The sequence below is a fragment of the Streptococcus sp. bf_0095 genome (assembly GCF_004166885.1).
GTDB lineage: Bacteria > Bacillota > Bacilli > Lactobacillales > Streptococcaceae > Streptococcus.
Window position 1 is genome coordinate 687948 of the sequence record NZ_RCYU01000001.1, and the last position, 115343, is coordinate 803290.

At 42.0% G+C, this 115343-nt stretch carries 108 protein-coding genes, 1 pseudogene and 1 riboswitch (2 of these 110 cut by a window edge); of the genes and pseudogenes, 14 read left to right on the forward strand and 95 right to left on the reverse strand.

Features of this window, described 5'->3' with window-relative positions:
• The 3 genes in view from glmM to cdaA are tightly spaced (at most 27 nt apart) and all read right to left on the reverse strand, a layout consistent with a single transcriptional unit that may run on beyond the window.
• Positions 1-563 carry the 5' portion of a phosphoglucosamine mutase gene (gene glmM, locus EAI95_RS03525; protein WP_129822206.1) on the reverse strand. It extends 793 nt beyond the left edge of the window, so only the first 563 of its 1356 coding nucleotides appear in the window; its start codon is at positions 561-563; its stop codon lies beyond the left edge, outside the window.
• Positions 564-590: 27 nt separating this feature from the next.
• Positions 591-1331 (reverse strand): CdaR family protein, encoded by a 741-nt coding sequence (locus EAI95_RS03530; RefSeq protein ID WP_126404030.1) that lies wholly within the window; start codon positions 1329-1331, stop codon positions 591-593.
• Positions 1328-2176 carry a diadenylate cyclase CdaA gene (cdaA, locus tag EAI95_RS03535; protein ID WP_129822207.1) on the reverse strand — a complete coding sequence of 283 codons (849 nt, stop codon included), beginning with the start codon at positions 2174-2176 and terminating at the stop codon, positions 1328-1330. The genes EAI95_RS03530 and cdaA overlap by 4 nt, the downstream gene beginning before the upstream one ends.
• Before the next feature lie 180 nt (positions 2177-2356).
• Between cdaA and murT the strand changes: the two genes are divergently transcribed.
• The 3 genes from murT to EAI95_RS03550 are packed head-to-tail and all read left to right on the forward strand — an operon-like array spanning position 2357 to position 4783.
• Positions 2357-3700: a lipid II isoglutaminyl synthase subunit MurT gene (gene murT, locus EAI95_RS03540; RefSeq protein WP_129822208.1), complete on the forward strand. Its 1344-nt coding sequence runs from the start codon at positions 2357-2359 to the stop codon at positions 3698-3700.
• Positions 3700-4488: a lipid II isoglutaminyl synthase subunit GatD gene (gatD, locus tag EAI95_RS03545; protein WP_129822209.1), complete on the forward strand. Its 789-nt coding sequence runs from the start codon at positions 3700-3702 to the stop codon at positions 4486-4488. The genes murT and gatD overlap by 1 nt, the downstream gene beginning before the upstream one ends.
• Before the next feature lie 10 nt (positions 4489-4498).
• Positions 4499-4783, forward strand: a complete 285-nt coding sequence (locus tag EAI95_RS03550) for a lipopolysaccharide assembly protein LapA domain-containing protein (RefSeq protein ID WP_129822210.1) — start codon at positions 4499-4501, stop codon at positions 4781-4783.
• A 22-nt stretch (positions 4784-4805) separates the two neighbouring features.
• Here the strand turns inward: EAI95_RS03550 and EAI95_RS03555 are convergent, their stop codons facing one another.
• From EAI95_RS03555 to EAI95_RS03675, 25 genes and pseudogenes are all read right to left on the reverse strand, one after another.
• On the reverse strand, positions 4806-5993 hold the full coding sequence (locus EAI95_RS03555; protein ID WP_129822211.1) for an MFS transporter: 1188 nt from the start codon (positions 5991-5993) through the stop codon (positions 4806-4808).
• A 21-nt stretch (positions 5994-6014) separates the two neighbouring features.
• Positions 6015-6890 (reverse strand): annotated as a pseudogene (locus tag EAI95_RS03560) (XRE/MutR family transcriptional regulator).
• A gap of 4 nt (positions 6891-6894) precedes the next feature.
• On the reverse strand, positions 6895-7251 hold the full coding sequence (locus EAI95_RS03565; RefSeq protein WP_041826267.1) for a hypothetical protein: 357 nt from the start codon (positions 7249-7251) through the stop codon (positions 6895-6897).
• Between the two features lie 204 nt (positions 7252-7455).
• Entirely contained in the window at positions 7456-9363 is a 1908-nt protein-coding gene (locus tag EAI95_RS03570; protein ID WP_129822212.1) for an ABC-F family ATP-binding cassette domain-containing protein, read from the reverse strand.
• Positions 9364-9445: 82 nt separating this feature from the next.
• Positions 9446-9760, reverse strand: coding sequence for a hypothetical protein (locus EAI95_RS03575; RefSeq protein WP_238662888.1), 315 nt, complete (start codon positions 9758-9760; stop codon positions 9446-9448).
• Between the two features lie 60 nt (positions 9761-9820).
• Positions 9821-10540, reverse strand: coding sequence for a matrixin family metalloprotease (locus EAI95_RS03580; protein ID WP_129822214.1), 720 nt, complete (start codon positions 10538-10540; stop codon positions 9821-9823).
• Between the two features lie 166 nt (positions 10541-10706).
• The gene (locus EAI95_RS03585; RefSeq protein WP_155223237.1) at positions 10707-11519 is read right to left on the reverse strand and encodes a DNA/RNA non-specific endonuclease; all 813 of its coding nucleotides are present in this window, start codon (positions 11517-11519) and stop codon (positions 10707-10709) included.
• Between the two features lie 105 nt (positions 11520-11624).
• Positions 11625-11813, reverse strand: a complete 189-nt coding sequence (locus EAI95_RS03590) for a DNA-directed RNA polymerase subunit beta (RefSeq protein ID WP_006596916.1) — start codon at positions 11811-11813, stop codon at positions 11625-11627.
• Positions 11803-13086, reverse strand: coding sequence for a UDP-N-acetylglucosamine 1-carboxyvinyltransferase (murA, locus tag EAI95_RS03595; RefSeq protein ID WP_006596619.1), 1284 nt, complete (start codon positions 13084-13086; stop codon positions 11803-11805). The genes EAI95_RS03590 and murA overlap by 11 nt, the downstream gene beginning before the upstream one ends.
• Positions 13087-13152: 66 nt before the next feature.
• Complete coding sequence (locus EAI95_RS03600; RefSeq protein ID WP_129822216.1) at positions 13153-13383, reverse strand: DUF1146 family protein; 231 nt, start codon at positions 13381-13383, stop codon at positions 13153-13155.
• 87 nt (positions 13384-13470) lie between these two features.
• Positions 13471-13890, reverse strand: coding sequence for a F0F1 ATP synthase subunit epsilon (locus EAI95_RS03605; RefSeq protein WP_129822217.1), 420 nt, complete (start codon positions 13888-13890; stop codon positions 13471-13473).
• A 13-nt stretch (positions 13891-13903) separates the two neighbouring features.
• The gene (gene atpD / locus EAI95_RS03610; RefSeq protein WP_129822218.1) at positions 13904-15310 is read right to left on the reverse strand and encodes a F0F1 ATP synthase subunit beta; all 1407 of its coding nucleotides are present in this window, start codon (positions 15308-15310) and stop codon (positions 13904-13906) included.
• 88 nt (positions 15311-15398) lie between these two features.
• Positions 15399-16286 (reverse strand): F0F1 ATP synthase subunit gamma, encoded by an 888-nt coding sequence (locus EAI95_RS03615; RefSeq protein ID WP_031573410.1) that lies wholly within the window; start codon positions 16284-16286, stop codon positions 15399-15401.
• A 15-nt stretch (positions 16287-16301) separates the two neighbouring features.
• Positions 16302-17807: a F0F1 ATP synthase subunit alpha gene (gene atpA / locus EAI95_RS03620; RefSeq protein WP_129268804.1), complete on the reverse strand. Its 1506-nt coding sequence runs from the start codon at positions 17805-17807 to the stop codon at positions 16302-16304.
• A gap of 15 nt (positions 17808-17822) precedes the next feature.
• Positions 17823-18359, reverse strand: coding sequence for a F0F1 ATP synthase subunit delta (locus EAI95_RS03625; RefSeq protein WP_120702143.1), 537 nt, complete (start codon positions 18357-18359; stop codon positions 17823-17825).
• Positions 18359-18853 (reverse strand): F0F1 ATP synthase subunit B, encoded by a 495-nt coding sequence (gene atpF, locus EAI95_RS03630; RefSeq protein ID WP_023026624.1) that lies wholly within the window; start codon positions 18851-18853, stop codon positions 18359-18361. The genes EAI95_RS03625 and atpF overlap by 1 nt, the downstream gene beginning before the upstream one ends.
• 15 nt (positions 18854-18868) lie before the next feature.
• Positions 18869-19585 carry a F0F1 ATP synthase subunit A gene (gene atpB / locus EAI95_RS03635; protein ID WP_117744049.1) on the reverse strand — a complete coding sequence of 239 codons (717 nt, stop codon included), beginning with the start codon at positions 19583-19585 and terminating at the stop codon, positions 18869-18871.
• 32 nt (positions 19586-19617) lie between these two features.
• Complete coding sequence (locus EAI95_RS03640) at positions 19618-19818, reverse strand: F0F1 ATP synthase subunit C (RefSeq protein WP_006596628.1); 201 nt, start codon at positions 19816-19818, stop codon at positions 19618-19620.
• A 267-nt stretch (positions 19819-20085) separates the two neighbouring features.
• Positions 20086-26013 carry a ZmpA/ZmpB/ZmpC family metallo-endopeptidase gene (locus EAI95_RS03645; RefSeq protein WP_129822219.1) on the reverse strand — a complete coding sequence of 1976 codons (5928 nt, stop codon included), beginning with the start codon at positions 26011-26013 and terminating at the stop codon, positions 20086-20088.
• 245 nt (positions 26014-26258) lie between these two features.
• Positions 26259-27686: a glycogen synthase GlgA gene (gene glgA, locus EAI95_RS03650; protein WP_129822220.1), complete on the reverse strand. Its 1428-nt coding sequence runs from the start codon at positions 27684-27686 to the stop codon at positions 26259-26261.
• Positions 27686-28822 (reverse strand): glucose-1-phosphate adenylyltransferase subunit GlgD, encoded by a 1137-nt coding sequence (glgD, locus tag EAI95_RS03655; protein WP_129822221.1) that lies wholly within the window; start codon positions 28820-28822, stop codon positions 27686-27688. The genes glgA and glgD overlap by 1 nt, the downstream gene beginning before the upstream one ends.
• Positions 28812-29954 (reverse strand): glucose-1-phosphate adenylyltransferase, encoded by a 1143-nt coding sequence (locus EAI95_RS03660; protein ID WP_048717190.1) that lies wholly within the window; start codon positions 29952-29954, stop codon positions 28812-28814. Before EAI95_RS03660 ends, glgD begins: the two co-directional genes overlap by 11 nt.
• A gap of 117 nt (positions 29955-30071) precedes the next feature.
• Entirely contained in the window at positions 30072-31973 is a 1902-nt protein-coding gene (gene glgB, locus EAI95_RS03665; protein ID WP_129822222.1) for a 1,4-alpha-glucan branching protein GlgB, read from the reverse strand.
• A gap of 387 nt (positions 31974-32360) precedes the next feature.
• Complete coding sequence (gene ptsP / locus EAI95_RS03670; protein ID WP_120702149.1) at positions 32361-34094, reverse strand: phosphoenolpyruvate--protein phosphotransferase; 1734 nt, start codon at positions 34092-34094, stop codon at positions 32361-32363.
• Positions 34095-34096: 2 nt separating this feature from the next.
• Positions 34097-34360, reverse strand: a complete 264-nt coding sequence (locus tag EAI95_RS03675; protein WP_006596636.1) for a phosphocarrier protein HPr — start codon at positions 34358-34360, stop codon at positions 34097-34099.
• Positions 34361-34790: 430 nt separating this feature from the next.
• On the opposite strand from EAI95_RS03675, the gene nrdH reads away from it, so the two are divergent.
• The 3 genes from nrdH (at position 34791) to nrdF (ending at position 38382) form a co-directional block, all read left to right on the forward strand.
• The gene (gene nrdH, locus EAI95_RS03680; protein WP_006596951.1) at positions 34791-35009 is read left to right on the forward strand and encodes a glutaredoxin-like protein NrdH; all 219 of its coding nucleotides are present in this window, start codon (positions 34791-34793) and stop codon (positions 35007-35009) included.
• 131 nt (positions 35010-35140) lie between these two features.
• Entirely contained in the window at positions 35141-37300 is a 2160-nt protein-coding gene (nrdE, locus tag EAI95_RS03685) for a class 1b ribonucleoside-diphosphate reductase subunit alpha (protein ID WP_129822223.1), read from the forward strand.
• A gap of 122 nt (positions 37301-37422) precedes the next feature.
• Positions 37423-38382: a class 1b ribonucleoside-diphosphate reductase subunit beta gene (nrdF, locus tag EAI95_RS03690; protein WP_129822224.1), complete on the forward strand. Its 960-nt coding sequence runs from the start codon at positions 37423-37425 to the stop codon at positions 38380-38382.
• A gap of 150 nt (positions 38383-38532) precedes the next feature.
• Here the strand turns inward: nrdF and EAI95_RS03695 are convergent, their stop codons facing one another.
• The 13 genes from EAI95_RS03695 to EAI95_RS03755 all read right to left on the reverse strand — a co-directional run bounded on the left by EAI95_RS03695 (position 38533) and on the right by EAI95_RS03755 (position 54574).
• Positions 38533-39189 (reverse strand): type II CAAX endopeptidase family protein, encoded by a 657-nt coding sequence (locus EAI95_RS03695; protein ID WP_129822225.1) that lies wholly within the window; start codon positions 39187-39189, stop codon positions 38533-38535.
• 279 nt (positions 39190-39468) lie between these two features.
• Positions 39469-42087, reverse strand: a complete 2619-nt coding sequence (gene alaS / locus EAI95_RS03700; RefSeq protein WP_129822226.1) for an alanine--tRNA ligase — start codon at positions 42085-42087, stop codon at positions 39469-39471.
• 36 nt (positions 42088-42123) lie between these two features.
• Positions 42124-42606 (reverse strand): LURP-one-related family protein, encoded by a 483-nt coding sequence (locus EAI95_RS03705; protein ID WP_125374277.1) that lies wholly within the window; start codon positions 42604-42606, stop codon positions 42124-42126.
• 290 nt (positions 42607-42896) lie between these two features.
• Positions 42897-43838, reverse strand: coding sequence for a peptidylprolyl isomerase (locus EAI95_RS03710; protein ID WP_129822227.1), 942 nt, complete (start codon positions 43836-43838; stop codon positions 42897-42899).
• A 77-nt stretch (positions 43839-43915) separates the two neighbouring features.
• A complete protein-coding gene (locus EAI95_RS03715; RefSeq protein ID WP_023026613.1) occupies positions 43916-44629 on the reverse strand; it encodes an O-methyltransferase in 714 nt (237 codons plus the stop codon).
• A gap of 1 nt (position 44630) precedes the next feature.
• The gene (pepF, locus tag EAI95_RS03720; RefSeq protein ID WP_129822228.1) at positions 44631-46433 is read right to left on the reverse strand and encodes an oligoendopeptidase F; all 1803 of its coding nucleotides are present in this window, start codon (positions 46431-46433) and stop codon (positions 44631-44633) included.
• 70 nt (positions 46434-46503) lie between these two features.
• Positions 46504-47454, reverse strand: a complete 951-nt coding sequence (locus tag EAI95_RS03725; RefSeq protein WP_129822229.1) for a competence protein CoiA family protein — start codon at positions 47452-47454, stop codon at positions 46504-46506.
• A 424-nt stretch (positions 47455-47878) separates the two neighbouring features.
• Complete coding sequence (locus EAI95_RS03730) at positions 47879-48433, reverse strand: hypothetical protein (protein ID WP_129822230.1); 555 nt, start codon at positions 48431-48433, stop codon at positions 47879-47881.
• A 362-nt stretch (positions 48434-48795) separates the two neighbouring features.
• Positions 48796-49347 (reverse strand): hypothetical protein, encoded by a 552-nt coding sequence (locus EAI95_RS03735; protein ID WP_129822231.1) that lies wholly within the window; start codon positions 49345-49347, stop codon positions 48796-48798.
• A 474-nt stretch (positions 49348-49821) separates the two neighbouring features.
• Positions 49822-51111 carry a DUF1958 domain-containing protein gene (locus tag EAI95_RS03740; protein ID WP_129822232.1) on the reverse strand — a complete coding sequence of 430 codons (1290 nt, stop codon included), beginning with the start codon at positions 51109-51111 and terminating at the stop codon, positions 49822-49824.
• 83 nt (positions 51112-51194) lie between these two features.
• A complete protein-coding gene (locus tag EAI95_RS03745; RefSeq protein WP_129822233.1) occupies positions 51195-52358 on the reverse strand; it encodes an MFS transporter in 1164 nt (387 codons plus the stop codon).
• A 72-nt stretch (positions 52359-52430) separates the two neighbouring features.
• Positions 52431-53765, reverse strand: a complete 1335-nt coding sequence (locus EAI95_RS03750) for a DUF1958 domain-containing protein (RefSeq protein ID WP_129822234.1) — start codon at positions 53763-53765, stop codon at positions 52431-52433.
• A 107-nt stretch (positions 53766-53872) separates the two neighbouring features.
• Positions 53873-54574 carry a glucosamine-6-phosphate deaminase gene (locus EAI95_RS03755; RefSeq protein WP_129822235.1) on the reverse strand — a complete coding sequence of 234 codons (702 nt, stop codon included), beginning with the start codon at positions 54572-54574 and terminating at the stop codon, positions 53873-53875.
• A 203-nt stretch (positions 54575-54777) separates the two neighbouring features.
• Between EAI95_RS03755 and queA the strand changes: the two genes are divergently transcribed.
• Together queA and EAI95_RS03765 are read left to right on the forward strand one after the other, a co-directional pair.
• A complete protein-coding gene (gene queA / locus EAI95_RS03760) occupies positions 54778-55806 on the forward strand; it encodes a tRNA preQ1(34) S-adenosylmethionine ribosyltransferase-isomerase QueA (RefSeq protein ID WP_048689224.1) in 1029 nt (342 codons plus the stop codon).
• A 12-nt stretch (positions 55807-55818) separates the two neighbouring features.
• Complete coding sequence (locus EAI95_RS03765) at positions 55819-56289, forward strand: arginine repressor (protein WP_006596653.1); 471 nt, start codon at positions 55819-55821, stop codon at positions 56287-56289.
• 197 nt (positions 56290-56486) lie between these two features.
• Here EAI95_RS03765 and EAI95_RS03775 read toward each other — a convergent pair whose 3' ends face one another.
• The 14 genes from EAI95_RS03775 to EAI95_RS03840 form a co-directional block, all read right to left on the reverse strand.
• Positions 56487-57827: a dipeptidase gene (locus EAI95_RS03775; protein WP_129822236.1), complete on the reverse strand. Its 1341-nt coding sequence runs from the start codon at positions 57825-57827 to the stop codon at positions 56487-56489.
• A gap of 17 nt (positions 57828-57844) precedes the next feature.
• The gene (locus EAI95_RS03780) at positions 57845-59356 is read right to left on the reverse strand and encodes a YfcC family protein (RefSeq protein WP_006596655.1); all 1512 of its coding nucleotides are present in this window, start codon (positions 59354-59356) and stop codon (positions 57845-57847) included.
• Positions 59357-59561: 205 nt separating this feature from the next.
• Entirely contained in the window at positions 59562-60506 is a 945-nt protein-coding gene (gene arcC, locus EAI95_RS03785; protein ID WP_048789627.1) for a carbamate kinase, read from the reverse strand.
• An 85-nt stretch (positions 60507-60591) separates the two neighbouring features.
• Complete coding sequence (gene argF, locus EAI95_RS03790) at positions 60592-61608, reverse strand: ornithine carbamoyltransferase (RefSeq protein ID WP_023022690.1); 1017 nt, start codon at positions 61606-61608, stop codon at positions 60592-60594.
• A 95-nt stretch (positions 61609-61703) separates the two neighbouring features.
• Positions 61704-62933 (reverse strand): arginine deiminase, encoded by a 1230-nt coding sequence (gene arcA, locus EAI95_RS03795; RefSeq protein ID WP_009732527.1) that lies wholly within the window; start codon positions 62931-62933, stop codon positions 61704-61706.
• 267 nt (positions 62934-63200) lie between these two features.
• Positions 63201-63887, reverse strand: a complete 687-nt coding sequence (locus tag EAI95_RS03800) for a Crp/Fnr family transcriptional regulator (RefSeq protein WP_129822237.1) — start codon at positions 63885-63887, stop codon at positions 63201-63203.
• A 144-nt stretch (positions 63888-64031) separates the two neighbouring features.
• Positions 64032-65084 carry a serine hydrolase gene (locus tag EAI95_RS03805; RefSeq protein ID WP_129822238.1) on the reverse strand — a complete coding sequence of 351 codons (1053 nt, stop codon included), beginning with the start codon at positions 65082-65084 and terminating at the stop codon, positions 64032-64034.
• Positions 65085-65226: 142 nt separating this feature from the next.
• Positions 65227-66699 (reverse strand): helicase HerA-like domain-containing protein, encoded by a 1473-nt coding sequence (locus EAI95_RS03810; protein ID WP_129822239.1) that lies wholly within the window; start codon positions 66697-66699, stop codon positions 65227-65229.
• A 254-nt stretch (positions 66700-66953) separates the two neighbouring features.
• Entirely contained in the window at positions 66954-67559 is a 606-nt protein-coding gene (sodA, locus tag EAI95_RS03815) for a superoxide dismutase SodA (protein ID WP_129822240.1), read from the reverse strand.
• Between the two features lie 71 nt (positions 67560-67630).
• A complete protein-coding gene (gene holA, locus EAI95_RS03820; protein ID WP_129822351.1) occupies positions 67631-68668 on the reverse strand; it encodes a DNA polymerase III subunit delta in 1038 nt (345 codons plus the stop codon).
• Positions 68646-69311: a DUF805 domain-containing protein gene (locus tag EAI95_RS03825; protein ID WP_129822241.1), complete on the reverse strand. Its 666-nt coding sequence runs from the start codon at positions 69309-69311 to the stop codon at positions 68646-68648. Before EAI95_RS03825 ends, holA begins: the two co-directional genes overlap by 23 nt.
• Before the next feature lie 62 nt (positions 69312-69373).
• Entirely contained in the window at positions 69374-71614 is a 2241-nt protein-coding gene (locus EAI95_RS03830) for a DNA internalization-related competence protein ComEC/Rec2 (RefSeq protein ID WP_129822242.1), read from the reverse strand.
• Positions 71598-72281, reverse strand: coding sequence for a helix-hairpin-helix domain-containing protein (locus EAI95_RS03835; protein WP_129268770.1), 684 nt, complete (start codon positions 72279-72281; stop codon positions 71598-71600). The genes EAI95_RS03830 and EAI95_RS03835 overlap by 17 nt, the downstream gene beginning before the upstream one ends.
• A gap of 102 nt (positions 72282-72383) precedes the next feature.
• Positions 72384-73127, reverse strand: a complete 744-nt coding sequence (locus tag EAI95_RS03840; RefSeq protein ID WP_129268768.1) for a 1-acyl-sn-glycerol-3-phosphate acyltransferase — start codon at positions 73125-73127, stop codon at positions 72384-72386.
• A 137-nt stretch (positions 73128-73264) separates the two neighbouring features.
• On the opposite strand from EAI95_RS03840, the gene EAI95_RS03845 reads away from it, so the two are divergent.
• From EAI95_RS03845 to EAI95_RS03860, 3 genes are all read left to right on the forward strand, one after another.
• On the forward strand, positions 73265-75604 hold the full coding sequence (locus EAI95_RS03845) for a cation-translocating P-type ATPase (RefSeq protein WP_129268766.1): 2340 nt from the start codon (positions 73265-73267) through the stop codon (positions 75602-75604).
• Between the two features lie 98 nt (positions 75605-75702).
• Positions 75703-76449: a tRNA1(Val) (adenine(37)-N6)-methyltransferase gene (locus EAI95_RS03855; RefSeq protein WP_129268764.1), complete on the forward strand. Its 747-nt coding sequence runs from the start codon at positions 75703-75705 to the stop codon at positions 76447-76449.
• Positions 76439-76711 (forward strand): GIY-YIG nuclease family protein, encoded by a 273-nt coding sequence (locus EAI95_RS03860; protein WP_048689170.1) that lies wholly within the window; start codon positions 76439-76441, stop codon positions 76709-76711. The genes EAI95_RS03855 and EAI95_RS03860 overlap by 11 nt, the downstream gene beginning before the upstream one ends.
• Before the next feature lie 74 nt (positions 76712-76785).
• Here EAI95_RS03860 and EAI95_RS03865 read toward each other — a convergent pair whose 3' ends face one another.
• The 13 genes from EAI95_RS03865 to EAI95_RS03925 all read right to left on the reverse strand — a co-directional run bounded on the left by EAI95_RS03865 (position 76786) and on the right by EAI95_RS03925 (position 88935).
• Positions 76786-77424, reverse strand: coding sequence for a GNAT family N-acetyltransferase (locus tag EAI95_RS03865; RefSeq protein ID WP_129268762.1), 639 nt, complete (start codon positions 77422-77424; stop codon positions 76786-76788).
• Between the two features lie 251 nt (positions 77425-77675).
• On the reverse strand, positions 77676-78656 hold the full coding sequence (lacD, locus tag EAI95_RS03870) for a tagatose-bisphosphate aldolase (protein ID WP_129822243.1): 981 nt from the start codon (positions 78654-78656) through the stop codon (positions 77676-77678).
• A 1-nt stretch (position 78657) separates the two neighbouring features.
• Positions 78658-79587 carry a tagatose-6-phosphate kinase gene (locus tag EAI95_RS03875; RefSeq protein ID WP_023026586.1) on the reverse strand — a complete coding sequence of 310 codons (930 nt, stop codon included), beginning with the start codon at positions 79585-79587 and terminating at the stop codon, positions 78658-78660.
• Positions 79588-79598: 11 nt separating this feature from the next.
• Entirely contained in the window at positions 79599-80114 is a 516-nt protein-coding gene (gene lacB / locus EAI95_RS03880) for a galactose-6-phosphate isomerase subunit LacB (RefSeq protein WP_023026585.1), read from the reverse strand.
• 16 nt (positions 80115-80130) lie between these two features.
• Positions 80131-80556, reverse strand: coding sequence for a galactose-6-phosphate isomerase subunit LacA (lacA, locus tag EAI95_RS03885; RefSeq protein ID WP_023026584.1), 426 nt, complete (start codon positions 80554-80556; stop codon positions 80131-80133).
• A 69-nt stretch (positions 80557-80625) separates the two neighbouring features.
• A complete protein-coding gene (locus EAI95_RS03890) occupies positions 80626-81510 on the reverse strand; it encodes an aldose 1-epimerase family protein (protein WP_048715588.1) in 885 nt (294 codons plus the stop codon).
• Positions 81511-81613: 103 nt separating this feature from the next.
• A complete protein-coding gene (locus EAI95_RS03895; protein WP_023026582.1) occupies positions 81614-83089 on the reverse strand; it encodes a PTS galactitol transporter subunit IIC in 1476 nt (491 codons plus the stop codon).
• Between the two features lie 96 nt (positions 83090-83185).
• Positions 83186-83491, reverse strand: coding sequence for a PTS sugar transporter subunit IIB (locus EAI95_RS03900; protein ID WP_006148587.1), 306 nt, complete (start codon positions 83489-83491; stop codon positions 83186-83188).
• 39 nt (positions 83492-83530) lie between these two features.
• Positions 83531-84007: a PTS sugar transporter subunit IIA gene (locus EAI95_RS03905; protein ID WP_048689142.1), complete on the reverse strand. Its 477-nt coding sequence runs from the start codon at positions 84005-84007 to the stop codon at positions 83531-83533.
• Between the two features lie 208 nt (positions 84008-84215).
• Positions 84216-84962 carry a DeoR/GlpR family DNA-binding transcription regulator gene (locus tag EAI95_RS03910; protein WP_129268758.1) on the reverse strand — a complete coding sequence of 249 codons (747 nt, stop codon included), beginning with the start codon at positions 84960-84962 and terminating at the stop codon, positions 84216-84218.
• Between the two features lie 325 nt (positions 84963-85287).
• The gene (locus tag EAI95_RS03915) at positions 85288-86862 is read right to left on the reverse strand and encodes a DEAD/DEAH box helicase (RefSeq protein WP_048689137.1); all 1575 of its coding nucleotides are present in this window, start codon (positions 86860-86862) and stop codon (positions 85288-85290) included.
• 701 nt (positions 86863-87563) lie between these two features.
• Positions 87564-88472, reverse strand: coding sequence for a magnesium transporter CorA family protein (locus EAI95_RS03920; RefSeq protein ID WP_129822244.1), 909 nt, complete (start codon positions 88470-88472; stop codon positions 87564-87566).
• Between the two features lie 82 nt (positions 88473-88554).
• Entirely contained in the window at positions 88555-88935 is a 381-nt protein-coding gene (locus tag EAI95_RS03925) for a PH domain-containing protein (RefSeq protein ID WP_006596927.1), read from the reverse strand.
• A gap of 101 nt (positions 88936-89036) precedes the next feature.
• Positions 89037-89161: riboswitch (TPP riboswitch) on the forward strand.
• Between the two features lie 81 nt (positions 89162-89242).
• On the opposite strand from EAI95_RS03925, the gene thiT reads away from it, so the two are divergent.
• Positions 89243-89818: an energy-coupled thiamine transporter ThiT gene (gene thiT, locus EAI95_RS03930; protein WP_129822245.1), complete on the forward strand. Its 576-nt coding sequence runs from the start codon at positions 89243-89245 to the stop codon at positions 89816-89818.
• 221 nt (positions 89819-90039) lie between these two features.
• Here the strand turns inward: thiT and EAI95_RS03935 are convergent, their stop codons facing one another.
• The 10 genes from EAI95_RS03935 to pbp2b all read right to left on the reverse strand — a co-directional run bounded on the left by EAI95_RS03935 (position 90040) and on the right by pbp2b (position 101882).
• Positions 90040-91584 carry a peptide chain release factor 3 gene (locus EAI95_RS03935; protein ID WP_129822246.1) on the reverse strand — a complete coding sequence of 515 codons (1545 nt, stop codon included), beginning with the start codon at positions 91582-91584 and terminating at the stop codon, positions 90040-90042.
• Between the two features lie 202 nt (positions 91585-91786).
• Positions 91787-93712, reverse strand: a complete 1926-nt coding sequence (locus EAI95_RS03940) for a DUF2207 domain-containing protein (protein ID WP_129822247.1) — start codon at positions 93710-93712, stop codon at positions 91787-91789.
• 60 nt (positions 93713-93772) lie between these two features.
• Complete coding sequence (locus tag EAI95_RS03945; protein WP_129822248.1) at positions 93773-94453, reverse strand: TIGR02206 family membrane protein; 681 nt, start codon at positions 94451-94453, stop codon at positions 93773-93775.
• 12 nt (positions 94454-94465) lie between these two features.
• Positions 94466-95155, reverse strand: a complete 690-nt coding sequence (locus EAI95_RS03950; protein ID WP_129822249.1) for a TIGR02206 family membrane protein — start codon at positions 95153-95155, stop codon at positions 94466-94468.
• Positions 95156-95183: 28 nt separating this feature from the next.
• Positions 95184-95885 carry a YwaF family protein gene (locus EAI95_RS03955; protein WP_129822250.1) on the reverse strand — a complete coding sequence of 234 codons (702 nt, stop codon included), beginning with the start codon at positions 95883-95885 and terminating at the stop codon, positions 95184-95186.
• Between the two features lie 29 nt (positions 95886-95914).
• The gene (locus EAI95_RS03960; RefSeq protein WP_129822251.1) at positions 95915-96526 is read right to left on the reverse strand and encodes an NUDIX hydrolase; all 612 of its coding nucleotides are present in this window, start codon (positions 96524-96526) and stop codon (positions 95915-95917) included.
• Positions 96516-97886 (reverse strand): UDP-N-acetylmuramoyl-tripeptide--D-alanyl-D-alanine ligase, encoded by a 1371-nt coding sequence (gene murF / locus EAI95_RS03965; RefSeq protein WP_129822252.1) that lies wholly within the window; start codon positions 97884-97886, stop codon positions 96516-96518. Before murF ends, EAI95_RS03960 begins: the two co-directional genes overlap by 11 nt.
• A gap of 88 nt (positions 97887-97974) precedes the next feature.
• On the reverse strand, positions 97975-99021 hold the full coding sequence (locus EAI95_RS03970) for a D-alanine--D-alanine ligase (protein WP_123160059.1): 1047 nt from the start codon (positions 99019-99021) through the stop codon (positions 97975-97977).
• Positions 99022-99193: 172 nt separating this feature from the next.
• The gene (recR, locus tag EAI95_RS03975) at positions 99194-99790 is read right to left on the reverse strand and encodes a recombination mediator RecR (RefSeq protein ID WP_125335328.1); all 597 of its coding nucleotides are present in this window, start codon (positions 99788-99790) and stop codon (positions 99194-99196) included.
• Positions 99791-99800: 10 nt separating this feature from the next.
• Entirely contained in the window at positions 99801-101882 is a 2082-nt protein-coding gene (gene pbp2b / locus EAI95_RS03980) for a penicillin-binding protein PBP2B (RefSeq protein ID WP_129822253.1), read from the reverse strand.
• 315 nt (positions 101883-102197) lie between these two features.
• Between pbp2b and EAI95_RS03985 the strand changes: the two genes are divergently transcribed.
• Positions 102198-103025 (forward strand): exodeoxyribonuclease III, encoded by an 828-nt coding sequence (locus EAI95_RS03985; RefSeq protein ID WP_129822254.1) that lies wholly within the window; start codon positions 102198-102200, stop codon positions 103023-103025.
• 10 nt (positions 103026-103035) lie between these two features.
• The gene (locus EAI95_RS03990) at positions 103036-103422 is read left to right on the forward strand and encodes a VOC family protein (protein ID WP_129822255.1); all 387 of its coding nucleotides are present in this window, start codon (positions 103036-103038) and stop codon (positions 103420-103422) included.
• 225 nt (positions 103423-103647) lie between these two features.
• On the opposite strand, the gene nth is transcribed toward EAI95_RS03990, so the two are convergent.
• The 17 genes from nth to EAI95_RS04080 all read right to left on the reverse strand — a co-directional run.
• Complete coding sequence (gene nth, locus EAI95_RS04000) at positions 103648-104277, reverse strand: endonuclease III (protein ID WP_023022612.1); 630 nt, start codon at positions 104275-104277, stop codon at positions 103648-103650.
• Between the two features lie 114 nt (positions 104278-104391).
• On the reverse strand, positions 104392-105084 hold the full coding sequence (locus tag EAI95_RS04005) for a 5'-methylthioadenosine/adenosylhomocysteine nucleosidase (RefSeq protein ID WP_125335316.1): 693 nt from the start codon (positions 105082-105084) through the stop codon (positions 104392-104394).
• 27 nt (positions 105085-105111) lie between these two features.
• Positions 105112-105450 carry a cell wall synthase accessory phosphoprotein MacP gene (gene macP, locus EAI95_RS04010; protein WP_129822256.1) on the reverse strand — a complete coding sequence of 113 codons (339 nt, stop codon included), beginning with the start codon at positions 105448-105450 and terminating at the stop codon, positions 105112-105114.
• A gap of 11 nt (positions 105451-105461) precedes the next feature.
• A complete protein-coding gene (locus tag EAI95_RS04015; protein WP_129822257.1) occupies positions 105462-106007 on the reverse strand; it encodes an NUDIX hydrolase in 546 nt (181 codons plus the stop codon).
• A gap of 9 nt (positions 106008-106016) precedes the next feature.
• Positions 106017-107396 carry a bifunctional UDP-N-acetylglucosamine diphosphorylase/glucosamine-1-phosphate N-acetyltransferase GlmU gene (gene glmU, locus EAI95_RS04020; RefSeq protein WP_129822258.1) on the reverse strand — a complete coding sequence of 460 codons (1380 nt, stop codon included), beginning with the start codon at positions 107394-107396 and terminating at the stop codon, positions 106017-106019.
• Positions 107397-107499: 103 nt separating this feature from the next.
• Positions 107500-107940, reverse strand: coding sequence for an ASCH domain-containing protein (locus EAI95_RS04025; RefSeq protein WP_129822259.1), 441 nt, complete (start codon positions 107938-107940; stop codon positions 107500-107502).
• The gene (locus tag EAI95_RS04030) at positions 107885-108784 is read right to left on the reverse strand and encodes a putative PEP-binding protein (protein ID WP_129822260.1); all 900 of its coding nucleotides are present in this window, start codon (positions 108782-108784) and stop codon (positions 107885-107887) included. The genes EAI95_RS04025 and EAI95_RS04030 overlap by 56 nt, the downstream gene beginning before the upstream one ends.
• Before the next feature lie 41 nt (positions 108785-108825).
• A complete protein-coding gene (locus EAI95_RS04035; protein ID WP_129822261.1) occupies positions 108826-109554 on the reverse strand; it encodes a GNAT family N-acetyltransferase in 729 nt (242 codons plus the stop codon).
• 7 nt (positions 109555-109561) lie between these two features.
• Positions 109562-110041 carry an NUDIX hydrolase gene (locus EAI95_RS04040; protein ID WP_129822262.1) on the reverse strand — a complete coding sequence of 160 codons (480 nt, stop codon included), beginning with the start codon at positions 110039-110041 and terminating at the stop codon, positions 109562-109564.
• Between the two features lie 40 nt (positions 110042-110081).
• Positions 110082-110687, reverse strand: a complete 606-nt coding sequence (locus EAI95_RS04045) for a DUF6707 family protein (protein ID WP_129822263.1) — start codon at positions 110685-110687, stop codon at positions 110082-110084.
• A 59-nt stretch (positions 110688-110746) separates the two neighbouring features.
• The gene (locus tag EAI95_RS04050) at positions 110747-111298 is read right to left on the reverse strand and encodes a hypothetical protein (RefSeq protein ID WP_155223222.1); all 552 of its coding nucleotides are present in this window, start codon (positions 111296-111298) and stop codon (positions 110747-110749) included.
• Between the two features lie 23 nt (positions 111299-111321).
• Positions 111322-111909, reverse strand: a complete 588-nt coding sequence (locus EAI95_RS04055) for an SMI1/KNR4 family protein (protein ID WP_129822265.1) — start codon at positions 111907-111909, stop codon at positions 111322-111324.
• Between the two features lie 16 nt (positions 111910-111925).
• The gene (locus EAI95_RS04060) at positions 111926-112660 is read right to left on the reverse strand and encodes a hypothetical protein (RefSeq protein ID WP_129822266.1); all 735 of its coding nucleotides are present in this window, start codon (positions 112658-112660) and stop codon (positions 111926-111928) included.
• A gap of 164 nt (positions 112661-112824) precedes the next feature.
• Complete coding sequence (locus EAI95_RS04065) at positions 112825-113184, reverse strand: hypothetical protein (protein WP_129822267.1); 360 nt, start codon at positions 113182-113184, stop codon at positions 112825-112827.
• Positions 113185-113336: 152 nt separating this feature from the next.
• Entirely contained in the window at positions 113337-113891 is a 555-nt protein-coding gene (locus EAI95_RS04070; protein ID WP_048715592.1) for a DUF4304 domain-containing protein, read from the reverse strand.
• Positions 113892-114026: 135 nt separating this feature from the next.
• Positions 114027-114956: a hypothetical protein gene (locus EAI95_RS04075; protein ID WP_129822268.1), complete on the reverse strand. Its 930-nt coding sequence runs from the start codon at positions 114954-114956 to the stop codon at positions 114027-114029.
• Between the two features lie 89 nt (positions 114957-115045).
• Positions 115046-115343, reverse strand: partial view of an NTF2 fold immunity protein gene (locus tag EAI95_RS04080; RefSeq protein ID WP_048715517.1) — the 3' portion only. The gene runs 101 nt beyond the window's last position; 298 of the gene's 399 nt are visible here — the last part of the coding sequence; the start codon falls outside the window, past its right edge; it ends in the stop codon at positions 115046-115048.

Here is a 115343-nt window from a genome sequence, read left to right on the forward strand (position 1 = left end):
CTTGTAGATGCGGAACCATTCGCAGCATCCAAAGCCACGTGCATTCCTTCAAGCTGGGTCCCAGTTGAAACTAAGTATTCTTGATACTTACGAAGTCCTTCAGGATAGTCCATCACTGTTCCAAGACCTTCTGCACTAGGACGAGGAAGAGTATCAGTCTCCGCATCCAATAAGGCTTCAATCTCTAGTTCACGGTCATCGTCTAATTTATAGCCGTCATTCCCAAAGAATTTAATCCCATTGTCTAGGGCTGGATTATGACTGGCAGAAATCATGACCCCAGCACTTGCACCTTCAGAACGAACCAAATAAGCTACACCTGGTGTTGCAATTACACCCAATTTATAAACTTTAATCCCTACAGATAGGAGACCTGCTACGAGAGCACTTTCTAACATTTCACCAGAAATACGGGTATCTCGTCCTACGAAAACAAGTGGAGTTTCTTGCTCATGTTGACTGAGGACATACCCTCCGTATCGACCGAGCTTAAAGGCCAACTCTGGCGTCAATTCGACGTTTGCTTCTCCACGGACTCCGTCCGTTCCAAAATATTTACCCATTATGATAATCCTTTCGATGATTCTTTATTAATTGCTATTATTTGATGAGGAACTGGATGAAGAAGAGCTAGAACTTGTCTGTTTCAGCTCAATCTTCATGTATAGCTCTGATGGAGAGATAATGACAGGTAAATCATTCCCCTCGCTATCTACCGCCTTTAAGGAGACGGTTGCCGTATAGGTATTGTTTAAAAGATCTCCTTCAGGGAAGATGGCTTCTACATGATCAACTTTGGCTAAAGTGTCCTGGTCGCTGGTTACAGAGACCTTATCCTCAGAAAAAGTAACATGTGAGAGACTCCACCCTGGGGCAATTTGTTTGTCTGGTACCGTGACGGAAACATCAAACTTTTTCGTTTTTTTCTTACCAATTTTTGCAGTAACTTTCTGAGGTTCGATGGTTGCAGTCAATCCTGAAGGCAGGTCTTCGACCTTTAAGGTGATTTCATGCTGGCCCTCTTTCAGATTGCTAAGATCAGCTACCACTTTAAATTTACGAGTACTAGCCTGCATTTCTGATGCTAAGGCGACACGATTGGACCCTTTCAGAAAGACGGTCACTTCTGAGCTAATCCCACTGACAAAATATTTACTATCGTTATATTTTACATCAATCGGAATATTGGTTAAGGTGTTCGTGTAAGTTTCAGAGCTCACTTGACGCGCACTACTGTTATTCTGGAAATTAACAGAGGTGGCAATGATGAATAAGAGACTTGAGAAAAAGACTGATGTCACAATATAGACAATTTTTCTTTTTGGAATCATTTGATACGTCCTCCAAAAATTCTTGATTTCAAATCTTTTTTTCCTTGATCTTCTGGAATAATGAAGGAACGCAATTCTTGTTCGAATTCTTCGATACTGAGGTCGTGTCTAAAGCTCCCATTTCTCGCAATGGAGATACCACCCGTTTCTTCCGAAACAACAAAGGTGAAGGCATCACTTACCTCAGACAAGCCGATTGCAGCCCGGTGTCGCGTACCGAACTCTTTTGAAATTCCCGTGCTTTCTGTTAAGGGGAGATAAGCACAAGATACAGCAATTTTATCATTGGTGACAATCACTGCCCCATCGTGAAGCGGGGTGTTGGGAATAAAAATATTAATCAGAAGTTCACCCGAAACATCTGCATCGAGGGGAATACCCGTAGAAATATATTCTTGAAGGGTTCTACTCCCTTGAATAGCAACCAAGGCACCAATCTTTCGAGGACTCATATAAGCAACGGCTTTTACATAGGATTGAACCAATTTTTCTTCTGTACTAATCTGGTTGGTTGAGAAAAATTCAGTTGCTCGACCTAATCGTTCTAATCCCGTCCGAATTTCCGGAGAGAAAATCACTACCGCAGCAATGACCCCGTAGGTGATGATTTGGTTGATCAACCAAGAAATGGTCGTCAGACCAATCATATTGGCAACTAACTCAAATAAGAAAAAGGTCAAGACACCACGGACTAAAATCATAATTTTAGTGCCGACAATGGCTTTTATAAAATAATACAATAACCAAGCTACTAGGGCAATGTCAATCAGGTTGACAACCACACTCCATGGAGTGGGAAATAAACTGGCCCAATACTGGGGATTTGACAATTGTTGGATGTTCACAATCTCATACCTACCACTTCTCTTCTAGGCTTTTCACGCAGCTAACAACTGTGGATGATTACTGGAAACACAGGGCTTCTAGCAAATGGATAGCGCGTTCAAACTACTCTACATCATTATATCATGTTTCAACAGATTTTTCTGTAACCTTCTGTTGGTTTTTGTGATAAAATATGAATTATGAAGATTAAGACTAGTATAGGGCTTATTGCCGGAAAAACGAGTAGTCACCTCTTGCGTTTGCTTGGTCGTGGCTCTACCCTTCCTGGAAAAATCGCCCTCCAAATTGATAAAGACATTTTACAATACCTGGCCCAGAACTACGAAATTGTGGTTATCACTGGTACGAATGGGAAAACACTAACAACAGCTCTCACTGTTGGCATTCTTCAGGAGGCTTTCGGACCGATTTTAACCAATCCAAGCGGGGCCAATATGATCTCTGGGATTACAACGACCTTCTTACGGGCTAAGCGTTCGAAATCAAATCGACCGATCGCGGTACTTGAAATTGACGAGGCCAGCCTCTCTCGGATTTGTGATTACATCCAGCCCAGCCTTTTTGTGGTCACCAATATTTTCCGGGATCAGATGGACCGCTACGGAGAGATCTATACGACCTACCAAATGATTTTGGATGCCATTCACAAGGTCCCAACTGCGACGGTTCTGTTAAATGGAGATAGTCCGCTATTTAATAGTCAGACCTTATCCAATCCGATCCAATATTATGGATTTGATACAGAAAAATCAGAGCCACAACTAGCCCATTACAATACCGAAGGAATCCTGTGCCCGCATTGCCACAACATCCTCAAGTACAAGCTCAATACCTATGCTAACCTGGGAGATTATATCTGTGAACACTGTGGTTTCCACCGGCCCCCTCTGACCTATGCCGTATCGGACCTCATCTCTTTAACCCATCGATCTTCCAACTTCCGGATCCAAGGGCAAGATTACCACATCAATATCGGTGGTCTCTACAACATCTACAATGCCTTAGCAGCTGTCTCTGTTGCTGGATTCTTTGGAGTACAACCTGAAGTCATCAAGCAAGGATTTGATCGCAGTCGCGCTGTCTTTGGCCGTCAGGAAACCTTTAAGATTGGGGATAAGGAATGTACCTTGGTCCTGATTAAAAATCCGGTTGGAGCTACTCAGGCTATTGAAATGATCAAACTAGCGCCATATCCCTTCAGCTTGTCCGTTCTTCTCAACGCCAACTATGCAGATGGAATCGATACGAGCTGGATTTGGGATGCCGACTTTGAGCAAATCACCCAGATGGACATTCCAGAGATCAACGCTGGCGGAGTGCGCCACTCTGAGATTGCTCGACGACTTCGGGTCACTGGCTATCCTGCAGAAAAGATCACAGAAATGGCTGATTTAAAAGAGGTCTTCCAACGCATCCAGCAACAGGAAACCCCTCACGCTTACATTTTAGCTACCTATACAGCCATGCTAGAATTCCGTGAACTCTTGGCCCAAGAACACCTGATTGAAAAGGAGATGCACTAATGACTTATACTTCCCTAGAATCTTCTGATCAGGCACAGTATCCCTACAGCCTGCGCATTGCCCATCTCTATGGCAACTTAATGAATACCTATGGGGACAATGGAAATATCCTCATGCTCAAGTACGTTGCGGAAAAGCTTGGAGCCCATGTCACAGTGGATATCGTCTCTCTCAAAGACCGGTTCGACCCTGATGCCTACGATATCGCCTTTTTCGGCGGCGGGCAAGACTACGAGCAGACCATTGTATCTGAGGACCTACCAGATAAAAAAGAAGACCTCGAACGCTTCATTCATGACGATGGCGTGGTTCTAGCTATCTGTGGTGGCTTTCAGCTTCTAGGCCAATACTACATTGAAGCTTCTGGCAAACGCATTGAGGGCCTCGGTATTATGGGCCACTATACGCTCAACCAAGTCAACAACCGCTATATCGGTGATATCAAAATCCATAACGAAGAATTTAACGAAACCTATTATGGTTTTGAGAACCACCAAGGTCGGACCTTCTTGGCTGAGGATGAAAAACCACTGGGCAAGGTCGTCTATGGAAATGGGAACAACAAAGAAGATGGATGCGAAGGGGTTCATTACAAGAACGTCTTTGGTAGCTACTTCCACGGCCCTATCTTGTCCCGAAACGCCAATTTGGCCTATCGACTAGTGAGCACTGCTTTAAAAAATAAATATGGCAAGGACCTTTCCCTACCGGCTTATGAGGAGATTCTAAGCCTAGAGAAGCCGGAAGAGTACGCTGATGTGAAAAGCAAGGCCCCTGCTGAACAATAAGGAGATAATGATGAACAAAAATAATCTACACTACATTGCTTTATTACTTTTAATTTTATTGATTGCTGGTATTTCCCTTGCAAACATGCAATCGGTTACCGTAAATTTCCTCTTGGTCCAATTTAAATTGCCTTTGATCATTCTGATCTTGCTCTGTGTCCTCTTAGGTGCATTCGTCATGAACTTGATTAATTTTTCAAAGGGCTTCTCCCTAAAAAGAGAACTCAAGAGCACTCAAAAGCAACTGGAAGAAGCAAAGAAAGAAATCAAGACAGAAGAAAAAGAAAACAACTAAAAAGCACCGATCGGTGCTTTTTTCATGCTGATGTACCTTCTTTTGCTTGTAATTTCTTGGCGACTACTTGAGCTAGGAGCGAAAAGAGAATAACCCCAGCTCCAATCAAGAGAAATGATTCCATACGGACGCTTGGCAACCAAGTCATCAACCCTTTGGCGATGGGCATAAAGAGAATGGCTAGGGTAAAAATCGTGCTTAAGACCCTGCCCAGATAGTCTCCTTCCACCTTGGTTTGCACTTGGGTAAAAAAGTGGATATTAAAAATCGTCATAAAGAGTTCACAAACTAAATTTCCAGAAAAGGAAAGAAGAGGTGGAAGGGGCAAGCCCATCATGAAGACCCCTACTCCTGTTAGAATCAATAAGAATAAAAGCATCTCCATGCTGGATTTAAATTTATTGGCTATGAGAGCTCCGATGATTGAGCCTATAGCGCCCAAGGTTAAGATAGTTGCATAGGCTCCTTTGACCCCGTAAAGGCGATTCGAAAATGGGAGCAAAAACTCAAAGGCTGCAAAGAAGAAATTGACACTGGAAGCCACCAAGAGGAGTAAGAAAATCTCTTTCTGATGCCAGATGTAGTCTAGTCCATCTTTCATATCCGAAAAAATATCTTTTCCCGTAAAAGGCTTCTTCTCTTGAGCTTTGGCTTCTTCTTTCGGAAGAAATGCCACTAGAACAAAGGCGATGAAAAAAGTTAGGGCATCCAGTAAGAGAGTCGCGTGGAGACTGGCAAATTGTAAAACAAGAAAAGAAAACACAGGAGAGCTGACACCAACAACCTGTAAGACCAACTCCAAGTGGGCATTATAGGTCACAATCTCGTCCTTGTCTACAACTTCTGTGATAATGGCTTTATTAGCCGTACGAGAGAAAGCAAAGGCAATGGCCTGGACAATATTGGCAAAAATCAAGGCCGCAATCATCAAGCTATCATTTGTGATAAAAGAAATGCCCAAACAAAGGAGACCACAAACCAGGTCGGTGGTCATCAAAATCTTACGACGCGAAAAACGGTCTGAAATCACTCCTCCAAAAGGATTCACGAGAATCCCTGTCACTAACTCAGAAATCTGATAGATCCCTAATACCGTCTTTCCTATAGTCCCCATCGAGGCCAACCAGACACTATTTCCGTAGTCATAGAGCATATTTCCAATTTTGTTAATAGCTCCACGACTAATTAATTGGACCGCATGTCGGTTCATAAAATCTCCTTTATCACTGTCCTATTTAGAACATTCATTTTTTACAAATTTATCAAAGTGTTCTTGATAATAGGCCACCTGCTCTGGCAGTCCTAGCACGTCAAAAATATGCATGGCTTCCTGCATTTGCTGCCACCCTTTTTCTGTTTGCCCCTTCTGATAGAGGGCAAATCCCTTGAGATAATGAAAGATATTGCGTTCGTAGAGCTTGATGCTCTTCCCGATAATCTTTTCTACAGAGGCTTCAAAATAGCTGGCATTTTCAAAAGAACAGTGTTCTAAACAATGCTGGTAGCAATTCAGAGCCAGAATCAAGACCAGTTTTCGATGGCGACCAATTTCCTTGTAGAAATCTTCGCGCTCCATCACTTCTCTCCCAAGCCGTGTGACATAGTCCACATCATAAAAGCTATAGAGATTGCCAAAGAGGATCAACTCATACATGGTCCACTCTTCCGTTTGAAAGAGGTAATCCGCCACCTTATCCAGATCACGCTGCTTCATCGTGTAGCTGACATCTCTCTGGCAAATCAGGCCTTGTAGCAGGATCCAGTTCAGCTCAAAATAGAGAGGATTGGTGGAATGTTTGGCTTTTTCAAGTTGTTCTCTTTGAAGCTTTTGAAAACCTGCAATATCATTTGAATAGTAAAGTGGAATAATCTGGGCCATCAAAGCGACATGCTCATGGTGTTAAAAATTTCTGGCCTTATCCATAAAATTCTCAATCGTCACATGGATATTGTCCAAAATGTCAAAGAAGCGCGAAGCAGCCAGATCCGACTCCCCCAATTCAAAACGGGATAACTGGGAGGTCGAGCAAGCTTCTCCTGCAGCTTCTTTCAATGAATAATTTTTACTGATTCGAAATTCACGAAAAACTTTGCCTAAATCTTCCATTTGATTACCACTTAAATTCCTTTAAGTGCCTTTCTAACTCTTGCAAGTACCCTTCGTAGAATCCTTGATCTTCTTTCACGGAAACATCTAATTGTCTTAAGTAGGAAATCAGCCAATCAACCAATAGATCATACTGATGAAGGGGTAGGCGTTTCATCTGCTCTTCAACAAAAGAAATGGCCTCTGCGAAGCGCTGCTCTTCTAGGACTTGCTGAAGATAGTGAGCCCCGTTGATGAGTCTTCCTTCCTCATCCTCATACTGCCCCAAATCTAAATTTTGAATCTGTAGGCGCAAAGTTGTACCAATCATGTCAGCTACACCTTTAACCTGCTTCATAAACCAATCATTTTCAGTAGCCATTATATTCTCCTTATACAAATTAGAAAACTATACTTACTGCGCTAGTGCTTCCCATTCTAGCATGGCTTCTTCTTGGGCGGCGGTCAGCTGGTCGATTTGCTACTGGCTCTCCATGAGTTCGCAAGCGTCAGTGGCCCGCAACTTCTTTCAACGTGTAATTCTTATTAATTCGAAATTCACGAAAACTTTGCCCAAATCTTCAATTTATTCCACCTGCTCTGACAGTTCTGCCCACTCTTCCATGACCGCTTCCTGCTGGACAGTTAGTTGGTCCAGCTCGCTTTGGAGTTGAACCAAGTCAGCTGCATCGTTGGTGCTATGCATGGTTTCGGTGATGTCTTGGATTTTTTGATCCAGCTCTTCCATCTCCGCTTCCAATTGCTCAATGCGACGGGTGATTTTCCGGAGTTCCTTCTGGTTTTGCTTCTGCAAGTGATAGTCATTGCTAGTGACTTCTTCTGTCGAAGAAACAGGCATATCTTCTGCTTGTGCTGCAGAAAGAGCCTCTAACTCCGCTTTTTTCTCCAGATAATAATCATAGTCTCCTAGATAAAGAGTTGAGCCTTCTTCCGACAGTTCCAAGACTTGTGTAGCCACCCGATTGATAAAGTAACGGTCGTGGCTGACAAAGAGCAGGGTGCCGTCAAAGTCAATCAAGGCATTTTCTAGCACTTCCTTGCTGTCGATGTCCAAGTGGTTAGTCGGCTCATCGAGAATCAAGAAGTTGTTATTCTCCATGGACAGCTTGGCAAGAAGCAAGCGCGCCCGCTCTCCACCTGACAGCATGCCGACAGTTTTCTTGACATCATCCCCTGAGAAAAGAAAGGCTCCCAGGCGATTGCGGATCTCCACTTCTGGTGTCAGTTTAAAGTCATTCCAGAGCTCATCCAAGACACTGTTGTGAGGGGTTAGCTTACTCTGAGTCTGGTCATAGTAGCCTACCTCGACATTGGCCCCAAAACGAGCTTCTCCCTTGATAAAAGGAATCTGCCCGACAATAGACTTGATAAGAGTAGATTTCCCGATTCCATTTGGTCCTACAATAGCGACCGCATTCATCTTGCGGATATCCAGATTGATGGGCTCTGACAGGATTTGATCGTCATAGCCGACGGCTGCCTCTTCTACTGTCAGGACGACATTGCCTGATGTCTTATCGGAATGGAAAGTCATATGAGCAGACTTGGTCCCAGCTTCCGGCTTGTCTAGGCGCTCCATTTTTTCCAACTGCTTACGACGAGACTGGGCCCGTTTGGTGGTCGACGCCCGCACCAAATTGCGATTAACAAAGTCTTCCAGCGCCGCAATTTCTTTTTGCTGCTTCTCGTAGTTCTTAGCTTCAGTCAGCAGTTTTTGCTCTTTTTGCTCCACAAAGCTGGAGTAATTACCGACATAGCGGTCCAAGGAGTGCTTGGTCAGGTCCAAGGTAATGGTGGCAACCTTATCTAGGAAATACCGGTCGTGGCTGACAATGAGAAGGGCCCCACTATAATTGACCAGATAGTTTTCCAACCAGGCGATGGTCTCAATATCCAAGTGGTTGGTCGGCTCGTCCAGTACCAAGAGATTTGGTTTTTCCAAGAGCATCTTGGCCAGAGCGAGACGTGTATTTTGCCCACCAGACAGCTCTTCAATCTTCATCTGCCACATGGACTCATCAAACTTAAAGCCGTTGAGAATGGCACGGATATCTGCCTCATAGGTAAAACCACCTGCCTGACGGAATTCTTCCGATAGACGGTCATAATCCTGCATGAGTTTTTCTAAGTCAGCCCCAGTTTTTTCCCCCATCGCAAGCTCCATCTGCCGCAAGGTTTTCTCGGTCTTTCTGAGATCGTCAAAGACATGGAGCATCTCATCGTAGATAGTATTGGACGACTCAAATCGACTATCCTGGGCTAAATAAGAGAGAGAAAGGTCCCGCTTTTTATTGATTTCCCCAGAAGTCGGCTCTTCTTCTCCCACCAAGATTTTTAAGAGCGTAGACTTGCCGGCTCCGTTCTTTCCGACCAGGGCAATCCGGTCCCGTTCATCCACTTGCAGGCTGATATTATCAAAAAGAACCTCCCCTGCAAAAGAGCGTTCAATTTTGTTGGCTTGTAAAATAATCATAGTTTCATTTTACCTTACTTTTGACAAATTGACAATTGAAGAAAAGGCCAAACGCTAGATGCGCTTGACCTGTCCTAACTTTTTAAATAGCTGAGATATTGGAAGCCAATTGACTGTACTGATAGGCGAGAAAAAGCCCGATGCCAATCACCAGCAAAAGCAAGCCCCATTTGATGACTCCCTTTACAAAGCGAATCACAAGCAGGATCGTCATGGAGCCAATCAGCCAAGTGATGGCCGAATGGGAGAAGAAAGCTTGGACGGCTTCCTTATTGTCCCCGAAAAATTGACGGACTCCTTCAGGAGCATAGTTTTCCCAAGCCTGTTGAATGCCTAATTCATGGGAAATTGCTTGCCCTTTTTGGGATAGCCATAGAAAGATTCCAGAGTTAAACACAAAGAGTGCCACTTGTTCTGGAAAAGGTTCGAATAATATACAGTATACGTTTGATCATTCTTACTCCTTGTATAGTTGCCGAACAGCCTCAATATCCCGCTCTTGAATGCTATAAAAGGAACCAGCTGCCTGCATAACGGACTCTTCCTCAGTATGGTCCAAACCAATCGCATGGCCTAGTTCATGCTCAGCCGTATTCACAATCCGCTGATGGGAATAGTTGTACTGCTTATTAAGTAGGTAATAGCGATTCAAGCGAACGGTCACCCGTTTGAAACGATTGGTTAAAACATTGGTCTGAGATTCGGCCTCACCCGCTGCAGAAACCGTGCTATCATCCATCTCTGTCAAGAGGATATCGGCCTCTTCTTCACTGGTGACAAGTTGGAAAGTGAAGGCCCCTGTCTGATTCCAAGACTCAAGAGCTTCCTCATAGGCACGGGTAAAGGTCTCATCCATTTCAGGATCTAGATAAACTTTTGCAGTTGCCTGATCCCATCTTGCTCCTGTAGAGGTATGGCCATCTGTTGCTAAGTCCTCTTGAGCAGATGGACTTCCCTGACCCAGTAGAGGACCATCTCGATGAAAGTAAGCATCTACCTGGGTGACAACCGTTTGGGCTGCGCGACTGACTCCATCAATTCCGCTACCGGTTTTGCCACTAAAGAATAAAGCAGCAACCAGCAAAGCAAAACTAAGGGCGAGAGTCCAAAACAAGCCCCAAACAAGACTCCAAATAACCCGTATTAGAAAACGAATCATGGCTATAATGGTTCTCACAAGTTCCTCCTTTCCTTAGGAAGACCTTTGTTTAGGTCTAGAAGAGGTTATTTTACCTCAGTTTTCTTAAAATAAGCTAAAGGGTGACGTCATGAAAGGAAAAAGATCCAGTTGACAGCAAAGCCAACCGAATCCTTTTCATCCTGCTTCTTCTTTTATACGCAGCTTAGCGATGCACTGTTACTTTTCCAGTACGATAATCCAAACTAATCCCACTCTGGACATTTGGAACAAAAACGTTAAACTCTAGACTGCCATCACTCGATTTTGCTTCAATTTGACTGCCAACTGGTACCAAATCTTCATCTGAAGCATAGTAGAGAGTCACCCTATAACGGACCCGCTTATTTTTATCTAAGGCCTTCCGAACAAGGGTTTCATAGTAATTTTGTCCCGTTGAAAAACTGTCACGCGCTTGGTTGGCCCAAGCTGTTTGAACCGCAATATTTTTAGGATTCGTCATCGAGGCATCAAACCCATCTAAGTTGCCAATCAAGGCATAGCCGAGAAGATGGCCCCGATCAACCGCATGGTCATATTCCCCAGCTAAATTGGTTACTTGGTGCCAGCCAGCGGGAGCCCAATCTACATCCGTCTGTTCTCTCTTTTGGTATTGGCGTGTCGCCTTGGTCATCAAAGCGTTGGCAACTGTTGGGATCTCTCGTCCTTTTACATTCTTTGTCTTGGTATCTGCATAAGGAAGACTAGCAACATCCGCATCCAGATTGGTTTTATTCTGGTTAATGATGAAAGCGCCCGCTTCATTCCATTGAATGTTTTTTCCTAGTTTAGCTCGAACACTATCTGTCAGAACACTCTCCGCTAGTTCCTTACTCGGTGTTGCCTCTTGACTCGAAGTAACAACCGTTTGAACCTGAGAGTGACTTGCGACTGGCTGGGGTTGACTAAAGTAATAGCCACCGATGGAGAGGGCCGCTGCCACCACCAAGCCCAGTAGGGTTTGTCCTGATTTTTTCATTTTAAGTGGTTTCTTTTGATTGTTTGCCACACTGGTTTCCTCTGTTTCTACTGAATGGGAAAGAGCCTGGGATCACGATCTCAAGCTCCTCTTTTTGATAAATAGTTACTTACCTGAAAATTTCTGAAGGATTTCCTTCCAGGTATCTGGCGAGAGAATGGACCAAGGATCCTTTCCATTGCCAATGACACCATATCCAATGACCAAGCCAAGAGCGAAAACAATCGCTAAGATAGTAAGAACCAATAAGACGATTCCCAATTGTTTTCCGATTGCTTTTAATTTAGTTTTCATCATCATCTTCCTTCACACGACGTACATCTGCTCCAAGGGCCACCAATTTCTCATGGAATTTAAAATATCCACGGTCGAGGTGGGTTAACTTGCTCACTTTGGTTTCTCCCTCAGCCACAAGCCCCATTAAAATCAAGGTTGCACTAGCACGCAAGTCTGTCGACATTACTTCAGCCCCTTGTAAGCTAGCTCCACCTTGGATGCGAGCTGTATCTCTCATAATATCTGAATGTAAGCCCATCCGACGCATCTCTTCCAAGTGTTGGAAACGATTTTCAAATACCGTCTCAATCATAGTCGATTCACCAGAAGCCATGGCCATCAAAGCAGTAAATTGAGCCTGCATATCTGTAGGGAAGCCTGGATAAGGTAAAGTTTTTACCGTCACTGGTTTCAATTTAGAAACATCTGAGCGAATGCGAATGCCATTCTCTTCTTCCGTTACCTCAACGCCCATTTCTTGCATCTTAGAAAGAAGAGGGCGGTTGTGTTCCCAAATCGCATCCTCGATTAAAACGTCTCCACCTGTCATGGCTGCACCAACCATGAAGGTTCCTGCCTCAATTCGGTCTTGAACGACATTGTGAACCGCTCCATGCAAACGATCCACCCCAACAATTGTCAAGGTTTCTGTACCTGCTCCACGTACCTTAGCGCCCATCTTATTCAAAAGAGAGGCCAAGTCCACGATCTCAGGTTCGCGGGCCGCGTTCTCAATAACCGTTGTTCCATCTGCTAAGGTTGCTGCCATCATGATATTTTGGGTGGCACCTACGGATGGGAAATCCATGTAGATATGAGCTCCTCGAAGACGATCTGCTTTGGCTTCAATGTAACCAGCCGTTTGGGTGATTTTCGCTCCCATGGCTTCCAGACCTTTAAGGTGGAGATCAATAGGACGACTTCCAATGGTACAGCCACCCGGCATGGAAACTTTGGCATGACCATTTCGAGCCAAGACAGGACCTAGAACGACGATCGAAGCTCGCATCTTGCTGACATATTTGTAAGGCGCTTCTTCTGTTAATGGTTGCGTCGCATCAACGACTACTGTATTGGTTTCTTCATCAAACGTAACTTGTGTGTTCAAGCCACGAACGACATTGTTCATTGTAAAGACATCAGATAAAACAGGAACATTGGTCAAAGTTGTTGTTCCTTCACTGGCCAAAACAGTTGCTGCTAAAAGAGGAAGGACTGCATTCTTTGCTCCTTCGATTTTCACAGTTCCTACTAGGCGATTTTGACCACCATTTACAATAATTTTATCCATACTCGTTATTACTCCATTTCATTCAGTCACGACTACTATCATACCATAAATTCATCAAAAAAGAATCTAAAAGTTCCCGTTAAACAGTTGCCGACTGAATTCGTAAATACTGATAAAGAAGCTACTAGTTAAATAGCCTACACTAATGCTGATCAATAAAATAAGAAGCCGAATTTTCACAGCTGTATCGGCGCTTACCTTTAAAAAACGCTCCCACTGAACCACCGTTGAAAGAAGGTGGTAGGCAAAGGAAATAAACAATAAGTGACTGCAAAAAGTAAAAATCATTTGAATCATACCTCTATTATACCATAAGACAAAGTTTCCTTTCATATTCTTAAGATTCGAAAAAAAGAAGTCGATCCAATCAACTTCTTTTTATATTTATAATCGATTTCCGACATTAATCCGGTTAATAGCGCGTTGAAGGGCAATCTTGGCACGACGTTCCATATCAACAGAATGTTGGTCCTTGGCTTCTTCAAGGGCTTTTTCAGCACGCATTTTTGCACGCTCAGCCCGGCTAATATCAATGTCTCGAGCGCGTTCCGCCGAATCCGCTACGATGGTAATGACATTATCTACCACTTCGATAATCCCACCATTCACGGCGATCCAATCAATGTGTTTTTCGTCATCGACCCGACGGACCTTGACTTGGTCTACAGCCAAAACCGCAATGGTATTGATATGACGAGGTAAAATCCCTAATTCACCATCAATTGTCTTGACAGATACAAATGCGGCATGATGATCATAAACCAGTCCATCCGGTGTAACGATTTGGACGTTCATTTGACTCATCTTTCACCTCTTCTTAGAATCCCATTTTTTCAGCTTTTGCAATCACATCTTCGATCGAACCAACTCCACGGAAGGCATCCTCAGGCAAGTGGTCATGCTTCCCATCCAAAATTTCTTTAAAGCCACGTACAGTTTCCGCAACCGGTACATAAGAACCAGGTTGACCAGTGAATTGTTCCGCCACGTTAAAGTTTTGAGACAAGAAGAATTGAATACGACGGGCACGAGCTACCAAGGTCTTTTCATCATCAGACAATTCATCCATTCCCAAGATAGCAATGATATCTTGCAATTCGTGGTAGCGTTGAAGGACGCGTTTGACCTCAGAAGCCACTGCATAGTGCTCTTCTCCGACGATATCTGGAGAAAGGGCACGGGAGCTAGATGCCAATGGGTCCACGGCAGGGTAGATCCCCAATTGAACCAATTTCCGCTCCAAGTTGGTGGTTGAGTCCAAATGGGCGAAGGCCGTTGCTGGGGCAGGGTCGGTATAGTCATCGGCTGGCACGTAGATGGCCTGGATCGATGTAACAGAACCTTTCTTGGTTGAGGTAATCCGTTCTTGTAATTGTCCCATTTCAGTTGCCAAAGTAGGTTGGTAACCAACGGCTGATGGCATCCGTCCCAAAAGGGCAGATACTTCTGAACCGGCTTGAGTGAAACGGAAGATATTGTCGATAAACAAGAGAACGTCTTGACCTTCGACATCACGGAAGTATTCCGCAATAGTCAAGCCAGTCAAAGCTACACGCATCCGTGCTCCTGGTGGTTCGTTCATTTGTCCAAAGACCATGGCTGTTTTTTCGATAACGCCAGATTCTTTCATTTCCCAGTAAAGGTCATTCCCTTCACGGGTCCGTTCTCCAACTCCGGTAAATACAGAGATCCCACCGTGCTCTTGGGCAATGTTGTGGATCAATTCTTGAATCAAGACGGTCTTCCCAACTCCGGCACCACCGAAGAGTCCGACCTTCCCACCTTTCAAGTAAGGGGCAAGGAGGTCAATGACCTTGATCCCTGTTTCAAGAATTTCTTCTGAAGTAGAAAGCTCATCAAAGGATGGAGCTTTTTTATGAATGGATTCACGAGGAGCTTCTTCTGGAAATGCTTCTTCCAAGTCAATGGTATCTCCTAAGACGTTGAAGACCCGTCCAAGAGTTTCTTTTCCGACAGGTACAGAGATTGGACGACCAGTGTCCAATACTTCCATCCCACGAGTCAAGCCATCTGTTGATTCCATGGCAATGGTACGAACGACACCATCCCCAAGTTCAAGAGCTACTTCAAGAACGACTTTTGATTTTTGTTGGTCATTTTTATAGACTACAAGCGCATTATTAATCTCAGGGAGTTTATCGCCCGCAGCAAAAGCTACATCAACGACAGGACCTACAACCTGAGAAATTTTGCCTAAACTCATGTCATTCTCCTATTCTATTAAGTTTCTAAGCTTGGTCATACATATAAGCAAGCTTATTTTTGTATTGTTAAAATGTGCATCGAATCAACTACTCAAGCGCACTCGCTCCTGCAACAATTTCCGTAATTTCTTGCGTAATGGTTGCCTGACGAGCTCGGTTGTATTGAATGGTCAATTCATCAATTACCTTCTTGGCATTGTCTGTTGCTGTTTGCATGGCCATCATACCGGCAGCATTTTCAGCTGTTTTGGCATCAACGATGGCTCCATAAATCATACTTTCAGCAAACTGTGGAAGCAATTGATCCAAAATCGCATCTCGGTCTGATTCCAACTCCAGATTCAAGATATAATCTTCATCTGCTTCGTTGGGGTCCAAGTCAATGATCGGAAGCATTTGCTCAACCCGCAATTGACTGGTCAAACTATTGACGTGGTGGTTATAACAGACATACAATTCATCAAACAATTCATTTTGATACATTTGGACTGTCTTGTTAATGATCTTCCGCACTTCATCAAAGCTTGGTTGATCAGCTAGGCCACGTAGTTCATAAACCGGCTGGATGCCTCTTGCTCTAAAGAAATCTGCCCCAATACTTCCAATACAGATGACTTCAAAATCCTCACCCGTTGGATGGTATTCTTCCTTCAATTCCATGACAGACTTGAGAATAGAGGCGTTGTATCCTCCCACTAGTCCACGGTCAGAAGTGATGACAATATAAGCAGACTTTTTGACAGGCCGACTCTTTAAAAATGGATGGTACTTAGACTTATCATTCTCAGCCTCATGTCCATGTAAGAGGTCGGTCAATAGCTTACGAACCTTAGATGCGTAAATTTGGAAGTCCTTGGCAGCTTGCTCAGACTTCCCAAGTTTGGCAGCAGATACCATCTGCATAGCATTTGTAATTTGACTGGTATTCTTTGTCGATGCAATTTTATTTTTGATATCATTTAAAGAAACTGCCATCTGCCACTCCTATTTCTATTTGAAACTTGATTGGTTGACAAAGTCAGTAATCACTGCATCCATTGTTTCTTCACTTGGAAGATCTTTGGTCGTCCGAATGGTTTCAAAGATTTCTGGATGATGCACTTCTACAAAGGCAAACAATTCCTCTTCAAAGCGAAGGATATCATCAACAGGTACACTATCCAAGAATCCATGTGTCAAAGCATACAAGATGACTACCTGTTTTTCGACAGTTAATGGTTCATGGACTGGTTGCTTCAAGACTTCTACTGTCCGGCGACCACGGTTCAACTTAGCTTGAGTAGCGGCATCCAAGTCACTACCAAACTTGGTGAAGGCTTCCAACTCACGGTAAGAAGCTAGGTCAATACGGAGAGTCCCCGCAACCTTCTTCATAGCCTTGATTTGGGCTGATCCACCAACCCGTGACACAGATGATCCTGCGTCAATGGCTGGACGAATTCCTGAGTTAAAGAGGCTATCTTGCAAGAAGATTTGGCCATCTGTGATCGAAATTACGTTAGTCGCGATATAAGCAGAAATATCCCCTGCTTGTGTCTCAATGATTGGAAGCGCAGTAATGGAACCACCACCCAATTCATCCGATACTTTCGCAGAACGTTCCAATAAACGGCTGTGAAGGTAGAAAACATCCCCTGGGAAGGCTTCCCGTCCTGGCGGACGACGAAGAAGAAGAGACAATTCACGGTATGCAACGGCTTGTTTAGACAAATCATCATAGACGATTAAAACGTGTTTGCCATTGTACATGAACTCTTCGGCCATAGCAACCCCTGCATAAGGTGCAAGGAACAAGAGTGGAGATGGTTGTGAGGCTGATGCCGTCACCACAATGGTGTAATCCATAGCCCCATACTTACGAAGTGTTTCTACTTGTGTCCGAACTGTTGATTCTTTTTGACCGATAGCGACATAGATACAGATCATGTCTTGACCCTTTTGGTTCAAGATAGTATCAATGGCAATCGAGGTTTTCCCTGTTTGACGGTCTCCGATGATCAACTCCCGTTGGCCTCGTCCGATTGGAACGAGGGCATCAATGGCTTTCAAACCTGTTTGAAGAGGTTCTGATACAGATTTCCGTTGCATAACACCAGGAGCTGGTGTTTCAACTGGACGGAAGGTATCTGTTACGATTTCTCCCAAGCCATCCACTGGCTGACCAAGAGGATTGACAACCCGACCAATCAAGGCGTCCCCAGCAGGGACTTCCATGATTTTACCAGTCCGACGAATCGAGTCTCCTTCACGAATGTCTGTGAAGTCTCCAAGGATGATAATCCCGACATCTGTCGTTTCCAAGTTTTGCGCCATTCCGTATGAGCCGTTTTCAAAGATCAACAACTCCCCACTCATTGCATTTTCAAGGCCATGAGCACGCGCAATCCCGTCACCAATATAGGTAACGACTCCGGTCTCTGTGACGTCAAAATTTGGCTGGAAATTTTCAATTTGTTGCTTAATTAAAGCGCTGATTTCTTGTGCGTTAATCGCCAAAATTCACACCACTTTCTATTTCAAATTTGCTTTTATGACTTGCAATTGACGTTTGAGACTGGTATCAAGCGTCTTGTGATTTGCTGAAACCACAAAACCACCAATCAGATCTGGATCCAGTTCTTCTTTAAGCGAACGAACTTGGATACCAAATTTCTTTTCAATAATAGGGATCAACTTTTCTTTTTGAGCCTGATCCAGTCCGGCAACCGAAGAAACGGTTACTTCGAAACAGTTGCTCAGCTGTTGAATTTGATCCATACTAACTCTGACAATGTCATAAAATAAGGCTTCACGATGATTGAGAATAACCACTTCAATCAAATGGTCTAGTAATGCTGAATCCGAGTTTTGAAAGAGTCGAAGACTCTTCGCTTTCTCTTCATCCTCTACACCGATATGAGCTAAAAATGCAGCAAGGCCTGTTTCTTCAAAAACAGCCTTAATTTGACTTAATTTTTCATAAACGTCATCTTGCTGATTCTTTTCAAATACCAATTGAACAAAAGGCTGGGAATATTTCTCAATTACCATTAATTGCTTTTTGTCCATTAGGCATCTCCTAATTCATTTAGGTAGCGATCGATCAGTTGGCGATGGCCTTCAGAGTCCAACTGTTGGCTTAGCAATTTACCTGCCAAGTTGACGGTTAGGTCTGCGACATCTCCCTTGATACTGTTCATCGCTTCTTCTTTATTTTGCGAAATTTCTAATTGCGCTTTTTCTTTCAAGCGAAGGGCTTCTTGGTTAGCTTCACTAAGAATATGAGCCTTATTTTTTTCGGCTGTTTCCTTAGCCGTTTCAAGAATTGTCGTTGCTTCTTGACGACTACCTGCCAACTCCGCTTCGCGTTTTGCAGCTAGTTCCTCAGCCTTTTTACGGGCTGCCTCTGCTTCGTCAATATCGTTGGTAATTTTTTCAGCACGCGCATCCAAAATACTAGTAATATTACCCCAAGCATATTTCTTTACTAAAAAGATTAATAAGAGGAAGGAACCAGCGATCAGTATAAAGTCACCAATAATGGTACCAATTGTTAAATCCATCTTCTACTCCTCTACTTACTCTTCCTCACCGTTTATTTTTTTACCTATGTACATGGATGACAACATGGTAAATACATAGGCTTGGATACATGAAATGAAAATTGAAAAGGCTGTCCATAACATGCTTCCAATAAAGGCTACTGGATACCAATAAAAGGCTTGTTGAGACAAGGCTAAGAGCAAGCCTGCCAATACTTCACCGGCAAAAATATTCCCGTAGATCCGAATTGCTAAGGAAGCAAAATTGGTCACCTCTTCTAGGAGGTTCATCGGGGTCATAAAACCAGGAGTTGCAAAGGCCTTCAAGTATTCCTTAAAGCCTCGACGACGCACTCCTTCCACATGAGCGATCAAGGTGATCATAAAGGAGAGAGATAAGTCATAGCCGAGGTTAGCCGTTGGGGAAGTCCACAAGTTATAACCGTTTGTTGTTTGGATTTTTGCCATTAAGCCAATATTATTGGCCACCAAGATAAAGAGAAAGAGAGAAAACAAGAACAAAGAATAATCCTTCATATAATGCTCTCCAATGTTCCCCTTGGTAAAACTAATGACAAAGTCGTAAATCATCTCAAGAGCATTTTGTTTGCCCTTAGGACGGAGGGTCATTTTGCGACTTGCCCAATAGACAAAGGCAAAGACCATCAAAACAGTTACAAGAGACATGGCAAGTAGGGTCAAATCAAAGGATACTGGTCCAATATTTAGGGTTGGATTCACACTTTCTTCCAAGGTTTGACACCTCCTTTCCTAAATAGAGAAGTCTATTTAATAACGAAGGCCATGGCCAAGGTTACGAAGAAGGTACCTTCTACAAAGGCAATCCCAAGGATTAAAAGGCTACGTAATTGACCGATAATCTCTGGTTGACGAGAAGCAGCTTTGAAAAGATTACTCATAATCAATCCTTCAGCAATGGACACGCCGAAGCAGGCAAAACACAGACCTAAAAATGTTAAATTCATGATGAATTCTCCTTAAATAAATTTTACTCCTTTAGTTTACTCCTAAAAGATATAATAGTCAAATGTTTGCCTAGAAAGAAAACGTTTTATAGCAATTCTGTTACTACTTTCAAAATTCCTCTTGTCACTAGCTTTCAAAAGATTCTAATCATTTTTAGACGCTTTGTCTATTTTTGCTTTCAATAAAAATTTATACTATTTTTATCAGCAGGAGACCTAATTTTACCAAACATAAAAACTCATCTGCTCAGCAGATGAGTTCTTCGATTATTTGAAAATCGAGGTTTTGAAACTGTCCGTTTCTTGTAGCAATTTCTTAAAGACTTTCTCTTTCAGTGAAACAGTATTGTCAAATTTGACAGAGCCGTTACTTAGGGTTGCTTTATCTTTATCCACTGCTTCAGCAAATGCACGTTTCAAGTCTTCATAGCTATTGTAGGTTTTACCGTCGATGTCAATAGATTGAATTCCTTTTTTAGCGTTATTCACTACTTCTTCGAAATAAGCTTTCTTCCATTCTTCAAGATTATTGAATCTTCCATCAGAAATCTTCTGAATAACGAAATCATCCCCTAGAGTGGCAAGTCCAGCTTGTTTGGACTCTTGTTTATACTTGTTCGAAGCATATCCTAGGAAGCCTTTTTCATAGCCATAGTAACCCCAAATTCTGAAGGTATTGTGTTTGAAGGACATAGCTCCTGGAGCCCCTTCACTGGTGTTGCCACCATAGATCCCTGTCATCATTGGCACAGTCACATAAGCTGAACCAAAGTCAGATGGGTTATAGACTCCATTTCCAGGACCACGATTGGTCATAAAGTTGTTGGTAATGAGGTCATCTACTGTATGCAAAGCAATGGCTTTTTCCTCATCACTCAAAGGACGGACCTTATCGAATTGATTCTTGGTGTTAGCTCCTCGGTATTGTTTATCGACCTTCTTGAACCAAGCATTGTTCAAGTCTTGACTGCCTTTATTGAGAACAGCTTCCCCTTCTAGATAATCCAGAAGCATGAGGGCATCATTATAACCTTTCATGTAACGGTCAATCTCCTCACGTGAGGTGAGGTCATTTGGATTGGTATTGTACCATTGGTTGCCATCATTTGGACGTTCATAGGCCATATTGAGACCCAAGGCTTTGTATTCCCCATTTGGATTTGATACAGATGGGGTTTGGAGCATTCCTTGGGCAAAGGCTTCAATATCTGTTCCTTCGCGGTGTCTCCAACCACCTAAGTAAACCATACGGTCATTGACGTGCGTCGTTTCGTGCGTAAAGGCAGAAACCCCAAAATCACTGATCATATCCGTTACCATGAAGAAGACGGAATCATCTTTATAAGGATTTCCGTAAATTCGAGCCACTGCTCCCATGCGCCAATCTGTCGCATGGTAACGATCGGTTGGACCATACAACTCCCGAATTGGAGCGACATCTTTGCCACTGTTGGTGTGGCCATAACGGTCTGTACTAATGCCCTTGTAGTTTTGGTTATCAAGGACAGGGGTCGGCACCATATTATTGCTCTTCAAGAGTTGATTGCGTACCTTATCCGTTGCTAGACGTGACCAGAAATCTAGGTAATTCTGTTGTCCTTTAGCCACCTTATCAATTTCGGCTTTGAAGGCATTGCGTTCTGCTTCCGTGTTCTTGCCATATTTCTCGAAGGAACTATAGGCCATGGTATTGTAGGTTGAAATCAAGAACATATGAGCATCTTTTAAGTTCAAGAGTGGCAAGATCATTTTACCGTGAACATCATTATTTAAGCCCTCATAGGCTCTGTGTTTAGCAGACACGAATGCTGGGTTGGTCGTCTTAGGTTCCACAATATAGACATTGTCTTTGGTTGCTTTGATGAACCAATCATTCAAGTCTGTATCACTTGTAAAGAGCTCCATATTGTATTTCAGGAAGTCATTTAAGTTACCAGAAAGAGTCGATTTAGCCACAACTTCACGGAATGCATCGTGGGTACGAGTCCCTTTGATGTAGTCTTCTTTTGAACCAATTTCAATCAAACGGTCTAAGACATCAACATTCTTCCCATAGAAGTCTGGCTTGAACAACATGAGCTGCTTAAGATTGACATCATCAAACTTCACTCCATAATAGCGGTTGAGGTAAGAGAGACCCAAAAGAACAGCGGCCTTGTTGTCATCAACTTTCTTGATAAGGGCCCGTTTGGCAGCCTCATCTGTATTTAATTGATGGTCTTGGTTTTCAACCAGTTGTTTGACAAAGTGAGTCAGATTATCCTTGACTGCTTGGAAGCTTTCTTCAAGGTAAAGGTTCTTAATGGCATTGACTTTGTTAGGACCTGTTCGACCAAGATGTGTGTAGATTGGATCTGATTGTAATTCTACAGGACTTAATTTCCCTACGATAGCACTGATGAGATCGCTCCGGTCTTTGTCCACCATATTCGGCGTGTAGACTACTTCACCGAGCTCCGCTACACTGTACTCTTTGACTTGTTTGACTTTAGACTCTTTCGGTGAAATGCTGAAGACATCTTTGGTCTTATCTGCGTAGTGGATCAGGATGTGGTCCGCATCCGCTAATTCAGTGACAAAATCATTTCCCTTCATAGCGGTCACAGACAAGACTTCCTTGGTCAAGAGAGGACTAGTTGCAGCCAGTTTATTCCCTTGGTCGACAATCCATTCTTTATTATAGAAAGGTTGCAATTTAGCGATATTGCGGTAAGCTAGCTCACGAGTGGCATCGTAAGCAGTGATTGCCTTGTATTGATCGTCTTTGTTAACGAGGTTATTGAGCTTGTCTTCAATCGGTTTGCTGCTGGTAAATGTTTGAGCAGTGATTCCCATTGCTTCGATTTTCTGCTCAGCTTCTGCTAGTGAGATACTTGGAATTTTACGGGAGTTGTTAAAGGTTTTCTTCCCTTCACTCACGCCTTCCACACTGTAATTGCGCTTGGTTCTTGAATAGGTGAAGTAATCATCTGCGTCTATATCTGAGTGACCAAATACCATCTCACCCGTCTTGACTTTCATCATCGTGATGTTGTCTTCGATAGTCCCCAAGGCCCAGTTGGTCCCTAGTAATCCACCAGATTGCACCGCTTCTTTGAGTTCAATTGAACCTTTAGCAACTGAATTTCTGAGGACCCCTTCTTTACCAACCGTGTGGTTATTTCCACCATTTTGGGAGGAGTAGACGAGACCTGCAGCTTTGGCTTTGTTCCCAGTAATTTCAGCATCAACGTAAGCTTTTTCAACAACACCTTTCCAGTTTTCGCCAACAACACCCGCTAGATAGCCACCTTTGTTACCAGTAGCGTGCAGTTTCCCGATAAAGGCAACATTGCTGACCTTCCCACTACCATCAATTTTATTGACGATCCCTGCTACGTCATTGTTCCCGACAACACTTCCTGTTACTTTAACGTTCTCGACAGTTGCATTGTTTTTGATGATACCTGCGATTGGGGCTACTCGATCTGTCCCAGGTAGATCAATATTGACATTTTCAAGCAAGAGATTCTTAACCGAGCCACCTTCGATGTTCCCAAACAAGGGACGCGTGATATTATGGATGGCAAATTTGTTACCTTCTGTACTTTCCAAAATTCCCTTGAAGGCATTGGTTACATAAGATTTTCCTGCTGGCTGGACATTGGCCGCATTCATATTGCTACCCAATTTAAAGGTACCAGTCGGATTGGCTCGCATGGCTTTTACAAGTTCGTTGAAATTGTAGTAGACATCACCTTCATGAGCTTTTGGTTTCGCAATATAGTGGACATAGTCCTCATTGAACTGGTTGTCTGCAGTCCGTTGGACCAAATCTGGAGCTTTGGCTGTTACTTTGTAGAGGGTCGCGCCATCTACCGTCACTTCTTCGATTCTATCAACGGCTAGTTTCGTGACCTTATTATCATGGGTGGTAACTTTTAAGTAGTATGGCTTCACATCAGACGGTGTTTCAGTCAAGAGGCTGCTATCGGTCTCAAGACCTTGGTCATCCACGCTAATCAGACTGGTTTCCTTGATGTTTTTGATTTCAATTTTTTTAAGGTCAAGTCTTAGCGGTTCTTCCTTAAGAACTTCTTCTTCATCCCCATTTCCACGGTCATAGACCATGGTCGTTGCGAGCGTATAATCCTTGTAGTAGTCTAAGTCTGCTAAAGCAGCCGCTAAATCCGTCTCAGAAAGGGCAAAAGTTTTCACCACTTGATCGCCCTTCTTCAATACAGCCTGGATAGACTTGATGGTCACACCGTCTGGTTTATCCAAACGATAAGTAGCTTTGGCACTGCGCTTCAATTCTTCCTTATCGACCTGAGTCAAGGTTAAGGTAGGCTTTTCAAGTTCTTTGCTTCCTTTTTGAATGATCTGATCTTGGACTTGTTCAACTACTTCCTCAGAAACAGTAGGAGCATCCGCCGTTTTAACCCCCTTGATGGTCTTATAGACCTTGGTGATTTTTTTCTTCCCATTCTTACCAGCTTGAGAAACCCTTTCGCTTCCTTTTAACAAGGTAGCATCTTGTTCGGTTACCGTCTTAAATGGAATTTCCTCAAACGAAACATCCTCTGTTTGGCCTTCAATCGCCTTACTTCCTCGACTAATTTTTTCTGTCACAGGAGCTTTTACAGTTTCAGTTGTCGTACTGAGGGGCTCTCCAACTTTCTCACCATTGACTGTTTTATAGACACGGCGAATTTCCTGGCTACCAGCCTCGCCTTTTTGAAGGAGGCTCTCTTCATCGGTGTAACGATTGGCATCCGTTACATACTCTGTTGCATATGGGAGGGCCACCGTTTCTGTCTCTGTTACCGTCCCTTCTATTACTTGATAGGTTGGGTTCTCCGGTTGAACAGGAGCTTCGCCGACATGACCTTCTTCTTGGGTTCCCTTGGCTTCCACCAGGCCTGTATAGGCTGGAGTCTCTGGTTGAATGGGAGCTTCGCCGACATGGCCTTCTTCTTGGGTCCCCTTAGCTTCAACAACACCGGTATATTCTGAGTTCTCTGGTTGAACCGGGGCTTCGCCGACATGGCCTTCTTCTTGGGTCCCCTTGGCTTCCACCACACCGGTATAGGCTGGGGCTTCCGGTTGAACAGGCGCTTCTCCTACATGACCTTCTTCTTGGGTTCCCTTAGCTTCCACCACACCGGTATAGGCTGGGACTTCCGGCTGAACAGGCGCTTCTCCCACATGACCTTCTTCCTGCGTTCCCTTAGCTGTGACCACTGGGGCAGGTTGTGGACTTGGTTGAACATCCTCCTTGGTCCCGACAGCAAGAATTTGTGCAACTGGTTCTTTAGTAACCTTGCTTTCAACTACCTTGCGAACTTCATGACCATTTACCGTACTCACTTCTGTTAAAACAGTCTGTTCACCATTTTGTCCAGCTCTTAGAACCCTTGTTTGACCTTTTTCTAAAGTAGGATCTGCTTGTTCTACCATTTCAAACGGAATACTTTCTGTTGAAACTTCAACGTTTGGCTGGTCCACAATAGGAAAAGCAGGACCCTCTTCAGGTGTTACCTGCGATAGAGTCTTTCCTTCTGTTGCAGGTTGGGACACTGGCTTCTCCTCCACTCTTACATGAGGTTCTTGGCCCGTAGCTCTTGGATCAACTGGACAACGAAGGTAGCCAACATAGTCATAGCCTTCTATCTGGATGACACCATTGGCTAGTTCTTTACTGCTTGCAATTGAAAGAGTCTGATTGTAGCTTGCTAATTCAATATTTTGCAAGGCTGCGGCATCAATGGATAAGAGTAAGCTTTGCCCCATGGAACCAATTAATAGGAGTCCCATTACTTTTTTACGATGTTTTTTGGACAGCAAAAGAACTGCTAAAGAGGCAGTCCCTAAACTAAGGCCAGCAATCGCCAATTCGGTCGTCCCTGTTTGTGGCAATAGACCTTGACTAGGTGTTTTCTTCTTATAGACCAGATAAAAGGTATCTTCATTTTGATATTCTTCAGGAATAGCACGAATCACCTGAGCTTGTTCCTCAGGAGCCAACTCATTTTCCGTGACATACCCCATATGAACTGTCGCTTCTGCCGTGAATTGATCAGCTTGTACAGAAGGCGCTCCTAATACACTCCCTGCAAAAAGAAGGGCTCCAATAGCAACCGGACCCACTCCGACGGATAATTTTCGAATCGAATACTTGGTAATCTTTTCAAAAGCTTGTCTTCTTTGTTTCATCCTATAACTTCCTACATAGTAATATTTGTAAATCATAGGAAATCTCATTTATTTTTGGAAAAGGTCAACACTTTCCCTAAACCAGCTTCCTGTGATTTTTTACCTTTATCTATCTTATCTTTTTTCGTATCTTTTAGCAACTTATTTTACTTAGATTTTTTCCTTTATTTCATTCCCTATATTTTAGTTGCAACTTCTTACTTCCTCAAGAAAAAAACGCCTAAAAATAGGCGTTTTCATTCATCTTATAAGGACTGATAGAGATCCGCATAGTGTTGACTAGCCGTATCCCAAGAGAAATCACGACTCATGGCTTCTCTTTGGAGACCGTACCAAGCATCCTTATCATGAGTATAAACTGTCAAAGCTTGGTCGACAGCCCAATTCAACCAATAACCAGATAGGTTGTTAAAGCTAAAGCCAGTACCACTGCCATCAAGCACATTATAGGCTTGTACTGTATCTCGCAGTCCCCCTACCTCGTGAACCAATGGTAGCGTACCATAGCGCATAGCCATCATTTGAGATAGTCCACATGGTTCAAAACGACTTGGCATCAAGAAAACATCCGAAGCAGCATAGATTTCTTGCGCCAACTGGACATCAAACATAATATTGGCAGAGAGTTTATCTGGATAAGCTTGAGCAAACCAAGAAAAGGCATGTTCAAAACCAGGATCTCCCGTTCCCAAAAGAACGATTTGGATATCCTTTTGTAAGAGGTTATGTAATTCTTCAACCACCACATCAAAGCCTTTTTGTCGGGTCAAACGAGAAACGATTCCAAACAAGGGAACATCATCACGAACCGGAAGTCCGACACGTTCCTGAAGAGCTCGCTTACTTGCTGCTTTTCCTGATAAATCATCTTTATTGAAATGATAGGTCAAGAGCGGGTCTGTTTCAGGATTGTAGAGGTCTGTATCGATTCCATTCACAATCCCCGTTAATTTACCAGATTCCATGCGTAAGATTTGATCGAGGCCACAACCATATTCAGCTGTTCTGATTTCATAACTATAACTTGGTGAAACCGTCGTCACACGATCAGCATAGAGGATCCCAGCCTTCATCCAGTTTAAGCAATCTTTCCACCGAAGAGTGCCATCCTCATAACGCTCAAATCCAACTCCAAACAAATCCCATAACATCCCCGGGTCAAACTGACCTTGGAACTCTAGGTTATGGATGGTCAAGACAGACTTAATACCATTGTAAGCTTGAATCCAACGGTATTTTTCCTTAAGAAGGAAAGGAATCATGGCTGTATGGTAGTCATGAGCGTGGACGATATCTGGAATGAAATCTACACGTTCCATCATCTCAAGCGCAGCCAATTGGAAGAAGGCAAAACGCTCCCCATCATCAAAATCTCCATAGACGTGTCCTCTAAAGAAGTACTTTTGATTATCAATGAAGTAGAAGGTAACACCATCTCTAAAAATACGTTTTACCCCAACATACTCACTTCTCCAACCTACCTTTGTAGTAAAGTGTAGCACATCTTCAATCTGATCGCCAAATTTTGCCTCCACCATATCGTAATAAGGAAGGACGACACGGACATCATGTCCCTTTTTAGCCAAGGATTTAGGAAGTGCTCCAATCACATCTCCCAAGCCCCCTGTTTTTGAAAAGGGAGCTCCTTCAGCGGCAACAAACAATAATTTCATTATCCAATATCCTCTGTAATCACAGCACCTTTTTTAATCACAAGAGGTGCTTCCTTAGTTCCACGAATGGTAACGCCAGTTTCAACTACGACGCCCTTGTCAAGAATCGCATGCTCTACGACTGCTCCCTCATGGACAACAACACCTGGGAACAAGAGACTGCTACGAATTTCTGCCCCCTTGTGAAGATGAACACGACGAGAAATGACAGAATCATGTACCAAAGCTTCGACAATGCTTCCTGAGGCAAATTGCGAATTCTTAATTTGCGAACCAGGAGCATAGTAAGTTGGCTCTTCATTTTTTACCTTGGTATAAACTTTTTGATTTGGTGAGAAGAGAGACATGAATTTGTTGGTTTCCAACATGTCAAGATTAGCGCGGTAGTAAGATTCAACAGAGTGAATATTGGCAATATAGCCAGTGTATTCGAATGCGAAGGCACCGTGTTCTACTGCTAAATCACGAAGGATATAACGCAATTTTTCTGGATGTTCTTTATGGATTTCTGCTTCTAATTTTTCAATCAACCATGGTGTATCAACGATAAAGATATCCGTTGACATATTATAGAGAGCATCTGGATCAGTTCCATCAAACAACTTTTGTCCACGTACATGATCTGTCTCATCGATTTCTAAAACCGCATTTACTTCAGAGATGTCACGATGATGCATCTTTTTGTACACCACTGTGATTGGTCTGTCAACGGTATTGTGCAAGTGGAAGACTTGGTTCAAATCAATGTTTACTAAGATATCACAGTTAAGAGCGACTGTCTGGTTCGAACCAGAGCGTTTCAAATAGGTCAATAGTTGCTCATAATATTCCTTGCCAACGTTTGAACTTTCTACTGGAGTGTTGTAGATACCGAGATAGTAGTGACTCAAAAGAGTTGACAAGCCCCACTCACGACCAGAGCGGATATGGTCAAAGACAGAACTGATATTTTCTTGCTGGAAGATACCAAATACACTACGGATTCCTGCGTTAGCAAGGCTAGAAAGCGGGAAGTCGATCAAGCGATATTTCCCATCAAATGGCAGACTGGCAACAGGACGATGATCTGTCAATGACGACATATCATGGAAGCCTACTGTGTTTCCTAAAATGGCTGAATACTTATCAATCTTCATCTGTTGCTACCCCCACTTTTTCGTTATATCCAACGACTTGTACTTCTTCCGTTCCATCGATGACAACACCTTCTGAAACAACTGCTCCTTCACCGATAATAGCACGTTTAATCACAGCACCTTGACCGATAATGGCACCACTCATGATAACAGAATCTTCAACGACTGCACCTTTACGAACTTGTGCTTCCGTAGACAAGATAGAACGTTTTACTGTTCCGTCTACCAAGCACCCATCCACTACCAAGGAATCTTCAATATGGGCATGTTCGCCAAAGAAGTTTGGTGGTGAAATCAAGTTACGAGAATAAATCTTCCAGTGACGATCCCGGCTGTCCAAGGCATTGTTTGGATCAATATATTCCATATTCGCTTCCCAGAGAGATTCAATAGTCCCCACGTCTTTCCAATAGCCATTGAATTCATAAGCATAGACACTTTCTCCAGATTCAAGGTAAGTTGGAATGACGTTTTTACCAAAGTCAGACATATCGATGTCACTCTTCTCTGCAGCCACTAGCATGTTGCGAAGACGAGACCAGTCAAAGATATAAATTCCCATAGAAGCTTTTGTTGATTTTGGCTCTGCAGGTTTTTCTTCAAATTCGACAATTCGATTGTTGGCATCCGTATTCATAATTCCGAAACGGCTAGCTTCTTTTAAAGGCACATCCAATACAGCTACTGTAAGGCTGGCATTGTGATCTTTGTGAGACTGAAGCATGTCGTCATAGTCCATCTTGTAGATATGGTCTCCAGAAAGGATCAACACGTACTCTGGATTGATGCTATCGATGTAGTCGATGTTTTGGAAAATCGCATGACTTGTTCCTTCAAACCAACGATTTCCTTCACTTGCAGAATAAGGTTGAAGGATAGAAACCCCAGTATTAATACCATCAAGACCCCAACTAGAACCATTTCCGATATGGTTGTTTAAGGCAAGCGGTTGATACTGAGTAATCACGCCAACATTGTGGATACCTGAGTTGGCACAGTTGGATAAGGCAAAGTCAATAATACGATAACGTCCCCCAAATTGCACTGCAGGTTTGGCAATGCTTTGAGTGAGTTTTCCAAGGCGAGTTCCTTGCCCACCAGCAAGGATCAGAGCTAGCATTTCATTCTTCATTGATTACTCCTTTTTGGATTGACGAGACCTTCTTCCCACTTCTGAGAAGAGGTGCTGTAACTTCTTCTACAAAGTTAGGAATGGGATCATAGACTGCGATCAGTTGATCACCAACAACTATTTTTTTGTTTTAGACACATTGGAACGAAGTTTACGTTTCACTTTCCATACACTAGCTCCAAGAGCCGGTAAGGTGAAGGTCAAGGTTTGTGGATAATCTTTCCATAATCCCTCTTGAGTCTTCACTTCCTGGTTGTGCTCTTTCCAGACACCTCCCCATTTCTCTAATTCTGTATTCCAAATTTCTTCATAGACTCCAGCAACAGGGACGCCGACTGTAAAGTCCTTGCGCTCTACTGGGGCCATATTAAAGATACATAGCAGATGATTCCCTTTTTTATCCTTACGAGTAAAGGTCAAGACACTTTGATCTCGGTTATCTGCATCAATAATCTCAATACCATCATAGCTATCATCAATTTCCCAGAGCATCTTGTTATCTTTGTAGAATTGATTGAGCTGGGAAGTAAACTCTTGCATCTTGCGGTTCATGTCATCTTCCAGATTGGACCATTCTAGCTGTTCTTCAGACTTCCATTCTAAGAATTGGCCGAACTCTGAACCCATGAAGAGCAATTTCTTACCTGGGTGACAAATCTGATAGGTCAAGAGGTTTCGCAAGCCAGCGAACTGGTTGTAGCGATCTCCCCACATCTTATGCATAAGACTCTTCTTCCCGTGGACCACTTCATCGTGAGAAAATGGCAACAAGAAGTTTTCAGAGAAGGCATACATAAAGCTAAAGGTCACCAAGTTAAAATCAAATTTCCGATAAATAGGATCTTCCTCGTAGAAGCGAAGGATATCATTCATCCAACCCATATTCCACTTGTAGTCAAATCCTAAACCACCATACTCTTCTGGACCAGTAATCTTGGTGCCAGATGAACTTTCCTCCGCTACCATGATAACATCCGGATGTTCTGATTTAATCACAGCATTCATCCGCTTAAGGAAATGGATCCCCTCATAGTTGAGATTTCCACCATCAATATTTGGTGTCCATGGTCCACTATCATAGTCTAAGTAAAGCATGTTGCTGACCGCATCGACCCGAATTCCATCCAAATGATAAAACTCAATCCAGAACTTCACACTAGAGATGAGGAAGGATTGGACCTGGTTTTTCCCTAGGTCGAAGTTCAAAGCTCCCCAGCCATAGTTGTGGGCACGATGATGGTCTTGGTATTCAAAGGTTGGTGTTCCATCGTAATAAGCCAAGGCATCATCATTGATGGTAAAGTGTCCTGGAACCCAGTCCACAATCACCCCGATGTTATTCAAGTGACAGGCCTCAACAAAATCCTGAAACTCTTCCGGTGTTCCGTAGGTATGCTCTAAGGCAAAGTAACCCATCAATTGGTAGCCCCAACTTAATCCAAGCGGGTGAGCCATCACCGGCATGAACTCCACATGGGTATAGTTCATTTTTACCAAGTAAGGAATCAAGTCTTCCTTCAACTGAGCAAACGAATAAGGGCTTCCATCTTCGTTGCGTTTCCAAGAACCTGCGTGAACTTCATAAATATTTACTGGACGAGATCTAAAGCCAAGTTTTCTCCGTCTCGCCATCCAGAGTCCATCTTTCCATTTCCGCTCAGGAATCTCCGTAATGACTGCTCCAGTACCCGGACGTTTTTCCATGCGGACTGCTAAAGGATCCACCTTCATCAAGCGATGGCCATTTTGTCTTGTAACATGGAACTTAAAGATATCGCCAACTTGAGGTGCAGTTGTAAAAACTTCCCAAACACCAGCTTCGTTTCGCACCATAGGAATTTCATTTTCTTCCCATTGGGTAAAATCACCTACTAGGTGTACTGCCTGAGCATTTGGAGCCCATACACGGAAACTATACCCTTCCACACCATCTACTTGCTCTTTATGAGCCCCTAGATAATGTTGAAGATGAAAGTTCTCCCCAGTTCCAAATGTATACAATGCTTGTTTCGTATCCATTCACTCACCTCTCTCGCTTTTATGTAAGCGCTTCCTATTAGTATTATTCTACTATAAATAGTTGAAATATTCAAGATTTTTTCTTGAATATTACGATGAAAATTTATGAAAAAATTTTGAAACTTCCATTATTTCCCTGAAATTTCCTAAAATAGATTCAGAATTGTTCACCTTTCAAACTATCTTTCTAACATTATACTATAAAAATAATTGTAATTAAAGCTATTTCCGAAAATTTTTAGAAAATTTAGATTTTTTGTTTTGATATAGGGATATCTACTCTATTTTTATTCAGCTACTTCCTTTATAAGACAAATAAAGTAGCAAAATAAAAAAGCTACCACCTCTTCCAAGGTGATAACTTTGTTATCAGATTCTTAAAATCAATTAATCTACGTTCACGTATTCTTTAGAAAGTTCAAGAACTTCTTCCATTGTTGAACATTCAGTAAGAGCACGGTTAGCGTATTCTTGCATCTTAGTTGTATCCAATTTCTTCATCAAGCTACGTGTACGAAGGACTGATGTAGCTGACATTGAGAACTCATCCAAGCCCATTCCGACAAGGAGTGGAACAGCTGTTTGGTCACCGGCCATTTCACCACACATACCAGCCCATTTACCTTCAGCGTGAGCTGCCTTGATAACGTTGTTAATCAAGCGAAGGATTGATGGGTTATATGGTTGGTAAAGGTATGATACTTGTTCGTTCATACGGTCAGCAGCCATTGTGTATTGGATCAAGTCGTTTGTACCAATTGAGAAGAAGTCAACTTCTTTGGCAAATTGGTCAGCCAACATTGCTGCTGCTGGGATTTCAATCATGATACCTACTTCGATGTCGTCAGCAACGGCAACACCTTCAGCAACCAATTTCGCTTTTTCTTCTTCAAGAATACCTTTAGCGGTACGGAACTCCGTCAACAAAGCAACCATTGGGAACATGATCCGCAATTTACCGTGAACAGATGCACGAAGCAAGGCACGTAATTGAGTACGGAACATTTGGTTACCAGTTTCAGAGATGGAGATACGCAAAGCACGGTAACCCAAGAATGGGTTCATTTCTTTAGGAAGATCGAAGTAAGGAAGTTCTTTATCCCCGCCGATATCCATCGTACGAACGACAACAGGTTTACCGTTCATACCTTCAAGAACCGCTTTGTATGCTTCGTATTGATCATCTTCAGTTGGGAAGTCTTGAGAGTCCATGTACAAGAATTCAGTACGATAGAGTCCAACTGCTTCTGCACCATTCTCATTCACACCTTCAACGTCTTTAGGTGTACCGATGTTAGCAGCCAACTCGAAGTGTTTCCCATCTGCAGTAACAGTTTTCGCATCTTTCAAAAGAGCCCATTCAGCTTTTTGTTTCGCGTAAGCTTCACCAGCTGATTTGAATTCTGCGATTTGTTCTTCACTTGGGTTGATAACAACTTCACCAGTGATTCCAGATACGGCCAAAACATCACCATCTTTTACAAGATCTGTAATGTTGTTTGTACCAAGAACAGCTGCGATTTCAAGTGTACGCGCCATGATCGCTGAGTGACTTGTACGGCCACCAATGTTTGTAACAAAAGCTTTAACGAACTGTTTGTTCAATTGAGCTGTATCTGATGGGGTCAAGTCATGCGCAACCACAATTGCTTCTTCATTGATGGTCGCAGGGTTTGGCAATTTTTTACCAAGCAAGTTTGCAAGAACACGTTTGGTAACGTCGCGAATATCTGCTGCACGTTCTTGCATGTATGGGTTATCTTCCATTCCTTCAAAGATGGTGATAAACATGTCTGTAACTTCTTTTAAACCAGCCTCAGCATTCACCTTCTTCGTGCGAATTGTTTCCTTGATCTGACCAACCATTTCAGGGTCAGAAAGAACCATCATGTGAGCATCAAATACTTGTGCTGCTTCCTCACCAAGGCTCGCTACTGCATTCTCCCGAATAAGAGAAAGCTCGTTTTGTGAAGCTTCAAGAGCTGCATCCAAACGAGCTTCTTCTGCATTTGTATCTTCAACTGAGATTGTTTCAAATGACAAGTCGGGTTGAACAAGTAGATATGCCTTAGCAACGGCAACACCATCAGATGCTGCAATTCCTTTAAGCATTTCTGTCATGTTTATGCCAATCCTTCTTTTTCCATTGTTTCAGCGATTGCTGCAAGAGCATCATCAGCGTCAGCTCCTTCAGCTGAGATTACAACGTCAGCTCCTTGACCAACACCAAGGCTCATAACACCCATGATTGATTTCAAGTTAACTGATTTACCTTTGTATTCAAGAGTAATATCTGAAGCAAATTTGCTAGCAGTTTGAACCAACAAAGTTGCTGGACGTGCGTGGATACCTGTTTCTGCCACGATGTGGAAATCTTTAGAAGCCATAGTTTGACTCTCCTTTTAAAATTAGTTTTGAGTTATCTGTGATAACCCTTACAATTTGCTATTATATCATCTTCTTCATTATTTTTCAAGATTTTTATCACACACTTACTGAAAATACTTACAGGAAGCACTCAATTTTTCTCTTCTTTTGATCTTCTTTTTTTACTTTCTTCTATTAAATAAATAGAATTGCTTTCACGGACACAGTATATAGAATTTTAGGAAAAAGATAGGAATTCCTTTGACTTAAAAAACCTATATTTTATCACGTTTTCCTCAATTTTCACTAATTCTTACAATACTACATATTGTGGTATCTTCCGGTATAGTTAATTTATGTGCACAATATTTAGTTAAAACTCTTGACAAGGAAAAACCTTTTGTTTATACTAGATACAGATTTATGAATTTAGAGGAGTTAGATCACATTATGGTGACAATTTATTCAAAAAATAATTGCGTTCAATGTAAAATGACCAAACGTTTTTTAGATACCAATCACGTTGAATACCGTGAAATTAATCTAGATGAGCAACCTGAGTTTGTAGACCATGTGAAGAACCTTGGTTTCAATGCTGCGCCAGTTATCCAAACGGCAGATGAAGTCTTCTCTGGCTTCCAACCAGCTAAGCTCAAGAAATTATCTTAACATTATCAAACAGGATTTGATTGGTCTAGGGAATGGATGACTGTAGTCCTTGACTACTGTGTTCCCTGGCCCTTTTACTTGTACAGGGGAGCTTGCCTCCCCTTTGTTTTTGAATTAGAAAAAGGAACATTATGGGATTAAAATCACTTGAAGACGTAACCTACTTCCGTCTTAATAATGAAATCAACCGTCCAGTAAACGGTCAAATCATGCTTCATAAAGATAAAGAAGCTTTGAATGCCTTCTTCAAAGAAAATGTTGTGCCAAATACTATGGCCTTTGATTCAATAACGGATAAAATCAACTACCTTATTGAACACAACTATATCGAAACAGCTTTTATCAAGAAATATCGTCCAGAATTCTTGGAAGAACTTTATCAATTTATCAAAGACCAAAACTTCCAATTCAAGTCCTTCATGGCTGCCTATAAATTCTATAACCAGTATGCGCTGAAAACAAATGATGGAGAATACTATCTCGAAAGCATGGAAGACCGCGTCTTCTTCAATGCTCTCTATTTTGCAGATGGAAATGAAGACATTGCCAAAGACATCGCAAACGAAATCATCCACCAACGCTACCAACCAGCTACTCCTTCTTTCTTAAATGCTGGACGTGCCCGCCGTGGAGAATTGGTTTCCTGTTTCTTGATCCAAGTAACAGATGATATGAATGCGATTGGACGCTCTATCAACTCTGCCCTTCAACTTTCACGTATCGGTGGTGGGGTTGGAATCTCCCTCAGCAACCTTCGTGAAGCTGGAGCACCGATCAAAGGCTATGAAGGAGCTGCTTCTGGGGTCGTTCCTGTTATGAAACTCTTTGAAGATAGCTTCTCTTACTCAAACCAATTGGGTCAACGTCAAGGGGCGGGGGTTGTTTACCTCAACGTCTTCCACCCAGACATCATCGCCTTCCTTTCAACTAAGAAAGAAAATGCCGATGAAAAAGTTCGTGTTAAGACTCTCTCACTTGGTGTCGTCGTACCAGACAAGTTCTATGAGTTGGCTCGTAAGAATGAAGAAATGTATCTCTTCAGCCCATATTCTGTAGAGCGTGAATACGGAGTGCCATTCAACTATATCGACATCACTGAAAAATACGATGAGTTGGTTGCTAATCCAAACATCCGTAAGACAAAAATTAAAGCCCGTGATTTGGAAACAGAAATTTCTAAATTGCAACAAGAATCTGGTTACCCATATGTAGTCAATATTGATACTGCTAACCGCGCCAACCCAGTTGATGGCAAAATCATCATGAGTAACTTGTGTTCAGAGATCCTCCAGGTTCAAGAACCAAGCTTGATCAACGATGCTCAAGAGTTCATTAAAATGGGAACCGACGTCTCATGTAATCTTGGTTCAACCAACGTGGTCAACATGATGACCTCGCCTGACTTTGGTCGTTCTATTCGTGCTATGGTACGTGCCTTGACCTTCGTTACTGATAGTTCTCACATCGTAGCTGTTCCTACGATCGACCATGGAAATAGCCTAGCGCATACCTTTGGTCTTGGTGCTATGGGACTTCATAGCTATCTTGCCCAACAATTGATCGAGTACGGATCACCTGAGTCTGTTGAGTTCACTAGCATCTACTTCATGCTTATGAACTACTGGACCCTCGTGGAATCAAATAACATCGCGCGTGAACGGGGCGTTACCTTCCACAACTTTGAAAAATCAGACTATGCCAACGGTAGCTACTTTGATAAGTACACGACTGGAGAGTTTGTTCCAAAATCAGAGCGTGTCAAAGAACTCTTTAAAGACATCTTCATTCCTAGTGCAGAAGATTGGGCTGAACTTCGTGATAAAGTGAAAGCAGATGGTCTTTACCACCAAAACCGCTTGGCTGTCGCACCAAATGGTTCTATCAGCTACATCAATGACGTATCTGCTTCTATCCACCCAATCACACAACGGATTGAAGAACGCCAAGAGAAGAAAATCGGGAAGATCTACTACCCTGCAGCTGGTTTATCAACAGAAACCATTCCTTACTACACTTCTGCCTACGATATGGATATGCGTAAAGTCATCGATGTCTATGCTGCCGCAACTGAGCACGTAGACCAAGGACTCTCACTGACCCTCTTCATGCGCAGTGATATTCCAAAAGGGCTTTATGAATGGAAAACAGAAAACAAACAAACCACTCGTGACTTGTCTATCCTTCGCAACTACGCCTTTAACAAGGGAATCAAGTCTATCTACTACGTCCGTACCTTTACCGATGATGGTGGAGAAGTTGGCGCAAACCAATGTGAAAGCTGTGTCATCTAAGACACTCTGATCCATTGCTACCAAAAGTCGGTCCGCCGACTTTTTGTGCAGTATTCTAACAATTGTGTTAGAATAACAATGATTGTATGATTGAATGAATTAGAAAAAGAAAGAGATTTCAAATGGAAACTTACTACAAAGCCATTAACTGGAATGCCATCGAGGATGTCATCGATAAATCTACTTGGGAAAAGCTAACCGAACAATTTTGGTTGGATACACGTATTCCTTTGTCAAACGACTTGGACGACTGGAGAAAGCTTTCTAACAAGGAAAAAGACCTTGTTGGTAAAGTTTTTGGAGGTTTAACCCTTCTCGATACCATGCAGTCTGAAACGGGTGTGCAAGCCCTTCGTGCGGATATTCGTACTCCTCATGAAGAAGCTGTCTTTAACAACATCCAATTCATGGAATCTGTCCATGCTAAGTCTTACTCTTCTATCTTTTCTACCTTGAATACCAAGTCAGAAATCGAAGAGATTTTTGAATGGACCAATACCAATCCCTTCCTTCAAAAGAAGGCAGAAATCATCAACGAGATCTACCTCAATGGGACTCCCCTTGAAAAGAAAGTAGCCAGCGTCTTCCTTGAAACCTTCCTCTTCTACTCTGGTTTCTTCACACCGCTCTACTATCTTGGAAACAACAAGTTGGCCAACGTGGCTGAAATCATCAAGTTGATCATTCGGGACGAATCTGTCCACGGGACCTATATCGGCTACAAGTTCCAACTCGGTTTCAATGAATTGCCTGAAGAAGAACAAGAAAAACTCAGAGAGTGGATGTATGACCTGCTCTACACCCTCTATGAAAACGAAGAAGGCTATACAGAGAGCCTCTATGACGGTGTAGGCTGGACAGAGGAAGTCAAGACCTTCCTTCGCTACAATGCTAACAAAGCCCTCATGAACTTGGGACAAGATCCCCTTTTCCCTGACTCAGCGGATGATGTCAACCCAATCGTCATGAACGGGATCTCAACCGGTACATCTAACCACGACTTCTTCTCTCAAGTCGGAAATGGTTACCTTCTCGGTGAAGTAGAAGCCATGCAGGATGACGATTACAACTACGGCCTATAAGACAAAAACCTTTCCAGATGGAAAGGTTTTTTTGTTTTTTCATGCTAAAAATTAGCCTTGCTGCAGAAGAAACTATCTCAAATAAACAAATCAGTCCTTTCCAGATTTGGAAAGGGCTGATTTGGTAGGTATGTTACTCCCCATTCTTCTTTATTGAAGTAAGAAGATAAGGAGAGAAGCGATCAGGTTATTTGCTATATGCAGGGCAATGGCATAACGAATATCTTCCTTAGTCAGATACGCTAAAGCAAAAATTGAACCCATTATAAAGTAAGTTAGAAATTGCCCTAGACTAGACGGAAGATGGAGAAAAGAAAATAAACTAGAAGAAAGAGCAATATAGAGCAAGGTCTGTCCTAGGGTTTCCTGCTTTGAAAATAGATACTTGGCCATTAAGCCTCTAGTTATGAATTCTTCAATAATGGGAGCAATAAAAATAATATAGAAAAAAACGAAGGCAGGAAATAACTCCAAGAAAAACTCAATACTTCTTTGATTATTAGACGATTCACCCGAGACCAAGGCTTGAAGAGCAATAAAGGCAACTAATAATCCAATGGGTAACCATATCGTGGACGTCAGTTTGGTCTTTTTAACCTCAAGTTTCCAACCCTTTTGGTACCATTTCCATAAACCAAAAATATAGAGAGCAGATACCAAAGCGAATATCAAGAGAATGAGAAGCTCGGAACCTCCCTCAATGAGAACATTCAAGCAACTAGCAAGAATCCTCGAAAATAAAATAAAATGAGAGAAGACCACCAAGGCATACAAACCAACATTTTTCCAGATACTGTTCCCCTTCATACAACACTCCTTTTTCCTTTCGATTCCTATTCCAAGTCTATTTTTTAATTCAATTATCTACCTTTGATTATTTATTATGCTGTCAAACTTAGGATTTTTATGAGGGCCTCGGACTGCGCCTTCAAATCGACAATGGAGCAATATCTAAGACACTTCCTTTTCCTATATATTTATTGTAATGTATTTATCAAAAATTACAAGTACTTCTTAAAAAGTTTTTGCAAAGATTTAACAGTTTACCATACAAAAAGACCTACCCGAAGGTAGATCTCCTCTTTATTACAATTTACCCGCCACGGCATCCAACAATTCTTGGATCTTGGCTTGGTTGCTTCCTCCTGCCATGGCCATGTCTGGTTTTCCACCACCACGTCCATCAACGATTGGAGCTAATTCTTTAACCAAGTTACCTGCGTGGATGTCTTTGTTCTTGCTTGCTACGAGAAGATTGACCTTGTCACCGATTGCTGCGACCAGAACAAGGACGTCAGAGTAATCTTTTTGTTTCCAGTTATCCGCAAAGGTACGAAGGGCACCTGCATCTGATACAGAAACTTGGCTGGCAATGTAACGGTGTCCGTTTGCTTCTTGAACATTCTTGAAGACATCGCCTGCTGCCGCTGCTGCTGCTTTTTCCTTCAATTCTGCATTTTCTTTTTGCAATTGACGGAGTTGCTCTTGAAGTCCTTCCACCTTATGAGGGACTTCCTTGAGTTGAGGTGCTTTCAAGGTTGCTGCGACTGCTTTCAGAGCATCTTCTTGTTCACGGTAAGCTTCAAAGGCTTCCTTACCAGTCACTGCCAAGATACGACGAGTTCCTGATCCAATACCTTCTTCTTTAACAATCTTGAAGAGTCCGATTTCAGAAGTATTGCCTACGTGGGTACCACCACAGAGCTCCACTGAGTAGTCTCCGATAGTGACAACTCGGACTTCCTTACCGTATTTCTCACCAAAGAGGGCCATAGCTCCCATTTCTTTAGCGGTGTCAATGTCTGTCTCAACAGTTTCCACTGCGATGGCTTCCCAAATCTTCTCATTGACTTGTTGCTCAATAGCACGCAACTCTTCTGGAGTCACAGCTTGGAAGTGAGTGAAGTCAAAACGTAGGAATTCCACTTCATTAAGTGATCCTGCTTGAGTGGCATGGTGGCCAAGGATATTGTGAAGAGCTGCATGGAGCAAGTGAGTGGCTGTGTGGTTCTTCATGACACGGTGACGACGATTGCTATCGATAGCCAAGGTGTATTCTTGGTTCAAAGCAAGTGGCGCAAGAACTTCAACAGTATGAAGTGGTTGTCCATTTGGTGCTTTTTGAACATCTGTCACTGTCGCTACGACGTTTCCTGCAGCATCCAAAATTTGACCATGGTCCGCAACTTGTCCACCCATTTCAGCATAGAATGGAGTTTCTGCAAAGATCAGTGATGCAGTCCCTTCAGAAACAGCTTCTACTTCTGCATTGTCCGCTACGATAGCCACCAACTTAGAAGACAATTGGCTAGCATTGTAGTTAAAGACACTTTCTACAGTGATGTTTTGAAGGGTTTCGTTTTGCATACCCATAGATCCGCCTTTGACAGCAGATGCACGCGCACGCTCTTGTTGTTCCTTCATGGCTACTTCAAAACCTTCACGGTCTACAGTCATACCAGCTTCTTCAGCGATTTCTTCTGTCAACTCTACTGGGAATCCGTATGTATCATAGAGTTTAAAGACATCTTGACCAGCAATGACAGATTGTCCTTTTTCTTTCAAGTCTGCTACGATGCCTTGGGCAAAGTGTTGACCTGAGTGAAGGGTACGAGCAAATGACTCTTCTTCGCTCTTGACAATTTTCTCAATAAAGTCACGTTTTTCAAGTACTTCTGGGTAGTAGCTTTCCATGATTTTTCCAACAGTTGGAACAAGTTTATAAAGGAAAGGCTCATTGATACCCAATTTTTGACCATGCATAGAGGCACGACGAAGGAGACGACGGAGGACATAACCACGACCTTCATTTCCAGGAAGAGCACCATCACCAATCGCGAATGAAAGCGAACGGATGTGGTCAGCGATGACCTTAAAGCTCATGTTGTCGCCATCTTGGTCGTAAACCTTACCAGATAATTTCTCAACTTCACGGATGATAGGCATGAAGAGGTCAGTTTCAAAGTTTGTCTTAGCCCCTTGGATAACCGCCACCAAACGCTCCAAACCAGCGCCCGTATCAATGTTCTTGTGTGGCAATTCCTTGTACTCGCTACGAGGAACAGCGGGGTCCGCGTTAAATTGTGACAAGACAATGTTCCAGATTTCGATGTAACGGTCGTTTTCGATATCTTCTGCAAGAAGGCGAATACCGATGTTTTCTGGGTCAAATGCTTCTCCACGGTCAAAGAAGATTTCTGTATCTGGTCCAGAAGGTCCAGCACCGATTTCCCAGAAGTTGTCTTCGATTGGGATCAAGTGACTTGGGTCCACGCCCACTTCGATCCAGCGGTTGTATGAATCTGTATCAGCTGGATAGTAGGTCATGTAGAGTTTGTCTTTAGGGAAGTCAAACCACTCCGGACTTGTCAAGAGTTCATAAGCCCAGGTAATGGCTTCGTCACGGAAGTAATCCCCGATGGAGAAGTTCCCCAGCATTTCAAACATAGTATGGTGACGAGCAGTCTTCCCTACGTTTTCGATATCGTTGGTACGGATGGCTTTTTGCGCATTGGTAATCCGTGGGTTTTCAGGGATGATAGTCCCATCAAAGTATTTTTTAAGGGTTGCGACCCCTGAGTTGATCCACAATAGGGTTGGATCGTTTACTGGAACCAAGCTAACAGATGGTTCTACTGAGTGACCTTTGGTCGCCCAGAAATCAAGCCACATTTGGCGGACTTGTGCACTAGATAATTGTTTCATGTTTTCTCCTCTATTTATTGTTTTCTATTGATTGGCTTAGGAGCCATTTTCCATCATTTCTACATAGTCAATGGCAAGACACAAGGAAATCACCAGATTGGCATATTCCTCTTCATAGACGGATACCTGATAAGTCGACGTCAAGGTAAAGACTTGCTTGCTAATCTCTGCAACCAGCTGGTCGCGATCATCCAATAACTTGAAATCCAAATCCCAGATATTGCCTTCGATGCGTAGTCCTAGGTTAGAAATGTCATATTTATCACGGAGTAAGGTCAGTTTTTTACGGATGAAAAAACTGGAGCCATCTGCCAATTCTACAGTGAATTGGGGTAAGAGGCTAAAAGGCTTCTTCGTGATATGGCTGACCTTCTGGCCTTCCACATCAAATACCGTAAAGGTCTTGGGAATTTTCAAAAATGAACCTTCTACCTGGTATTCTACCATTCCCAGATCATTTTTGATGTCAAAGCGTTCCCCTCCAAGTCGAAACTTTTGTTTCACCAGATACGTTTTCATCAGTTTCCTCCTGCAAATCCATATGAAAACCTTTCTCTTATTAGAAAGGGTCTCCGGTAGAAATGCTGAAAAAAAGACAAGCTCACTAACGAAGGGCGAAAAACCGCGGTACCACCTTCATTCAATGAACTTGTCATTCTTCATTCGATTATGTAATTGTTCTATTGAGTAGCAAAATCATTCCTCTTCCATGGCTCGCACCCCCGCCACTTCTCTGAATCTGATTCTAAATGATTTATTCTCAACTATCTCATTATACAGATAAATACAATGCTCGTCAACTAATATCCTTATTTAGAAGATGAGCTATCTTCTGTTGTTGCACCAATATTTTGCATGTATTGGTTGAAGGTTGCCTTGAAGGCATCATCTTTGACCTTGATATTGGCATTTGTCATTGCTTTGGCAATGATGCTACGGATAAAGTTGGCATCATTTTTACGTTCTGCCGTCAGAATTTCTTTCAAGCGTTTTTCGTATTTCTTCCAGTCAGATCCTTTTTCTTCCTTCTTAGTTACTTTAACGATATAGTAGGCACCAGCGCTTTTTTGACTAGCAGGATCAATAACGACATCTGAAATACCATTTACATCAAGCTTAGATGCTGCTTCCTTAACACGGGTTGGAACAGTTGTTGTTCCAGAGTCAAATTTGATTTCTCCACCCTTTTCTTTGGTGCTAGCATCTGTAGAATTTTCTTTGGCAATTTGTGCAAAGTCAGCGCCTTCAGCTTTTACACTTGCAAGAACTTCATTCGCTTTTTCTTCTGAATCCAATTTTATCACATTTGCAGTGATTTCTGGTGTATAGCTTTCAAAGGCTTTTTTATAAGCTTCGTCTGTCAACTCTTTTGAAATAGCTTGGTCAACCGCATACTCTAACAAAAGGTTACTACGGATTTGTTGTTTGTTGGTTTCTTCTGTCAACCCTTGTTGAGTGAGGTAGCTATTGAAGGCTTCACCCAATTGTTTTTTCTGCTCATCAACTTTTTTCTCAACATCTTTGTCTGAGACTTTTGAGCCGTATTCTTTTTCAAAGACTTTATTAATGGTCATTTGGAACAGGTATTGTTGTGCACCTTGGTTGTGTTTGATTTCATCATAGAAATCACCAACAGTGATCGTGTCACCCTTCATAGTGACGATATCCTTGTCACTACCTCCTTTTGCACAGGCTGCTAGCGTTACAACTGATAAAAGGGTAACTGCTCCAGCTACAAATTTTTTCTTCATGTTTATTTCTCCATTCTAAAATTCACTGCTTCTATTTTACCACAAATTCAAAAGGATAACTTAAATAAGACTAAAAGCTACTCTTCTGTCGGCAAGGAAATTTCTTCCTCGTTTTTACGGATCATGAGAATGCCATCACCGAGCGGAATCAGACTAGCCGTCAAGCCAGGATGGTCCAAAGTGGCGTCAAAGAGACGTTGCAAGCCTCGATAGATGGTGCGCTGTCCACGACGGACTTCCATAATATCACGTGCTACATCTCCCCCTTGGAAGATATCGTCTAAAATCACCACTCCCCCAACTTCCAACCGTTTGAGAACTTCTGGAAGAAAGACGATGTACTTGGACTTAGCCGAATCCATAAAAATCAAGTCAAAGCGTTGCTCGATATGTTCTAGCAGGTCCACCGCATCCCCTTCTAAGAGGGTGATTTGGTTGCGCTGGTCAAAACGAGCAAAGTTTTCCTTGGCAAAACCAATCATTTCCTCGTTGCGATCAATGGTTGTAATCCTTGCATCAGGCACTTGCTCTGCCATCAAGAGGGCCGAAAAGCCGATCGCCGTCCCAATTTCTAAGATCGACTTGGGTTGCATGGTCTGCAAAAAGAGACGAAAGAAAGCGACCGTTTCATGAGGGATGATGGGAATATTTTCCCGCCGAGCAAATTCTTCTAGCTCTTTTAAAGCATCCGTTACCGGCGCTTGGCGCTCCCGCATGAAGGAGACAATTTCTTCCTTGACAACTGGGCGGCGCATATTGTGGTTGGCATTTTTACTGTAAGACTCTACCATCTTAGGCCAATCCTAATTTTTCAACGAGAGCCTCAAATTCATTAAGACGACGTTCAAAGACTTCAAAGGCAGCATTGAGGTAGTCTTCTTTTTCCATATCAACACCCGCCTTGCGGATCACGTTGAGTGGGTAATCCGAATTTCCGGCCTTCAAATACTCTAGGTATTTGTCCTTATCTTCTTGTGTTCCATGAACGATTTTCTCAGCCAAGGCAGAAGCTGCTGCAAAACCGGTTGAATATTGGAAAACATAGTAGTTATAGTAGAAATGAGGAATACGAGCCCATTCGTATTGGATTTCTGGATTGTCTTCTTTAGAAAGACCATAGTATTTCTCATTCAAGTCCGCATACAGTTCATTTAAGAATTCGCTGGTCAAGACTTGTCCTTCTTGGTCGGCCTTGTGAATCGCATGTTCAAACTCAGCAAACTGGGTTTGACGGAAGACCGTACCACGGAAACCATCCAAGAAGTGGTTGAGAATAGCAAAACGGGTTTCATCATCTTCTACTTCTGCCAACAATTGCTCAGTCAAGATATTTTCATTGGTTGTGGAAGCAATCTCAGCAAGGAAGATAGAATAATCCCCATAGACATAAGGCTGAGTCTCACGAGTATAGCTAGAGTGCATACTGTGGCCTGTCTCATGCACCAAGGTGAAGAGATTGTCCAGTGTATCTTGCCAGTTCAACAACATAAAGGCATTGGTATCGTATGAACCACCTGAATAAGCCCCTGAGCGTTTCCCTTGGTTGACATGCACGTCGATCCAACGTTCGGTGAAGGCGCGCTTCACGCGGGATAGGTAGTCATCTCCAAGCACCGCCAAAGCCTGCTCAGACTTAGCAAGGGCTTCTTCGTAAGTGAACTTGTAGTCAGTAGAAGACAATGGCGTGTAGACATCATACATCTTCAAATCTTCAATTCCCAAGATTTTTGAGCGCAACTTCACGTAGCGTTGCAAGAGTGGCAAATGCTTGTTCACCGCTTCTACCAAACTGTCATAGACGCTCTCTGGGATAAAGTTAGCAGAAAGAGCTGCTTCACGCGCGCTTGAGAATTTGCGAACCTTAGCATTGTAATTGTGGACCTTGACGTTGGTCTGAAGGGTCTTGGCATAAGTATGTTGGTACTGTTCGTAGACACCATACAAGGCTTGGTAAGCTTCCTTACGGACTTGGCGATCCTTCGACTCTACCAAAGAGATATAGTTTCCATGGCTCAACTGTACTTCTTGGCCTTGGTCATCTTTCACCATTGGGAAGACGATGTCGGCATTGTCCAGAATCTCAAAGGTTTCACCCGCAGCAGCAAAGATTTCACCCGCTCCTGCTAGCAATTCTTCTTCTTTTTGAGAAAGAACGTGCTCTTTGGTTTTGAGCAATTTGTCAAAGTAATGAGCATAAGCTTCTAAGGCAGGGACTTTTTTCAAGAAGTTGGCATATTGCTCTTCGGTGATCTCCATAAATTCTGGTTCGTAGAAGGCAAAAGTCTCCCCTAAAAGGCTGTAAAGGGACATGGCTTTTGATTGGAATTCTTGGTATTTGGCTACGCGCGTATCCTGATCATTCTTCATATGGGCGTAGACATAGACCTTCTCCAAACGACGGCTCAAGTCCAAATAAACTTCTGTTGTTTCTAATAGGTTGGCTGGAGAAGACAATAAAGAGCCTGCAAAATGGGCAGCATCTTTAATCGCTGCAGCTAAAGCAGTTGCTTCTTCTTCCCAAGCTTGGTCTGTCGCAAAAATGGTTGACAAATCCCATTGGTATTTTTCATCAATTTCATTTCGTTGTTTTACCATTACAAAAATCCTCCAATGTTTCTATTTTAACACATATATTACCATTTGGGGGTATTTGATTCACGGAAATTTAAGCTTTCCCATTCTGATAAAAACGAGGGGAATAAAGAGTCTGCGTCGCTTTCATTCCAGTTGAACGATAGTAGGTCATAAAGTCCTGGTAATAGCTTCGCCAATCTCCCCTAATCTGGATAAAATGGGAAGACTTCAGTGGCCGACAAAGGGGATAAAAGGCTTCCAAGTCCAACTCCAGAAGATGCTTTCCTTTCAGATAGACTTGTTCCTGAAGGGCCATCCATTTAGGATGGCGGTAATACAGCTGTTGACGAAGATAGTCCTTAAACTGTCTGTCTAGAGGGACTGTCATTTGTTGCAAGTTTTGTTGGGCATAAGGGGTCCGCAAAACTTCTAACAGATTCCCTCCATAAAAAGGAAAATGTTGAGTCCGATAATGAAGACGCCCTCGTAAGTCTTGATGAATGAGATAGTGGAGTCGAACTTCCTGCTTCTCAAGGTCCAACTCCCAGAGATGAAAGCCTCTATTTTGACTAAAATAGACAAAACCTTCTTGCAGAGCTGATAGACTTTTCTTGAGCCATAAGTTCTTCCCTAACAACCAATAGACCTGATAGCCATGCTTGTGATAGGCATCGCTCCGTTCTTTTAAACGCTCCATAGACAAGGAACTACATTGCACTTCTAAGGCAATCTTTTGATCCGGAAAGAGAACATCCGCAATCTGTTGGAAAGCCTGCAGAGGACTTTCTACTTCAGCTTGGGTGTTTTGCTTGGCCCATTGATAAATCCCCAATTTTAATTCTAGATGTTCGGGACTCTCCGTCTCATGATGAAAGGGACAAGCCTCTAGGCTAACGTGAGCAAAATGAGGACGTATCACAGGTCCTCTCTTTAAGCGGACTTCCTTTCCACACAGGAGACAGAAAAAAGGGCCCTCCTTTTTCATCGGGATCTTCTCCAAACAATTCCAACGCTGCTGTTTTGCATCTTTCGCAATAAACATGTCATCACCTCCACTTATATAATTCGTAACCGAAGACGCTTATACAGTAGAGAAAGAAAAAAAGGAGCCAAGCTCCTTGTTGAATGCAGACAAACTATTATTTTTTTATAAAACAGCTGGATGATTTTCAAAAAATGACTTTCATTTTTTAGTCATTTAAGAAGATGAAAAACTTTCCGCCGTGAGAAAAGTGCCTGAAACAACTGTGTTTCAGGCACTCGGGAGTTTTGAGACCTTAGGCTCAAAACTAAGTCATGGAACTTCGTAGAAGTTCGCTGACGTCCGTACTCACCTAAGGAAAGTTTCTAAAATTACTTTATCTTCAATCTGAAAGGAGCCAAGCTCCTTGTTTAGATATAATCGTTCTTACATGCAAAGCGACTGCTCATCCATCCTAGACGAGACGTTTAAAAACATCCCTCGCTTATTGATCTGGCTCACTCAAATTCTCGTCTGATGCCGGATTTGGAGTTTCCGATGATGGAGCGGTCCCATTTTCAGATGCTTCAGCTTGTTTTCGAGCCGTTTCGAATTTTTCAACAATGGTTGCACGTGTAGCTTCCGGAACTTCGGTATCTTCGGACCCTATCGTATCCATGGATTCATTAAAGCGGGCCTTGCTCGTTTCCATTTTCTCTTTCAAATCTTTCAGATAGGTCTCATAGGTCTCTTTAGCTGAGCCCGTCAGTGATGCTCCTGCTTCCTCTGAATGAGCAACGGTTCGGTCCATCATCAAAGCATAGAGCGCTTTAAAGTCTCCAACAGTTCTAGCATTTTCAAGTTCCTCATCTGTATACAAGACAAAAGGAGACTCTGAGGATCCTTTTAAGCTAGTCACTTTCTTGCCCTGAGAAGTGGTTGTAGACTTGCTTGTCCCCTGAACTGACTTGTCACTGGACGAGGTCCCTTCTTGATTCGAGCAGGCTACTAGCCCAATCACTCCCAGTAAAGCAACTATCGATAACAATATTTTTTTCATTCAATCTCTCCTTTTTTACCTTCCACTACCATTTTAGCATCAAGCTAGGTTGCCGTCAATTCATGTATTTTCCCTGAGACTTTCTAAAAAAGACCAGAGATCAGTTGATCTCCGGTCTATCGATTTATTTGGATGAGGCTCACCTCTCCCTTATCTCCAGATACTTAAAGGTTGATTCACTGTTGGAATCCTAGAAAATATCGGCATCATGTGGACAAGTTCTCCTGTCTCTACAACTTCTCCAACATGAGGTATAAGAGAGGATACCCTAAGGGAAGAGGGAGATTCTTGCAAGTAGAAAATCCCTCCACTCGTCTCCTCCTTTTGGCTTTTAACCAAAAAGTCCAATGCTAGCCATCTATTTATTCATCTGAATCGCTGTCTTCATCGTCTGAATCATGGTCCACTGGTGACTCTGATGAATCTTTGGCAGAGTCGCGAGCATCCTTCAACTGTTCAATAAAGGTTTCACGAAACTCTTTTGGAACTTCCGCATTATCATCTCCATATTGCTCAACCGCTTTGTTAAATGCTTCCTTAGATTTTGCAAGAGTCTCCTTAAGAGAATCTGCCGTTTGAGCAAATGTCTCTTTGGCACTTTCAGGAAGAGATTCCATTGATTCAGTCATCAGGCGATTGGATTCATCCAAGATTTTTGCGAAACACTTTTTAAAATCACCAACTGTTTTTAACTTCTCAAGCTCTTCATCTGATGGGAATATATCACTAGTTGTTTGAGAGCTAGTATTAGAAGAAGTCTTTTCTGCCTTAGATGAGCTAGAAGACTTGCTTGTTACCTTTTCTGTCTTCTCAGTAGATGAAGAAGCTTCGGTTTTTACTTCTTGCTTACCTGAACAAGCTGCAAGCGAAGCAGCTGCCAACAAGGCTGTAGTAGATAAAATCAATTTTTTCATTCGATTACTCCTTTAATATTGATTCGAGACCATTGTATCATCAAATAATTTGACAGTCAAATCAATCACTAACTGATGATAGATTGTGAAATCAAATCCGAAAATGTAGGAGAACAACTGCTCTAGCACTGCTTCTCTCCTCCCAAGAAGCAGCGGTTCCTTTTGTTCACTACAAAAAAAGATTTCCGTATTTGGAAATCTTCGAATGTAGAGAAACTATTTTTTACTTAAGATAGTCGGATGATTATCAAAGAATGACTTATATTTTTTAGGCATTTAAGAAGGACAAAAACTTTCCGCTGTGAGAAAAGTGCTAGAAACACTCTTGTTTCTAGCACTCGGGAGTTTTGGAGCCTTAGATCCAAAACTAAGTCATGGAACTTCTTCGAAGTTCGCTGACGTCCGTACTCACCTAAGGAAAGTTTCTAGGAATACTATTTCTTTAATTTAAGATTTCCAAATCTGGAAATCTTTTTATTTTCTCTTATATCTGATGTTAAAGAAAACTCTTAAGAAAATAAAGGGAAGGAAGCAACAGAGCCACATTGGATCCCAGCCTTTTTGACGACTACTCGTGGTCTTCTGGTGAGGCGCTTCTACTGCGCTTACAGCCTGCGTTTGCTGAATGGACGGAGAAACAGTTTGCAAGCCATTGGCAATTTGTAGCTGGCCATTTTGAACACTAATCTCTGGATTGGTCCCTCTTTTCACTGTAGCATAGAAGGGTTTGTCTAAGTGATAGGTTTGCCCCTGAATCGTGTGATCCCCTGCAGGCAGCACCTCTTTGTACTCATAATCCTGATAGAGTCTTTCAATCAGGGCATTTCCAATGACGTGGCGCAGGCTCTCTGCAATTTCCACATCGTAATGCCCAACTCCCATAATGACTTGAACAAATCGCTGATTTCCGCGATTAACCGTCAAGGTGTAATTATAATCTGCTGTCGGACTAGAGCCGGTTTTTAGGCCATCCGCTCCCTTTAGAGAATACCTTCCACCTTCCAAGGAATAATTGTAATTTTCATGGGTTTCTTCATAATCTGTCCCTTGGAAGAGTGTTATCTTGGCATTTTTAGTATAGTTGAGAATTTCAGGGAACTCATTAACTATGTGATAGGCCAAAATAGACATATCTCTTGCTGTTGTTTGGTTAATGGCATGTTGATCATAGCGGGTCGTATTATAGTAGCCATCTAAGACTGCAGTTGGGGCACCATTAGGATTGTTCCACTTGGTATTGGTCATTCCAATTTCCTGGGCCCGCTGGTTCATCAAATCCAAGAATTTATCTGGATCTCCTCCAGACACCTTATTGGCAATCATGATGGTAGCAGCACTGGATGAAGGAACAAAAATCATATTTAGGAGGGTAGATACCTTGTATTGAGCACCCGCCACAATGGGACTATTGCTCAACTTCTGATTTTGAGAAATGATCACATCCGTATCCGTCGCTGTAATCAGGGTATCATAATCCAGCTGCCCTTCTTTAATAGCTCTCAGAAGCACGTAGACGGACATCAATTTAGCCATACTACCGGAGTCACGAGGAGCATCAATATTATCTCCGTAAAGAATAGCTCCTGTATGAGCATCAACGACAATATCAGCCTTGGGACGGAAAAATTCATCCACCGAAGTCCCTGATTTTTCTGTGATCGACATGATATCTTCTTGTTGATAAAGATCATCCGCCTTTGCTAGCATTGGGAAAGACAGGCAAGCAAGGGAAAGTGTCGCAAATAAGGCACGTTTAAACTTCATTCTCTCTCATTTCTTTCATAAACATCATCGTTCTCCATTATAGCATAAGTCCTTCTATTCACAAACTCTATTTCCTAAACTTTTTACTCCTTCGTGTTCCCAAAGAGACCTGGAGATTTTCCTTTTGGCATCTTTAAAAAGAGACTTAGTAGAAGGACGAGGACCAGGACAGCCACCAAGAAGTAACTCATCATTGAAAATCCTCCGTGATCCACAAAGAAAGCTGCTAGCGGTTGCAATAAAATGGTACCAAGGTAGCGAACTCCCTGCATGAGAGCCATGGCTAAGACTAGATCTTTCTTATCCACCTGTTGAGAGATAAAACGTAAAGAGACCATGATCAACACCATCCCCGTCGTATGCTTGGCCAAAAGAGTGACCAGCACTTTTAAGAAGACAGGACTCGGAAGAGCATAGATGAAATACTGGAGCAGGAGAATCCCCACAGGAAGCAAAACCAGCAGACGCAAGGGCCAATGGTCCATAAAACGGTCCGAGAAAAAGATAAGAGGCGCTTCAACAACGACAGATATCGCCACAACCGTAGATGCGATTTGGACAGGGAGCCCACTATCCATCAAGAGAGCTGGAATATAGGTATGGCCAATATTGCCCACGCCCGACACAAGCCCCATCAAAAGTAAGAAAAAGAGATAGGGACCATTGTGGAGCAAAGGACGGATCGATACAGCTTCTTTCTGTACCCGACTGGTCTTGTCGATACGAATAGCTCCTAAAGTGAGGAAACTAAGAAGGATAGTTACCAAAACACAATAGTATACAGACTGGGGGCTAAGATGAGCATAGAGCCAACCAGCTAGTTGCGCTCCAGCCGCATACCCTAGTGTCCCCCAAACGCGGATTTTTCCAAAAGCATAGGAACTCTGGGTAGCGAAAACCTCCATCATGGGAGCCGTCCCATTTAGACACAGCAAAACCAAGCCATAAAAAATCGTCAACCAAAAGTAGTTAGGGGCCCAGATGAAGCCAGCCACTCCTGCCATGAGGACTCCCAAGCTCAAAGTGGTGATTTTAACAATGCCAAATCGTTCATTGATATAACCAAATAAGGGCTGGGTAAGCATGGATAGGAAAAAGGCCATTGATACCAAATGAGAGACTTGACTGGCTGAATACTGCTGGCCGATAAGATAGACAGAGATTAGAGTCGTAAAGAGAGCAGTCGACATGAAGTAAAAACTATATAAAAATAAATAAGCAGGATAGGAATTTCGAAATGCTTTCATTAGTTTCCTTTCAAATTTAAATATAAGAGGCAATGACAAAACCCAACTGGATTTCAGTTGAGTTTTGATTATTTATTTTTTGTATCGATCCTGAGCCTTGAGCGCACGTTCTTTACGATGGGCTCTTTCTAAATACAGAATCATAGCGAGAATGAAAATTGGAATCAGAATGACCAGGCTTTCAAGAGGAAAATGGAAGGATTTCCCTGTAGTTGAAGCCGTAGTACTTTGAGTATCCGATTGATTCACGGCTCCTTCTTTGACTGGAAGTCCATCAGAAATCTTTTCTGATAGGGTCATCAAGCCTGAATCCGCCTCTACTTGTCCATCTTTAACAACTAGCTTTGGATCCTCTTCGCCTTTTTTGACCGTGGCATAGAAAGGTTGATCTAGGGTGTAGGTCTTTCCATCAATCGTCTGAACACCCTTGTCCAATAATTTCTTATAACGATAATCTGCAAAAGCTTTTTCGATCAAGGCATTGCCAAATGGATGTCGATAGTATTCGCCATCCTGGTCAGACCAATCACCAACTCCCATGACTACGGAGATAATTCGTTGTTCTCCTCGTTTAGCAGTTGCGATATAGTTGAAGGCACCGCGAGGACTCGAGCCTGTCTTCAGACCATCTACTCCTTCAAGAGCATATCTAGCTCCTGGCAAGGAATAGTTATAGGTATCAAAGGTCTCCTCATAAGGAGTTCCTTGTTTGACGGTCACCTTAGCCTGATTGGTATAGCTAAGGATATCAGGATATTCTTTCACGAAATGATAGACGAGAATCGCCAAGTCTCTTGCAGTCGTCTGGTTAGCAACATCATTTGGATAGTTATAACTGGTATATAAACCTCGGAAGGTTGAAATGGCCGCACCACTAGGATTGTTCCAAATGGTATTGGTCATCCCCAACTCCTTGGACTTTTCATTCATCCGCTGAATAAAGGCATCCGCATCGTGGTTAGAAAGGAGATTGGCCAACATAATCGTGGCCACATTGGAGGATGGAACCGCGGTCATGGTAATCAATTCAGAGACCGTATAGTCTACGCCTGCAACGATGTTATTGTTGGAAATCTCATAGATTTTTGACATGGATTGATCCGCAGCTGTTGCAGTGACAACCGTATCTTTGGTAATCTTCCCCTCTTTCATGGATTCGAAAAGCAGATACAACGTCATGAGCTTACTCATACTTGCAGGATCCCGCACTTCATCAATATTGTCTTTCCATAAAACATCCCCGGTATTCGCGTCGATAACGAGGGAAGACCTTGGTCGGTTATAGGCCTGCACATGATCATTGGGATACATTTTTTGCGCCATATCCACTAACTCATCAGCCACGATCGACAAAGGTCGGAACAGAGATAAGACGATGATTCCTAAAACGAGCAACTTCTTTTTCAAAATATATTTTCCTCAAATATAGAATTTTATCTTATTGTACCATACTTCAATCTATAAAAAAACCTATCTTTCAGGATATTTTAGATAGGTCTCTCTGTTTCAACTGGTTACAGTAGGCTCAAGGCTGCTTGGTCTGCAATAATCACGACATCTGGATGACCTTGAAGGGCACTCGCAGGTAAACTCTCTGTTTTTGGACCATTGACCATTCCAGCAATCGCTTCTGCTTTCGATTCACCATATGCAAAGAGAATGATGGACTTGGCAGCGAGAATATTTGCAATTCCCATTGAAATGGCTTGAGTTGGCACATCTTCAATTTTTTCAAAGAAGCGAGAGTTGGCTTCAATCGTTGATTGATCCAAATGGACCAAATGCGTTTGGCTGTCAAACGGGGTTCCAGGTTCGTTAAATCCAATATGCCCGTTGCGACCAATCCCTAGAATTTGCAGATCTACTGGGTTTTGGGCCAAGATTTCATTGTAATGAGCTGTTTCTTCTTCTGCAGTATCTTCATTTCCTTTCGGAAGATAGCTGACTTTAAAAGGTTTCTCATTGAATAAATTTTCCTGCATAAAATAACGATAAGATTGAGGATCTTCTCCCGTCAAACCGACATACTCATCCAAGTTGACACTGACCATGTCTGAGAAATCCAAGTCACTTTCTCGAATCAATTTATAAAATTCAAGTGGACTACTTCCAGTCGCAAGCCCCAGCGTTTTCGCACCTTGTTCTAACTTTTCTTTTAACAGGTCAAAAGCAACCTGCCCTCCTTCAATTTGATTGGCTACTTCAATAACTTTCATGATTAAACCTCCACTTATTTCTTATATTCATTATATGGTATAGACCAATTTTTGTCAAGCGCTTTCTTCATACGAAAGAAGGATTTTTTACCTTCATCCCTTTAAAATTCGCCTAGTGATTTCCTTTGTTTCACTCTTATTTCATGATATAATGGGGAAGGTTAAATGTAAGAAATAGAAGAATTTAGAAACAAGGAGAGACCATGAATACAAACGACTTTGATTTCCACCTCCCCGAGGAGTTAATTGCGCAAACTCCTCTAGAAAAGCGCGATGCCTCAAAACTACTGATCCTCAATCGTCAAACAGGTCAGATGGAAGATCAGCATTTTGATGCCATTATCAATGAATTAGAACCAGGGGATGCTTTGGTGATGAACAATACCCGTGTCCTTCCTGCCCGTCTCCATGGGGTCAAACCGGATACAGGGGGACATGTGGAGCTTCTCCTCTTAAAAAATATCGAGGGCGATCAATGGGAGGTTCTTGCCAAACCTGCCAAACGTCTCAAAGAGGGTGGGGTCGTTAGCTTTGGTGATGGACGTCTCCAAGCAACTCTGATCAAGAAGTTAGAACACGGAGGATGTATCGTAGAGTTTTCTTACCAAGGGATTTTCCTTGAAGTCTTGGAAAGTCTAGGGGAAATGCCCCTACCACCTTACATCCATGAAAAATTAGAAGATCAGGAACGTTACCAGACAGTCTATGCCAAAGAAAATGGATCCGCCGCTGCTCCTACTGCTGGCCTCCATTTCACACCCGAGCTCTTACAAAAAATTGAAGACAAAGGCGTTCACTTGGTTTATCTAACCCTCCATGTCGGACTTGGGACCTTCCGTCCTGTATCTGTCGACGATCTCGACCAACATGAGATGCATTCCGAGTTTTATCAACTCTCTGAAGAGGCTGCCCAAACCCTTCGGCAAGTTAAAGCGAGCGGTCACCGCATCGTAGCTGTTGGAACCACTTCTATCCGAACCTTAGAAACAATTGGGAACAAGTTTAATGGGGAGTTACAAGCCGACTCTGGTTGGACCAATATCTTTATCAAACCAGGCTATCAGTGGCAGGTTGTCGATGCCTTTTCAACCAACTTCCACTTACCAAAATCAACCTTAGTCATGCTCGTTTCTGCCTTCGCAGGTCGAGAACTCACTCTGGATGCTTATCAGCACGCTATCGACCAAGGCTACCGTTTCTTCAGCTTTGGAGATGCTATGTTTATCAAATAAGGAGAGCCCCTTATGAATAAGATTGAAAGTCGCCACCGTCTGATCCGGTCCATTATTTCAGAAAAGAAAATTCGAACCCAACAGGAATTACAGGACAGCCTGGAAGCTAACGGCATCATCGTGACCCAGTCAACTCTATCAAGAGATGTCAAATCCTTGAATCTAGTAAAAATTAACGAAGGGGATACCTCTTACTATGCTATCAATAGCATTGCCCCATCTCGCTGGGAAAATCGACTGCGTTTTTATATGGAGGATGCCCTCGTCATGCTTCGTCCCGTCCAAAACCAAGTGGTGGTGAAAACTCTCCCTGGACTGGCTCAGTCTTTCGGTGCTATCCTAGACGCCCTGGAATTACCACAAATTGTCGCAACCGTCTGCGGAGATGACGTCTGTCTCATCATCTGTGAAGACAATCAAGGTGCCTTGGACTGCTTTGAAAAATTGAAAGAATTTACTCCTCCCTTCTTCTTTAGCAAATAAAAGAAAGAGAGTGGGACAGAAATCGGTAATTCGTTAGAATTCGATTTCGTCGTCCCACCTCCGCACAGTTGAGTAGGGCTGTAAAAGCTGATGAAATCAGCGTAGTAAAGCCCACTCAACCACTGCGTCTTGCTCAACAATCCAAAAATAATTGAGAGGCTAGGACTTTTGTCCCAGCCTCTTTTTTCTAATCTCTATCAGGCTTCCTTGGCTGCTAATCGTCGAATGGTCTCTGCATAGATTTCCATTGCACGATATAAATCATCCAGTTTAGCTCGTTCATTCGCCTGGTGCTCTGTTTGGAGAGCATCAGGGAAGAGGGCCCCATAAGCCACACAATTTTCCATGGTTCGCGCAAAGGTCGCTCCCCCTGAGGACATAGCTGGGGTCTGATCCCCCGTTTCCTCTTGGTAGACCGCCATCAGAGTACTCACCAATGGACTGTCTAGTGGGACGTATAGTGGAGCTACATAATCAAACTCTTCATACTGAAGTTGATAGCTAGCTGCCACCTCACTTAAACGTTTTACCAAGGCCTCCTTATCCGCTAAGACAGGGATCCGAATATCAATCCCGATTTCAGATTGCTGTTCATCAATGGAGAGGGTTGCAATATTGAAGGAAAGAGCACCACTTGGTTCATCTTTGATTTCATCAAAGAGAGCTGCTCCTGTCGCATCTTCCCCAACGGCATCTGCGATAAAGAGAAGGGCTGGATGAGGCTGGATCAAGGAAAGACTTTCAGCTAAGCCTACAATGGCATTGACACCCTCAGCCGAATCCTTGGAGTGTTTAGATAGACCAAGAACGGTTACTGCTCCTGCTTCTTCTGAATACTTCACACCACTTTGCTCGATGACTGGTAAGAGTTCCTCTAAGCGGTCACCCTTATAAGTTGCCTTATCTGGCACCACATTGAGGGCACGACCAGCTTGTAAGGGACGATCCTCCCATCCTGGTCCATGGAGCTTCACTTGAAGCAAGCCTTTTTCAGCATAGGTTAATGGGAAGGACGAATCTGGAGCAAATCCAAGATCTGCTTTTTCTTCTATCTGATTGTAGCGGTTCATACAGCGCCAGAGAGTTTCCTCGTCCGTACCAAATATAAAGCGGATCCGTTTGGTAAAGACAACTCCTTGGTCAAGCAGACTCTTAACTGCGTAAAGCGCCGCAAGCGATGGTCCCTTATCATCTTGCACTCCACGTCCAATCAACCATCCATCTTTCAGAGTCGCCTCAAAAGGTGGCGTCTGCCAATCTTCTAAATCACCGGCTGGAACAACATCCAAGTGACAAAGAACGGCCAGGAGTTCTTCCCCCTGACCGATCTCTGCATATCCATAGTATCCTTCAGGATCTAGATAGGTTTGAAAGCCCATTTCTTGAGCAATTTCTAACGTTTTCTCAAGGACATCTTGGATAGCTTGTCCAAACGGTGTTCCATTTTCGCCTTCGTTTAAAACCGAAGGATAAGAAATGATGGTTTGAAGAGAGGTTAAAAACTGCTCTTTTACATCGTCCTTTATTCTATTTTTCATGAAACACCTACTTTATTCTATTGTAAGAATGGAACCACAGTTCCTAGTAGAAGAAGGGCAATGGTAATCACTACAATCGCTACGACCAATTTACCCATGAATTTCCACCATGCACTCAATTCAACACGTCCAAGAGCAAGAGCTCCCATTACGATACCTGAAGTTGGTGCGATCAAGTTCAAGACACCAGATGCAGATTGGTAAGCTGTAACAATCAAGCTAGCTGGTACATTGACGAATTTACCAAGAGGTGCCATGATACCCATTGTCGCGCTGGCAAGACCAGATGATGATGGAATCAAGAATGACATTGGCAAGTAGAAAATGTAAGTCAAGACAATGAACAATTGAGATGAAAGACCTTTAAGTCCTTCTTCACCCCAGTGAAGAATTGTTGCAGTGATCATACCGTCGTTCATGATGACTTGGATACCACGTGCTACTGCTACGATAATAGCAACACTCAAGAGGTCAGCTGCACCATTCATGAAGGATGAAATGATTTGTTCTTCTTTCAAGCCATAAATGATACCAACAAGGATTCCCATAAAGGCAAAGAGCATAGCTGTTTGAGGGAAGTACCAAGTACCAAGAGCATCTGTGTTACCGATCAATTGACCAAGGTAAGGAACTTTATGGAGAGACTCGTTAAAGCTGTCAAAGAATGTAATACCCAAATCTTTGAATGGGATAAATCCAGCAACCATGATAACGAATGTTGAAATGAAGACGAGCAAGACACGTTTTTGTTTCTTGTTCATTTGTGAAGGAATTTCTTCGCCACTATCAACGTTGAAGTGTTTCAAATCTTCTTCACGAGTAGCATAGGTGAGAGATTTGGTTGGGTCTTTTTGAATTTTATCAGCGTAACGGTATACATAGTAGGTGCTAAGGGCTGTCATGACAATCCAGAAGATTAAACGAAGCAAGAGACCTGAAGCACTTGAGATACCTGCAGTATCAGATGCGATAACTGTCGCAAATGGGTTCAAGGTAGATGCCAAACATCCAATCTGTGAACCAAGCAAGATAATGGCTACCCCTGTCAAGCTGTCAAAACCAACAGACATCATAACAGGTACAAGAAGTGGATAGAAGGCCATGGTTTCCTCACCCATACCATAAGTTGTCCCACCAAGGGCAAACAATGGCATTAAGATCAAGATCAACATTTTTTCGCGGCCTTTGTATTTACGAACGATAGAAGCAATCCCTACATCAAGGGTACCTGTTTCGTTCACAACACCAAGGAAACCACCGACCATCAAGATAAAGAAGGCTACGTCAATGGCTGCACTGGTTGGTGCTTTACCAAGCATGGCATTGATTGGGGCCATCAAGACGTCCCAAATCCCTTGAGGATTTTGTTTCACAGCTTCATAACTACCTGCGATGATGGCACCACCATCGTCAACTTTGTATTGACCAGCTGGAATAATCCAAGTTAACACTGCCATAATGGCAATGATGATTAACAATACGGTGTAAGATGAAGGCATCTTAAACCCTTTTTTCGCTTTTTCACTCATTTGTTTATCCTCCTAACGCAACAAAGTTTGAGTGAGTCTTTCAAAAGGTTAAACTTTTAGAAAGCGCTTACCTATATGTTTATTTTATCATATTTAAGATTAAAAAACTAGTTTTTCCTAATCTTTTTTAGAAAAAAACGAGGGGAGGCACTTTCTACAAACTCCTGTAAATATGGGGTTCACTCCCCTCACTCATGTATATGAATTAGTCTTTTACGATAATCGTTCCACTTTCAGACTCAATCAAAGCGCCAAGGTTTTCAAGTGAAGTGATGACTGCTTTTCCTTCTGGACGACCGTTTACAAAGGCGATGGCAGCTTCTACTTTAGGAAGCATGCTTCCTGGTGCAAATTGATCTTGTTTGATGTACTCTTCCAATTGAGCGACATTGACATGTTCCAATTTTTCTTGGTCTGGTTTGTTGTAGTTTACAAAGACATAGTCCACTCCTGTCAAAACGATGAAGAGGTCTGCTTCTACTAATTCAGCCAAACGTTGAGATGCAAAGTCTTTATCGATAACAGCTTCAACACCAGTCAAGCTACCATTTGCTTCTTTCACAACTGGGATACCGCCACCACCAGCAGCAACAACGACTTGTCCGTCGTTCAACAAGGTACGGATGGTATTGATTTCTTTGATATCCACTGGTTTTGGTGAAGCAACAACTTTACGCCAGCCACGACCAGCATCTTCTTTGAAGGTTGCTCCTGATTTTTCAGCTTCTGCTTTTGCTTCTTCTTCTGAGTAGAATGGACCGATTGGTTTGCTGAGGTTGACAAAGGCTGGGTCGTTCTTATCCACAACGACTTGTGTCACAACTGAAGCCACATCTTTTTCAATTCCTTCTTCAAGAAGAGCATTTTGAAGAGCATTTTGAAGCCAGTAGCCAATGCTTCCTTCGGTCATAGCAACTAATGAATCCAATGGGAAAGCTGGGTTCTTTTCAGAATCTGCAGCCAAGTGTTGGAGCAAGAGGTTTCCTACTTGAGGACCATTTCCGTGAGTGATGATCAAGTCATCCCCATTTTTGATTAATTTTACTAAGTGTTTTGCTGTTTCTACAAGTGCTTCTTGTTGAGCTTTTGCAGAAGGATCAGATGAAAGGATGGCGTTTCCTCCCAAAGCAACGACGATTTTTCTTGACATAGGTTTTCCCTTTCTATAAAAAATAGGGGCAGGACTAAAGCTAGCAGTCCAGCCCCTATAGCTGTTGGTATACGGTTATAAAGTCTTAAACTTTTGGAATGTACAAGTTACCAAGAGTAGCTGCCATAACCGCTTTGATTGTGTGCATACGGTTTTCAGCTTGGTCAAAGTGACGAGCATATTTGCTGCGGAACACTTCGTCAGTAACTTCCATTTCTTCTACGCCGAATTTTTCAGCAACATCTTTACCATAAACAGTGTTTGTGTCGTGGAAAGCTGGCAAGCAGTGCAAGAAGATCAAGTCTTCGTTATCAGCTTTCTTAACCAATTCCATGTTCACTTGGTAAGGTTTCAAAAGGGCAACGCGTTCTGCAAATTTGTCTTCTTCACCCATAGATACCCAAACGTCAGTGTAAAGTACATCTGCACCTTTCACAGCTTCGTCAGCATCTTCAGTGATCAAGATATGAGCGCCACTTTCTTTTGCGAATCCTTCTGCCAATTCAACAATTTCTTGTTCTGGGAAGAGTTCTTTTGGTGAGAAGATGTGTACGTTCACACCAAGGATAGCACCTGTTACAAGAAGGCTGTTTGCAACGTTGTTACGTCCGTCACCACAGTATACAAGTGTCAAACCTTCCAAACGTCCAAAGTTTTCTTGAACAGTCAAGTAGTCAGCAAGCATTTGAGTTGGGTGCCATTCGTCAGTCAAACCATTCCATACTGGAACACCTGAGAATTCAGCCAATTCTTCAACCATACGTTGGCTGAAACCACGGAATTCAATACCATCAAACATACGTCCAAGAACTTTTGCAGTATCTTCTGTAGATTCTTTTTTACCAAGTTGGATGTCGTTTGCACCAAGGTATTCTGGGTGAGCACCAAGGTCGATGGCTGCAGTAGTGAAGGCTGCACGAGTACGAGTTGAAGTTTTTTCAAACAAAAGCGCAATGTTTTTACCAGCTAGGTAGTGGTGTTGGATGTTGCGTTTTTTAAGGTCTTTCAAGTGAGCTGAAAGTCCGATAAGGTATTCTAACTCTGCACGTGTAAAGTCTTTTTCTGCTAAAAAGCTACGTCCTTGGAATACTGAAGTTGTCATTAATTATCTCCTTTAATTATGCATGATAAGATCCTGTCAATCAGTTTAGAGGGCTCAGTTTAGACACTGAGCCCGTCTAACCTGTAGAAGGATGATTAGATTTCTTCACGTTCGAATGGCATTGACATACAACGAGGTCCACCACGACCGCGAACCAATTCACTTCCGCGGATCTTGATCAAACGAAGTCCGTATTCTTCTAATTTCTTGTTGGTAACAGTGTTACGGTCGTATACTACTACCACACCTGGTGCGATTGTAAGAGTATTTGATCCGTCGTTCCATTGTTCACGTGCAGCAGCAACGATGTTGCCATCTCCACATGGAATCAAAGTAACTTTTTCTACACCAAGGTTTTCAGCAAGCAATTCAGCCAAATCACCTTTTTCTTCAACGATCTTCAATTGTTCGTTTTCATAAGTTACAGAGAAGACGCGAAGGTTACCTTGGATTTCTGGGTGGATTGTGAATTTATCGTAGTCCACCATTGTGAATACTGTATCCAAGTGCATGAATTTACGGTTGTTAGCAAATTCGAAGGCCAATACTTTCTTGAAGCCAACGTTCTTCTTGAAGATGTTTACCAACAATTTTTCGATTGATGCAGCATCTGTACGTTGTGAGATACCAACTGCCAATACATCTTTAGAAAGTACCAACTCATCTCCACCTTCGATACGAGTATCTTCTTCACGGTTGTAGACAAGTTCAACTTTTCCACCGTAAACTGGGTGGTATTTGAAGATGTATTTACCATACAAAGTTTCACGGTTACGTGTATCTGCGTACATGTGGTTCAATGATACTGCATTACCAATTGTAGCAAATGGGTCACGTGTGAAGTACAAGTTTGGCATTGGGTCGATTGCAAATGGATAGTCAGATTCAACAAGGTCTGTCAATCCTTTTGCTTCTTCAGGAATTTCTGGAAGTTCAGCTTTTTGAACCCCTGCCATTGTTTTTTCAACCAATTCTTGGTTGTCTTCAATGCTGTGAAGCAATTCACGGATCGCAACTTTTGTTTGGCGTCCACGAATGTTTGCTTCTTCAAGGTATTCTTCGATGAACTGATCACGAATTTCTGGAGAAGTCAATGATTCAGCAGCCAACTGCTCAAGATAAAGTACTTCGATTCCTTCGTTACGAAGTGCTTCAGCAAATGCGTCATGTTCTTTTTGAGCATCTTCCAAGAATGGAATATCATCAAAAAGAAGACGTTCAAGATAGTCAGGCATCAAGTTTTCCAACTCTTTACCTGGACGGTGCAAACAAACTTTTTTCAGTTTTCCAATTTCTGAGAAAACATGAATTGGGTGTGTAGACATCTATAGTCCTCCTTTTTTCTTGCGGTTTAGCTTAGCTAATCCCGTTTACATGTTTCATTTTATCACCAATTGGTACCGCTTTCACAACCAATCTTCCATTACGAATGCCAAGAATTTGACACTTTTTTAAATATCACCCTTGTTTTATGAAAAATGAACCGCTTTCTTTGGATATTTTGCTAAATATATTCTTTTTGTGAGTAAATATTTTTTTATTTGATTTTTGAAACTTTTTAACGTTTTTGACAGAAAATAAAAGAAGCCCTACTAGGCTTCTTCAAAACTATCTAAAAAGAATGGAAGATCAAGAAAAGTTAATCTCTTATGCTTGTACTCGATTCTCTCCTCTTCTAGGAGCTTCTTTAACACTTGATTGACGGTTTCCCTCGTCGTCGCAGCTAATCTAGCCAACTCTTTCATGCTCATTGGAAAAGGGATGGTTGGACCAAACTTTTGATAATCCTTACAGAGTAGAGCTAAGGATTGGATCACACGATCACTGGCACTGGCTGCGACCACATTACGAAGCCGCAACTCCTGGAACTCCAAAATTTTTGAAAGTTTTCTCGTAATGAAGAGAACTTGTTCCATACTGGACTGGACAATTTCCTCATAAAGCTGAACAGGAATACTGAAGTATTTTACGGTTGTCATGGAAGTGGCTGTATAGTGATAAGTTGAATCTGTAAACATACCACCGTATGGGAAGACAGCTCCTTCTTTAATGTAATCCATATACGAGAAGGTGTCTGAAGAATCAAACTCCTCAATGCGGACATAGCCTTCCACCACTAAAAAGATACGATCGCGCTTATCACCAGCAAAAAATAGGATCTGTCCCTTTGGAATTTCTCTATAATGGATTTCTACAGCTAATTTATCGAATTTTTCAACTGGAATTTCTGAGAAAGCTGGATGGGATCGAATCAACTGATAATCTTCTTTTGTAATCATTTCTATTCTTTCTTTAGGTTCTTTAGTTATTATATCATATTTATTTACTGACCTCAAAGAATGTCACCAGGATTTTAGCTATTAAAACAATATTTTCCATAGAAAAAACCTTCCCAAAACTGTTTTGGGAAAGCTTCTAAATCGTTAATTGACATTTACACGGTGCCATTCATTGATCACATAGCAGAGTTGGCCAAGTAAATGAAGACCATAGCCACTGATCTCCGTACTTTCTGGAGTAGTTCCCCCTAGACCAGCTGTAAAAATTGAGATGAGGTAGGGTGTTTGTTCGTAAACGATGGCTTCGACATTGAGGGCTTCCGCTACATAACCAGGTTTTTGCTGAATGATCAAATCTGGTAAATACCGTTTGTAGTATTCATTTGGGAAGGACTCTCCGATCAATTCTAGCAAGGTCGCATACTTTTCTTTATGATTCCAGAGATAGTCTAAGACTTGAATATAGTAATCAGATGTCGTTTTGTTTTCAGGACTGATGGTTTTTATTTCTGCACGGGATTTCCCATATTTTTCATACTTCCCGTAAACATTGTCCATACCACCAAAGCGGTCGGCCAAGGCATATGCCGGCGTATTTTCTGAATAGACAAGAGAATACCGCTGCATATCTGGAATCGTCATAGCGCCACCGAAAGCAGCTACATAATTATCGTGCTCTCCAAGGTACTCGTAGTAAGTATTGGTAATATCAAATTCATCCGTTAAATTTAATTTCCCTGCATCGACTTCATCCACGACTAACATATTGAGGGGGAGTTTATAGGTACTTCCAGCTGTCATCGGCTGCAACTCATTCATTGAAAACTGTTGGCCTGTCGCAGGATTTTTGTAGGTAAAGGTGATTTGGGAAGGATCAATACCATATTCAGCCATGTAGTCTTGTACAACTTCTACCAAGCCTTTATTGGCATAATCATAGACAAGACCTAAATTCTCCATGGTTTCACGATCTTGATCTATGACAGCTTGTTTTTCTTCAGGAGTTTTGACACGAGGAGGTTGGAGAGGCTGCTTCTCTTCCTTGGACTCAACTGGTTGAGCTGTCGTTTCCTCTTGAGCAAGCGGTGAGGCCGGAGCCTGATAAAGATGGAGGTAAGTTAACGCTCCAACTCCTCCTATACATAGTAAAATTCCCAACACAATCATGATCGATCGAACATTAAATATTTTTTTCATATGAAGTTAATTATAAAAGATTCTCTTTAAAATAACAAGGTGTTTCCGGATCAGAAAACGATTTCTTCTAGAAGAAATTTTTTAGCGATTTCCAGATCAATCCTTCTTCATTTTCCTAATAGTCCATCCCCTTTTGACTGTCTTATTTCCGCTTAAAGGATCCCATGATCAGTTTTGCCACTTCACGCGCAATGGTACGGAACAAGGAACTGATAAAGGAATCTTTGGCCTTTTCTAAACTAGATTTCCGCGGACGGCCCGGACTCCGTTTTTGACTGGCCTTCTCTTCTGCAACTCTTGCTTTATCTTCCTCTTCTCGCTCCTTTTCCTTCTCTTCTCTAGCAGATTTTTCAGTCAATTTTTCATAAGCTGATTCATTGTCTACTCGAACAGCATATTTTTGATGGAAAGGAGAGCTGGTAATCAAGGCCAACTGTTCACTCTCGTTTAACAAATCAAAGCTCGATTGTGGAGACAAAATATAGGAGCGTTCAACCACACTTGGTTGCCCCTTTTCATTTAGGAAGGAAACGAGAGCTTCCCCTGTTCCCAACTCCGTCAAGACAGTTTCCGTATCAAATTCTGGGTTTGGTCGGAAGCTTTGAGCAGCAACCTTGATGGCCTTCATTTCTTTTGGCGTATAGGCACGCAAGGCATGTTGGACACGATTCCCAAGCTGAGCCAATACAGACTCAGGAAGATCTTGAGGATTCTGTGTAATAAAGTAGATCCCCACTCCTTTAGACCGGATAAGGCGAACGACTTGCTCAACTTTTTCCAGGAAGAGCTTGCTCGCATCATTAAACAAGAGGTGGGCTTCATCAAAGAAGAAGACAAATTTCGGTTTTTCTAGATCTCCAACTTCTGGTAAGGTCTCGAACAGACGAGACAACATCCAGATCAGGAAGGTTGAATAGAGCTTAGGGGAGTTGAAAAGACGAGTCGCTGATAGAATGTTGATGTATCCTCGTCCACTGCTGTCCAATTGCATAAAATCTTGAAGGTCCAAGGCTGGCTCTCCGAAGAATTGATCTGCCCCCTCTTGCTCTAGCACTAACAAGCTTCGTTGAATAGCTCCCACTGATTGTTTACTGATATTGCCATATTGAGCGGAATAGTCTGAAGCATGGTCATAGACTTCCTTCAAAAGACTCTGTAAATCCTTCAGATCAATCAAAGGCCAATTTTTTTCTTTAGCTAATTTAAAGACGATGGCCAAAATCCCTGTTTGTGTTTCGTTGAGGTCCAACAAGCGCGCTAGCAAAAGAGAGCCCATTCCTTCAATCGTTGCACGGACCGGATGTCCTGCTTGACCAAAGACATCCCATAAGCGAACTGGAAAAGCTTGCGGTTCAAAAGGATCTGTAATACCAAGTAGTTTATAGCGTTCTTCCATCTTTGGCGTCCATTGTCCTGCTTTGGCAAGACCTGAAAGATCTCCCTTGATATCCGCTAGAAACACCGGAATCCCTTGCTGACTTAATTTTTCAGTTATGACTTTTAGGGTCACGGTTTTCCCTGTACCAGTAGCCCCTGCAATTAACCCGTGGCGGTTGAGCATTTTTAGATAAAGTGGCGTATCCACTGCTCCTTTTGTAATCGTAATACTTATCATTTTCATTCTCCCTTTTGTTGAGGTACAGTTTTTTTCAGAAAAAGTGACACGGCTTCTTTCTTATGTAGGAAGCCTTTCTCCTCACTTTCACATACTCTTCTAGTGTATCATTTTCAGGTATAAACGCAAGAAATATCCCTCCCAAAACAGGAGAATCATTTTACTCTACTTTGAGTAATTCTAAAAATAAAAAGCCTGAATCGAGGGGCTCCTTTAAGTGACCTCTTGATTCAAACTTTTTTTATTATGAAAGCTTATTTAGCTGCTGCATAAAGCTCGTCTACTTTGTTCCAGTTAATCACTGAGAAGAAAGCTTTGATGTAGTCAGGACGAACGTTGCGGTATTTCACATAGTAGGCATGTTCCCAAACGTCCAAGCCCAAGATTGGTTTCTTCCCTTCTGAGATTGGTGTGTCTTGGTTAGCTGTTGAAGTCACTTCAAGCTTCCCTTCTTTGTTCACAACCAACCATGCCCATCCAGAACCGAAACGAGTGGTTGCTGCTGCAGTGAAAGCTGCTTGGAATTCTTCGAATGAACCGAAGGCTTCATCGATTGCTGCTGCAAGTTCTGCTGAAGGAGCTGTCTGTTCAGGAGTCATCAATTCCCAGAAAAGCGCGTGGTTCAAGTGTCCACCACCGTTGTTGATAAGCGCTTGGCGGATATCAGCTGGGATCGATTCTACATCTGCCAACAAAGCTTCAAGGTCTTCACCAATTTCAGGGTGTTTTTCAAGAGCTGCATTTGCATTGTTTACGTAAGTTTGATGGTGTTTATCATGGTGCAAGTGCATTGTTTCAGCATCAATGTATGGTTCCAATGCATCGTATGCGTACGGAAGATCTGGTAAAATAATTGCCATGGAAAATACCTCTATTTCTTTATGTATATAAAAATGATAACGCAATCATCCAATTTATTCAACTATTCTGCTTACACAGATGGGTTAGCTAGCTTTAGTACAGCCAAATCAAATAGATAATCTTTCTCATAAGTTCCCGATTTCATTTGGAAGTCGGTATCAATCAAAAGACAAATCGCCTGCTCCAAATAAGCTAGAGAAATCCCTCTACTATCTCTTAGGGCAAATTTGACTTGATAGGGATTTACTTTGCGACCGGTCAGCTCTGATAGGTCTGAAACGATTTGGGATTCTGTTCGTCCCTCTTGCTTCAACAGCTTGACCTGTGTGTAGATGCGGAACTGACTCAATAAAATGGCCAAAAGCTTGATTTCATCCTCTCCTTGCAGCCGAAGGTCCTTGACCAAACTGCGGGCGGGATCAATTTCTTTCTTTAGGATCATCTGGATCAGATCAAACAGATTATCCTGGAGTGTCTTTGGAATAGCCTCTTCTATATCTGAGATGGTAATGCTTGAAGCTCCCTTGTAGGTTTTAAGAAACTCCAAGTTTTTCTGAATCTCACTAAAATCAAAGCCAGATTTGATCAAAAGTTGGTCGAAGGCTTGTGAATCAATCGCTAGTCCCAAAGACTTGATCTCTTCCGTGAAATGGGCACGCAACTCCTGCTCTTTTAATTCAGTCGCTTCCAGCAACTGGGCATCCCTTTTTAAGAGCTTGACAATTCTTCGTTTGCTATCCAGTTTTCCTTCCGCAATGACAATCAAGCGAGTCGTTTCTAAAGGTGCCGATAAGTATCCTTCAAAGGACTGCAATTCATCATCCGTCAGGTATCTTTTTTTTGCGGTCGTCACATCGACAAAATGATCCAAAATCACTATTTTTTCGTCCGCAAAAAATGGAAGGCTGACCAAGTCAAGCTCGACCTCTGCATAAGCTGTTTCCTTCATGTCAAAATAGGAATAGTTCAAATCAGATGAATCGTAGCCAACTTTCTTAAAAAGTTGCTCTTTCATCCACTCAAACTGACCGATGTCATCTCCTGATAGAACCAGGATTGGAGGAAGGTTCTCAGCACTGATTTTTTTAATTGTTTGTAAAGCCTGCATGTTCTGAAGGTACCTCATTCCACTCTCTAAACTGATGCTGGATCTGTTCCGATTCCATTTTCTTTTCAAGAGGTGCTTTCTCTAGTGGAGTTGGTGGAGCCGAAACAATCTGGGGAATAGCTGAAAAACTGTTGGGATCCATCAAATAGGATGGCATACTTGGCGAAGAGACCACGGGACTCGTCGAAGCAAATCCTGAAGAAGCATTCTGGTCCGGTTGTGCAAGTCTAGCACTTGGAAGGACCAAGAGACAAGCCAAGCAGAGCAAGCCTGCAAGAGCTAAGACTAAAAAAATGGAAATAGGAGATAAAAGGTAGAGCAAGATAGGACCTAGAAATAGGAAAATCAAAGACCAATGAAAACCTGCATCTCTCAATCGCCGAACGACTACTGCTTGCTGGGGAACAAAAATAAGATAGAGATAAAGGAGAAAAAAGATGCTGAACCAAGCTGAAACGTCCATCCCGGTCAAGGGAATCACGTCTTCCTCTGATTTCGAATTTGAAAAGAGTAAGACCAATTGGTAAATCCAAAATGGACTGGTAAATAATAAATGCCAGGCTTGGCTAATCCAAAATTCTTTTCTATCTGATTTTCTTGAAAAATCAGCATATTGCATCCAAAACAACTGTAATGATTTCATACTTGTAACCTCATTTCCTTGACTTTATCATAGCAATTTTCAAGCTAGAAATCAAACAGCTCTTATCGAACGGTTTCAATCGTCCACTGATTCCACCCTCTAAAACGAATCGCTCCTTGCTGGTCTGTACGAAAAACAGTCATTTTTAACTCTTTGAAGCGCTCCAAAGTTTCCTGATGAGGATGCTGGTAACGATTTTTTTCGCCCGCAGATATCAAGGCAATTTTTGCTTGGATTTTCTCTAAGAAGGCAGGGTGAGAAGATCCCTTAGAACCATGGTGGCCTGCTTTTAGGACATCCACGCGCAGTTGAGGATATCGGGCTAACAAGGCCTTTTCCCCTTCTTCTTCTAAATCTCCTGTAAAAAGGAAGGACCACCCATAAAAGCGACCATAAAGAACAATGGAATCGTTATTACTCCCATCTCCTACTTCTACCGGATAGAGGACTTCTGCACGCCCATCAAAGATCGACAATTGATCACCAGCCTCCAACGTTTTTACCGGTAAGTTCAATCGTTTGAGCAGACGGACAAAAGAGCCTTTTTTTAAACTTCCCTTAGAAATATTTATTTCCTTTATCCTAACCTTAGTCGCAAGCACTTCCAAATCTCCCATGTGATCTGTGTCAGTATGCGTGAGAATCATATGATCAATCTGGTCAAGCCCCCTGCTTTTGAGATAAGGGAGTAGGGTCCGTTCTGCATTGCTAGTAGACCTTCGCTTTTTCCATTCCTCCTTTTGGCCAAAGTCCACTTTTCCTCCTGTATCAATTAAGATAGTTTTCCCTCGCCAATCACGCAACAAAATACTATCACCTTGACCAATATCAATGATGGTAATCTCATTTTCTAAAGGATGCTTCACGATGGCAAACACAGAGCATACTAAGAGTAAAAACAGGTATCGCCACTTCTTAACCTTTCGTATCTCATAGAGGCAAGCTAGCAAGCACAATAACAAGATGAAAAAATAGATGCTTGGCTGTCCAAAAACCAAGGATTGACTAGTGAAGCTCGCTAGATACTCCATACTTTTTTCCATCCAGACGAAGAAAGGATTCCAGAAGGTCAAGGGATAAAGAAAAGAAAGGAGAAAGACGACACTCAGTCCTGGCAACAACAGAAGGTCAAATAAGAGAGAAAAAATAAAGGTTAGAGGAAGGGACCAGGGTTGGTATTCTCCAAAGAAAAAAATGAGAAAAGGAAGAACCCCTAGTGTTAACACTAGACTCTCCTTGATGACTTTTCGGATTCCCTCCTTCTCCTCTTCGGAAGAGGTTAGAGTCAATATAAAGGCGTAGGCGCAGGATAAGAGACCTCCAGCAGTCAACAAGGAGGACGGTAAAAGAAGGAGTAATAAAAGGAGAGTGACTCCCATATTTTCCATTCCTTTGAGCCCAGCCTGGGCCAGGAGTTTCTGTAAGAGGCTTCGAACGACCGAAACCGAAAAGCCTGTCATTCCAGCATAAAGAAGCGAAAATGGATAGAGGAGGTAGGCAACCTTTTCCTGCTCCAGTCCCAATCGGAGAAAGAAGCGCCGAAAAGCATCTAGGAAGAAGGCAACCTGCATACCCGATAAAGCGAACAGATGGATAATCCCCAAGTTCGAATACAGCTGGCTCATTTCTTCAAACTCTACATCTAAAAAACCAAAAAGCAAACCTGTCATGTAGTGACTCATGGGCTGGGGGAAATGCTGGTGAACCCATACAATGGCCTTTCGCCTCCAACTAGACAGCAGTCCTATGAAATCTCTAAGCTCAGCAGGTCTCTTTTCAAGGATGTGGCTGATTTTTAAAAGGTGATAAATCCCTTGTGTTTTCAGATAAGCCTGGTAATCAAAACCCATAAAATTACGCTGTTTTGTCGGGGTCTCTAACTCCCCTTTGATCCGTAATTCTAGCCCATGATCCAGGTGTTTAAAATAGGCTTGTTCTTCCTCTGACTGAAGCTGGTAGAAAACCTGAAAAGTACGGCTACCCGACTTGGCACGAAAGGATAAAGCATCTCCATTCACCTTGATGGTATCCGGTAAAAGCTGAATGACCCTTGGGACCCTATAATCGCTTGACTCTTGTTTTCCCTGTTCGATCCGGAAAGCAAAACAAAGGGCAAAGAGGGAAAGAAACCCTAGGAGGCACAGAAATCGTTTGCCATCGTAGCGTCTCCTAAACAAGATGAAGAAGGCCAGAAGGAAGATCGAAGCGAGCCAGTGTCCCGTGTAGATCCAATAATAGAGAGCTAAAACCGGCAGGGTGAGATGAAATGGATGAATGTTGAGACTTCTAATCCACTGTAACATGCTCTTTTAACTTTTCTAGCGTCTTTTGGCCAATCCCAGAAACATTTTTCAATTCATCAACAGACTGAAATTTTCCTTTTTCCTCACGATAAGCAATGATATCTTGGGCTCGCTTTTGACCTATACCAGAAATCGTCTGTAGTTCCGCTTCTGTTGCCGTATTGAGATTGACCTTTCCATCTTTTGACTGCTTTTCACCACCGGTCGTCCCAGCAGATGCAGATGCGGACGCAACAGGCGCTACCTCCTCTCCATTCTTAGCAACATAGACGATGGACTCATCCTCCAATTTTTGCGCTAAGTTGACGGATTGGTTGTTGGCTTCGTCTGTCATCCCTCCTGCTTTTTGGACAGCATCATAGACCCGGCTCCCCACGGGAAGTTCGTAGACCCCTGCCTGTCTAACAGCACCCTTCACATCCACCATGATTTTCTCTTGAGAGGAGTCCGTCTTTTCCTCACTCCTCTGTTGAGAGCTAGAAGGGAGGCTTGTCTCTTCCTTAGGGGAAATCTCCTGATCCACCATTTCTAACTGAGAAATGACAGTTTCCGGTCCTTGTGGGGGTTGCTTAGGCCAAAAGAGAAATATTCCTCCCATCACTAGCCCCACAGCAGCCAAACCTAAAAACAGTTTATATTCCTTGATCTTCTCAATCCACGTCTCCATAAATACCCCTTTTATTTTTATTATTCGTAAAAAATCGAAGAAATAAAAAAAGAATGTCAAAAATCACATGATTTTTGACATTCTTTTTATCTAGATTACTGCTTAGTCTTTCCGATGCTTGTCCGGATCCCAAACAAAACTAGCGATATAACTAAACAAGAGGGTCAGTAAAGCGACAACCAAGACAAATGGCAGCAGTAAAAACTTCAACAAACGGATGAAGATAAAAGGTTTTCGGTCGTTGCGGAGTGCCTGAGATTCCGCATCTAAGCGATCAAACTCAGCCTGGATACGTCTTGCAACTTCTTCCACTCCCTCATCATTCATTTTTGCAATATCAGAGATATCAATAGGGTGCCCAAAGTTCATGTCAACCCGTTCACAGGTCGCTAGTCCTTTCAAAGTCATTGGACCCGTATAAGTGACAGGCATAATACGTACCTTGGCCATCTTGGCAATCACAGCAACTCCACCCTTAACATCCTGAGAATGGCGACTTCCACTTGGAAACATAATCAAGGAACGCTTGCTTTTTTTGAGCATATTCACTGGGTATTTAATCGCTGCTGCACCTGGATTTTCACGGTCAATTGGGAAAGCCCCGCACATGCGAATCCACCATCCAAAAATCCGATTGGTAAAGAGTTCCTTCTTAGCCATAAAGATAAATTGCTTGGGTTTAGTCGCAAAGGCCATGTAGACCGGATCCCACCAAGTTCGATGAGGAGCTACGAGAATGTAATTTTCCTCTTGACTCGGAATCAGTTCCTTATGATGGTAATGAGCATTTCCATTCAGAACCCATAAAATAAAGGTCACTAAGCCACGTAAATAGGTATAAAACATGCTTTCTCCTTTGATAATTCTCTTGTTTATCCATTATACCGTATCCTTCTCTTCCCCGCAAATCTTTTCAAAAACTTGATGACTCAACAAACTGACTGCATCTAGTCTTTTTCTTAAAAAAATGATATGATGTTTTTATGGAAATGAATGAATTAAAGGGATTAACCCATGAAGAGGTCCGCAAAAAAATACAGCGTGGCCAAACCAACGAATTTAAAGCGAATACCAGTACCAGTACCTGGCAAATCATCAAGCGCAATGTCTTCACCTTGTTTAATGCTTTGAACTTTGTGATCGCCCTCGCTTTGGTTGCGGTACAAGCCTGGAGCAATCTGGTCTTTTTTGCAGTCATCTGCTTTAATGCCTTATCCGGGATTGCTACAGAGCTCCGCGCTAAACGGATGATTGATAAATTGAACTTGATGAGTAAGGAGCTCGTCACTGTCATCCGAGCCGGGGAAGAGGAAACCATTGATCCAGAGGAAATCGTCCTTGGCGACCTGATTAAGCTATCTGCTGGAGACCAAATTCCGAGTGATGCCATCGTTCAAAAGGGAGTTGCTGAAGCCAACGAAGCCATGCTGACGGGAGAAAGTGACTTGGTTCTCAAGGAAGAGGGAGATGAACTTCTATCCGGTAGCTTCTTAGCGAGTGGCCAGGTCTACGCTCGTGTCAAACGTGTGGGGGCCAATAACTATGCTAATAAATTGATGGTTGAGGCGAAAACTCTCAAACCCATCAACTCTCGCATCCTCTACAATCTCGCAAAAATCTCTAGTTTTACTGGAAAGATTATTATCCCATTTGGAATCGCCCTCTTCTGTGAAGCCTTTTTGATTAAACTGCTTCCAGTGAAAGATTCTGTGATTACCTCTTCCACTGCTCTCCTGGGCATGTTGCCAAAAGGAATTGCCCTTCTGACAGTGACCTCTCTCTTGACAGCCGTGATCAAGTTGGGGATGCGCAAGGTCTTGGTCCAAGAGATGTACTCTGTGGAAACCCTGGCTCGTGTCGATACTCTTTGTTTGGATAAGACAGGAACCATCACCCAAGGAAAAATGACCGTCAAAGGCATTCACTCCCTGTCTGAACACTTTTCTGAAGAAACTATCGAAGTTATTCTCGCTGCCTATATGCAAAATTCTGAGGATAACAACCCAACTGCCCAAGCTATCCGCAAAGCATATGGCGAGTTAGAACACGCTTATACAGCAGAATCAATCATTCCATTTTCAAGTGATCGAAAATGGGGGGCCATGACCCTGACCAACTTGGGGACCGTTTATTTAGGGGCCCCAGAAATGCTCCTCAAAGAAAATCCTCCAGCGGTATTGGAAGCCCAAGCCCATGGATCACGGGTCTTGATCTTAGCTCGCAGTGTGGAAGCCATTGATATGCATGATTTGACTTTGCCAAGTGATGTAGAAGCGATCGCCGTCATTGAAATCCTCGATCCAATCCGCGAAGGGGCTGCCGAAACCTTGGATTATCTTCGCTCCCAAGATGTAGATCTCAAAATCATCTCTGGTGATAATCCAGTCACTGTTTCTTACATTGCTAAGGAAGCTGGTTTTGAAAGCTACGAAAGTTATATTGACTGTTCTAAGATTGAGGACGATGAGTTGGTGGACCTAGCTGAAAGTACAGCCATTTTTGGACGGGTTTCTCCTCATCAAAAGAAACTCTTGATTCAAACCCTCAAGGCTGCTGGTCGAACCACTGCCATGACAGGGGACGGGGTCAATGATATCCTAGCCTTACGAGAAGCTGACTGCTCCATCGTGATGGCCGAAGGCGATCCTGCAACTCGTCAAATTGCCAATCTCGTCTTGTTAAACTCTGACTTTAATGATGTTCCAGAAATTCTCTTTGAAGGTCGTCGGGTCGTCAATAACATTGGACGAATCGCTCCTATCTTCTTTATTAAGACGATCTACTCCTTCATTCTGGCGATTATTTGTATCGCAAGTGCCCTTTTATTTGACATCAACTACTTGTTGATCTTCCCATTTATTCCGATTCAGATTACACTGATTGACCAGTTTGTCGAAGGATTCCCTCCATTTGTCTTGACCTTTGAACGAAACATTAAGCCAGTGGAAAAACACTTCCTCAAACGCTCCTTGCATCTGGCCTTACCAAATGCCTTGATGGTTGTCTTTAGCGTCTTATTTGTTCGTTTATGGGGAGCTCATCATGGCTGGTCTAGCCTGGACATGTCTACCCTTTCCTACTACTTGTTAGGATCTATTGGCTTCTTGTCCGTTATTCGGGCTTGCTTGCCACTCAATATCTGGCGAGGTCTCTTAATTATCTTCTCTGTCTGCGGTTTCTATCTCTCTGCCTTTTACTTGAAAGGTCTGATTGAAATCGGAACATTGACAGCTGTGACCTTCCCAGTCTACCTTGCCTTGATGGCTCTCTTTACGGGAATCTTCATCTTGGCGACCATTTATCAAAAATATGAATTTGATTAAACAACTCTTTGATAAGGATGGAACAAAAGTTCTGTCCTTATTTTTTCTTATCCCTTTCTATGCTTTTCCCCGCCCTCTTTTCATGCTATAATAGAGCCATGAACGATATCGAATTAAAAGACGGCGAACGCGTCAACCAACTATTTTCTAGTGATGTAAAAATCATTCAAAACAGAGAGGTTTTTAGCTATTCTATTGATAGTGTCCTTTTGTCACGTTTTCCTAAGTTGCCCAACCGTGGTCTGATTGTCGATCTTTGTGCCGGCAATGGCGCTGTCGGACTCTTCGCTAGCACGCGCACCAAAGCAACCATCGTTGGAGTGGAGATTCAAGAAAGACTCGCCGACATGGCAGAGCGTTCCATCCAATTGAATGGCCTCTCCGACCGTATGTCCATGATTACCGATGATTTAAAAAATTTGCCCCACCATTTCCCTGGTAGTAAAATCGACCTTATTCTCTGTAATCCTCCCTACTTTAAAGTGGACGAGCATTCCAATTTAAATGAGAGCCCTCATTATTTGCTAGCTCGTCACGAGATCACCACCAATTTGGACCAAATTTGTCAAGTGGCCCAACGGACTCTCAAGTCCAATGGCCGACTCGTCATGGTACATCGTCCGGATCGCTTCTTAGATATCATTGAAACCATGAAACACTACAATCTGGCTCCTAAACGGATTCAATTTGTCTATCCCAAGGTCCATAAAGATGCCAACATGCTTCTCATTGAGGCCATTAAAGATGGATCGCGAGATGGTCTAAAAATTCTGCCTCCACTGTTCATCCATGAGGAAGATGGAAGCTATACGCCGGAGATTCATGAGATTTATTATGGAAACTAAAGCTTATATGTATGTAGTCCAGTGTGCAGATGGGACCCTTTATACTGGCTACACCACCGATATCGAACGCCGTATCAAAACCCACAATGCTGGCAAAGGCGCCAAATATACACGTCCCAGACTTCCTGTGACCTTGATCTACCAAGAGTCTTTCCCCGACAAAAGAGCTGCTATGTCAGCCGAAGCACTCTTTAAACGGAAGAGCCGAGAGGAAAAACTGACCTATATCAAGCATCAACAATCTAAACTAGATCCAGAATAGAGGTAACCTAAATGATCTAACAATCATCTGTTTGCATGCTAAAAGGAGCCACAAGAGCTCCTTTTTTTAATCATCTAGGATTCGTCATCAAGGGTCTTCAAAAATGCCCAATTTCCAACACTTTGTTTTCCATAGTCAAGCACCATAGAATCTAATAGAACGAATTCATTTTTTTCATAGAAAAAGACATTTTGCTGGGTACTGGTAATCAAGCCTAGACGCTTACAACCTTTGGCCTTGACGTAAGGCTCAATCCCGTTTTGGAGAAAATGACTACCAACACCTTGGCCCTGAATAGTTGGGCTCACAGCAAACATCATTAAATACCAGTCGAAGTTTCCGGATTTTTTCAAATGTTGCTCCGAACGCTCCACCAGGTCCAGATATTTCATTAATTTCCAAGGGCTAATGTAACGGAATAACTTAAAAATTCCATTTAGTAGGTAAGAGACCATTGAGAAATCTTTTTGTTGCAAGAGTCCTACAGCTATAATTTCTCCATCTCGTTCAGCAACTAGGCAAGTTTCCCCTTTGATGTAGAGCTTGACTAACAAGGTATGCAATAGCTCAATAAAGGCCGGAAAGTATTCAGGCTTTTTTAAATCTTCTTTAATGACGGTTAAAAATGGATAATTCATAAAAGCATCAGCGCAGACTTTTCCAATTAGCTTGTACTCATCTAGCCTTGCTTCTCTATATACGATCCTTTCCATACGCCAACTCCTTCATTCTAATAAGTCCATTATACTGTAAAATACTCTTTTTTTCGATTGCAATATGAAATTATCACATAAATTCTTACAAATCCGAAGCCATTTGAATAGTGAATGAAAGCTTAATCAGATTTATGAACATTGGGAACCAATTTTTGATGAATGACGGAACTACTCCTGCATAGAAACAAAAAAATAGTCCTTCTAGATTTTTCTAGAAAGACTATTTGATACGTTAGGAACTAAGAAAATTAAATACGCTCTTTCCAAGAAGTTGCGACTTGGTCTAAGACTTGGTTGAGCTCTTCAATGTTGCGACGACCTTCTGTACGGAGCCATTCACGAGCTGCTGCTTCGCCATTCTTGATGTAGGCTTCTACAGATCCAGCCCAAGTTGCACGACCACAAAGGACCCCGTTGAAGTTCGCGCCTGCTTCATGCGCAAAGACGAGGGTTTCTTGGAAAAGTTTGGCAGAAACACCTGCACTCAAGTAGATGTATGGAAGGTTAGTTGCTTCTTCTTGTTCTTTAAAGAAGGCAGCAGCTTCTTCACGGCTATGAACGATTTCTCCATCTCCAAAACCTTCAACGTATTTGACATTGACTGGCACTTCTACCTTCAAGACATCGATGTTGAAGCGTGGGTCTGAGAAGACTTTCATAGCTTCGATGACCTTACGAGGTTTTACTTTCGCATATTCTACAGATCCGGCATCCGCGATTTTTTCATCATAAGCCAAGATTTCAAGGAAGAATGGAATTTCTTCTGCAACACATTCTGAACCAATGCGTTCGATGTAGGCTTGTTTTTCTTGGTTAAGTTCTTCTGCACTATCCACATCATAGTAGAGCAAGAATTTCACTGCATCTGCACCCTGTTCTTTGATGCGTTTAGCTGACCAAAGGTTAAGGCAGTCTGGCAGACGCTTGGTGCTAGAAGTGTCGTAGCCAGTTTTTTCATAAGCCAACAAGAGACCTGCTTCTGCATCCAAGACCTTAGTAGCAGGAAGTCCATACTCAGGATCCAAGAGCATAGAAGATGCGAATGGTGTCAATTCTTCAGCCACCAAGACCTTCAATTCTTCCATTTGAGCCACTGTTGGTTCTGTATCTTGGTACTGAGCCATGAGGCGTTTCAAGGCACCACGTTGGTCAAAGGCCAAGGCTGAAATCACACCCTCTTTGGTGCTCAATTTTTCTAAATAGTTGCGTTTTTGTTCTGTTAATACCATCTTATACCTCTTTTACAATTATATTCTGATACAAATCATCGTAGTGGGCCATATTGACATGCCCTGTCATCTTTTCTTGGGCATTTAGCATCCCTAAGACCATAGCATGGGTCAAGAGGGCCGCGTCATCTTTTCCGCTACTGAGGGCGGCAGAGATCCCAGCCACGGTTGAATCTCCAGATCCCACTGGATTGACCACTTCTATTTTTGGAATATCGACCTTATAGAAGCTGTCCCCATGTTTGGCAAAGGCACCATCTCCACCTAAGGAGACGATAATCCATTCGATTCCTTCAAACAGTGGGTCTTTCAAAACTTCTTTTAAGTCCTCAAAATCCGCTGAAACATCCCGTCCTAAGAGTTGAGATAATTCTTCGCGATTGGGTTTAATCACCGTTGGTTTGAATGGTGAGTGAAGGACCGCTTCTAAAGATTTGCCTGATGAATCAAGTACAACCTTGCGTCCTGCTTCTTTTGCAATCTCAATTAGGCTCGCATAATAGTCCACTGGTAGCCCTGTAGGAAGACTCCCCGAAATAGCAATCACATCCGCTGTCGGCATGAGGAGTTTGAAATGATGAAGGAATCCTAAAGCTTCCGTCCGGATAATTTCTGGACCCGCTTCTAAGATTTCTGTTTGATTTCCTTCATGCAAGATGGCGATACAGTTCCGCGTATCTCCCAGGATATCATAGAAGAAGGATTGGACATCTCGTGGAAGATGGGTCTTGATGAATTGACCATTGGTCCCCCCAACAAAACCTGTTGCTCCAACTGTTTCACCGCTCTCAGCTAGGACACGGGTGACATTTAACCCTTTCCCACCAGCCGTCTTAGAAACTTCCGACACACGATTCACAGTATCCAACTTTAATTCTTCCAAGGGATAAGAAATATCAATGGAAGGATTCAAGGTGACAGTTAAGATCATATCCTCACCTCTTAGTCGTGGTATTCACCACGATCCCATTTTTCAAGGAATTCTGTAAAGAAGTCTGCATCCTCTTGGTGATCATTATGGGTTTCCAAATGTTGAATCTTGGCAATCAATTTCTTGTTTTCTTCACTTGGTTTGTATTCTGCATGAATGAAAGCTTCAATGATATCACACATGAGCAACTCACCGGTTACTTTCCCACCAAAACCAATCACGTTGGCATTCAACTCTTCTTTCGCATAAAGAGCAGTTGTCATGTCGCGAACCAAGGCTGAACGGATTCCAGGAACCTTGTTAACAGCGTTGTTAATTCCAACACCAGTACCACAGATACATACTCCAAGATCTGCTTGACCACTAGCGACTGCTTCTCCGACTTTTTTCCCAAAAATTGGGTAGTGGGTACGTGCATGGTCATAGGTTCCGAAGTCAAGGACTTCATAACCTTTTGATTTCAAAAATTCAGAAACAGCCATTTTTTCATTTGTGACAATATGGTCACATCCAATTGCAATTTTCATTCGTTTACTCCTCCCCTTAGCACATCTTGTTGAGCATATCGACACGGATTTGGTGGCGACCGCCGTCATACTTACCGTTTACAAAACCTTTGGCGATATTTTTGGCCAATTGGTCACCCACGATTTGAGCACCCATGGTGATCATGCGAGAATTGTTGTGGCCACGAGTCATGTAGGCAGAACGCTCATCTGAAACTTCTGCCGCAACCATTCCTTTAATTTTAGTAGCGACCATGAATGGACCAGCACCATAGGCATCAATGACGATACCAAGATTGTCTTCTGCTTGTTTGACTTCCTTAGCGACAGCCAAAGTCACATCGACAAAGTCTTGCCCTTCTTCTGTCACATCCACCACTTGGAAACCTTCTGCTTCCAAATATTCTTTGACTACTTCTTTTAAGCGGATACCTGCTGCATCCGCACCAATAATAACTGACATATTATGCTCCTTCTTTTAATTCATTTTTCAATCAAATACAGAAACTTCTATATTCAACAACATTATTTTCTATAAAATTTCGATTTCAAAACTAAGTTCTGCTTCTTGACCTGCTGGCAAAAGTCGAACTTGCTTTTTATATTCCAAATAATCACTCTCTTCAAGGGAAGTGGATAAACCAGACCAAGGCTCTAAAGCGATAAAAGGTCCTTTATTTGGTGTTGTCCAGATAATCAAGTTTGAAAAATCTGGAAAATGAAGGCTTACTCCTTTTTCGTGCTTTTTAGAGCGGAGGATCACCCTTCTTGATTGTAAGCAATCTAAGGTGATGGCATCCTTTTGGAAGAGATCGTAATCGAGATTTAGGATTTTCTCTTGCTGTAAGAAAGGTGTCCGATCAAAGACGTTTAGCAAGCCTGTCTCTGGATAGGATTTAGGAATACTACAGGTCTCTTCTTGTTCGAATTCCAGGTAGTAATCTTCAAATCCTTCATCCGCCAGTAACGGACAATTAAATCCTGGATGGCCACCAACGAAAAAGGGCATGACTCCTTCCTCACCAAGATGGTGAACCCGATAGGTTACTTGAATCTTCTTACCAAGTAATTGATAAGAAATTTCTAATCTGAAATGATAGGGATATTGCTGATACATTTCTTCCGTATCTTCTATCCCAAAAGTCACCCGATCTTCTGTTTGCTCTACCAGCTCAAAGTTTTTCTTGCGAACCAGCCCGTGGCGAGGGATCTTCCCAACACCTTGAGGGCGATACATGGTTGTATCATTTCGAACCGAACCACAGATAGGAAAGAGAACTGGGGCTTGGCCACTCCAATACTGAGCATCACCCTGCCAAAGATATTCGATACCTTCCTGATCCTTGATAGAGGTCAGCTCACCACCTAACTCCTTGAAACAAACTTCCAGATCATTATTTTTTAAAGCTATCCTCATATTTCACTCCTTAGCATGTTATTTTAGAGAAAAAACTAGGCTACCCCTCCATGTCTGGAAAATTGATACCCTAGTTTTATCAAGTTACATATTTAGGAGCGGATTATTTTGCATTTGCTGCGTATTCTTCGTTACGTTTGATCATTTGTTTTCTGTACCATGCAAAGATTCCAACGTAGAATGCTAAGAAGGCAACAACACCAATAATCAATTTAATATCACCAGTTGTTGCATTACCGATTGTCCAACCAAGCAATTTTTCAACAGGTCCTTCAAGAGTTGAGTGAGTGATCAATTGAGCTTTGTCAACTCCTTCTGGAAAGGCTTTTACACTTTTCGCCAATTCAGTAGCGAATGGTGCGATAAGAGTACCTGAAAGAAGGAAGAGTGGCAACAAGAGTGTTCCAAACACGATCATACGGATCAATTTACCACGTGTTACAACCAACAAAGCTGGAGTCACACCCATAGCGATGATCCCTGCAAGTGGCAAGATACCATTTCCGACTTTAGAAAGAAGCACTGCTTCGATCAACATGATTGGTGCAAGTACGTTTGCACAAGCCCAGATTTCTGCACGACCAGCGATAAATGGCCAGTCCAAACCGATATTGAATTTACGTCCTTGAAGACGTTTAGTAGCAACGTTTGTAATACCTTGTGACAATGGTTCTACCGCTGCGATGAACCAAGAACCGATCAATGAGAACAATTCCAAGCAGACACCGGCAGTCAAACCAAGGCTCAACCAACCTTTAATAACCAATTCCCAAGTTTTAGCATCAGCTACATCAGCAACTGGATGTGGAGTACCCATGATACCGATGACGATACCAAGAAGGAAACCGATGAAGAATTTAGATCCCCAGAAACCAATTTTCTTGTTCAATTTAGCTGCGTCAAAGTCGTATTTGTCAAGACCTGGGAAGAATTTGTCAAAGATTTTATCCAAAACCATGATGATTGGGTTCATCATGTAGTTCATGTGAGTTGAAGTCATAGGTGATGAACTTGGTGCATTCAACAAATCGTCAAATGTTGGTTTCATCAAGTCTGAGTTGATGATTTTCATAATCCCTACAAGAACAACTGCAAGAGTGGCAACTAAGAGGGAAACTCCTGCGCTAACTCCATTTTTATCCGCATACCATTTAATCAAAAGACCTGTGATAGACAAGTGCCAGATATCAAAGATATCGACATCAAGTGTATCTGTTTTCTTCATTGCAAGCATGACAATGTTGACAACCAACATAACTAGCAAGAAGTAAAGTGTCCAGGCAGACCCCCAAGTGATGGTCGCAAGTGGTGCCCAACCAACGTCTGTGATATTCAATTGAATACCAGTGTTCTCAACGAATTTTGCAAGAGACGCTGAGAAAGCGCCATTCAACATACCGATGATTGCACCGATACCTGTAAGGGCGATGGCAAGTTTAATACCACCTTCAAGCGCTTTGGAGAATTTCACTCCAAACAAAAGTGCCAATAGAGTTAGGACGATCAACATGATGATCGGTGCACCCATATCTAGAATGGGTTTGAAAAACTTATTGGCAAAATCGATAATGCCATTCATAATAAATCCTCCCGATTTATATTTTTATATTTTACAAAATTAAGAATGTCAGCAATTCCAGGCATAGGAACCGCTTACAAAATACAGATAAACGAATTAGCTTAAACCGTGTTCTTTGATGGCTGCTTCGATATTGTCATATACCGGAGCGCTCATAGCTGGAATACGGAATAAGATTGGACCAGCTTCAACTACTGGAATACCAGGATCAAAGCCTAAATCTGTTGCAGCGATTGGTGTAAAGATATCATAACCTTTAATCAAATCTTCATTCACATCTTTTACCATTACCGCATCACATTGTACATCATATCCACGGTTTGAAAGCTCTTCTTCTAGAGCGCTTTTGATTTGGTGGCTTGAGTTAACCCCTGCACCACAGGCAGCTAAAATTTTAATCATTTGAATGACCTCCATTATAAATATTTTTAATTTTTACTATTAAGCAATCGCTTCTGTGATATAGCGATATAAGTCTTCTTCAGTTTCCAATTTCGACATGTTTTCAAGATTTCCATTTGTCGTAAAGAAATCCATCAAATGCGCCAAAATGTTTGTTTGGCTGGAACTAGAATTGTTAATGATGAAGAATAAAAGAGAAACTTCTACTTCTTTATCAGGTGCGATCATATTGTGGAAGGTTACCGGATTTTTCAATCGAACAACTACAATATTCTCTGTTAGGTTATGGATGATATCCGTATGAGGAATCGCTACATTCGGAAGATCCTTTCCTAGAAATTCCATATCCAAGCCAGTAGGGAACGATTTCTCTCTCTCTTTTAATGCAGCTCGATAAGAATCTGTCACAATCTGACGTTCTTCCAATAAAGTTGCAACCTGGTCAAACAATTCTTCTTGATTCGCAACATCTAGGCAAAAGACTAATTCCCGATTAAACAGTTGATTTAATCCCATCTTTTCACCCCTTCCACTTTTAAAATATCTTTTAATTACATGATAAGTATATCACTATATGAATGCGCTGTCAATTACAATATGTAATTTTTTGTTCTTTTTTGTTTATTTTTTATAGATTTATTTATAACCCCTCCCCTATTAAAGGATATAAAAAAGACCAGAATCTGCTTGAATCCTGGCCGTTTAGCTGTTTCTTTTCTAATTTTTACAAAATTTTTGTATAAGAATTGTATTTTTCTCGCACCTTATTAGAGATAGAATGATCGGTAATCACCGCATCTAAATCATCTAGACGGTAAAAAGCATAGAAAGAATAGCTGTCAAACTTACTGTTATCTGCTACTACATACTTTTCAATGGCATTGTTAAGAATAATTTTATTACCATTTCCTTCTTCTTCGTTTGCAGTCATTGCTGTATGACCGTCGATTCCATTTACCCCGATAAAGGCTTTCGAAACCTTAATTTCCTTTAAGAGCTTATTAGCAAACTGCCCTACAAAGGTCTGTGTCTTGACCCTATATCGACCTCCCACTAGGATAATGTCATAATTGGGTTGATCTTTTAATTTTTCAAAAATAGGTAGGGAATTGGTGACAATACTGACATGTTTCCCTTCAAGATAATCGCCAATAAAATCCGTAGTGGTTCCAGCCCCAATAAAAATTGTATCGCCTTCATCGATTAAAGCCGCACATTTTTGAGCAATCTCCCTTTTCTCTTCCACGTTCAACATGTTCTTTTCTGTATGAGAGACTTCTGTCAGACTATCCTTGATTTTTCGATGGGCCCCTCCATGAACACGAACCAATAGGTCTTGCTCCTCTAAGTCCATCAAATCCCGTCGAATTGTCATATCCGTTACACCCAAGAGATCACTTAGATCCTTAACAGAGACCACTTCATTTTTATCCAACTCTTGTAAGATTGCTACATGTCTACTCTCTTTCATATGACGTCCTACTTTCCTATTTCTGCTTTCATTATACTATAATGGTGAACATTTTCAATAAGAAACAAACATTTTGACGATTTTTTTCTATATTAATCACTTATTTTGTTGATCGTTTTTGTGAATTGATCATTTTTTTGTTCACTTTTTTAAAAAAAGTAGATTTTTTTTAGCAAATCTGTTGACAGGACTTATAAAAAGTTGTATTCTTAATATGTTAACAGAATTGATAGCGCTACCACATAGTGATAGCAAACGTTTTGTTTACGAATTTCGGTCTCCTTATAAATATACAAGGGTAAACAACTGTTTACCCTTGTATTTTTTATTTATCTCCTTTGTTCCGAATCACAAAGCCTGTTTTCTTCTCGCTTGAAGTATTACGAGGTTTTTTATGATCCTTACGGTAACGCTTCTCTTTGTCAAAACGATCATTGGAACGACCACCCTTTCGGTAGTCATCACGACGACCATTGCCACGACGATCACGATCTCGACGGTCATCACCACGACGTCCACCGCGACCAGACTTGCCTTTTCCGCCAAATCCACCACCAGATGGTTTAAATGGTAATGGTTTTTCACGCGCAATTTCAACTTCTGGAAGACTATCTGGATCCTGAACCGTCAAGCTAAGGATGTACATGGCCAATTCTTCTGGGCTGAATTCTGCAGCCAATTTACGAGCATCCTTTGCAAATTTGTCGAAGTTACCTCGAATAGCTTCATCCGCAAAGTCACGTTCAATTTTCTTGAGTGCAACCTGTTTCTTAGCTTGGAAGGCTTCTTCTGCTGTCGCAGGTTTCAAGCCCTTCATGCGTTTCTTGGTCAAGTTTTCGATGATTTGGAGGTAACCCATCTCATTTGGTGCTACGAAAGTAATCGATTGACCTGACTTCCCAGCACGACCTGTACGGCCAATACGGTGAACATAGCTCTCAGGGTCTTGTGGGATATCATAGTTGTAGACATGGGTTACACCTGAGATATCCAATCCACGAGCCGCTACGTCTGTTGCTACGAGGACATCCAGATTGCCATTTTTGAAATCACGAAGGACTCGAAGACGTTTGTTTTGGTCAAGGTCTCCATGAATCCCTTCTGCACGGAAACCACGGATCTTCAGACCACGAGTCAACTCATCTACACGGCGTTTGGTACGACCAAATACGATCGCAAGCTCTGGTTGCTCCACGTCCATGAGACGAGTCATGGTGTCAAATTTTTCTTGTTCCTTAACTCGGATATAGTACTGATCTACCAGTTCTGTTGTCAACTCTTTAGCCGCAATCTTCACATGCTCAGGGTCTTTCATAAATTGAACCCCAATGCGTTTGATAGCTTCAGGCATGGTTGCTGAAAAGAGTAAGGTTTGACGATTTTCTGGGACACGAGAGATGATGGCTTCAATATCCTCAAGGAAGCCCATGTTGAGCATCTCATCTGCTTCGTCCAGGATGAGGGTTTCAATGTCTTGTAATTTCAAGGCCTTGCGTTTGATCAAGTCTAGGAGACGACCAGGCGTTCCAACTACGATATGAGCACCTGATTTAAGCGCCTTGATTTGTTTTTCGATACTTGAACCACCATAAACAGAACGGACTTTTACACCCTTGCTTCGACCAAAGCGGAAAAGTTCTTCCTGACTTTGTACAGCTAGTTCACGGGTTGGTGCAATGACCAAAGCTTGAATGGTCGCTTCTTCGGTACGAATTTTTTCAAGGGTTGGCAAGCCAAAGGCTGCAGTTTTCCCTGTACCTGTTTGAGCTTGTCCGATAACATCTTTTCCTTCAAGAGCCAAAGGAATAGTTTGCTCTTGGATAGGACTTGCTTCTACAAATCCTGCTTTTTCGATTTCTGCTAACAAATCAGCAGAAAGATTAAATTCATTAAATTTCACGTTTTTCTTCTTTCTAAAGATGGTGCGAAGCCATCCTATAGCGCTTAGTTTATACTTTTCTTGTCATGACGTACTTTCAGTTTTCATGAAAGACCGTGTTGCTTCTTTTCCACTAAAGAAAAGTACTGCTTTTTTGCAACCTATCTAGTATACCATAGACCAGGTTTAAAAGATAGTAAAACGAAACAGGTTGAAAAGTTTTTATTAGGTAAACCCTTACAAAGATTCTCTTTCCACCTTCGAATGATTTTTGCGTCCCTTTCCAATTTCTTTTTTAAATTTGCAATAATAAAAAGGACTAAAAAGTCTCTTCTTTCATTTGAAGCACCTCACAAAAACAGCGTTACAATAGGCTTTCTAAAAATTTTTACGCATAAATAATCCCCTTTTATTTTGGGATTATTTCCTTGATTTTTAAAATAAAAATATGTATAATGATTCTAGTATTTAGGTTATTTCAGTATCATTAAAATGCTTCATTCATTTAACTGATTCAACGATTCAATCCAATTATAAATTGTTTATAATCCACTCAGTACTTTTAAATCTACTCCTACTATTTCCAAGAAGATTTTGTACAGTCGATCACTTGTATCAAAACTGCCTCTTCTTCTTAGGGGAGGCAGAATTAAAAATGAAGGTTTTTCTGAAATAGCCAAGATACGAAAGAGGTAAGGAATTTCTTCCCTACCTCTCTTTTTTTATCGTTTATGAGCAATCCAGCGCAAGATTCGTGATAAAATCAACCACAAGACGAAGCTAGCGGTCGAAATATAAATCCAGGCATTGGGTTCATTGGTAAAGGGCAATGGAACGTTCATTCCAAAGAAACCAGTGACAACTGCTAAGACCGCCAAGAGGGCTTCTATGATGGTCAAGGTTGTCAAATTATCATTCAGATTGTTATTCAGAATATTATTGTAGGAGCTAGACAATTGCTGCAAGACCTGAGAGTTTAACTCTGTCATGGAGACCAACTGCCGGGCCTCGATCATGGCATCATCAAACTGTTCTTTTTCCACATCATCTAATTGACGATAGATCAGGTGGGCCTTGATATGTTCAAGCAACATACGATTTTGCTTGGCCGCAGATACCAGATAGACCATACCCGTTTCCAAGTCAGAAAGAGCATAAAGGTTCTTACTGGTCGTGGTTTTTCGCAAGAGACGATTGATTTCGTCCTTATGTTTATCCAGACGCTCAATAATCGGATAATAAGCATTACTAATCATCTCAAGGCCTGCAAACAAGAGTTTAAAGGTGGATAAACTTTCATGAGCATCAACATAGCGTTCCATTTGTGCAATAATATAGGCGTTGTCTCGGTTACTAATAGTTACAAGACGTGGCCCCTGGACAATGAAAGTCATTGGAATCGTTTCATAATATTCCTTTTCCTTTTCCATGTCCAAGACATTATAAATAAAAGTCACAGTTCCATTTTCACGGTTGTAATCCATGTGGGCACGTTCATTTTTATCCAATGCATATTCAATGGTTTCTTGATCAATACCATACTTTTGGTACAACTGGGATGTTTCTGCAATCAAGTCAGAATCAATATTAATCCAACTCCGACCATCTCCTAACTTTTTTTCAACGAACATTTCGTTTCCTCTTTACCTTATCTACCAGTACTCCTACCCGATTATCCGAAATCGCTAGATGAGTCCTGTCCTCATTCACTGATCAACGCAATACAGCGGCTGCTAAGGCCTGCTGGATCTCGATAACACTATTATCACTCTTAAATTGAAGTGTTTCTGATGGTTCTACAGCTGATGAAACCCAAATTTTTAATTCTGCATCCAAATCAAAATGACCAGATGTTTCTACTGAAAACCGTGAAATGGAACGATAGGGGAGGGATTTATAAGACGTTTTCTTCCCTGTCATTCCTTGCTTGTCCACCAAAATCAGACGGTACTCCGTAAAGACAATCAAGTCACGAATCAAACTAAAAGCCAGAGTTACTTGCTCACCTGGAACCAGGATATCCCCTAAATCTTTTTCAACCTTATCGACGTCTTTTTGAGAAGCATTGCCCATCAAACCTGCAAAAATACCCATAATTTTTTCCTCCACAACTTGTGCATTTTCTATCTTAATAACTATACCATATTTTTTACGAGTTAAAAAGTTGCGGGAACGTTTTTTTGATAGTATAATGAGAGAGTCACAAGAGGAGCAATTGCTGAGATTGGCTAACTTGGATACCAGAGGTGTTCGTTGCTGGCCTAAACTCTTACCACCTGATCAGGTTAGGACCTGCGTAGGGATGTGTTTCAAAACAGAATGAAATAGAGAACTTCTATGACAACGTTTTGATGTGGCAACAAATGAGCCAATCAAAACGATTGGTATAGGAGGTTTTTTTATGTCGAAAACTACGATTCGACCAATGATTGAGGTTGCTCTTTTAGCGACCATTGCTTATATTTTGGATTTGGTTACTCAACCCATGTCCTTAGGTCCTTGGATTTCTCTATCTTTTAAGATGGTTCCCATCTTTCTCCTCAGTTTCCGCTGGGGCGTTAAGGCTGGTGCCATGGGGGGATTCCTCTGGGGACTGTTGCAAGTCGTAACTGGGGAAGCAGCTGGTGGTTGGTTGACTCCAATCCAAGGTTTCTTAGAGTATTTTGTAGCCTTCAGTTTGATTGGACTGAGTGGAACTGTCAAACCTGCCCTTGATAAGGCTATCAGAGATAAAAAACGAGTTCAGACACTCACATATATTACTGCCGGAGTCGTCTTGGGTGGTTTTGCACGCTACCTCATTCACTATATTGCAGGTGTCATCTTCTGGGGAAGCTATGCTCCAGCTGGCCAAAGTGCCTACATTTATTCTCTTGTTGTGAATAGTTCGTCCTTCTTAGGGGAAACCATTGCTAGCCTCATTGTCTTCTTTATCTTACAAGAATTTTTGGGAAGACTCCTTATTACAGAACAATAAAAACCAGCTCGCTTGAGCTGGCTTTTTTAATTTATATATTCTATTCCCAAAGTGAACCAAGAGACTAGTTAGCTACGCCGCTTTCTAACTTTTAGATTACGACACTTAGTTTTAAAAATCGATTCCATTTGTAAAACTAAGTTAGTGAGGCAGTTAGGCAAGTCTTATAGGACTTGCCGTAGTCTACTTAAATTGCTTTGCAATCAAGTAGACTTACTGAATCACATCTTTTCTTCCAACTCCACATCCGGATACTTGTCCGCAAACCAGCGGAGGGCAAAGTCATTTTCGAAAAGGAAGACAGGTTGATCAAAGCGGTCTTTAGCCAAGATATTTCGACTTGAAGACATACGTTCATCTAAATCTTCTGGTTTGATCCAACGGACGGTCTTTTTACCCATTGGGCTCATAACGACTTCTGCATTGTACTCATTTTCCATCCGGTGTTTAAAGACCTCAAACTGCAATTGACCAACAGCTCCAAGCATGTATTCACCCGTTTGGTAGTTGGTATAAAGCTGAATAGCTCCTTCTTGCACCAATTGCTCGATTCCCTTATGGAAGGACTTTTGCTTCATGACATTCTTGGCAGATACCTTCATGAAGATTTCAGGTGTAAAGGTTGGCAGTGGTTCAAATTCAAACTTATTTTTCCCAACTGTCAAAGTATCTCCAACCTGGTAGGTACCGGTATCGTAAACCCCGATGATGTCTCCTGCTACAGCATTGGTGACATTTTCACGGCTCTCCGCCATAAACTGGGTGACATTCGATAACTTAGCACCCTTACCAGTACGAGGGAGGTTGACACTCATCCCACGTTCAAATTCACCAGATACGATCCGCACAAAGGCAATCCGGTCACGGTGACGAGGATCCATGTTGGCCTGAATCTTAAAGACAAATCCTGAGAAATCCTTATCATAAGGATCGACAAGTTCTCCATCTGTCTTCTTGTGGCCGTGTGGCTCCGGAGCAAACTTGAGGAAGGTTTCCAAGAAAGTCTGCACCCCAAAGTTAGTAAGAGCTGAACCAAAGAAGACAGGAGTCAATTCACCCGCAAGGATGGCTTCTTCTGAGAATTCATTCCCAGCTTCTTGCAAGAGTTCGATATCATCTTTTACTTGCTCATAGAAGGGGTTGTTGGCAAAAAGCTTGTCTCCGTCTTCTAGACTTGCAAAGCGTTCGTCTCCTTTATAGAGTTCCAAACGTTGGTTATAAAGGTCATAGAGTCCCTCAAAGGCTTTCCCCATCCCAATCGGCCAGTTCATCGGGTAACTTGCGATGCCCAAGACCTCTTCCAATTCTTGCAAGAGATCCAGTGGCTCGCGACCGTCACGGTCCAGCTTGTTCATAAAGGTAAAGACTGGAATGCCACGGTGTTTGACAACCTCAAATAATTTCTTGGTTTGAGCCTCGATACCCTTGGCAGAGTCCACCACCATGACCGCAGCATCTACTGCCATCAAGGTCCGATAGGTATCTTCTGAGAAGTCCTCGTGCCCTGGGGTATCAAGGATATTGACCCGTTTGCCATCATAGTCGAACTGCATCACAGATGAGGTTACTGAAATCCCACGTTGCTTCTCGATATCCATCCAGTCAGACTTAGCAAAGTTTCCTGTTTTCTTCCCTTTTACGGTACCGGCTTCCCGAATCTCTCCCCCAAAGTAGAGCAACTGCTCTGTAATCGTCGTTTTACCAGCATCCGGGTGGGAGATAATGGCAAAGGTACGGCGTTTTTTAATTTCGTCAGTTATTGTCATTCTTTCATCCTCAGTTATTTTTTAAAAGCATATTTTTTAGTAAGTAGGATCCTTCTACATTGGTTCTCTCCTTTTACCTTAACTAACCTATTATAGCGGAAATAGAGCCTTTTTTCAATCATCAGTGTATTTACAAATTAAAAAGCCTGAGTGAGAACTGTATTTGTTCTACATCCCAGACTTCATTAAGAAACAAGTGCTATTAGAAGGCCCCAAATCCTCCACCACCACCTCCATCAGAGAAACCACCGCCGTCAAAGCCACCACTGCCATCTGAGGAGTTAATAGAGAAGTTTGAAACACTGTAGGAATCAGCTGCATAGCTCATTAAGGTAGACCCGTCTAGGAAGGAATTTGGAGAGGATGTGAGCCAAACAAGAGCATCCCAGTCTTCATATGGCAAGGGAATCTGATAATTTTGGAGTACCTGACTCACTTTTTTAGCTTGACCATACATAGTTGCATAGACTAAGATACGATTCCATAGGACGATACTTTCAAGTTCTGCTTGGTTGAAATTTGGAATACTTTCAATCATATTTCTAAAAGCCATCCATTGGAATTGCGAATCCAAGTTCTCTAAGGATTGTAGATGATCTTCACGGATTTTCACAACAATATAAAATGGAATGAATAACAGAACCAAAAGTAAAATGATCCAAAAATAGAATGAAGATAGGTGTGAACCAAATCCAAATGTTAAGAAACACATGCTCACAAATAAGATCAGTAAGAGCCAAAAGTGTAAGGCACAGCCTGTTTTTGAAAAAGCTTCTTCTTTCTCAGTTAAGTCTCTAAAATAAGAGGGCAATCCTAATTTCGCAATCTCCTTGTCAACACCTTTTGACAATTGCTGGGCATCTTTTTTTAAAAGCGATTGAACATCACTTCCGACCTTTCGAATGCGATCTCGTTGTGCCTCTGTTTTAGCAGCCCGAAAATCTTTTTTTAGAGCTACTTGATTAATTTTATATTTTGAGAATACCTCGCTGATATTGATTTCCGTTTCTTGATCAAAGATCATGTCAATAAACTTCAATTCAAAATCAGCCAAGCCTTCATGGTGAAGACAGGTCAACCTTTCCCCGTTTTCATCCCTAGTCAAACGAAGATTTCCTCGGTCAATGAGATCTAACATTGTTGCTTGAATGAGATGGTTAAATTTTAATTGACCTTTCTCTCTAAATATCACCATTTGTTCAAAATCAAGTTGATACAGCGCCTTAGCTAGAACTAATGGTGGTAAATTCTGTGGTGGTTCGTATAATCTTACTCCTTTTACAATCCGACGATTTCTGGTACTGATCATATAGCGAATCCATGGAATAAAAGCTAGGACAAATAAAAGAATCGATACAATTGGCACGACTCTGAGAAACAGTGTCTTGTAGATGAATGTTTTTTGTTGAATGGATCTCTCTTTTTTTAGGAATTTATCTTTTCCATTTTCTTTTTTTATCTTATTAGATTGGCCTCGACGCAGAGCTTCTGTCATGGGCCAGTATGCGTGGAGTTCCAATTTTCCATTCTTTGGGAAGTTCCGTAACTGAATGTGATAGCCAGTCGCAGTCCGGTCAATCTGGGCTGGTGGATTAAAATAACCGGTATGAGCATACAATTCTCCCTGCTTGGCATCCAAACCATCCACATAAAAATCTAATTTCGCGATATCCTCATCCCCATCTGAAAGAGGGAACCAATTGAGCTCCGCTATATCGGAATACAGGTCTAGAATATGATCAATCTTCCATACAACCTTGATGGTAACTTTGCCTCCAACAATCCTCGAATTGTAGATTTTTAATAGACGACCATCTCCGAGATCCGATTCTTCTACACGAATATCTCGTTTTTCCCCGTCCACATAAGCTTCAACTTGAGGATTTTCATGGATTTTAAATCCTTTAGGAAGGGGATCTGCATTCCCTAAAGTTACATACTGACCATTGTAGCCCGTATGAAAATCATAGGTAATCTCTTGAGTGAATGTTGCCTGGCTATCTTCCTGCAAATGGAGGTGTCCTACATAGGACTCAATCGAATACTGAACGTCATCCTCTGCCTGAGCCGGACTAACTGTACAAAATAAGCCACACAAGATACAAATGACTAGTAAAAACCTCTTCATTTCAAACTCCTATTAACTAAAAGAAGGTTGAGACTGATTGTCTCAACCTCCTTCAACTTTTTATCGACTGACTCTTTTTCTAACAGGTCTGCGACTGAAAAATACATTAAAGAGAAGCAAGGCTGCTGCTAGGATGCTGGAAACCACGACATAATTCACCAAGAGACTATCCCCTTTGATAATTGGTGGTCGCGCCATGAGTCCATAATTGCCTCCAGTGACTTGGTTGACCCCGACTAGAAATAAATCGAGGACGAAAGTATAAAGAACAATTTCTCGATTTTTTAAAAGGCTCGAATCATACCATCTCAAGAGATAAATCAAGGAATTAACCAAGAGACAGTAATGCCCTAAGAGAAAAGAAAAGCTCGTAATATGAGGGAAGGTATAGGGATCAAAGACCGGATAACCCAAGGCAAAGATCGCCCCACTGACTCCCATCAAGGCAAAGAACTGCTTGCTCTTCCATCGGTCTGGTAACAGCAAGACAGCAAACATGGCCAAACGGCAATGGTACAAGGGTAAACTATTGGACCAGGGAAGTTGAAAAGCAAAATACCAGATATAGAGACAGATCAATTGAAAAATTTGTAAGTTTCGAAAGATCTTTCGAAATTGTTCATTTTGAAAGTAACGTAATGAAGCCCAAACTGCCATTAGGATTAAAAGAACCATGACCCCATACCAGAGGAGCGGTATAACAGGTGGTGCAGTGGATTCAGTTGTAAAAAAATGATGCATAGGATCTCCTTATTAAACGGATTCAGATGTTCTTTTTCTTTTCTTACTGGACTTAAAGATTGAATTGATCAGGATAAGGGTCCCTGTCATCAGGATGGTCACGATCAAATAGTTGAGCACAAGTCCATGATCACCAAGTACAGGAGGACGACGCATAAAGCCATAATTTCCACCTGTTACAAGATTTGCGAGCTGAATAATAGCATTAACCCCAAAAGTCATCTGACAGATTTTCCAGGCATCCCTTGCTTCCACCTGGTAGGATTGGACCAGATAGATCAAGCAATTGGCCAAGAGGGCCCAGTGACCAAAGACATTGTTGATCGAGGATACGTGAGGAAAAGGATAGGGATAAAAGACGGGATAAACCAAGGCCATGATAGATCCAAAGACTCCTACCAGGGCAAAATACTGCTTGAACCTTCCCTTGGGAGCCAAGAGAATGATCCACATGGCCATCCGGCTATGGTAGAAGGGAAGACTCTCTGAAATAGGCAAATGTGCTGCAATATACCAAGAGTTGATAATCAGCAACTGGACCAACTGTCCCCAATACCAAAAATTTTGATAGGCTTTGGAAGAGGCTAATCGAATAGACAGAAGCCCCACCACTACCAATGATGTCGGCAACAAGAAATACCAAGCCCCCAATTGAGGAGGAGCCGTTGGTTGACTAGTGAAAAATAAATCCCAAAGTGGCATGATTTCCTAACCTCAGCTCATTTATTTTCTATTCTGAACGCGAACCAACAGTCTCTTCAACCATCTTGTATTTGTACTTATAACGTTGGTTGACTAAGAAAATTCCAGCCACCATCACAAAGCTAACCAAGAGGTAGTTTAAGAGAGCACCGTGGTCGCCAATGATTGGTGGACGCCGTAAGAAGCCATAATCTCCTTTCGTCAAAAGATTGACCAAGAAAATTAAGGCATTCATGCCAAAAGTGATCTTGAAAATTCTCAAGCTGTCTTGTTTTTCAGATTGATAATGATCCTGTAGGTAAATCAAACTATTGGCAAGCAAGGCCCAGTGGCTAAAAATTAGATTCAACACAGTGATATGAGGGAATGGGAAAGGATCAAAGGCCGGATACACCAAGGCCGCAATCGATCCTAAAACTCCCAAGAGAGCAAAATATTGCTTGATATAGGTCCCTTTAGGGGCAAAGAGAATCACCAACATGGCCAAGCGGCAATGATAAAAAGGCAAATTATCCGTCAAAGGCATGTGGGCAAGAATATACCAAGCATTGATGGTCAAGACTTGGATCAACTGTGCCCAATACCAAAAGCGTTGGTAGCTTTTGGATCGCGCATATCTGATGGAAAAGTAACCAACCACCAACAAAGAAGCTGGTAGAATGAAATACCAGAGCCCAAACTCAGGCGGGGCTGATTTTTGGTTCGTAAACAATAAATCCCAAAGTGTCATTTTATATCCCTTTAATTTATAAATCGTTTTTAATCACAATACAAATCTCGTTTCCCATCATAAACATCCCAAAGGAAGTTCAATTGTTCTTCTGTATTGCGCTTGGTAGAAAGAGCAGGCATTTTCTCTCTCTCAAAAAAGGCAAGGTCGGAAATTTCCTGGTTCTTTTCAAAATTTCCATCTAATAATTCACATTCAAATACCAATTTCACATATTGGCGGCTTTGCAATTGGTAGCGATTGGTATCAAATACTGCCAACAAGCGATTGACACGTGCTAAATAGCCCGTTTCTTCTTGGATTTCTTTTAAAATGTTTTCCGTCGGAGAATAGCCAACCTCACCAAAGCCACCCGGCAAGGCCCAGGTCTCTTCTCCCTGACCTTTCACTAAACAAAGTTTTCCATCTTTGACAATCCAGGCCCTAACATCAATCAAGGGAGTGTCGTAATGGTCTGTCGGGCGAAACAAATCCGATAATTCTTGTGGATTCAAATCAGTCGCTTCTCTCACAAAATCCTGTAAAATGGCACGAATATCCTGATAGCGCTCTTGATCAAATGGATCTTTTGAGAACGCTAAGCCTGTATTAGTGATTGAAATCAAGCGCTGAATGTTCTTTAACACATTATTACTCGCCATTCTCCAACTCCTCTACCAATTTAGCTAGATTCATGGAATTGCTTCCCTTGATGAGGATTTGGTCCTGCTCTTTTAAGCTTTCCTTGACTTGTTTGACCAGATCCTCAAACTGGTCTTCCTCAGCGGTCTTTTTGAAATAATAAACATGTCCGAGTGGGAACATCTGGCTCGCTAATTGAGCCAGTCCCGCAATATCTTGACCGTAGAAAATAACGGTATCCAAGACATCCGGTGACAGGCTGAGAATCATTTGGTTGTGCAGATCAATGGATTGCTCCCCTAGTTCTTTCATATCCGCTAAGACCGCTAGCTTCCGGCCATTTGGATTGGCAGGAATGGTCGAGAAGGTTTCTAAAATCAGGCGCATGGCCGTCGGATTGGCATTGTAGACATCGGATAGGATATCCGCTCCGTTACTTGCCTTCTTCCATTCTGTACGGTTCTTAGTAAGCTCTAAGCCTTTAAAGCTTGCACGGATGGCCTCTTCGCTCACTCCTTCTTTCAAGGCAACATAGGCCGCAATCATGGCATTGGTCGCATTGTATTTGCCTGTGACAGGTATGTCAATAGCATCTGATAAGAAGTTCGCTTCAAAGGTTAGGCTGTCCTTGCGTTCCTCCAACTTGGTAATGCTGATGTCTGCTCCTTCACCAAAGCGCACAAGCTCTTGTTGGCTCGGTAAAAAATCCCCGACAATGGGATCGGCCGGCACTAGAAGCAAGCCACCAGCTGGCATCCCATCCGCAATTTGCAATTTCCCTTTAGCAATTTCTTTGCGATCTTTGAAAAACTCCAGGTGAGCTTCCCCAATAAGGGTCACGATTGCTGCCTTTGGATGCGCAATTTCTGAGAGAAGATGGATATCTCCCAGATGGTCCTGCCCCATTTCAAGGACAAGCTTCTCTGTCCCTTCTGGCATATGGAGAACCGTATAAGGGAGGCCAATTTCGTTATTGTAGTTCCCTTGTGTTTTATAGGTTTTGTAGGTAGTTGACAGCAATTGAGCCAACATATCTTTGGTCGTTGTCTTACCGTTTGAACCGGTGACCGCCAAGACATCTACTTGACTCTTCTCCAACACATATTGGGCTAATTTTTGAAAGGCCGCTAGAACATCATCTACCAACAAATAAGGGTGGCCTTCTACTTCTTTTTCAGACAAGGTCGCTACGGCCCCGTTTTCAAAGGCCGTCTCGATGAAATCATGCCCATCACGCGCCCCCTTAAGAGGGACAAAAAGGTCTCCAGGCCCAATCAAACGGCTATCAAATTCAGGCTTGGTAAGGGCTACATCTTCAAATTGGCTGATATCATTGCGAGCAGCCAGGACACCTGCTACTTCGTGCAAGGTTAGATTCATAGTATTCTCCTCTAAAAAGGGGGAGCAGGAAGAAAATCGACTCCTCATTGAGTTGATTCCATCCCCTACTCCCACTTGGAACAGATTCTTACAGTAAGTGTGCTTCGCGTTTTTCGAAAGTTGCTTTTGCCAACTCAACCAAACGCTCGATCAAATCAGGATAGGACAAACCCATGTTGTCCCACAGCAAAGGATACATAGACCATTGGGTAAAGCCAGGCATGGTATTGAGCTCATTCAAGTAGATGCCCCCATCCTCTGTGTAGAAGAAATCACAACGGGAGAGACCTTTCCCACCAATGGCACGGAAGGCCAATTCGGCATTCTGACGCATGGTCGCAGCAACTTCTGCTGGGATTTCAGCTGGAATCGCCATCGTAATCTTATTATCGATGTATTTGGCTTCATAGTCATAGAAGGCTACATCTTTGACCACCTCACCAGGGAGGGTGCTCTTGACATCGTAGTTGCCTAACAATCCTACTTCGATTTCGCGCGCTACGACACCTTGCTCAACCAAAACACGGCTATCATATTTAAAGGCCAATTCCAAAGACTGACGAAGTTCTGCTTGGTTCTCTGCTTTTGAAATCCCGACACTAGAGCCCATATTAGAAGGCTTGGTAAAGACCGGATAGGTCAATTCTTTTTCGATTAAGGCAATCTTAGCTTCTAGGTCATCTCCTTCAAGGACAGCCACATAAGGAACTTGTGGAATCCCTGCAGATTCTAGGACCCGTTTGGTGGTAATCTTGTCCATCGCCACACTAGAAGAAAGGATATCACATCCCACATATGGAAGTTTCAAGACTTCTAGGAAACCTTGAACCGATCCATCTTCTCCCATTGGTCCGTGAAGGACTGGAAAGACAACCGCTCCTTCTTGGTAGATACTGCTCGGAGATACTTTAGCTTCCCAATCAATGGTCTCGTTGGTCATCAAGCGTTCTGTTTCAGCAGGCTTCTCTTCAAAGGTTTGGGTCTTGATGAAGTCTCCCGTCTGAGTAATGAAATAGGTCTCAACAGAATACTTGTCATAATTAATCGCCCGCATGACGCTTTCAGCTGAAAGTACAGACACTTCGCGCTCTGCGCTACGGCCACCATAAAGAAGTACAATTTTTTCTTTTGCCATTGTTTGGTCCTAATCCTTTTTTTAATTTTGTGCTTCCTGATTGACTTGTCAGAAGCACTCCTCACAACCGAGTTCGTCCCTCTAGTATACCACACTTTAAAAAGAAAGAAAACGAGAGAGAACACCTAAAAAACAAAAAAACCAGAGGGGTTCCTCCAGTTTTTGTAACCGCTTATAACTCGGTTCGATTTTCAATAGCTCGGAGAAGGGTCACTTCGTCCGCATATTCGATATCAGCTCCGACAGCTAATCCACGTGCCAGGCGGGTCACTTTGATGCCAGCTGGTTTGAGGACGCGTGAGATATACATAGAAGTTGCTTCCCCATCTGCGGTTGCATTGGTCGCCACAATCACTTCTTGGACCTCATGATCCATTAATCGTGTAATCAAGGACTTGAGGTTAATATCATCTGGTCCGACCCCATTCATAGGCGAAATCAAGCCATGAAGGACATGGTAGCGACCGTGGTACTCCTGGATATTCTCCATGGCTGACACATCTCGACTATCTTCTACCACTAAGATAGTCGATGGATCGCGTGTCTCATCTCGACAAATGGCACACTCTTCTTCATCTGTTAGGTTCCCACAGATGGAACAATAGCTTAATTCCCGCTTTGCTGACAAGAGATTTTTAGCAAACTCATTGACATCGTCATCAGTCATTCCGATGGTATAAAAGGCCAGACGAGTTGCTGTCTTGATCCCAATACCAGGGAGCTTCGAATAACTTTCAATTAATTTTGCGATAGGTGTTGGATAGAGCATAGCTTCCTTTCTAATTCATAGGATGTTTTTGCTGGTAGAGATTGATAATCTCTCTGGTAATACTGTGACTAACAGTCGCTTGGAGATTGGTGTTGTGAGGGAAGACGACTGCCACTGCAATCTGAGGATTTTCAGAGGGAGCATAGGCGATAACATTGGTGTTTACAGCAGGGGTCCCACCATTTACAAACGTTTCCGCAGTCCCGGTCTTTGCACTGATTGGAACCGCTGCACCTTCTCCGATGGTTTTACCAGTTGTTAAGCCACTGGTTCCATATACCACCTGATAAAAACCTTGTTTGATGATGGCTAGATTTTCAGGTGTTAGAGCCACTTGGTTGAGTTCTTTTGTTGCAATCTCTTCTTTCAGAGGACCCAAACCTCCCTTGGCATCATTTTCATAGATCCCTTGGACCAGATGGGGAGCCACGCGTTTCCCATCATTGGCAATAGTTGCAACATATTGAGCCAACTGCATAGGCGTATAATTATCAAACTGACCAAAGGCGTCTGTTAGGTAATTACCAATCGTGAACTCTTTGGGAACATAGCCCGTTGATTCATTCGGAAGGTCAATCCCTGTTTCTGTTCCTAGACCATAAGAGGCAAAGGTCGAACGCAATTTGTTCATAGCTGGATCCAATTGGTCAGTCTTCAAGCTCATGTTTGGCTGATAGGGTTGCCCCATCAAATCAAGTGCAATCTGCACCATATAAGTGTTGGAAGAATATTCCAACGCTTGCACCGCATTGATTTCTTGGCTTCCAAACTGGGTGAACCACGAAGTGATTGGAGCTGAACCAGAAAAGGAGATTGGTTGATCCAATAGGACTTGGTTCCCAGAAATCACCCCATTTTCCCATCCTGCTGTCAAAGTAGCTGCTTTCACAACCGATCCTGGAACAAAGACATTGGTCACTGTTCCCAAAGCATCGGGAGTAAGATCTTGCGAACCAGCTTCATGCTTCATCCCCGCCATAGCAAGGATTTTACCCGTTTTTGGATCCAAGGCAACAGCATAGACCCCTTCTGAGTAGGTCGCATTCCCAGCAGCTAATTCTGCCTGGAAAGACTTCTTCAAGATGTCTTCCACTCCTCTTTGGAAATCCAAATCAATGGAAAGCTTGATATTGTTTCCCTTGCTTCCTTTTGAGAGGGTTTTGATTTTTTCAACATTGCCATTCTTGTCCAAATGGATTTCTTTTTCAACCCGTTCTCCTTGGAGGACAGACTCATATTGTTTTTCTAAATAAGAAGTTCCGACGCGATCATTTAAGGCATAGCCTTTTCCCAAATAATCGTCCACATCTTCAGCTGGAAGACCGGCTTGCTCTGTCGACACACTACCAACGATGGAAGCCAAAGGACTATCAACCACTTTTCGATCCCAACTCGTGATCACTTCAAATCCTGGAAATTCTTTCAAATGATCTTTGACCGTCGTTACTTGCTCGTCGGACATCGGATCCGTCAAAATCGTAGCACTGGCAAAGTTTTCAACCGCATTCATTTGGCTGAAGAGATAGATGGCTTTCTTTTCTTCTTCTGTATAACCTAATTTTTCAGTCTCAATACTATCAACAGCATGCTGATAGATGGTTGCTTCTGGAAGTGGATTGCCGTCCGTGTCGATACGCTCTTCCTTGGGCAACTTATCCACTACCTCTTTATAGACTTCCGAATTTGCGAGATAAAAGTCGATCTCTTGACGCTTGGTGATTTGGGGATTCGAAACACTTACATAATTCAGAAGAAGCTGTGCTGTCTGACGCATCTCTTCTGCGGTAAACTTATTGCTTCGGGTAAAAGACAAGACCTTCTTGTCAACATTTTCTACCAGAGGGTGACCAGAAGCATCATAAATCTGTCCCCGGAGACTCCCTCTTGTTAAGTGTTTTTTGGTAGCTTTTGCCAATTTTTGTGTATAAAATCCTTGATGAGTAATCTGCATATACCCTAGTCGAGCAATTAAAATCAAAAAGAGGGTACAGACGATACTGAATAACAAATAAAGTCGTCTAGTAATCCACCGATTATCAAATTTTCTCACCTTAGCATTCGCTTTTTTTGAACGTTTAGATTTTTGCGCCATACCTCTCCTTTCACTGTGATTCTCAGCCCCAGTCCCTAACAATACCTGGTAAAAATAGGATAACTTTAAAGGGAATCTGAGGAATATTTCTATTTTAAACTCAACTTCCATTATAGCACATTTCATCCAGACACGAGTCGCTAGACCAGATAAAATAATCGTCATTCTGAACTCCTCGGTAAGCATTCTGTTATGCATATGCGGGAGGCATAGCTCTTGACTGCAAAATAGCTCCTTCCTCAAATCACAGGAGACAAGTGCTAGGAGATTTTTTGGTATAATAGAAACATCGAAAAAGTTAGTAAAGGAAACGATATGAAACTGATCTCATGGAATATTGACTCACTGAATGCCGCCTTGACGAGTGACTCTGCACGCGCCAAGCTCTCACAAGACGTCCTACTTACCTTGGTTGCAGAAGATGCGGATATCATTGCCATTCAAGAAACAAAATTATCTGCTAAAGGACCAACAAAAAAACACCTAGAGGTCTTAGCAGAACTCTTCCCTGGATATGAAAATACTTGGCGGTCCTCTGTAGAACCAGCCCGCAAAGGATACGCAGGAACCATGTTCCTCTACAAAAAAGAATTGACACCAACGGTAACCTTCCCAGAAATCGGTGCCCCTTCTACCATGGACGTTGAAGGTCGGATTATTACCCTAGAATTTGATGACTTCTTTGTGACCCAGGTCTACACTCCAAATGCCGGAGATGGACTCAAACGCTTGGAAGAACGCCAAATCTGGGATGCCAAATACGCAGACTACTTGGCGGAACTAGATCAGCAAAAGCCTGTTCTGGCAACAGGAGACTACAATGTAGCCCACAAGGAAATCGACTTGGCCAATCCAGCCAGCAACCGTCGTTCCCCAGGCTTTACCGATGAAGAGCGTGCTGGCTTCACTAACTTGCTAGCCAAAGGGTTCACTGATACCTTCCGCCACTTGCATGGGGACCTTCCAGATCAATATACTTGGTGGGCACAGCGTAGCAAGACATCTAAAATCAACAACACAGGCTGGAGAATTGACTACTGGCTCACTTCTAACCGCATTGCGAACAAGGTAACTAGATCAGCTATGATTGACTCTGGTGCCCGTCAAGACCATACACCAATTGTCATGGAGATTGATCTTTAAGGAGAAAACAATGGACTATCAAGCCGTCATCCCTGAATTTGTAGTATCTGACATCGAAAAGTCGCGCCACTTCTACTGCGACTTGCTGGGTTTCTCTGTCGAATACGAACGTCCAGAGGAGAAATTTCTCTTCCTCTCGCTTGAAGACTGCCAGCTTATGCTAGAAGAAGGCAACGCAGAAGAATTATCCCAACTGACCTATCCTTTCGGTCGCGGTATCAATATCTCCTTTGGTATCAAGGATGTCCCACAACTCCACCAAAAACTGTTGGAAGCTAACTATCCCATCCATCGTCCGTTGATACAAAGAAAATTTCGAGTCGGAGATAGCTTTATCTATCCCCAGGAATTTGCGATTTTGGATCCAGATGGTTATTTCTTAAGATTTAGCGAATAAGAAAAAGGAGGCTCTTGGCCTCTTTTTCGCTAGCTAATTATCCATTGACAGGCTTGCAAATCCACGGTCAAAAATAGTTGCCAAAGCCTATGAAATCAACACGTCAAAGAATTCTCCTTCCTGTTCTATTTGTCCTTGGAATTGGCGCTATTGCTCTGTTGTTTTCTTGGCTCTTACTTACTTTCTTCCCTATCAAGTAAAAGCGAAGTCATTAGACCTCGCTTTTTAAATGTCTTTAAAGTTATAGAGTTGCGGATAGTGATCGCACTCGGGATTTTTAGGATGGCAGATGGCACGACCAAAGTAAATCATGGCCTGATGGGCTGGCAACCAACGTTCCGGTGGAAGGACATCCATAACTCGCTTTTCTACCTCTAGCGGCGTTGCCGACTTTTTTACGATATCATGGTGCTTGCAAATCCGCTCTACATGGGTATCAACAGCAAAGGCAGGAATTCCGAAACCGACACTCATGACCACATTGGCTGTTTTCCGTCCCACTCCGGCTAAACTCTCCAGTTCCTCCCGTGTCTGAGGGACTTGGCCATCAAAATTGTCCAACAATTGTTGGGCACATTTTTTTAGAAATTTAGCCTTGTTTCGATAGAGGCCTAATTTGGAAATATGCTTGGCAATGTCGGCTTCACTGGCGACCGCCATGGCTTGAGGAGTTGGGAAAGCCTCAAACAAAGCGGGAGTTGCCTTATTAACCGCTGCATCTGTTGTTTGAGCAGAGAGCATCACCGCTACTAATAATTCAAAATGGTTGCGAAAATCCAAACTTGGCTGAGCATCCGGAAAGAGGGCAATAATTTCTTCAATCACATGACGGGCCCGTTTTTTTGATAAGACCATAACTTCTCCTTTGCATTACTAGAATCTATTATAGCATGAAGAACCAGTTACTTTACAGAATCAGCTTAGCAAAATAGGACTAGCTAAGAGCTAGTCCTATTTTCTTAAGCTTTTCTATACCAATCTCTTCAAGAAAGTCATCAAGGTTTGAGCAGAACGCTCGCCAGCCTCTACGATAAATTCATCAAAAGAGATATTAGCTGCGTGATCTGCCGTATCACTCATAGCCCGAATGACCATGAAAGGACGGCCGGCTGCATGAGCCGCTTGGGCAATAGCTGCCCCTTCCATCTCAACGGCCAATACTTCTGGGAAATGTTCCCGAATCACTGCGACTTTTTCTTCACTCGCGATAAAGCTATCCCCAGTCGCAATCAGGCCAACATGGGTTGGTGTTTGTTCCTCAGCTAGAACTTTTTTCATCTCTGAAACAAAATAGCGGCTGGATTCAAAGTAGAGTGGTTGCCCTGCCATCTGGCCATAGTCATAACCAAAAGCTGTCACATCGACATCATGGTAGGCCAATTTGTCCGCTAGGACGATATCCCCAACAGCCATCCCTGGTGCTACTGCACCTGCAGAACCTGTATTGATAATGGCTTCCACCTTAAAATCGTTGGCCAACACAGCCACACTCATGGCAGACATGACTTTTCCGATACCACTTTCAACCAAGACCACTTCATGGCGACCAATCGACCCTGTGTAGTAGACCTTTCCTAGGCGAAGGTGTTTCTCTCCGTTCTGCAAAGCTTCCACTAAGATTTTTAATTCTTGTGGCATGGCCGCAATGATTCCAATTTTCATAATCGTAACTCCTTTGGTAGACGCTGCTTATAAGCGCCAGATTGCAAGAATTAACAAGATGAGGAGCAGGATGACCCAAAATAAGATCTTATTCAATTTTGATTGAATCACCTCATCTTTTTGGTTCTCAATCCGACGACTCTTGGTCACTGTAGGTTGGACTCTGATTGGAATAGTCTCCTGAGGATACGATACTCCATGTCCACTATCTCCTTCCCCTGAGGTCACTGGCCGTTCATAACCAAATCCCCTGTTTCCTGTCGGGAGAATTTTTGTTTCTTCCTCATCAAAGAGCGGGGGACCAGAGATTGCTTCTCCTCGGTTTGCCCGCTCAATCATTTCATCTGTTAATAAAGGTTTTCCCATTGGATCCTCCTCTATTTATTGGATAATTCCCAGTACTGAATCGCCATAATGGTCTTGGCATCACAGATTTCACCAGCTTGGATCAAGTCTTTAGCCTCCTTCAAGGTCACTTCTAGCAGCTCTAAGGTCTCATCTTCATCTTGAGGGCGAGGATTTTCCACTTTTTTCAAATTGGTCGCAGCATAGAGTTTGATCCGCTCGTTGCAAAACCCAATGGCAGAATAAAAATCATACAACAACTCTAGATCCGCTGTGTAACCAATTTCTTCTTCCAATTCACGCAGAGCAGCTGCTTGAGGATCCGCATTTTCACCCTTTTCCAACTTGCCTGCTGGGATCTCTACAGAAGTCCTCTCGATTGCCTTCCGGTACTGCTTGACCAAAATGGTCTTGCCCTCATCTGTGATCGGTAAAACCGCTACTGCTCCATTATGAAAAATTAAATCACGCTGCGCTTGACCTTTTCCGTCAGGTAGTTCCACTTGATCTGTAACTACTTGGAAAATCGGTCCTTGATAAATCTCCTTGCGCTCAATGGTTTTTTCTTCAAATTGCATGAAAATCTCCTATTTATTTTTAGGATGGTGGGGAAGACGAGTCGCGTACTCATCCTTATTGACTTGACGACCACGACCAATTGCAATCGCATCTGCCGGCACATCCTTGGTAATGGTAGAGCCAGCCCCGACTAGAGAATTATCTCCGAGCTCAACTGGCGCAATAATGGTCGAATTTGAGCCAACAAAGACATTGTTGCCAATAAGGGTCTTGTATTTATTTTTCCCATCATAGTTGACGGTAATGGTTCCCGCACCAAAGTTGACGTTGCTACCGACTTGGCAGTTGCCAATGTAGGTCAGATGACCCGCTTTGGTATTTTCGCCAATAGATGAACCTTTGACTTCGACAAAGTTCCCGATATGGACATCTTTGGCCAGGCTAGAACCAGGACGAATATGAGCGTATGGTCCTACTGTCACGCCATCGGCTACTGTGCTTTCTTCAATCATAGAGTTAGTAATAACGGCACCCGCACCGATTTCACTATCCACGATATAGGTTCCATTGGTTAAGACAGTTTCAGCCCCAATTTTTGTGTGCCCTTTTAGGGTAACATTGGCTTCGATTTGTACCTCAGGAGCGATTTCGACATCGATATCGATATAGGCCGCATCAGGATTGACAAAGCTCACTCCATTGACCATATGAGCTTGGTTAATGCGACGACGCATGATGCCTTCTGCTGTCGCAAGGGCTACGCGGTCGTTAACCCCAAGACTTTCATCAAAATCTTTGAGCGTATAGGCTCCGACTTTTTCACCAGCTTCACGGAAAATCCCAATCACATCTGTGATATAGTATTCACCTTGGGCATTGTTGGTGTTGATATTCTTTAAGGCTTCAAAGAGGCGGGCATTGTCAAAAACATAAGTCCCTGTATTGATTTCTTTGATTTGCTTTTCAAAATCTGTCGCATCTTTTTGCTCGACGATGCGAAGCACTTCTGCATTGTCATTACGGACAATCCGGCCATAACCAAATGGATTCACTGCTTCGGCTGTTAAAATCGTTGCCACATTTTTGTGGTTGATATGAAAATCGATCAAGTGTTTGAGGCTTTCACCCGTAATCAAAGGTGTATCCCCTGCGATGACAAGGGTGTGGCCTTCAAGAGCTTCCAAGACTGGCTCTGCCATCATAACTGCATGACCAGTTCCCAATTGTTCGGTTTGTTTGACAAACTCTGTTTGTCCAGCTAAGACTTGCTCCACCAATTCAGCCTTGTGGCCCACAACCGTTACGGTCTTTTCGGGTGAGATGGCTCCAACACTACGGAAAACATGCTCCAGCATAGAGATTCCAGCAACCTTGTGTAGAACCTTCGGCAAATCTGATTTCATACGGGTACCTTTTCCCGCTGCTAAAATAATGGCATAATTTGGCATAGACATTCTCTTTTCTGTACAATATCGCTTACATTATACCATTTTTTAGCCCTTTTGGAAAATTAGATCCGAACCAAAAAACTCTCCAAAAAGGAGAGCATATCTATAATGGATAAACCTTGCGAAATTCTTCTAAAACCACCTTGCTGTCAGGTGTAAACGTCAGACCTGTTTCCTCCAGCCACTCCGTGAAAAACTCCTCATGAACCTGACGCCAATAGGCCAGAGATTTGTCACCTTCGCCTTCCTTGTAGGCATGGTCAGCAGACACTTGATGGAAGGGCTGAACAGAAACCTTGGTAATTTCGACAATGCAGATAGCCTGGTTTTGACTGTCTAAAATGATATCGAAAGTCCCTTCTTGTGGAAGGGGTTCGTCCTCTACTGCGTAGAGGTCGTAAGCTGAGGCTGTTGCTGTTTTTTCGCCTCTTAGAACCAAGTCAGCCAAGAGATCTGCCTCTACTCCAAAAGCCCAGGCGTCTATCTCATCACTGATAGAGGGATTGATTTTCTTGTAGGCATTCCACATTTCTTGCGGTGTCATGGGTTCTCCTTTGTAATTTTTTACTTTCTTCTTTTATATGTTTAAGATGGTCTGGATGGTCAATTTCTAAATCAAAAATCTCTGGAATAGAGCTGTAATGGAGAATACATTCGATACCCATCTGATTCATTTTTTGTATGAAAGAAGTATTCAGATAGCCTGCAACAGCAAAATCAATCTTGTTCTTCCTTGCTTTATCCTGCATCTGTCTCAGCATTTCTAACATAATGGGACTTTCCATTTCATGCCATTGACTGTTTCTCACAGTCGCAAAAATAAATGAAGTCAAATCATTCATTCCAACTACAATCTTTGAAATACCAGTTTCCAGTATTCTGTCCAAGTCAAAATACGCTGACGGTAATTCAATCATCGTGCCGACTTTCCTGGTAAAACCATACTGACGCAATACTGTAATAGCTTGTTTTAATTGTTCAGCATCATTGACAAAAGGAAAAATAACAGACAGATTGGGATTGGTTTGAAAAACTTCTGTAACAACATTTGTCTCAGCCTGAAATTCATCTGGACACGCCAACAAACGCCTGATACCTCTGTATCCAAATAAGGGGTGGCGTTCGTCAAAATACTCTTTAGTCCCGTCTAGACTATTTGCTTCTGCATTTGTTAACTCTGAAAAGCGATACCAGACTTCTTCATCTGAGTACAAATGACAAATAGTGTCTAGATAATCTTTCACAAATTGCTGACAATTTGGTAATAGTATGTTTTGGTTTAGTTCTCTCAACAAGTATTCCCCACGAATCAAGCCGACGTGGTGCAATAAATGGGGATAAACTTTTTCAACAATTTTTTCGCCACTAAGAGCTAGTTGATTTTGCATGTTCATTCACCTCGTCTTAAAAGATACAATATCAGATATCATTATACGACACTTTCCTCTAGTTCAAAAGCTTCATAAGGTTCAACTAACTCATATCCTAAAAATTCTGCTACTTTTTTGGAAGCCTCGTTATGAGCATCCCAAAGTGGAAACATATCTCTGTTTAAACTCTCTAGAATCATTGCAGCACCAAGCTTTTTAGCAAATCCATTTCCTTGTTCGTTTGGTCTAGTTGCAACTTCCACTTCAACTGCTCCTTGGTAAACTAACCCTGAGGAAATCCCAGCAATCACTTCATTATTTTTAAGAATCACAAAGCCAAATCCACCTTTTAAAGCAAAATCCTGGTAGGACTCAAAATCCCCCTGTAAATCTTGTGACCATTTTTCCTCAGAAAGGCAGTTATAAATACGATTATCAATAGGCACAATATTGTAACCTTTCTCTAACTGAGTAACTAGATCATTTAGAAATTCAACTTGAAAATTTGCCTTATCCTTAAAAGAATAGCGAGTAAAAGAAATTAACCCAACTTGCCGACGCAGAAAATCTTGCCACTTAGTGTCTTCTGAAATAATAATCTTATAATCTAAACCATATTGCCTAACAAAATCTTCCCAAAATCTAGAATTTAGCTCCCCTGCTAGGTATAGAAAATTCCCAATATCATAAAAGCTCGTTGTCCTATCACTGTTTCGATAAACAGTCCCGATTTGAGATTTAAGACCATAGAGAACCATATATTTCTTCCATGTTTTAAATAGTTCCATTATCCCTCTATTTTACCTTCCAATTCTTATAGCTTGTCAATTCTAATTCTGGAAATCCTAATAACTCTGCCTTCACCTTTAATACTAAAGGCGAGGCATTTTCTTCGGTCATCTGCTCAAGAGGAAGCCAAATTGCATTTGCTGAATCATTGCTTCCATCAAAAACTTCATGAGGAAGGGATTTTTGAGAGCTCTCGAAATCGAGTACGATATCATAAAAGGCCATGATATGGTGTACGGCGAAGTCTTGCCCCTCTTCTTGAACCATCACGTCATAAATCCTAGGATTTGAATAACAGCTAAGCGTATAGCCTGTCTCTTCCAGAACTTCTCTCTTAAGGGTTTCTGTCAACCCCTCACCGAGTTCCTGACTACCACCTGGTAGGTCAAAACGATATTGATAAGGTCCTCTCGTTTTCTCAATGCAAAGCAATTTCCCATTCTCATAGCAAACGCCATAGACACCAAAGTGTTTTTTGATTTCCATATTCTACTCTTTTCTAAAAGTCCCAGATTGCTAGAACACCTTATCCCTTAAAAGGAAAGAGGCTATAAATTTCATGCTCCTTGATATACTTCTTTAGTATCTCCATATTCTCTTCGATTTTTGCTTGGATATCTGTCTCTTCAAACGTTGACTCAGCAATAAAGAGGTGAATCTTCAATAGATCTGTCAAGTATAGCAAACGGTGTTCCATTTCCGATTCAGGACTTGAAGCCTGCTCGATTTTTGCAAGCTTTTGCTCCAAGCTATCACCATTCAAAAATCTCTGATGAACTCTCCTTCTAATTTTTTGAGTGGATTCCTCCCCTTGTTCTAATGGAGATAAAAGAAGCTTTTTATAGACGATTGCCTGATTTTCTTTTTCTCTTTCCAGATAGGCCAATAAAACCAGAGAACTATCAACAAAGGTCCAGGTGTTATAATTACCTTCAAATGGAACTTGTATAATCCTATCTAATAATTCCTTAGCCATTTCCTCTTGACCATCCAGATAAAGTAAATAGGCCAGATGATTCAGCGATTCGAGATGGCTAGCTCGGGTCTTCTTATTCTTTTTGGGGATCCGGTTTAAATACGATACTAACTCAAGATCATTTTCAACCTCTTCGATGAGTCCTTTCACATTCATTTCTTTTCTCCTATCCAATTCACTTTTTGTTATTGAGAAAGGCTTTTCTCAGGTCAATCTTACCGAAGTAGATATTCTTTCGCTGTCGCTTGGACGTTTGGGGAAAGGTAGCGCTCTATCAAGTCACCTGTCCCTACAATATATTCCTCCAGAGGGACATCTTCTCTTTGTTTCCGAAAATTTGAAAAAGCGAAATAGAACTCCAAAAACTCCGTCAAACTTTCGCTGAGTTTGTAGAAATTAGAATATCCAGGCCTGCCCGCGTAAACTGGAGAACTGTCATCTTTCATATCACAGAAAAGAATATCATCTGTATCTGTAGTAGCGAATATCTGGTATTGCCCTTCACTAAACTGAAGAACATCTTGTAAGGCCCAACATTCGACTGTCCTTGCAGGAGAATCTAATACCAACAAAATGATATTAAAATTTTGATTAGCAAAAAATAAATCCTCATTGAACACTATATGTTGATAATAATCAAGTAATTCTCCTGTCAAATCTGAAGACTGGATCCTTAATTTTTCGTTTGAAAAACTCACTGTTTGGGGAATAAACGTTGTTTCCTCATAGAGTTTAATGATCTTTTTTAATACAGTCACTACTGCCATTTTTCTCTCCTCGGTTATTCCTCTTACGTCTCCTTTAAGAATTCAAGCCATAGCTTCACCTCTGGATTTATGTCATGCGCTATCTCAGCATGCTTCCTATAATACATATCCAAGCAGCCTTGTTCATTCCGGAAAATAATGCCTTGTTCATAACATGCTTTAAGGGTTGCAAGCATAGATTTCAATGACCGGTATTCGACCTGGGCCTCTTCTTCAAATACATAAAAACCAAGAATTTGCCCCTGAGCTTCTGGAGCCAAGTTCATGGCATAAAAATCTCCCCCTCCACTGGCAAAAATTGGGAACCAAGACTTGCCCCAAGCATCCGTTTCTCTTAGTTCTAAGTAGGTCTGGATACTCTCTTCCAGAGACATCAAATAGAAACCAGGAAAAAATGCCAGCTCACCGAGTGTGATTCCCTCACTATCTTCTGAACCGTTTCTCCAAGTATAAAGAGCACGCAAGTCCTGGGTTGGCTGCAATGGTATTTCCTCAAACAATTCTTGAATTTTTTGAAAAGATAGTCCCGGATTTAGATGGTCTAAACAAGAATGATGTAGCTGTTGGAGACATTTTTCAATCTCATCTAATAATTGGGTGATGTTTCCCATTTTTCTCCTTAAATAATTAATCTAACATAGATACACTTGGCAAATGTTTTTTCAAAAAGGCTCTCATATTCTTAGTATTTCCACCATCATAAAAAAATCTTAAATTTATCATTTTTTCTAGTATTTCAAGCAAACCATGATTTTTTATGACATTGGTATTGGATAAATCCAAATAATATATTTTTGATAACTCGAGAAACTTTACATCAGACAAATTTTTACTATTATTTATTGATAGAAAGATTAAATCCTCAAGATTAGATAAAAAATTAAAATCACTAATTCTAGAGGAATATCTGTGACTAAAATACCTTAAAGTTTTTAGGGATGAAATATTATCTAAAACTTCCAACTTTGGAACTCTCAAAATATTTAGCATCTTAATTCCAGAATGTTCAGGAAATATAATTTCTCTAACATTAACACTTCCCCAAATATCTAATCTCTCTAAATTAATAAATTCTGATAAATCTAAAATTTCATCTTTTGCACCAAAAATATCTAAACGCTTGATATCTCTTGAAACATTGCTTTCTGATAACTTTATATCATATATGGTATTGTCATTATCCCCTACACAATATCGTTGAAAAATAATAGCATTTAAACGATTGTAATTCACAACCCCATAATCTCCTTTCAAAATGGGAAGAATATCATTCATATCGATTAATGGTTTGATTTTTAAAAATTCGTCTTTTGAATCAATAGAATTTTTTGTTAATTCATAGTAATAGTACGTGTTCGTCATTTTCCTTACCCATTAAATATACTGCTTATTGAAAGCTAGTAGCGCCCCAATAACATTTTTCGGTTTATCATCGACCACTCAAAGATATATAAGACTAAGAACTAGGCTTGCTTGCAGAGCATTATTGAAGACCGTTGCTTTATTCTCTATTTAAGGGATTCTTATTATTCAATCCCATCCTCTTTGTTACACTCTATCATGCATTTGACTGCATATTCTACCCATTCCCAAAAATCGTTAAACTCTTTTCGTTGCTCCCAGCCTTCTGTAGTAAAGTCATGAATGAGTTGGACTTTATTGCCCTTTCCTATTTCAAAACAAGCGGTATCATCACAATCTCCTCTTTTAGCAAATGGAATCAACTTTCGGGTTGGGTACCTTTCCTGCAATCCCTCATACAAAAACAGGGCCCATTCTGAATCCAACAGATACCAACAATCAAAATCAACTAAATTGAGTTCGATCAATTTTTTGAACGATTCAGGATACTGAAATATCCTTTCGTCCAGTAAATAGTTCTTCATTTCTTATTTCCTTTTTGGTACAAGATTGACATAGAATGCCAGCTCTAGATTATTATCAAGGTCTTAGACTTGTTCATTAAGATTTATATATTTTCTCCTACCGATTCCTTTCGTCAGGATGTTGACTAATAAATCCTCACTTTCACTCCACTCTAATAAGTAGTTTTGATTATTTCTCCCGAACGAATATAGGTTTTAAAGAAGTTTTTAGGAACAGAGGCAATCTTAGGTGTAATGGATAAGCCATAGTTTGCAAAATCTAAAGCTAGCTTCTTAGAATCGATTGCATCATAATACTCAACATACAATCTGCATAAGTTCACTTTGGTAATAGAGAATTGTTTTAACAACCAATCCTTCTCAAGATCCTTCTCGGGATCTATGCTCGAAAATACGGTAGGATACGACGCATACTGAGCAGTAAAATCGATGGCCTCTTGGACAGCCTTTTCCAATTCAGCTTGATCCATGCCATTTCTATGATCGATAGAACCTAATCGCGTTCTTAAAGCACAATCCACTTCTTCTAACAGTCCCGCGTCCAGAAAGAGAGGATGAAGGCCAACATTTACGAAATAGGCACTACCATCTGATTTTCGTTGAAAATAGATGACTGTGTAAAAATCATGATCGATTTTATAATAGTTATTGGTTCGCTTTAGTCGCGAAAAGCCATTTTTTAGGAAGAGTTCTTTGGCCTCTTTCATTTCTTTACCTCTGTTTCTAGCAGGATGTGGAGAGTTCCTCATTGCTTTTTCCTAGGAATCTAAATGGATATAGGTTATCCCTATAATTCCATCCGAATGCATGGGTTATTGACAATTTTCATCTATTCTACACAACTAGTCTAAGATCGTTCCTAGAATCATCTTGTTTTGCTCGGATAATTGAAAGTCATCCATGAAATAGGGCAAAAAGTCATCAAGCAAGGGATGCCTAATTCCATCTATTGAGAGAGCTTTTTTCTGACGTTCTTTTAATAAAACCAAGATTTCAATTGGGAAATATTGCCATAGTAAGGTATTGAAGTCTACTAAATGACTATCTCTGGTGTTTGCTAAATGATAATCACACATGGATAAAATTGTTTCTCTAAAAACATCATCATCCTCTGAAAAAATAGTTTCCATAACCTGTTTATAGGCATCATTCACATTCTGATAAGGATTAGAGTCCAAGGGTTGATATTTGGCATCACAAGCATTCTCCAGCAGGTTAGCGAGTCGATCATCCTTACCATTTCCATAAAGAAAAACGACTAAAGGCAATAAACTCTTTGCTGAAAAGAAAATAATTTTTTTCCCTTTTTCAACTTGGGCTTCTTTAAAATAGGCTAATTTATCAATTAAAAACTCTACATAAGTATCATCTAGATAGGCAAGGGCAAATAAGATACTTAAACAAATATCTGTATCAAAGTTTGAGCCCCCTTTAGCCAAGTATTTAGCAGAAGCCATATCGGCCATTACAGAACAAAAACAGCCATTTAGCAAAGATTGATAGGTTTCAGATGTCTTGTTTTCTATAAAATTAGAGACTAGAGGATAAGGACTTATAGAATCAATCATATCTAAGTGATCATACAGGTATGATCTTACCTCACCATTTTCTTCGTAGTTAACTTTAACGCTTTTCTTATCAGATTTTAGAGCTGTTAAAATGGCTTCAGTATTAGATAGTTTTTCTGCCTCTAAGTGAAAATCTCTCGCCTTCAGTATTTGATTTCTAATGGTTGTTAATTTTCTTTTTTGAGTTGAAAGTGTTTTATTCATATTGACCTCTAAAATTTCATTACTTACACTTAGACTACCACTGTCTTTTGAAACACATTTCTTCCTGTCTTCCTACATTCTTCAGTATATCACAAGGAAGAATTGATCCACTTCCCATCACCAAGCCATTCTTTCTTATCAATCCACCATCGTCCTTCTTGAAACACCATTCGAAAACGATAGAGAGTTTCTAAACCAGAACGATTCTCCTTGATATAGAAGTAAGTTTGATTCCCGTCATACTCTTCATCGACGATGGGATGCGTTTCTAATTTATAGTCAAATGGAAATCGAACAGATAAAGATACTTCCCTTTCTCTGAGTGTTTTTTTAGATCTACAAAACTGATCAAATATAGCAGCTAATTCATCCTTCAACATCTCTTTA

Bases quoted from the DNA above. Each gene is read 5' to 3' on its own strand.
- EAI95_RS04045 (WP_129822263.1), bottom strand. From the start codon at position 110,687: ATGAATGTGAAAGGACTCATCGAAGAGGTTGAAAATGATCTTGAGTTA.
- EAI95_RS03890 (WP_048715588.1), bottom strand. From the start codon at position 81,510: ATGAGGATAGCTTTAAAAAATAATGATCTGGAAGTTTGTTTCAAGGAG.
- EAI95_RS03960 (WP_129822251.1), bottom strand. From the start codon at position 96,526: ATGGCGAGTAATAATGTGTTAAAGAACATTCAGCGCTTGATTTCAATC.
- EAI95_RS03900 (WP_006148587.1), bottom strand. From the start codon at position 83,491: ATGATTAAAATTTTAGCTGCCTGTGGTGCAGGGGTTAACTCAAGCCAC.
- holA (WP_129822351.1), bottom strand. From the start codon at position 68,668: ATGCAGGCTTTACAAACAATTAAAAAAATCAGTGCTGAGAACCTTCCT.
- thiT (WP_129822245.1), top strand. From the start codon at position 89,243: ATGTCGAAAACTACGATTCGACCAATGATTGAGGTTGCTCTTTTAGCG.
- EAI95_RS03805 (WP_129822238.1), bottom strand. From the start codon at position 65,084: ATGAAAAAAATATTTAATGTTCGATCGATCATGATTGTGTTGGGAATT.
- pbp2b (WP_129822253.1), bottom strand. From the start codon at position 101,882: ATGGCGCAAAAATCTAAACGTTCAAAAAAAGCGAATGCTAAGGTGAGA.
- atpF (WP_023026624.1), bottom strand. From the start codon at position 18,853: ATGGATTTAACAATTGGTACCATTATTGGTGACTTTATACTGATCGCT.
- EAI95_RS03830 (WP_129822242.1), bottom strand. From the start codon at position 71,614: ATGTTACAGTGGATTAGAAGTCTCAACATTCATCCATTTCATCTCACC.
- EAI95_RS03615 (WP_031573410.1), bottom strand. From the start codon at position 16,286: ATGGCAGTTTCTTTAAATGATATCAAAAATAAAATTGCATCGACAAAG.
- EAI95_RS03840 (WP_129268768.1), bottom strand. From the start codon at position 73,127: ATGTTTTATACCTATTTACGTGGCTTAGTGACCTTTATTTTATGGGTT.
- sodA (WP_129822240.1), bottom strand. From the start codon at position 67,559: ATGGCAATTATTTTACCAGATCTTCCGTACGCATACGATGCATTGGAA.
- nrdH (WP_006596951.1), top strand. From the start codon at position 34,791: ATGGTGACAATTTATTCAAAAAATAATTGCGTTCAATGTAAAATGACC.
- EAI95_RS03945 (WP_129822248.1), bottom strand. From the start codon at position 94,453: ATGCATCATTTTTTTACAACTGAATCCACTGCACCACCTGTTATACCG.
- EAI95_RS03835 (WP_129268770.1), bottom strand. From the start codon at position 72,281: ATGGAGACGTGGATTGAGAAGATCAAGGAATATAAACTGTTTTTAGGT.
- EAI95_RS03810 (WP_129822239.1), bottom strand. From the start codon at position 66,699: ATGATAAGTATTACGATTACAAAAGGAGCAGTGGATACGCCACTTTAT.
- EAI95_RS03735 (WP_129822231.1), bottom strand. From the start codon at position 49,347: ATGAAAAAATTGATTTTATCTACTACAGCCTTGTTGGCAGCTGCTTCG.
- gatD (WP_129822209.1), top strand. From the start codon at position 3,700: ATGACTTATACTTCCCTAGAATCTTCTGATCAGGCACAGTATCCCTAC.
- EAI95_RS03925 (WP_006596927.1), bottom strand. From the start codon at position 88,935: ATGGGTATTTTTGCAGGTTTGATGGGCAATGCTTCTCAAAAAGACGTC.
- murF (WP_129822252.1), bottom strand. From the start codon at position 97,886: ATGAATCTAACCTTGCACGAAGTAGCAGGTGTCCTGGCTGCTCGCAAT.
- EAI95_RS03865 (WP_129268762.1), bottom strand. From the start codon at position 77,424: ATGGAAAGGATCGTATATAGAGAAGCAAGGCTAGATGAGTACAAGCTA.
- EAI95_RS03530 (WP_126404030.1), bottom strand. From the start codon at position 1,331: ATGATTCCAAAAAGAAAAATTGTCTATATTGTGACATCAGTCTTTTTC.
- EAI95_RS03845 (WP_129268766.1), top strand. From the start codon at position 73,265: ATGGAAATGAATGAATTAAAGGGATTAACCCATGAAGAGGTCCGCAAA.
- EAI95_RS03780 (WP_006596655.1), bottom strand. From the start codon at position 59,356: ATGAGTGAAAAAGCGAAAAAAGGGTTTAAGATGCCTTCATCTTACACC.
- lacB (WP_023026585.1), bottom strand. From the start codon at position 80,114: ATGAAAATTGCAATTGGATGTGACCATATTGTCACAAATGAAAAAATG.
- EAI95_RS03675 (WP_006596636.1), bottom strand. From the start codon at position 34,360: ATGGCTTCTAAAGATTTCCACATCGTGGCAGAAACAGGTATCCACGCA.
- EAI95_RS04005 (WP_125335316.1), bottom strand. From the start codon at position 105,084: ATGAAAATTGGAATCATTGCGGCCATGCCACAAGAATTAAAAATCTTA.
- EAI95_RS03695 (WP_129822225.1), bottom strand. From the start codon at position 39,189: ATGAAGGGGAACAGTATCTGGAAAAATGTTGGTTTGTATGCCTTGGTG.
- arcA (WP_009732527.1), bottom strand. From the start codon at position 62,933: ATGTCTACACACCCAATTCATGTTTTCTCAGAAATTGGAAAACTGAAA.
- EAI95_RS03950 (WP_129822249.1), bottom strand. From the start codon at position 95,155: ATGCCACTTTGGGATTTATTTTTCACTAGTCAACCAACGGCTCCTCCT.
- EAI95_RS03905 (WP_048689142.1), bottom strand. From the start codon at position 84,007: ATGGGATTAAATCAACTGTTTAATCGGGAATTAGTCTTTTGCCTAGAT.
- EAI95_RS03605 (WP_129822217.1), bottom strand. From the start codon at position 13,890: ATGAGTCAAATGAACGTCCAAATCGTTACACCGGATGGACTGGTTTAT.
- pepF (WP_129822228.1), bottom strand. From the start codon at position 46,433: ATGGTAAAACAACGAAATGAAATTGATGAAAAATACCAATGGGATTTG.
- EAI95_RS04070 (WP_048715592.1), bottom strand. From the start codon at position 113,891: ATGAAAGAGGCCAAAGAACTCTTCCTAAAAAATGGCTTTTCGCGACTA.
- glgA (WP_129822220.1), bottom strand. From the start codon at position 27,686: ATGAAATTATTGTTTGTTGCCGCTGAAGGAGCTCCCTTTTCAAAAACA.
- nth (WP_023022612.1), bottom strand. From the start codon at position 104,277: ATGGTCTTATCAAAAAAACGGGCCCGTCATGTGATTGAAGAAATTATT.
- glmU (WP_129822258.1), bottom strand. From the start codon at position 107,396: ATGCCAAATTATGCCATTATTTTAGCAGCGGGAAAAGGTACCCGTATG.
- EAI95_RS03745 (WP_129822233.1), bottom strand. From the start codon at position 52,358: ATGAAAGCATTTCGAAATTCCTATCCTGCTTATTTATTTTTATATAGT.
- EAI95_RS03705 (WP_125374277.1), bottom strand. From the start codon at position 42,606: ATGAAAACGTATCTGGTGAAACAAAAGTTTCGACTTGGAGGGGAACGC.
- lacA (WP_023026584.1), bottom strand. From the start codon at position 80,556: ATGTCAGTTATTATTGGTGCGGATGCAGCAGGTATCCGCTTAAAAGAA.
- EAI95_RS03955 (WP_129822250.1), bottom strand. From the start codon at position 95,885: ATGACACTTTGGGATTTATTGTTTACGAACCAAAAATCAGCCCCGCCT.
- EAI95_RS03715 (WP_023026613.1), bottom strand. From the start codon at position 44,629: ATGGTAGAGTCTTACAGTAAAAATGCCAACCACAATATGCGCCGCCCA.
- EAI95_RS03875 (WP_023026586.1), bottom strand. From the start codon at position 79,587: ATGATCTTAACTGTCACCTTGAATCCTTCCATTGATATTTCTTATCCC.
- EAI95_RS04055 (WP_129822265.1), bottom strand. From the start codon at position 111,909: ATGGGAAACATCACCCAATTATTAGATGAGATTGAAAAATGTCTCCAA.
- EAI95_RS03600 (WP_129822216.1), bottom strand. From the start codon at position 13,383: ATGATTCAAATGATTTTTACTTTTTGCAGTCACTTATTGTTTATTTCC.
- EAI95_RS03990 (WP_129822255.1), top strand. From the start codon at position 103,036: ATGGACTATCAAGCCGTCATCCCTGAATTTGTAGTATCTGACATCGAA.
- EAI95_RS03710 (WP_129822227.1), bottom strand. From the start codon at position 43,838: ATGAAGAAAAAATTTGTAGCTGGAGCAGTTACCCTTTTATCAGTTGTA.
- glgD (WP_129822221.1), bottom strand. From the start codon at position 28,822: ATGAAGATTGATAAGTATTCAGCCATTTTAGGAAACACAGTAGGCTTC.
- EAI95_RS04050 (WP_155223222.1), bottom strand. From the start codon at position 111,298: ATGGCAGTAGTGACTGTATTAAAAAAGATCATTAAACTCTATGAGGAA.
- EAI95_RS03555 (WP_129822211.1), bottom strand. From the start codon at position 5,993: ATGAACCGACATGCGGTCCAATTAATTAGTCGTGGAGCTATTAACAAA.
- nrdE (WP_129822223.1), top strand. From the start codon at position 35,141: ATGGGATTAAAATCACTTGAAGACGTAACCTACTTCCGTCTTAATAAT.
- EAI95_RS03585 (WP_155223237.1), bottom strand. From the start codon at position 11,519: ATGAAAAAATCAGGACAAACCCTACTGGGCTTGGTGGTGGCAGCGGCC.
- EAI95_RS03855 (WP_129268764.1), top strand. From the start codon at position 75,703: ATGAACGATATCGAATTAAAAGACGGCGAACGCGTCAACCAACTATTT.
- EAI95_RS03895 (WP_023026582.1), bottom strand. From the start codon at position 83,089: ATGAATGGCATTATCGATTTTGCCAATAAGTTTTTCAAACCCATTCTA.
- EAI95_RS03775 (WP_129822236.1), bottom strand. From the start codon at position 57,827: ATGAAAAATAGAATAAAGGACGATGTAAAAGAGCAGTTTTTAACCTCT.
- EAI95_RS03640 (WP_006596628.1), bottom strand. From the start codon at position 19,818: ATGAATTTAACATTTTTAGGTCTGTGTTTTGCCTGCTTCGGCGTGTCC.
- EAI95_RS03970 (WP_123160059.1), bottom strand. From the start codon at position 99,021: ATGGCAAAAGAAAAAATTGTACTTCTTTATGGTGGCCGTAGCGCAGAG.
- EAI95_RS04060 (WP_129822266.1), bottom strand. From the start codon at position 112,660: ATGACGAACACGTACTATTACTATGAATTAACAAAAAATTCTATTGAT.
- EAI95_RS03755 (WP_129822235.1), bottom strand. From the start codon at position 54,574: ATGAAAGTTATTGAAGTAGCCAATCAAATTGAAGGAGGGCAGGTTGCT.
- nrdF (WP_129822224.1), top strand. From the start codon at position 37,423: ATGGAAACTTACTACAAAGCCATTAACTGGAATGCCATCGAGGATGTC.
- argF (WP_023022690.1), bottom strand. From the start codon at position 61,608: ATGACAACTTCAGTATTCCAAGGACGTAGCTTTTTAGCAGAAAAAGAC.
- EAI95_RS03940 (WP_129822247.1), bottom strand. From the start codon at position 93,712: ATGAAGAGGTTTTTACTAGTCATTTGTATCTTGTGTGGCTTATTTTGT.
- glgB (WP_129822222.1), bottom strand. From the start codon at position 31,973: ATGGATACGAAACAAGCATTGTATACATTTGGAACTGGGGAGAACTTT.
- arcC (WP_048789627.1), bottom strand. From the start codon at position 60,506: ATGTCAAGAAAAATCGTCGTTGCTTTGGGAGGAAACGCCATCCTTTCA.
- EAI95_RS04040 (WP_129822262.1), bottom strand. From the start codon at position 110,041: ATGGAAATCAAAAAACACTTTGGTGTCTATGGCGTTTGCTATGAGAAT.
- EAI95_RS04075 (WP_129822268.1), bottom strand. From the start codon at position 114,956: ATGAATAAAACACTTTCAACTCAAAAAAGAAAATTAACAACCATTAGA.
- EAI95_RS03825 (WP_129822241.1), bottom strand. From the start codon at position 69,311: ATGAAATCATTACAGTTGTTTTGGATGCAATATGCTGATTTTTCAAGA.
- recR (WP_125335328.1), bottom strand. From the start codon at position 99,790: ATGCTCTATCCAACACCTATCGCAAAATTAATTGAAAGTTATTCGAAG.
- EAI95_RS03565 (WP_041826267.1), bottom strand. From the start codon at position 7,251: ATGGCTACTGAAAATGATTGGTTTATGAAGCAGGTTAAAGGTGTAGCT.
- EAI95_RS03765 (WP_006596653.1), top strand. From the start codon at position 55,819: ATGAATAAGATTGAAAGTCGCCACCGTCTGATCCGGTCCATTATTTCA.
- EAI95_RS03730 (WP_129822230.1), bottom strand. From the start codon at position 48,433: ATGAAAAAAATATTGTTATCGATAGTTGCTTTACTGGGAGTGATTGGG.
- lacD (WP_129822243.1), bottom strand. From the start codon at position 78,656: ATGGTATTAACAGAACAAAAACGCAACTATTTAGAAAAATTGAGCACC.
- murA (WP_006596619.1), bottom strand. From the start codon at position 13,086: ATGGATAAAATTATTGTAAATGGTGGTCAAAATCGCCTAGTAGGAACT.
- macP (WP_129822256.1), bottom strand. From the start codon at position 105,450: ATGGGAAAACCTTTATTAACAGATGAAATGATTGAGCGGGCAAACCGA.
- EAI95_RS04015 (WP_129822257.1), bottom strand. From the start codon at position 106,007: ATGCAATTTGAAGAAAAAACCATTGAGCGCAAGGAGATTTATCAAGGA.
- EAI95_RS03550 (WP_129822210.1), top strand. From the start codon at position 4,499: ATGAACAAAAATAATCTACACTACATTGCTTTATTACTTTTAATTTTA.
- queA (WP_048689224.1), top strand. From the start codon at position 54,778: ATGAATACAAACGACTTTGATTTCCACCTCCCCGAGGAGTTAATTGCG.
- EAI95_RS03570 (WP_129822212.1), bottom strand. From the start codon at position 9,363: ATGATTATTTTACAAGCCAACAAAATTGAACGCTCTTTTGCAGGGGAG.
- EAI95_RS03740 (WP_129822232.1), bottom strand. From the start codon at position 51,111: ATGAAGTTTAAACGTGCCTTATTTGCGACACTTTCCCTTGCTTGCCTG.
- EAI95_RS03725 (WP_129822229.1), bottom strand. From the start codon at position 47,454: ATGTTTATTGCGAAAGATGCAAAACAGCAGCGTTGGAATTGTTTGGAG.
- EAI95_RS04035 (WP_129822261.1), bottom strand. From the start codon at position 109,554: ATGGAACTATTTAAAACATGGAAGAAATATATGGTTCTCTATGGTCTT.
- EAI95_RS03800 (WP_129822237.1), bottom strand. From the start codon at position 63,887: ATGATTACAAAAGAAGATTATCAGTTGATTCGATCCCATCCAGCTTTC.
- EAI95_RS03910 (WP_129268758.1), bottom strand. From the start codon at position 84,962: ATGAAAGAGAGTAGACATGTAGCAATCTTACAAGAGTTGGATAAAAAT.
- EAI95_RS03660 (WP_048717190.1), bottom strand. From the start codon at position 29,954: ATGAAGAATGAAATGCTAGCTCTGATCCTTGCTGGTGGGCAAGGAACT.
- EAI95_RS04030 (WP_129822260.1), bottom strand. From the start codon at position 108,784: ATGCAAAATCAACTAGCTCTTAGTGGCGAAAAAATTGTTGAAAAAGTT.
- EAI95_RS03645 (WP_129822219.1), bottom strand. From the start codon at position 26,013: ATGAAACAAAGAAGACAAGCTTTTGAAAAGATTACCAAGTATTCGATT.
- EAI95_RS04065 (WP_129822267.1), bottom strand. From the start codon at position 113,184: ATGAAGAACTATTTACTGGACGAAAGGATATTTCAGTATCCTGAATCG.
- ptsP (WP_120702149.1), bottom strand. From the start codon at position 34,094: ATGACAGAAATGCTTAAAGGAATTGCAGCATCTGATGGTGTTGCCGTT.
- EAI95_RS03935 (WP_129822246.1), bottom strand. From the start codon at position 91,584: ATGACAATAACTGACGAAATTAAAAAACGCCGTACCTTTGCCATTATC.
- murT (WP_129822208.1), top strand. From the start codon at position 2,357: ATGAAGATTAAGACTAGTATAGGGCTTATTGCCGGAAAAACGAGTAGT.
- EAI95_RS03860 (WP_048689170.1), top strand. From the start codon at position 76,439: ATGGAAACTAAAGCTTATATGTATGTAGTCCAGTGTGCAGATGGGACC.
- EAI95_RS03590 (WP_006596916.1), bottom strand. From the start codon at position 11,813: ATGAAAACTAAATTAAAAGCAATCGGAAAACAATTGGGAATCGTCTTA.
- EAI95_RS03920 (WP_129822244.1), bottom strand. From the start codon at position 88,472: ATGTTCGTTGAAAAAAAGTTAGGAGATGGTCGGAGTTGGATTAATATT.
- atpD (WP_129822218.1), bottom strand. From the start codon at position 15,310: ATGAGTTTAGGCAAAATTTCTCAGGTTGTAGGTCCTGTCGTTGATGTA.
- EAI95_RS03625 (WP_120702143.1), bottom strand. From the start codon at position 18,359: ATGGACAAAAAGCAATTAATGGTAATTGAGAAATATTCCCAGCCTTTT.
- alaS (WP_129822226.1), bottom strand. From the start codon at position 42,087: ATGAAACAATTATCTAGTGCACAAGTCCGCCAAATGTGGCTTGATTTC.
- EAI95_RS03985 (WP_129822254.1), top strand. From the start codon at position 102,198: ATGAAACTGATCTCATGGAATATTGACTCACTGAATGCCGCCTTGACG.
- EAI95_RS04025 (WP_129822259.1), bottom strand. From the start codon at position 107,940: ATGACACCGCAAGAAATGTGGAATGCCTACAAGAAAATCAATCCCTCT.